Annotated in this window: 104 protein-coding genes and 6 pseudogenes (2 of these 110 cut by a window edge); 54 read left to right on the top strand and 56 right to left on the bottom strand. The window is 60.9% G+C overall.

The genetic code is table 11. The features are described from left to right. From PSH80_RS16505 to PSH80_RS16480, 6 genes are all read left to right on the top strand, one after another. Positions 1-3,551, top strand: partial view of a phage tail protein gene (locus PSH80_RS16505; RefSeq protein ID WP_305417542.1) — the 3' portion only. 124 nt of this gene lie to the left of the window's left edge; the window shows 3,551 of its 3,675 coding nt (coding positions 125-3,675); its start codon lies beyond the left edge, outside the window; its stop codon occupies positions 3,549-3,551. A gap of 993 nt (positions 3,552-4,544) precedes the next feature. Then, on the top strand, positions 4,545-5,084 hold the full coding sequence (locus PSH80_RS16500) for a hypothetical protein (protein ID WP_305417540.1): 540 nt from the start codon (positions 4,545-4,547) through the stop codon (positions 5,082-5,084). Then, positions 5,084-5,383: a hypothetical protein gene (locus PSH80_RS16495; protein WP_305417538.1), complete on the top strand. Its 300-nt coding sequence runs from the start codon at positions 5,084-5,086 to the stop codon at positions 5,381-5,383. The genes PSH80_RS16500 and PSH80_RS16495 overlap by 1 nt, the downstream gene beginning before the upstream one ends. Next, a complete protein-coding gene (locus PSH80_RS16490; protein ID WP_170060576.1) occupies positions 5,380-5,634 on the top strand; it encodes a hypothetical protein in 255 nt (84 codons plus the stop codon). Before PSH80_RS16495 ends, PSH80_RS16490 begins: the two co-directional genes overlap by 4 nt. Positions 5,635-5,693: 59 nt before the next feature. After that, a complete protein-coding gene (locus PSH80_RS16485; protein ID WP_305417535.1) occupies positions 5,694-6,119 on the top strand; it encodes a cell wall hydrolase in 426 nt (141 codons plus the stop codon). Next, entirely contained in the window at positions 6,119-6,616 is a 498-nt protein-coding gene (locus PSH80_RS16480) for a DUF2514 domain-containing protein (RefSeq protein WP_305417533.1), read from the top strand. Before PSH80_RS16485 ends, PSH80_RS16480 begins: the two co-directional genes overlap by 1 nt. A 36-nt stretch (positions 6,617-6,652) precedes the next feature. On the opposite strand, the gene PSH80_RS16475 is transcribed toward PSH80_RS16480, so the two are convergent. From PSH80_RS16475 to PSH80_RS16450, 6 genes are all read right to left on the bottom strand, one after another. Continuing rightward, on the bottom strand, positions 6,653-7,201 hold the full coding sequence (locus PSH80_RS16475) for a DUF4760 domain-containing protein (RefSeq protein ID WP_170060838.1): 549 nt from the start codon (positions 7,199-7,201) through the stop codon (positions 6,653-6,655). Between the two features lie 278 nt (positions 7,202-7,479). Then, the gene (locus PSH80_RS16470) at positions 7,480-7,833 is read right to left on the bottom strand and encodes a hypothetical protein (RefSeq protein WP_169872220.1); all 354 of its coding nucleotides are present in this window, start codon (positions 7,831-7,833) and stop codon (positions 7,480-7,482) included. A gap of 254 nt (positions 7,834-8,087) precedes the next feature. Next, a complete protein-coding gene (locus PSH80_RS16465) occupies positions 8,088-9,263 on the bottom strand; it encodes a tyrosine-type recombinase/integrase (RefSeq protein WP_170060802.1) in 1,176 nt (391 codons plus the stop codon). 324 nt (positions 9,264-9,587) lie between these two features. Continuing rightward, the gene (locus PSH80_RS16460) at positions 9,588-9,983 is read right to left on the bottom strand and encodes a hypothetical protein (RefSeq protein WP_057438507.1); all 396 of its coding nucleotides are present in this window, start codon (positions 9,981-9,983) and stop codon (positions 9,588-9,590) included. Between the two features lie 301 nt (positions 9,984-10,284). After that, positions 10,285-10,497 carry a helix-turn-helix transcriptional regulator gene (locus PSH80_RS16455; protein ID WP_057439475.1) on the bottom strand — a complete coding sequence of 71 codons (213 nt, stop codon included), beginning with the start codon at positions 10,495-10,497 and terminating at the stop codon, positions 10,285-10,287. A gap of 184 nt (positions 10,498-10,681) precedes the next feature. Continuing rightward, complete coding sequence (locus PSH80_RS16450) at positions 10,682-11,761, bottom strand: patatin-like phospholipase family protein (RefSeq protein ID WP_198830966.1); 1,080 nt, start codon at positions 11,759-11,761, stop codon at positions 10,682-10,684. A gap of 159 nt (positions 11,762-11,920) precedes the next feature. On the opposite strand from PSH80_RS16450, the gene PSH80_RS16445 reads away from it, so the two are divergent. From PSH80_RS16445 to PSH80_RS16415, 7 genes are all read left to right on the top strand, one after another. Next, on the top strand, positions 11,921-12,226 hold the full coding sequence (locus tag PSH80_RS16445) for a PepSY domain-containing protein (RefSeq protein ID WP_057439473.1): 306 nt from the start codon (positions 11,921-11,923) through the stop codon (positions 12,224-12,226). Beyond that, positions 12,226-12,540: a PepSY domain-containing protein gene (locus PSH80_RS16440; RefSeq protein ID WP_057959090.1), complete on the top strand. Its 315-nt coding sequence runs from the start codon at positions 12,226-12,228 to the stop codon at positions 12,538-12,540. Before PSH80_RS16445 ends, PSH80_RS16440 begins: the two co-directional genes overlap by 1 nt. Further along, positions 12,540-13,208: a response regulator transcription factor gene (locus PSH80_RS16435; protein WP_057959091.1), complete on the top strand. Its 669-nt coding sequence runs from the start codon at positions 12,540-12,542 to the stop codon at positions 13,206-13,208. Before PSH80_RS16440 ends, PSH80_RS16435 begins: the two co-directional genes overlap by 1 nt. Further along, complete coding sequence (locus PSH80_RS16430) at positions 13,205-14,524, top strand: sensor histidine kinase (RefSeq protein WP_057959092.1); 1,320 nt, start codon at positions 13,205-13,207, stop codon at positions 14,522-14,524. The genes PSH80_RS16435 and PSH80_RS16430 overlap by 4 nt, the downstream gene beginning before the upstream one ends. Positions 14,525-14,733: 209 nt before the next feature. After that, positions 14,734-15,687, top strand: a complete 954-nt coding sequence (locus PSH80_RS16425) for a TAXI family TRAP transporter solute-binding subunit (RefSeq protein WP_057439471.1) — start codon at positions 14,734-14,736, stop codon at positions 15,685-15,687. A 124-nt stretch (positions 15,688-15,811) separates the two neighbouring features. Next, complete coding sequence (locus PSH80_RS16420) at positions 15,812-17,839, top strand: TRAP transporter permease (protein ID WP_057959093.1); 2,028 nt, start codon at positions 15,812-15,814, stop codon at positions 17,837-17,839. Continuing rightward, positions 17,836-18,252 carry a DUF1850 domain-containing protein gene (locus tag PSH80_RS16415; RefSeq protein ID WP_120733552.1) on the top strand — a complete coding sequence of 139 codons (417 nt, stop codon included), beginning with the start codon at positions 17,836-17,838 and terminating at the stop codon, positions 18,250-18,252. Before PSH80_RS16420 ends, PSH80_RS16415 begins: the two co-directional genes overlap by 4 nt. A 6-nt stretch (positions 18,253-18,258) precedes the next feature. Here PSH80_RS16415 and PSH80_RS27425 read toward each other — a convergent pair whose 3' ends face one another. Beyond that, positions 18,259-18,963, bottom strand: a complete 705-nt coding sequence (locus PSH80_RS27425; RefSeq protein ID WP_370693743.1) for a methyl-accepting chemotaxis protein — start codon at positions 18,961-18,963, stop codon at positions 18,259-18,261. Positions 18,964-19,164: 201 nt separating this feature from the next. Continuing rightward, a pseudogene (locus PSH80_RS27420) lies at positions 19,165-19,221 on the bottom strand (hypothetical protein); the annotation flags it as partial. A gap of 1,422 nt (positions 19,222-20,643) precedes the next feature. Here PSH80_RS27420 and PSH80_RS16405 point away from each other — a divergent pair. From PSH80_RS16405 to PSH80_RS27410, 3 genes and pseudogenes are all read left to right on the top strand, one after another. Then, positions 20,644-21,963, top strand: coding sequence for a Na+/H+ antiporter family protein (locus tag PSH80_RS16405; RefSeq protein ID WP_169990072.1), 1,320 nt, complete (start codon positions 20,644-20,646; stop codon positions 21,961-21,963). Between the two features lie 72 nt (positions 21,964-22,035). Further along, positions 22,036-22,809, top strand: a pseudogene (locus PSH80_RS27415) (cache domain-containing protein); the annotation flags it as partial. A gap of 84 nt (positions 22,810-22,893) precedes the next feature. Beyond that, positions 22,894-23,715, top strand: a complete 822-nt coding sequence (locus PSH80_RS27410) for a methyl-accepting chemotaxis protein (protein ID WP_370693742.1) — start codon at positions 22,894-22,896, stop codon at positions 23,713-23,715. A 558-nt stretch (positions 23,716-24,273) separates the two neighbouring features. Here the strand turns inward: PSH80_RS27410 and yegQ are convergent. Next, complete coding sequence (gene yegQ / locus PSH80_RS16395) at positions 24,274-25,593, bottom strand: tRNA 5-hydroxyuridine modification protein YegQ (RefSeq protein ID WP_057959101.1); 1,320 nt, start codon at positions 25,591-25,593, stop codon at positions 24,274-24,276. A 161-nt stretch (positions 25,594-25,754) separates the two neighbouring features. On the opposite strand from yegQ, the pseudogene PSH80_RS16390 reads away from it, so the two are divergent. Beyond that, positions 25,755-26,823, top strand: a pseudogene (locus tag PSH80_RS16390) (AI-2E family transporter). Here PSH80_RS16390 and PSH80_RS16385 read toward each other — a convergent pair. From PSH80_RS16385 to PSH80_RS16375, 3 genes are all read right to left on the bottom strand, one after another. After that, complete coding sequence (locus PSH80_RS16385) at positions 26,820-26,999, bottom strand: hypothetical protein (protein WP_057959103.1); 180 nt, start codon at positions 26,997-26,999, stop codon at positions 26,820-26,822. The pseudogene PSH80_RS16390 and the gene PSH80_RS16385 sit on opposite strands and share 4 nt — an antisense overlap. A gap of 109 nt (positions 27,000-27,108) precedes the next feature. After that, positions 27,109-27,303 carry a hypothetical protein gene (locus PSH80_RS16380; protein ID WP_057959104.1) on the bottom strand — a complete coding sequence of 65 codons (195 nt, stop codon included), beginning with the start codon at positions 27,301-27,303 and terminating at the stop codon, positions 27,109-27,111. A 230-nt stretch (positions 27,304-27,533) separates the two neighbouring features. Next, positions 27,534-27,881, bottom strand: a complete 348-nt coding sequence (locus tag PSH80_RS16375; RefSeq protein ID WP_057439463.1) for a hypothetical protein — start codon at positions 27,879-27,881, stop codon at positions 27,534-27,536. 165 nt (positions 27,882-28,046) lie between these two features. On the opposite strand from PSH80_RS16375, the gene PSH80_RS16370 reads away from it, so the two are divergent. Then, on the top strand, positions 28,047-28,865 hold the full coding sequence (locus PSH80_RS16370; RefSeq protein WP_057959105.1) for a shikimate 5-dehydrogenase: 819 nt from the start codon (positions 28,047-28,049) through the stop codon (positions 28,863-28,865). A 186-nt stretch (positions 28,866-29,051) separates the two neighbouring features. On the opposite strand, the gene PSH80_RS16365 is transcribed toward PSH80_RS16370, so the two are convergent. Beyond that, positions 29,052-29,699 carry a YceH family protein gene (locus PSH80_RS16365; protein WP_057439461.1) on the bottom strand — a complete coding sequence of 216 codons (648 nt, stop codon included), beginning with the start codon at positions 29,697-29,699 and terminating at the stop codon, positions 29,052-29,054. Between the two features lie 115 nt (positions 29,700-29,814). Between PSH80_RS16365 and PSH80_RS16360 the strand changes: the two genes are divergently transcribed. Beyond that, positions 29,815-30,324 carry a DUF1993 family protein gene (locus tag PSH80_RS16360; protein WP_057439460.1) on the top strand — a complete coding sequence of 170 codons (510 nt, stop codon included), beginning with the start codon at positions 29,815-29,817 and terminating at the stop codon, positions 30,322-30,324. Positions 30,325-30,425: 101 nt separating this feature from the next. Here PSH80_RS16360 and sstT read toward each other — a convergent pair whose 3' ends face one another. Beyond that, the gene (gene sstT / locus PSH80_RS16355) at positions 30,426-31,649 is read right to left on the bottom strand and encodes a serine/threonine transporter SstT (RefSeq protein WP_057959106.1); all 1,224 of its coding nucleotides are present in this window, start codon (positions 31,647-31,649) and stop codon (positions 30,426-30,428) included. 209 nt (positions 31,650-31,858) lie between these two features. Between sstT and PSH80_RS16350 the strand changes: the two genes are divergently transcribed. Further along, positions 31,859-33,013 carry an MFS transporter gene (locus PSH80_RS16350; RefSeq protein ID WP_057439459.1) on the top strand — a complete coding sequence of 385 codons (1,155 nt, stop codon included), beginning with the start codon at positions 31,859-31,861 and terminating at the stop codon, positions 33,011-33,013. Here the strand turns inward: PSH80_RS16350 and nhaR are convergent. Further along, positions 33,010-33,909, bottom strand: coding sequence for a transcriptional activator NhaR (gene nhaR / locus PSH80_RS16345; RefSeq protein WP_057959107.1), 900 nt, complete (start codon positions 33,907-33,909; stop codon positions 33,010-33,012). The genes PSH80_RS16350 and nhaR overlap by 4 nt on opposite strands. Positions 33,910-34,057: 148 nt before the next feature. Between nhaR and PSH80_RS16340 the strand changes: the two genes are divergently transcribed. The 4 genes from PSH80_RS16340 (at position 34,058) to mnmH (ending at position 37,316) form a co-directional block, all read left to right on the top strand. Further along, a complete protein-coding gene (locus PSH80_RS16340) occupies positions 34,058-34,309 on the top strand; it encodes a hypothetical protein (RefSeq protein ID WP_057959108.1) in 252 nt (83 codons plus the stop codon). Positions 34,310-34,338: 29 nt separating this feature from the next. Then, a complete protein-coding gene (locus PSH80_RS16335; RefSeq protein ID WP_057439456.1) occupies positions 34,339-35,088 on the top strand; it encodes a TerC family protein in 750 nt (249 codons plus the stop codon). 93 nt (positions 35,089-35,181) lie between these two features. Then, a complete protein-coding gene (gene selD / locus PSH80_RS16330; RefSeq protein ID WP_057439455.1) occupies positions 35,182-36,216 on the top strand; it encodes a selenide, water dikinase SelD in 1,035 nt (344 codons plus the stop codon). After that, positions 36,216-37,316 (top strand): tRNA 2-selenouridine(34) synthase MnmH, encoded by a 1,101-nt coding sequence (gene mnmH, locus PSH80_RS16325; RefSeq protein ID WP_128593926.1) that lies wholly within the window; start codon positions 36,216-36,218, stop codon positions 37,314-37,316. Before selD ends, mnmH begins: the two co-directional genes overlap by 1 nt. A 398-nt stretch (positions 37,317-37,714) precedes the next feature. On the opposite strand, the pseudogene PSH80_RS16320 reads toward mnmH, so the two are convergent. From PSH80_RS16320 to PSH80_RS16310, 3 genes and pseudogenes are all read right to left on the bottom strand, one after another. Next, a pseudogene (locus tag PSH80_RS16320) lies at positions 37,715-38,731 on the bottom strand (IS110 family transposase). A gap of 862 nt (positions 38,732-39,593) precedes the next feature. Beyond that, a complete protein-coding gene (locus PSH80_RS16315; protein ID WP_057439453.1) occupies positions 39,594-40,649 on the bottom strand; it encodes a permease in 1,056 nt (351 codons plus the stop codon). Positions 40,650-40,701: 52 nt separating this feature from the next. Continuing rightward, on the bottom strand, positions 40,702-41,403 hold the full coding sequence (locus PSH80_RS16310) for a histidine phosphatase family protein (protein ID WP_169990481.1): 702 nt from the start codon (positions 41,401-41,403) through the stop codon (positions 40,702-40,704). Positions 41,404-41,658: 255 nt separating this feature from the next. On the opposite strand from PSH80_RS16310, the gene PSH80_RS16305 reads away from it, so the two are divergent. From PSH80_RS16305 to PSH80_RS16290, 4 genes are all read left to right on the top strand, one after another. Continuing rightward, complete coding sequence (locus tag PSH80_RS16305) at positions 41,659-42,357, top strand: glutathione S-transferase N-terminal domain-containing protein (RefSeq protein WP_057439451.1); 699 nt, start codon at positions 41,659-41,661, stop codon at positions 42,355-42,357. Positions 42,358-42,360: 3 nt separating this feature from the next. Beyond that, positions 42,361-43,203, top strand: coding sequence for a PhzF family phenazine biosynthesis protein (locus tag PSH80_RS16300; RefSeq protein ID WP_169961325.1), 843 nt, complete (start codon positions 42,361-42,363; stop codon positions 43,201-43,203). Positions 43,204-43,415: 212 nt separating this feature from the next. After that, the gene (gene hemB, locus PSH80_RS16295; protein WP_057959111.1) at positions 43,416-44,390 is read left to right on the top strand and encodes a porphobilinogen synthase; all 975 of its coding nucleotides are present in this window, start codon (positions 43,416-43,418) and stop codon (positions 44,388-44,390) included. Between the two features lie 125 nt (positions 44,391-44,515). Further along, positions 44,516-45,601 (top strand): DUF1615 domain-containing protein, encoded by a 1,086-nt coding sequence (locus PSH80_RS16290; protein WP_305417504.1) that lies wholly within the window; start codon positions 44,516-44,518, stop codon positions 45,599-45,601. 2 nt (positions 45,602-45,603) lie between these two features. Here the strand turns inward: PSH80_RS16290 and PSH80_RS16285 are convergent, their stop codons facing one another. Further along, positions 45,604-46,383: a DUF4349 domain-containing protein gene (locus tag PSH80_RS16285; RefSeq protein ID WP_198792705.1), complete on the bottom strand. Its 780-nt coding sequence runs from the start codon at positions 46,381-46,383 to the stop codon at positions 45,604-45,606. Positions 46,384-46,552: 169 nt separating this feature from the next. Between PSH80_RS16285 and PSH80_RS16280 the strand changes: the two genes are divergently transcribed. Continuing rightward, positions 46,553-46,969: a PaaI family thioesterase gene (locus PSH80_RS16280; protein ID WP_057959114.1), complete on the top strand. Its 417-nt coding sequence runs from the start codon at positions 46,553-46,555 to the stop codon at positions 46,967-46,969. A gap of 180 nt (positions 46,970-47,149) precedes the next feature. Here the strand turns inward: PSH80_RS16280 and PSH80_RS16275 are convergent, their stop codons facing one another. Genes PSH80_RS16275 through PSH80_RS16265 form a run of 3 tightly spaced genes read right to left on the bottom strand, consistent with a single transcriptional unit; the run spans position 47,150 to position 49,735 of the window. Beyond that, positions 47,150-48,331, bottom strand: coding sequence for an acetyl-CoA C-acetyltransferase (locus PSH80_RS16275; protein ID WP_057444130.1), 1,182 nt, complete (start codon positions 48,329-48,331; stop codon positions 47,150-47,152). Positions 48,332-48,342: 11 nt separating this feature from the next. Then, a complete protein-coding gene (locus tag PSH80_RS16270; RefSeq protein ID WP_057439446.1) occupies positions 48,343-49,002 on the bottom strand; it encodes a CoA transferase subunit B in 660 nt (219 codons plus the stop codon). Positions 49,003-49,036: 34 nt separating this feature from the next. After that, positions 49,037-49,735: a CoA transferase subunit A gene (locus PSH80_RS16265; protein ID WP_010211319.1), complete on the bottom strand. Its 699-nt coding sequence runs from the start codon at positions 49,733-49,735 to the stop codon at positions 49,037-49,039. 132 nt (positions 49,736-49,867) lie between these two features. On the opposite strand from PSH80_RS16265, the gene PSH80_RS16260 reads away from it, so the two are divergent. Next, positions 49,868-50,770 carry a LysR family transcriptional regulator gene (locus PSH80_RS16260; RefSeq protein WP_120733548.1) on the top strand — a complete coding sequence of 301 codons (903 nt, stop codon included), beginning with the start codon at positions 49,868-49,870 and terminating at the stop codon, positions 50,768-50,770. A 120-nt stretch (positions 50,771-50,890) separates the two neighbouring features. Here the strand turns inward: PSH80_RS16260 and PSH80_RS16255 are convergent, their stop codons facing one another. The 5 genes from PSH80_RS16255 to PSH80_RS16235 form a co-directional block, all read right to left on the bottom strand. Further along, a complete protein-coding gene (locus PSH80_RS16255) occupies positions 50,891-51,220 on the bottom strand; it encodes a hypothetical protein (protein WP_029296579.1) in 330 nt (109 codons plus the stop codon). Positions 51,221-51,748: 528 nt separating this feature from the next. Continuing rightward, positions 51,749-52,189, bottom strand: coding sequence for a CBS domain-containing protein (locus tag PSH80_RS16250; RefSeq protein WP_057959116.1), 441 nt, complete (start codon positions 52,187-52,189; stop codon positions 51,749-51,751). A gap of 124 nt (positions 52,190-52,313) precedes the next feature. After that, positions 52,314-54,263, bottom strand: a complete 1,950-nt coding sequence (locus tag PSH80_RS16245) for a DNA topoisomerase III (RefSeq protein WP_198792707.1) — start codon at positions 54,261-54,263, stop codon at positions 52,314-52,316. A gap of 229 nt (positions 54,264-54,492) precedes the next feature. After that, positions 54,493-56,118 (bottom strand): MFS transporter, encoded by a 1,626-nt coding sequence (locus tag PSH80_RS16240; protein ID WP_057439443.1) that lies wholly within the window; start codon positions 56,116-56,118, stop codon positions 54,493-54,495. A gap of 100 nt (positions 56,119-56,218) precedes the next feature. Beyond that, the gene (locus PSH80_RS16235) at positions 56,219-57,865 is read right to left on the bottom strand and encodes a GMC family oxidoreductase (protein ID WP_198799392.1); all 1,647 of its coding nucleotides are present in this window, start codon (positions 57,863-57,865) and stop codon (positions 56,219-56,221) included. Positions 57,866-57,995: 130 nt separating this feature from the next. On the opposite strand from PSH80_RS16235, the gene PSH80_RS16230 reads away from it, so the two are divergent. Beyond that, the gene (locus tag PSH80_RS16230; protein ID WP_057439441.1) at positions 57,996-58,883 is read left to right on the top strand and encodes a LysR family transcriptional regulator; all 888 of its coding nucleotides are present in this window, start codon (positions 57,996-57,998) and stop codon (positions 58,881-58,883) included. A 157-nt stretch (positions 58,884-59,040) separates the two neighbouring features. On the opposite strand, the gene PSH80_RS16225 is transcribed toward PSH80_RS16230, so the two are convergent. The 5 genes from PSH80_RS16225 to PSH80_RS16205 all read right to left on the bottom strand — a co-directional run bounded on the left by PSH80_RS16225 (position 59,041) and on the right by PSH80_RS16205 (position 66,475). Then, positions 59,041-60,900 (bottom strand): DUF3857 domain-containing transglutaminase family protein, encoded by a 1,860-nt coding sequence (locus tag PSH80_RS16225; protein ID WP_305417494.1) that lies wholly within the window; start codon positions 60,898-60,900, stop codon positions 59,041-59,043. A gap of 151 nt (positions 60,901-61,051) precedes the next feature. After that, on the bottom strand, positions 61,052-62,149 hold the full coding sequence (locus PSH80_RS16220) for a DNA alkylation repair protein (protein WP_120733544.1): 1,098 nt from the start codon (positions 62,147-62,149) through the stop codon (positions 61,052-61,054). A 118-nt stretch (positions 62,150-62,267) separates the two neighbouring features. Further along, positions 62,268-63,614 (bottom strand): glutamine synthetase family protein, encoded by a 1,347-nt coding sequence (locus PSH80_RS16215; protein WP_305417492.1) that lies wholly within the window; start codon positions 63,612-63,614, stop codon positions 62,268-62,270. Positions 63,615-63,636: 22 nt separating this feature from the next. Further along, the gene (locus PSH80_RS16210; RefSeq protein WP_038441866.1) at positions 63,637-64,194 is read right to left on the bottom strand and encodes a helix-turn-helix domain-containing protein; all 558 of its coding nucleotides are present in this window, start codon (positions 64,192-64,194) and stop codon (positions 63,637-63,639) included. 121 nt (positions 64,195-64,315) lie between these two features. Beyond that, the gene (locus PSH80_RS16205; protein ID WP_305417489.1) at positions 64,316-66,475 is read right to left on the bottom strand and encodes a WG repeat-containing protein; all 2,160 of its coding nucleotides are present in this window, start codon (positions 66,473-66,475) and stop codon (positions 64,316-64,318) included. A gap of 130 nt (positions 66,476-66,605) precedes the next feature. Here PSH80_RS16205 and PSH80_RS16200 point away from each other — a divergent pair, with 130 nt between their 5' ends. Together PSH80_RS16200 and PSH80_RS16195 are read left to right on the top strand one after the other, a co-directional pair. Continuing rightward, positions 66,606-66,911 (top strand): RcnB family protein, encoded by a 306-nt coding sequence (locus PSH80_RS16200; RefSeq protein ID WP_057959123.1) that lies wholly within the window; start codon positions 66,606-66,608, stop codon positions 66,909-66,911. Between the two features lie 177 nt (positions 66,912-67,088). Beyond that, positions 67,089-68,279, top strand: coding sequence for an MFS transporter (locus PSH80_RS16195; protein WP_057959124.1), 1,191 nt, complete (start codon positions 67,089-67,091; stop codon positions 68,277-68,279). Between the two features lie 147 nt (positions 68,280-68,426). On the opposite strand, the gene PSH80_RS16190 is transcribed toward PSH80_RS16195, so the two are convergent. The 3 genes from PSH80_RS16190 to PSH80_RS16180 form a co-directional block, all read right to left on the bottom strand. After that, a complete protein-coding gene (locus PSH80_RS16190; RefSeq protein WP_038441863.1) occupies positions 68,427-68,675 on the bottom strand; it encodes a DUF1652 domain-containing protein in 249 nt (82 codons plus the stop codon). An 11-nt stretch (positions 68,676-68,686) separates the two neighbouring features. After that, entirely contained in the window at positions 68,687-68,938 is a 252-nt protein-coding gene (locus PSH80_RS16185; protein ID WP_057439434.1) for a CsbD family protein, read from the bottom strand. 132 nt (positions 68,939-69,070) lie between these two features. After that, positions 69,071-70,567, bottom strand: coding sequence for a PAS domain S-box protein (locus PSH80_RS16180; RefSeq protein ID WP_115128535.1), 1,497 nt, complete (start codon positions 70,565-70,567; stop codon positions 69,071-69,073). Positions 70,568-70,778: 211 nt separating this feature from the next. Between PSH80_RS16180 and PSH80_RS16175 the strand changes: the two genes are divergently transcribed. After that, complete coding sequence (locus PSH80_RS16175) at positions 70,779-71,747, top strand: hypothetical protein (RefSeq protein WP_198792713.1); 969 nt, start codon at positions 70,779-70,781, stop codon at positions 71,745-71,747. Between the two features lie 85 nt (positions 71,748-71,832). Beyond that, positions 71,833-72,453, top strand: coding sequence for a hypothetical protein (locus PSH80_RS16170; protein WP_225923796.1), 621 nt, complete (start codon positions 71,833-71,835; stop codon positions 72,451-72,453). A 40-nt stretch (positions 72,454-72,493) separates the two neighbouring features. Here PSH80_RS16170 and PSH80_RS16165 read toward each other — a convergent pair whose 3' ends face one another. Together PSH80_RS16165 and PSH80_RS16160 are read right to left on the bottom strand one after the other, a co-directional pair. Then, a complete protein-coding gene (locus PSH80_RS16165; RefSeq protein ID WP_169990470.1) occupies positions 72,494-73,663 on the bottom strand; it encodes a hypothetical protein in 1,170 nt (389 codons plus the stop codon). A 14-nt stretch (positions 73,664-73,677) separates the two neighbouring features. After that, entirely contained in the window at positions 73,678-74,565 is an 888-nt protein-coding gene (locus tag PSH80_RS16160; RefSeq protein ID WP_057439430.1) for a nitrilase family protein, read from the bottom strand. 183 nt (positions 74,566-74,748) lie between these two features. Here PSH80_RS16160 and PSH80_RS16155 point away from each other — a divergent pair, with 183 nt between their 5' ends. From PSH80_RS16155 to PSH80_RS16145, 3 genes are all read left to right on the top strand, one after another. Further along, positions 74,749-75,093 (top strand): FKBP-type peptidyl-prolyl cis-trans isomerase, encoded by a 345-nt coding sequence (locus PSH80_RS16155; protein ID WP_057439428.1) that lies wholly within the window; start codon positions 74,749-74,751, stop codon positions 75,091-75,093. 148 nt (positions 75,094-75,241) lie between these two features. Next, on the top strand, positions 75,242-76,462 hold the full coding sequence (locus PSH80_RS16150; protein WP_057439427.1) for a putative DNA modification/repair radical SAM protein: 1,221 nt from the start codon (positions 75,242-75,244) through the stop codon (positions 76,460-76,462). Continuing rightward, positions 76,459-77,292, top strand: a complete 834-nt coding sequence (locus tag PSH80_RS16145) for a TIGR03915 family putative DNA repair protein (RefSeq protein WP_057439426.1) — start codon at positions 76,459-76,461, stop codon at positions 77,290-77,292. The genes PSH80_RS16150 and PSH80_RS16145 overlap by 4 nt, the downstream gene beginning before the upstream one ends. 191 nt (positions 77,293-77,483) lie before the next feature. Here PSH80_RS16145 and PSH80_RS16140 read toward each other — a convergent pair whose 3' ends face one another. The 7 genes and pseudogenes from PSH80_RS16140 to ctlX form a co-directional block, all read right to left on the bottom strand. After that, positions 77,484-77,981: an Lrp/AsnC family transcriptional regulator gene (locus tag PSH80_RS16140; RefSeq protein ID WP_057439425.1), complete on the bottom strand. Its 498-nt coding sequence runs from the start codon at positions 77,979-77,981 to the stop codon at positions 77,484-77,486. Between the two features lie 14 nt (positions 77,982-77,995). Further along, positions 77,996-78,839: pseudogene (locus PSH80_RS16135) on the bottom strand (ABC transporter ATP-binding protein). Between the two features lie 3 nt (positions 78,840-78,842). Continuing rightward, positions 78,843-79,556 carry an ABC transporter permease gene (locus PSH80_RS16130; protein WP_057439424.1) on the bottom strand — a complete coding sequence of 238 codons (714 nt, stop codon included), beginning with the start codon at positions 79,554-79,556 and terminating at the stop codon, positions 78,843-78,845. Further along, positions 79,553-80,254 carry an ABC transporter permease gene (locus PSH80_RS16125; RefSeq protein ID WP_057960092.1) on the bottom strand — a complete coding sequence of 234 codons (702 nt, stop codon included), beginning with the start codon at positions 80,252-80,254 and terminating at the stop codon, positions 79,553-79,555. Before PSH80_RS16125 ends, PSH80_RS16130 begins: the two co-directional genes overlap by 4 nt. A 102-nt stretch (positions 80,255-80,356) precedes the next feature. Next, positions 80,357-81,136 carry an ABC transporter substrate-binding protein gene (locus PSH80_RS16120; protein WP_057439422.1) on the bottom strand — a complete coding sequence of 260 codons (780 nt, stop codon included), beginning with the start codon at positions 81,134-81,136 and terminating at the stop codon, positions 80,357-80,359. Between the two features lie 257 nt (positions 81,137-81,393). Continuing rightward, a complete protein-coding gene (locus PSH80_RS16115) occupies positions 81,394-82,440 on the bottom strand; it encodes an ornithine cyclodeaminase (RefSeq protein WP_057960091.1) in 1,047 nt (348 codons plus the stop codon). Positions 82,441-82,451: 11 nt separating this feature from the next. Continuing rightward, complete coding sequence (gene ctlX / locus PSH80_RS16110) at positions 82,452-83,378, bottom strand: citrulline utilization hydrolase CtlX (protein WP_120733536.1); 927 nt, start codon at positions 83,376-83,378, stop codon at positions 82,452-82,454. 308 nt (positions 83,379-83,686) lie between these two features. Between ctlX and PSH80_RS16105 the strand changes: the two genes are divergently transcribed. Next, the gene (locus tag PSH80_RS16105) at positions 83,687-84,577 is read left to right on the top strand and encodes a GNAT family acetyltransferase (protein WP_169961337.1); all 891 of its coding nucleotides are present in this window, start codon (positions 83,687-83,689) and stop codon (positions 84,575-84,577) included. Positions 84,578-84,703: 126 nt separating this feature from the next. On the opposite strand, the gene PSH80_RS16100 is transcribed toward PSH80_RS16105, so the two are convergent. The 5 genes from PSH80_RS16100 to PSH80_RS16080 form a co-directional block, all read right to left on the bottom strand. Then, the gene (locus PSH80_RS16100) at positions 84,704-85,723 is read right to left on the bottom strand and encodes a branched-chain amino acid aminotransferase (RefSeq protein ID WP_057439419.1); all 1,020 of its coding nucleotides are present in this window, start codon (positions 85,721-85,723) and stop codon (positions 84,704-84,706) included. A gap of 184 nt (positions 85,724-85,907) precedes the next feature. Next, positions 85,908-87,287 (bottom strand): dihydrolipoyl dehydrogenase, encoded by a 1,380-nt coding sequence (lpdA, locus tag PSH80_RS16095; RefSeq protein ID WP_170060301.1) that lies wholly within the window; start codon positions 87,285-87,287, stop codon positions 85,908-85,910. Between the two features lie 4 nt (positions 87,288-87,291). Beyond that, a complete protein-coding gene (locus tag PSH80_RS16090) occupies positions 87,292-88,557 on the bottom strand; it encodes a dihydrolipoamide acetyltransferase family protein (protein WP_057960088.1) in 1,266 nt (421 codons plus the stop codon). Then, entirely contained in the window at positions 88,558-89,616 is a 1,059-nt protein-coding gene (locus PSH80_RS16085; RefSeq protein WP_057439417.1) for an alpha-ketoacid dehydrogenase subunit beta, read from the bottom strand. It abuts the gene before it with no gap. 1 nt (position 89,617) lies between these two features. Next, complete coding sequence (locus tag PSH80_RS16080) at positions 89,618-90,853, bottom strand: 3-methyl-2-oxobutanoate dehydrogenase (2-methylpropanoyl-transferring) subunit alpha (protein ID WP_120733532.1); 1,236 nt, start codon at positions 90,851-90,853, stop codon at positions 89,618-89,620. Between the two features lie 196 nt (positions 90,854-91,049). On the opposite strand from PSH80_RS16080, the gene bkdR reads away from it, so the two are divergent. Beyond that, complete coding sequence (gene bkdR / locus PSH80_RS16075; RefSeq protein ID WP_057439415.1) at positions 91,050-91,538, top strand: Bkd operon transcriptional regulator BkdR; 489 nt, start codon at positions 91,050-91,052, stop codon at positions 91,536-91,538. Position 91,539: 1 nt separating this feature from the next. On the opposite strand, the gene PSH80_RS16070 is transcribed toward bkdR, so the two are convergent. Next, positions 91,540-92,415, bottom strand: coding sequence for a tyrosinase family protein (locus PSH80_RS16070; protein ID WP_115128527.1), 876 nt, complete (start codon positions 92,413-92,415; stop codon positions 91,540-91,542). A gap of 494 nt (positions 92,416-92,909) precedes the next feature. Between PSH80_RS16070 and PSH80_RS16065 the strand changes: the two genes are divergently transcribed. Together PSH80_RS16065 and PSH80_RS16060 are read left to right on the top strand one after the other, a co-directional pair. Then, positions 92,910-94,535 (top strand): methyl-accepting chemotaxis protein, encoded by a 1,626-nt coding sequence (locus PSH80_RS16065; protein ID WP_305417470.1) that lies wholly within the window; start codon positions 92,910-92,912, stop codon positions 94,533-94,535. Between the two features lie 46 nt (positions 94,536-94,581). Next, on the top strand, positions 94,582-95,805 hold the full coding sequence (locus tag PSH80_RS16060) for an HD-GYP domain-containing protein (RefSeq protein ID WP_120733529.1): 1,224 nt from the start codon (positions 94,582-94,584) through the stop codon (positions 95,803-95,805). A 15-nt stretch (positions 95,806-95,820) separates the two neighbouring features. On the opposite strand, the gene PSH80_RS16055 is transcribed toward PSH80_RS16060, so the two are convergent. Beyond that, positions 95,821-96,684: an MBL fold metallo-hydrolase gene (locus PSH80_RS16055; protein ID WP_120733528.1), complete on the bottom strand. Its 864-nt coding sequence runs from the start codon at positions 96,682-96,684 to the stop codon at positions 95,821-95,823. 94 nt (positions 96,685-96,778) lie between these two features. Between PSH80_RS16055 and PSH80_RS16050 the strand changes: the two genes are divergently transcribed. The 6 genes from PSH80_RS16050 to PSH80_RS16025 all read left to right on the top strand — a co-directional run bounded on the left by PSH80_RS16050 (position 96,779) and on the right by PSH80_RS16025 (position 104,141). Then, complete coding sequence (locus PSH80_RS16050) at positions 96,779-97,114, top strand: helix-turn-helix transcriptional regulator (protein WP_032860171.1); 336 nt, start codon at positions 96,779-96,781, stop codon at positions 97,112-97,114. A 54-nt stretch (positions 97,115-97,168) separates the two neighbouring features. Next, the gene (locus tag PSH80_RS16045; RefSeq protein WP_305417466.1) at positions 97,169-98,413 is read left to right on the top strand and encodes an FAD/NAD(P)-binding oxidoreductase; all 1,245 of its coding nucleotides are present in this window, start codon (positions 97,169-97,171) and stop codon (positions 98,411-98,413) included. Between the two features lie 9 nt (positions 98,414-98,422). Continuing rightward, positions 98,423-99,226 carry a sulfite exporter TauE/SafE family protein gene (locus tag PSH80_RS16040; RefSeq protein ID WP_057439411.1) on the top strand — a complete coding sequence of 268 codons (804 nt, stop codon included), beginning with the start codon at positions 98,423-98,425 and terminating at the stop codon, positions 99,224-99,226. A 153-nt stretch (positions 99,227-99,379) separates the two neighbouring features. Continuing rightward, on the top strand, positions 99,380-100,555 hold the full coding sequence (locus PSH80_RS16035; protein ID WP_057960082.1) for a porin: 1,176 nt from the start codon (positions 99,380-99,382) through the stop codon (positions 100,553-100,555). A 192-nt stretch (positions 100,556-100,747) separates the two neighbouring features. Continuing rightward, positions 100,748-101,911, top strand: a complete 1,164-nt coding sequence (gene nosP, locus PSH80_RS16030; RefSeq protein ID WP_057960094.1) for a nitric oxide-sensing protein NosP — start codon at positions 100,748-100,750, stop codon at positions 101,909-101,911. Continuing rightward, on the top strand, positions 101,841-104,141 hold the full coding sequence (locus PSH80_RS16025; RefSeq protein WP_057960081.1) for a PAS domain-containing hybrid sensor histidine kinase/response regulator: 2,301 nt from the start codon (positions 101,841-101,843) through the stop codon (positions 104,139-104,141). Before nosP ends, PSH80_RS16025 begins: the two co-directional genes overlap by 71 nt. A gap of 492 nt (positions 104,142-104,633) precedes the next feature. Here the strand turns inward: PSH80_RS16025 and PSH80_RS16020 are convergent. After that, a pseudogene (locus PSH80_RS16020) lies at positions 104,634-105,301 on the bottom strand (response regulator). A gap of 27 nt (positions 105,302-105,328) precedes the next feature. Continuing rightward, complete coding sequence (locus PSH80_RS16015) at positions 105,329-105,883, bottom strand: PQQ-dependent catabolism-associated CXXCW motif protein (RefSeq protein ID WP_057960077.1); 555 nt, start codon at positions 105,881-105,883, stop codon at positions 105,329-105,331. A 275-nt stretch (positions 105,884-106,158) separates the two neighbouring features. Here PSH80_RS16015 and PSH80_RS16010 point away from each other — a divergent pair, with 275 nt between their 5' ends. Continuing rightward, on the top strand, positions 106,159-106,785 hold the full coding sequence (locus PSH80_RS16010) for a response regulator transcription factor (RefSeq protein ID WP_128593381.1): 627 nt from the start codon (positions 106,159-106,161) through the stop codon (positions 106,783-106,785). A 42-nt stretch (positions 106,786-106,827) separates the two neighbouring features. On the opposite strand, the gene PSH80_RS16005 is transcribed toward PSH80_RS16010, so the two are convergent. After that, positions 106,828-107,475, bottom strand: a complete 648-nt coding sequence (locus tag PSH80_RS16005) for a pentapeptide repeat-containing protein (RefSeq protein ID WP_120733525.1) — start codon at positions 107,473-107,475, stop codon at positions 106,828-106,830. A gap of 87 nt (positions 107,476-107,562) precedes the next feature. Beyond that, entirely contained in the window at positions 107,563-109,455 is a 1,893-nt protein-coding gene (exaA, locus tag PSH80_RS16000) for a quinoprotein ethanol dehydrogenase (RefSeq protein WP_057439406.1), read from the bottom strand. Between the two features lie 254 nt (positions 109,456-109,709). Between exaA and pedF the strand changes: the two genes are divergently transcribed. Together pedF and PSH80_RS15990 are read left to right on the top strand one after the other, a co-directional pair. Then, positions 109,710-110,171, top strand: a complete 462-nt coding sequence (gene pedF / locus PSH80_RS15995; protein WP_057439405.1) for a cytochrome c-550 PedF — start codon at positions 109,710-109,712, stop codon at positions 110,169-110,171. 3 nt (positions 110,172-110,174) lie between these two features. Then, entirely contained in the window at positions 110,175-110,930 is a 756-nt protein-coding gene (locus PSH80_RS15990) for a quinoprotein dehydrogenase-associated SoxYZ-like carrier (protein ID WP_128593382.1), read from the top strand. Positions 110,931-110,947: 17 nt separating this feature from the next. Here PSH80_RS15990 and PSH80_RS27405 read toward each other — a convergent pair whose 3' ends face one another. Continuing rightward, positions 110,948-111,217, bottom strand: coding sequence for a hypothetical protein (locus tag PSH80_RS27405; protein ID WP_370693757.1), 270 nt, complete (start codon positions 111,215-111,217; stop codon positions 110,948-110,950). Between PSH80_RS27405 and PSH80_RS27400 the strand changes: the two genes are divergently transcribed. The 3 genes in view from PSH80_RS27400 to PSH80_RS15980 are tightly spaced (at most 26 nt apart) and all read left to right on the top strand, a layout consistent with a single transcriptional unit that may run on beyond the window. Further along, on the top strand, positions 111,110-111,661 hold the full coding sequence (locus tag PSH80_RS27400) for an MBL fold metallo-hydrolase (RefSeq protein ID WP_370693741.1): 552 nt from the start codon (positions 111,110-111,112) through the stop codon (positions 111,659-111,661). The genes PSH80_RS27405 and PSH80_RS27400 overlap by 108 nt on opposite strands. Continuing rightward, entirely contained in the window at positions 111,606-111,851 is a 246-nt protein-coding gene (locus PSH80_RS27395; protein WP_370693703.1) for a hypothetical protein, read from the top strand. Before PSH80_RS27400 ends, PSH80_RS27395 begins: the two co-directional genes overlap by 56 nt. Before the next feature lie 26 nt (positions 111,852-111,877). After that, positions 111,878-112,591 carry the start of an aldehyde dehydrogenase family protein gene (locus PSH80_RS15980; protein WP_057439402.1) on the top strand. The gene runs 807 nt beyond the window's last position, so the window shows 714 of its 1,521 coding nt (coding positions 1-714); the start codon lies at positions 111,878-111,880; the stop codon falls past the right edge of the window.

Here is a 112,591-nt window from a genome sequence, read left to right as displayed (position 1 = left end):
GCGAGGGTGAATTCGACGGAACGCCCACCGCGCGCGACATCTACCTCGACAACACGCCTATTCAGGATGCCAGCGGCAATTTCAACTTCACCAACGTCAAGTGGGACTGGCGGCCGGGCTCCGTCGAGCAGACCTACATTCCGGGTATTCCCTCTGTCGACAACGAGACCTCGCTGAATATTGAGCTGCGCAGCGGTGCGCCATGGGTACAGTCACTGACGAACCTTCAGCTTTCAGCCGCCCGCATCCGCCTGGCCACACCTCGTCTTGCGAGCCAGGACGCCGAAAACAACATCAACGGCTACCGTATCGAGTATGCGGTCGATGTGGCAACCGATGGCGGTGCATATCAGCAGGTTCTGCTGGGCGCCATTGACGGCAAGACCACTACCCGCTACGAGCGGTCTCTGCGCATTGATCTGCCACCGGCTACCAGCGGCTGGCTGATCCGCGTTCGCCGCCTCACGCCAAACTCGCAGAACACCGACAAAGTAGCGGACAGCCTCTTCATTGCCGGCTACACACAGGTGATTGACGCAAAGCTGCGCTATCCGAACACCGCACTTCTGTTCGTCGAGTTCGACGCCGAGCAGTTCACCAATATCCCGGCCGTGACCGTGAAGTGCAAAGCGCGCCGCTGGCAGGTACCGAGCAATTACGACCCGTTGGCCAGGACGTACACCGGAGCTTGGGACGGTACGATGAAGGAGGCCTGGACCAATAACCCGGCCTGGATCACTTACGGCATCTGCACCCAGGACCGTTTTGGGCTGGGCCGCCGGATCAAGCCTTGGATGGTGGACAAGTGGGAGCTTTACCGCATCGCGCAGTACTGCGACCAGTTGGTGCAGGATGGCGCCGGCGGCACTGAGCCACGCTTCCTGTGCGATATGAACCTGCAGGGCAAGGCTGATGCATGGTCCCTGCTGCGCGACATTGCCGGCATTTACCGCGGCATGACGTATTGGGCCCAGGGCCAGTTGGTCATGCAAGCTGATATGCCTCGGTCGCAGGACATCGACTACGTATTCACTCGCTCCAATGTCATCGACGGAAAGATCGGATACGGCAGCGCATCCGCAAAGACCCGATTCACGCGCTGCCTGGTCAGCTACGACAACCCGCTGAACAATTACGATACGGATGTTACGGTCTATGCAGATCTGCCGCTCCAGCGCCGCCTGGGTGACAAGCCGACGGAGATCAGCGCCATCGGCTGCACTAGGGCATCTGAGGCCCAGCGCCGCGCTAAGTGGCTGGTGCTGAGCAACAACCAGGACCGCACCATCAGCTTCAGGACCGGCATGGAAGGCCGTATCCCGCTGCCTGGGTTCATTATCCCCGTGGCCGACTCGCTGTTGGCGGGCCGGGAGATAGGCGGGCGCATTGCGGCGGCGGCGGGGAAGGTCATCACCTTGGACCGCGACACCCTGGCCAAGGCCGGCGACCGACTGGTGATCAACCTTCCGGGCGGGCGGGCAGAAGGGCGCACCGTAGAAAGCGTGAGCGGCCGCAATGTAACTGTGACTGTCGCCTACAGCGAGGCGCCGGCCGCGCAGCTTCAGTGGGCAATCGACGCCGATGATCTGGCTATTCCTCTATATAGGGTTATGAGGACTGCCCGTACCCCAGAGGGAGACTACGACATCAGTGCGCTGCAGTACGAGCCGAGCAAGTTTCCAAGTATCGACACTGGCGCACGACTTGAAGAACGCCCAATCAGTGTTGTGCCGATAACAGTGGTACCGGCGCCAGCGAGCGTCGACATCACGTCAAACGTCGCGATCGACCAGGGCCTTGCCATCAGCACCATGAACATCTCCTGGCCCGCCGTTTCTGGCGCGGTCGCGTATGACGTGGAGTGGCGCAAGGACAGCGGCAACTGGATCAAAGTGCAGCGCACCGGTTCGACCAGCGTCGATATCACCGGAATTTATTCGGGCGCGTACATCGCCCGCGTGCGCTCGGTGAGCGCCTTCGAAATCTCGTCGATCTGGAAAAGCTCAAACCTGACCAACCTGGAAGGCAAGGTTGGCCTGCCGCCGGCAGTGGCGTTCCTGACCACAGCCAGCGAGCTGTTCGGGATCAGCATCAAGTGGGGTTTCCCACCAGGTGCAGAAGACACCCAGCGTACCGAGATTTGGTATGGCCCTGCGAACGACCTGGGGGCGTCGACCAAGTTGGCCGACCTGGCATACCCGCAGGCTGACTACCGCATGCAATCGCTGTTGGCGGGTGCAACCCTGTTCTTCTGGGCGCGCTTGGTGGATCGCACCGGCAACGTGGGGCCGTTCTATCCGATCGGTAATGGCGTGATGGGCCAGGCTAGTTCTGATGCAGGGCCGATTCTTGAGCAGATCAAAGGGAAAGTTGACGAGAGCGCTATCAGCAAAGAGCTCAACGACCGAATCGACTTGATCGACGGTAGTGGCCCCGGATCCGTCAACGCGAGGATCGATCAGGCTGTTCAAGACTTCGCCGACGCTCTGGCATACGACCCTGAGAAGCCCTACGTTAAAGGCGATATGGTCCGCCAAGGACAGCGGATTTATCAGGCAGAAGGGCCTGTAGCTGTGGGGATCTCTCCTCCGACAGCCCCGTGGAAGGACATCGGTTCAACTCTCGAAGAGGCCAATGCGCTTGCGGGCGAGGTTCACCAGAACACCCTGGATATCGCCGAGGTGGATGGCAAGCTGGTTGCAACATCTGAAAAGGTTGATGGGGTTTACGCTCAGGTCAATCCAACCTATGCAGGCGACACGACCACCAACGCCGGCGACAACACTGTCAGCGCGGGCGTGTGGTCCGTATGGTCTGCGATTGCCGAGGGTGATTACGCTCAAAGCAAGCGCACTGACTTGGTTGAAGCCTCGGTAAATGCCAACACAGCCGCGATATCAACCGAGACCACGGCGCGAGTCTCTGCTGACACTGCCCTGGCTCAGCAAATCATTACTCTTGGCGCGAAAGTTGGGGACAACTCTACCGCTATACAAACGGAAACCTCTGCTCGGGTAGCGGCAGACGGGGTACTTGGCCAGCAGATTACGACCGTAGAAACCAATCTCGACGGGGCCAATGCTTCGATTGCGCAAAACACCCAGGCTATCCAAACAATCGACGGCAAAGTCTCGTTAGGTTGGTCGGTGCGCCTGCAGTACACCTCGGCTACAGGTGAATATAAATATGCCGGTGTGGGGCTCGGCCTAGAAAACGGCCCTGGCGGCTTACAGTCCAAGTTCATTATCGACGCGGACATGTTCGCCATTGGGCAGGGCGGCATAATTCCGTTTGCCGTAACGGACGGTCAGACGTTCATTAACGCCGCGTTTATCCAAGATGGCACCATCACCAATGCCAAGATCGGCAACTACATCCAATCTAACAACTACGTCGCTGGTACCAGTGGCTGGAAGCTGTTCTTCGATGGGACGTTTGAGATTAATGGCGCATTCGGTGGGCAGGCCAGGCAGGTGATTAATAACCGAGGTGGCAAGGTCTATGACGAAAATGGTGTTAAACGATACCAGTGGGGAGACCTTTCCGCATGAGTTATGGAATAAGGATATGGGGGGCTGACGGAGCCCTCCAGCTGGATGAAACATCCTTACTGTCAGGGTTATTTATTCGGCGCTCGTACCAAAAACGGCTGGGCGCTTTGTTGATATACCCATACCCGGGGTTACGCCAAGCAAGGATTCTTGCGTGTGCATCCCTGTGGTCCCCTACCTAACTACTGGGCAGAGGTAAGCGCAATAGCTTTCACGCCGTAGTCTACGAGGGATATGTAAGGGTTTTTTCGGAAGCCCAGCAGCAACTACGGGGCCGACCGGAACAACTACCCAGAGACTTATAGTCACGAGGTATAGGTAATGACGTATGGCCTTACATTCACAAACAACGACAACGTAGTAACGCTTGACTTGAATTCGCAAGACTTGTAATTCTTGATAGCGGCCATGGGGCGGAAGCGCGGGATAGGGATTGCATTTTCAAGTGTAATTACAACCGATGAGCCCCCTTTGTTTTTGTCAGGCCAGATCAAGATGACTACTTTGCATTCTGCCTGGTGCAAGGCGAACCAGGGAACTGGCACGCCTTTAGGTTCAACACCCTGAAGGGAAGTCATTCCAGCGGGAAGTGGTTTATCGCTGCATTCAAGTCCTCGCCAATTGCTGATTACGGTCTAAGGCTATGGGATGCAAACTCGAAGATTATTTTTGATAGCGGGACGCCGTGCGCGCAATTCACTCGCACCATATCCGCCTGGAACTACCTCGGGGCAGAGCAAACACAGCCAGGAGTTTACAGGTATAGCTGGTCCGCTTTTTCACCGCTAAACACTGGCGACTACATGCTTTTAAACAATATCGCCATGGACATGGCGGGCACGGTATCAAGACAGGGCGTAGTCCAAGCGGTCTGGGATTACGGCGGGAACAGGCTAGTGATTCAAGCTACTGGAGTAGACCTGCCGACCGCGCAGTACATCTCGGTAGTCTTTGCGAAGCCAACTTCTTAAATTAGATCAAGAGAACCCACTCATGGCCAGACAGGCAATTAACCTCGGCGCATTGCCGAACGGTGCAGGGGGCGATACTACGCGTTCTGCGAACATAAAAATTAACGATATGACGCAAGAGCTTTATGCTGCGCTTGGTGCTGACGAAGGCGGCGCCCTCCCTGGGGCTCTTCCATTATCGAAGGGCGGCACGGGCGCTAACAGTCTTGCGGGGGCCAAGGCTGTACTTGGTATTTCTGATCCCATTGCGTGGGGGACTAATGCCAACGGTACGTTCGTCAAGTTTCCTGATGGCACGATGTTTTGTTCTGGTACAAGGATGTCTGTCCCTGTGATCGCAAATGTCAGGGCAGATTTTTACCCAACCTTCCCGGCTGATTTTATTCTGACTCCGACGCTTGTGCCGACGCTTGAGTATCCATCTGTTTCTGACGGCAATGGGATTACTGTTAAGCGGTTAACCGGTACCGGGATAGGGGGTACGCAGGGCCTGTTGCAGGTTACTTCTGGGGAAAACAACACTTACATGGTTGGGTACATTGCAATGGGAAGGTGGAAGTAATGATTATTAAACTGTCTCCTTACTCTCCGCTTGATCCATCTGCAACGCTTGAAATCAAAAAGCGCAGCGACGTACTCACAATTAACGGTGAGCGTTACGACTTCAGGCCCCTTCCGGAAGGGGCTACGCTTCCGATGGAGGCTATCTCCGGGACGTGGATCTCTCAACCTGTTCGCCGCGTAGATGGTGAGCTGATTATCACCATTCGTTTTCCGGTTGGGCCCGAGGCAACGGCAGCGGCGCTGTACCCGGCCGACATCATCAATCCGCCTGATGGCAATGTGAGGCTTCCCCAGTGAGCAATATCGATTACAGCATGATGAAGACGGCCGAGCAGCTGCAGCAAGAGCGTGAGCGCGAAGCGTTGGAGGCTGCCCTGGCTTCGCGGCGGGCGGCGTACCTCTCCGAGTCGGATCCGCTGCGCCTGGAAGCTGACTACGATGCCTTGAGCCAGGGGCTGGAGCCCGACTACACAGAGTGGCTGGCATCCGTAGCGGCGATCAAGCAACGCTTCCCGCTGCCAGCCGCCGCCGAGACCGTGAGCGCCTGAGCTTTAGCTGTACACCGCCACCCGCCATCGAGCGGGTTTATTTTTGCCTGGAGAAAAGCATGACCACTTCCGATAAAGACCGGGACATCCTGGCGCGCACGCTCTGGGGTGAAGCCCGTGGCGAGGGGCTGGCCGGCCAGATAGCCGTGGCATGGACCATCCGCAACCGTGTGTTCGACGGCAAGGCCAAGTCCTGGTGGGGCGAGGGCTACGCCGGAGTGTGCCTGAAGCCATGGCAGTTCAGCTGCTGGAACCAAAACGACCCGAACTACGCCTACCTCAGCGGTGCGAAGCCAATCCCGGCCGCGCAGCTCGCCCAGGCCCAGCGTGCTGCTGACCAGGTGATGGCCGGCGCGGTACCGGATCCAACCGGCGGGGCCACCCACTACTACGCAACCACGATGCCCAAGGCCCCGGCCTGGGCGGCGAAGGGCAAGCAGACGTTGTGCCTCGGGCATCACATCTTTTTCAAGGATGTGCCGTAATGACGTCCGTACAGAAACTGGCCGGGCTGGTGGTGCTGATCCTGGTGCTGATGGCCAGCGCCGCCGGCGTCACCTGGCAGGTACAGGAATGGCGCTATGGTGAGAAGCTGTCAGATATCGATCGGGACCAGGCGCTCGCAATTACTGCGGCAGGCGAAAAGGCCCGCCAAGAAGAACAGCGCCGCCAGTCGGCGGTGAACAAGGAGGCAAGCAATGCGCGAGAACAGAACAAGGCTGCAGCTGTGGATGCTGGCTCCGCTGATGCTGCTGGCGGCCGGCTGCACGTCGAGGCCGGTAAGTTTGCCGCCACAGCCTGCAGCGATCCCGGATCTGCCCAGCGAGGCGCGTCAGCCACCCGCGCCGCAATGGTGCTCTCCGAATTGTTCCAGCGGGCTGACAAGAGAGCGGGGGAGCTGGCAGCAGCGTATGACCGAGCCAGAATAGCGGGAATGACTTGCGAGCGGAGTTATGACGACATCAGACCCAAGGCGGAATGAAAAATCCCGGCACTTGGCCGGGATTAAATTGCAGCGTTAGGCATCACATTTCAGCTTGTGCTGATCCCACCGTTTCGCAAGCAATTCAAGCTCTTGAAAAAGGGTATCGATTTGATTTTGTCGCCTGAGTTCCATGACAAAAGCCTTCATAGCTCGCCAGTCCCGCATGACCTGGCTGTACACTGCTCGCTTGTAGATACTTTCATCAAGCGCCCCTTCGCGTATGCCAAGGGCAATAAATTCATAATTATTTATTATCGATAGGATGTGGCTGCGCGCTTCATCCTGAACCTTGTCGCGTGCCGCTAAAGCGGTGAAATCGCCGCCATTGTTGTGAATCATACCCACAGCTTTTTTTGACTCTATCAGGTTCATATCTGTTCGCTGCGTGAGCAGCAAATCGATGGTGGCCCTCTGCCTTGAAAGCTTTTCGTTATGGGCAATAGACTGACGAGAAAGCCGTCCATTGATAATAATTGTGAGAACGGCGGCCCCTGCCCCTAGCAGGATTACCGCCGTTTGAACCCAAAACCCGATTGTTTCACCTAGGATTTTGAGTGGCTGCTCTACGGCAACTGGATCCATTCAATAATCTTCCCATCCATCCTTTATGAGGTTTTTCATCATTACTTTCCTCCTGAGCGGTGCATTCCATGGCAAACAACATCTTCACTGATATTACACCAGTGAGACGCCTCAAACAGCTGTCGCGACACGTTTTGCGCATAAGCGAGAACGTGTCGCGACAGATGGTAGATCAAAGATTGGGGAATTGAATTGAGATATCAACCCTATGCCATGTAAGAGAATGCTTACAAGATGTGGACTGGTACTGGTCTCGCTGCGGGCGTGCCAGGCGTATGTCAGGGCAATTGCTCCTGCTTCCGCTCCTGCAGCAGACGCTGGTTCTCCCTGAACAGGTAGTCGCACTGGCTGGAAACAAGCGACAAGCTGCGCACTTTGGTCCCTAGCACCGTTGTTTCCTCTTGCAGCCTGGCTATCTCCTCGAGCGCCTTCCTTAGCGATTCCTCCGCCTGAGCTTTGCCGGTGGCCAGATCGTCGCTCAGTTGGACCAGGCCGTGCACATTCGCCCGGGCCTTGCGCAACTGGTGGTAGAGGGTGCTGATCTCATCCTCCAGCAGAGAGCAGTGGTGCTTGTGCATTTCGAGAGGCGTGGGGCATCCCAGCCACTCGCAGGTGTCTTCATCGATGTTCATGGTGGGTCAATCCGAATGCTGTATGTGCATACAGTAATCGAGGTTTGCAGGTTGTGCGATGTGAGGCGACGAGCTGTAGGGGATTTTGGTTTGGTGTTCGGTCGGCAGGACGCCGGGGAATGGGTGCGTGACTTTTGCGTGACTCTCTCACGCACTTGTAAGCACTGTGGGCACTGTGGGCGTTCGATTGCAGCGAGCGCCAGTAAAAACGGCCATTTCACAAGGTCTTACGTGTGTACTGCGTGCATGGGGTGCTAGGGTGTGGGCGCTACAAGATCGGCCCACTCCTGCATCATTTCCCGGCGCTGCTCAATATAGGCCGCATGGTTGTATACGTCCCGTATGAAACTGCTGTCAGCGTGAGCGAGCTGCCGTTCAATCCAGTCCCTGTTGTATCCGCGCCCGTTCATCTCGGTGGAGAATAGGTGGCGGAAGCCGTGTGGGGACTGCTTCCCCGTAAGCCCACACGTCCCCATGACGTTACTGGCGTAGTTGATGCCGATCGGTGCTGTAGAGTCGCTTCGATTGGTGAAGACGTATCGAAGATTGCCAGATATTGGAAGCATGCCCCTCAGGAGTTCCACGGCCTGGGTTGATAACGGAACCGCATGTTCACGGCGCGCCTTCATCTTTTGAGCAGGGGTTATCCATGTCGCAGCATCAAGGTCGATTTCAGACCACTCAATCTGCCTGACCTCGCCCGGGCGAGAAGCGGTGTAGATCATGAGCATTACCGCAGCTCGGAGCTGATAGCTCGCAATGTTCTGATTAATGGCCGCAATGGTCTTGGGTAGCTCGCTCATCGGCAGGAATGGGTGGTGGCTGCTCTGCGCACCCTTTTCGGTTACCGCATGCATTTCAGCGGTTGGGTTCGACTCTATGATCCCCGTTGCAATGGCGTAGCTGAAAACCTGGCCCATGCGCTGCCGGGCCTTCACCGCGGTAACGACTGAGCCGCGCTTTTCAATCTTTCGGATCAGGCTGATCACATCTGATCGCTTGATAGAGTCGATCTGCTGGCTACCGAAGACCGGCAGCACATCCAATTCCATCAGGTTTCTGATAATTCGATAGGTGCCTGGGGAGATACTTCCCCTTCTGAAGGCCAGCCATTCGTCGTAGATCCTGCGGAACGTTCGACTTCCTGCCTCAATCAATCCCGCCTTCTTTTCCTTCCTCGATTCACGCGGATCAATTCCGCGTGCAATATCTTCCCGCGCCTCATCTCTTCGTGAGCGCGCTTCCTTCAGGCCCGTGTCCGGGTATGTCCCAAAAGAAATCCTCGCCTGTTTGCCAAGCCATGTGAACCGAAAGTGCCAGCTCTTTATTCCGCTGGCGGCTACGTATAGGGATAGCCCAAGTGTGTCGGGGAGGGTGTACGCCTTGTCCTTTGGCTTTGCCTGCCTGGCTGCGGTATCCGTGAGAGCCACTAGTACATCCTCTGAAAAATATTCCCGATGTACTGGATGATGTACTAAGAAAATGCCAATGGGAAGGTATTGCGCGGTACGGAGTGGTACACGCATGTTTCATGCTTCTGGGGGATGGAGGGTGTTAGTGATACTGAGGGGTTTTAGGCGGGAGTCTACCGTGGAATCTTTGAAAATTTCCACGGTATGACCTGTAAGGCAGGAGTTTCTAGGGCTGTGTGCGATTGTCAGTGTGGGGTGAGCGCTTTATGGGCCCAGGTGACCGACTTGGCGCGCATTCTAACCTGTTTTATCGGGCAACCAGGCGGAGTGCGTAAAGCGCTGTTACTCCTGGGACCATAACGTTGTACTGACCTTGACCCCATCCCCACACGGCAATGAGCGCTGCGACCCTCGGCGCTCCAGTTCGGCATACGCACGGGCACACTGCACCTGGCTTTGGGCGGCGGCGTTATCAATGCTGATATTGCCGGTGGTTTCAGACACCAGGTTGCCGTTTTTCTCCAACCGGATCAGTGGCCGTTCGGGCTGCACTTCAAAGCGACTTTTCGTCGGTTCGGTGCTCAGTGCCAGGTCGGTGGGGGCTGCCGGCAACTGATCTTCGGTGACGCCATAGCGCGTGAGAAGCGAAAGGTTGGGCAAGTCCTGCGCGCTTGCCTGGGCTGCTGCCAGAAGCAGGAACATGCCAAGGCTGTACATTTTTTTGCGATTAGAATGCATGGTTGTATCTTTCCAAAGTTGTTTCCTGGTGGGCTGGATTGAAGAACAACTTATTATTATCGCAACCACGTTTAGGGCAGGGTGTATCCAGCCAGAAAGAAGAGCCGTGGCGGTTGCCGAACTGCGTACCTGGTTCATAAACCTTGAACGAGGAAGGGCTGAAACTGGTGTTACTGCAACCAGTAATCAGGGCGGTAGTGACGAGGCCCAGGAACTTTATGGGTTTCATAAGGGGGAGGTCCGCGTTGAATTTATCAGTGTTTTACAGGGTTGCCCGCAAGCCAGGCAGCTCATTCCAGGGCTAGGCTTCTTCGCTCTCGAACTCCAGCAAGTCGCCTGGCTGGCAATCCAGGGCGATACACAGCTTGTTCAGGGTTTCGAGTTTAACGCCTTTGATCTTTCCGTTTTTCAATAGCGATAGATTGGCTTCGGTAATCCCAATGGCATCTGCCAGTTGATTGGAGCGAATCTTCTTCTTCGCCATCATGACGTCCAATCGAATGATGATTGTCATGGGTTAGATGATGCTTTTGTTTTCATCGTCGATAACTTTTGATTCGGCCACTGTTAATGAGAATGCACACAGAAAGATGCCTTGTATGATCGCATACATAGCGCCGGATGATACACCCACGGTAAGGGTGAACGTACGCTCGCCGGGCGCTACGCCAATTTGCGGAAAAATAAGGCCTGGTGGCTCAGAGCGCAATCAAGCGCTCACCCAGCTGGCCACTATCGGCCAGTTCAAGGAACTCATCGCCCAGCCGCTGGCTTTCACTCATCGCGGTTTGCCAGTACTGGTTGCGTCGCGCGTCATCCCCCATAAAGCGCTTGAAGTCGCTGCGATCCGGCAATTTTCCGTGGGGCAGGCGGGCCAGGTAGTCCCGTGAGGGGGCCACCAGCAACACATCCTGCAGACCCTGTGGGCTACTGCGCCGCCACGGCAGACTCTTGTCGAACCAGCCGGGGATGACTCGATCAGTGAAGTGCGGGTACAGCACAATGTCATCGCCGTGGTAGGGCAGGTCGAGGTGGTAGTCCAGCAGGCCACCATCGCGATAGGTGCCGGCACCGGCGCCCGGCAAGTCGCGTACGCCTTGCATCACCATGGGGATCGAGCCGGACGCCAGCAGGGCCTGGCGCAGGTTGCCCGGTTCCAGGGCGAGAAAGCGCGAAGGGAAATCCGTGAGCGGGTGCAGTGGCGGCGCCTGGCGCGGGTCGTGGATGATCAGCCGTTCAAAATGCCGGGACAGCCGTGCACGGCCGCGCAGGTTATCGGCGATCACCGAGGACAGGCCCAGGCCCAGGCGCCCACGGTGATCGTCGGCCAACAGGCCATGGCTTTTGACCACGACTATATTCAGACGATAGTGCGGGTTATCCAATAGCGACGCATCGCGCCCGGCCAGCAGGTCGTCGAGCATGCGCTGGCAGCTCTGGCTGACCTCGGCCATGGTCACGCCCTTGGCAAAGCGTTGCTCGTTATACAGGCGCCCGAGGTCGAGCAGGCCCTGTACCGGATCCGGCAGGCAGGCACTGGCAAAGCGCCAGGAACCGATCGATGCGCCGATCAGCGCACGCTCGCGGGGGGCACGCGCCAGCCAGTCACCGAACAGCGCCAAGTCCAGACCCTGAATGCCCAGGGCCTTGGGACCACCGGCCGCGCCGGGCAGAATCCCCACATCGGCAGGCTGGAGGCCTTGTTCGCGAATGCGTGCAAAAGCGCGTTGGCCAGCCTTGAGCGTCAGGGCGGGGAACTTGATGTGAATGGCCGTCATACCGATCTCTGTGCAGGCGAGCCGGGCAGTATAGGAAATATTCCCCGGAGCCTGGCAAGGTGTTGTGGGACAATTGCCATGGTGGCAATTCAGTTTCAGTTAAGTTGCGACCCGTACTGTGGGGGCCGTAGGCAAAACATCCTGAAATGGAGAACGATCATGAAAACCCTCACAATTATCACCGCCAGTATCATCGCCCTCACCAGCGGCCTGGCCCAGGCGCGGGACCTGGGGCCGGATGAAGCGCTGAAATTGCGTGACGCTGGTACCATCCAGTCTTTCGAGAAGCTCAATGCCGCCGCCCTGGCCAAGCACCCAGGTGGCACGGTGCATGAAACCGAGCTGGAGCAGGAATACGGCAAGTATATTTACCAGGTTGACCTGCGCGATGCCCAGGGCGTCGAGTGGGATGTGGAATTGGACGCTGTCACCGGGCAAGTCCTCAAGGATCATCAGGATACGTAATGAAGGTAAATCTACGCACCGGCAGTCGACTGGCGCTGGTGCTCCTGGCCTTTTGCTCGGTGGTGGCTGCCCGGGACCTCAACCAGGATGAAGCCCTGGAATTGCGTCAGCAAGGGGTGATCCTGTCCCTGGAGCAACTGCTGCTGCAGGCCATGGCCCGGCATCCCGGTGCCAGGTTGCTGGAGGCTGAGCTTGAGAGCAAACACGGCAGTTACGTCTATGAGGTGGAGCTGGTGACCACCGATGGCGTGGTCCGGGAAATCAAACTGGACGCGACCACCGGCGCGCTGCTTGAAGACGAGGAAGATGACTGATGCGCCTGCTTCTGGTGGAAGACCACGTACCGTTGGCTGATGAACTGATGGCCGGGCTGAAAGCCCAGGGCTATGCCGTGGATTGGCTGGCGGACGGTCGCGATGCGGTGTATCAGGGGCGCAGCGAGCCGTATGACCTGATCATCCTCGATCTGGGCCTGCCTGGCTTGCCGGGGCTTGAGGTGCTGAGCCAGTGGCGCGCCGCCGCGCTGGCGACCCCGGTGTTGATCCTCACCGCCCGCGATTCCTGGGCCGAGCGCATCGCAGGGCTCAAGGCCGGGGCCGACGATTACCTGAGCAAGCCGTTCCACCCCGAGGAGTTGTACCTGCGCATCCAGGCCTTGCTGCGCCGTTCCCATGGCCAGGCCAATCAGCCGACCTTGCAGGCGGCGGGCTTGCACCTGGATGAAGGCCGTCAGTGCGTGATGCGCGACGGTGCCGAGGTGCAACTGACCGCTGCCGAGTTTCGCCTGCTGCGCTACTTCATGCTGCATCCCGAACAAATCCTTTCCAAAAGCCATCTGGCCGAGCACCTGTATGACGGCGAGACCGAGCGCGACTCCAATGTCCTCGAGGTCCACGTCAACCATCTGCGGCGCAAGCTCGGGCGCAGCGTGATTGAAACCCGGCGTGGCCAGGGTTATCGCTTTGGCGCCAGCCCCGCGTGAGGTCGATCCAGCGGCGGCTGAGCCTGGGGCTGATCAGCGTGATGGTGATCGTCGGCCTGGTGCTGGCGCAGACCAGCCTGTGGCTGTTCGAAGTGGGTCTGCAGCGCTACCTGGAAGCGGGTCTGCGCAACGACAGCGAAAACCTGCTGGTGGCCCTGGTGCGTGGGCCCGGCGGCGTGCAACTGGATGAACAGCGCTTGTCACCGGCCTATCAACGGCCGTTTTCCGGGCATTATTTCCGTATCGACTTCAGCGACAACCACTGGCGCTCCCGTTCATTGTGGGACCAGGAACTGCCGCAACTGCCCCAGGCCGGCCTGAAGGGCAACCTGCAATTGGGCCCGGAAGGCCAGCAACTGCTGGTCCTGCGATCGGACTACAAGCGTTTTGGCCAGTCGATTTCCATCAGCGTGGCTCAAGACTACACGCCCGTGCGGGAAAGTTTTCGCCTGATGCGCCAGGTCGGCCTGGTCCTCGGGCTGGCGGCGCTGCTGCTGATCCTGATCCTGCAACGGGTCACCGTACGCCGGGCCCTGCGCCCGCTGGAAACTGCGCGCGAGCAGATTGCACAGCTGCAACAAGGCCAGCGCTCGCAACTGGATACCCAGGTGCCGGTGGAGCTGGAGCCGCTGGTGGCGCAGATCAACCACCTGTTGGCCCATACCGAAGACAGCCTCAAACGCTCGCGCAACGCCCTGGGTAACCTCGGCCATGCCTTGAAGACCCCGCTGGCGGTATTGTTGAGCGTGGCTTCCAGCGAGCAGCTCAAGGACCAGCCACAATTGGCCAAGTTGTTGCGCGAGCAGTTGCAGCAGGTGCAGCAACGGCTCAACCGCGAACTCAACCGCGCGCGTCTGGCCGGTGAAACCCTGCCCGGCGCGCTGTTCGACTGCGACAGCGAACTGCCGGGCTTGCTGGCGACCCTGAACATGATCCACGGCGAACACCTGGAGTTGAGCTACCAGGTTCGCCCCGGCCTGCAACTGCCCTGGGACCGCGAAGACTTGCTGGAGCTCTTGGGCAACCTGCTGGACAACGCCTGCAAATGGGCGGATGCCGAAGTGCGTTTGAGCATTGAGCAGACCCCGGAGTGTTTTCAACTGATCGTCGAAGATGACGGCCCGGGTATTCCCGAGGCCCAGCGCGACCAGGTTTTCAGTCGTGGCACCCGCCTGGATGAACAGACCGATGGCCATGGCCTGGGGCTGGGCATCGTGCGGGACATTGTCGATGTATGGGGCGGTACATTGCGGTTGCAAGAGAGCCCACTGGGCGGGCTCAAAGTGTTGATCGAACTGCCCCGGCGCCACACCTGACCGGTGGATACGGGTGCCGATTTGCAACAAGACTTTTCTTACAGAACCTGGCTCGCGTAAATTCGCTTATAACAGCCACCACGCAGGCCGTGTGGAACAGGTTAAAGGCACCAGGATTTTCTCTGTTTCGCGCGCGGCAGCTACCATAGGGCTCGTCAGCCGGTCACGCGGCTGCTCGGTACCTAATAAGAAGGATAAAAGGTGAATCTATGCAAATGACCAAACGCTTGAGCCTGTTTGCTGCTGCCGCAGCCCTTGTCGCCAGTTCCTCGGCACTCGCCGCCCCAACCTTTATCAACGTCCTGACCGGTGGCACCAGCGGCGTGTACTACCCGATTGGGGTGGCGTTGTCACAGCTGTACAGCAACGGTATAGACGGATCGAAGACCTCGGTGCAGGCCACCAAGGCGTCGGTGGAAAACCTCAACCTGCTGCAAGCCGGTCGCGGCGAGCTGGCCTTTGCCCTCGGTGACTCGGTCGCCGATGCCTGGAATGGCGTGCAAGACGCCGGCTTCAAGGCTCCCTTGAAAAAACTGCGGGCGATTGCCGGCACCTACCCCAACTACATCCAGATCGTCGCCAGCAAGGAGTCTGGCATCACCACCCTGGAAGATCTGAAAAACAAGCGTATCTCCGTCGGCGCGCCGAAATCCGGTACCGAGCTGAACGCCCGCGCCATCTTCAAGGCTGCTGGCCTGAGCTATGAAGACATGGGCAAGGTCGAGTTTCTGCCGTACGCCGAGTCGGTCGAGTTAATCAAGAACCGCCAGTTGGATGCCACCCTGCAGTCCTCGGGCCTGGGCATGGCGGCGATCCGCGACCTGGCCGCGACCCTGCCGATAACCTTCGTTGCCATCCCGGCGGATATCACGGCGAAGATCGATAACGCTGCCTACCAGGGCGCGGTGATCCCGGCGGGCACTTATGACGGTCAGGACAGCGATGTAGCGACTGTGGCCATCACCAACATCCTGGTCAGCCATGACGGCGTGACCGATGAGGTGGCCTACCAGATGACCAAGCTCATGTTCGACAACCTCGATCGTCTGGGTAACGCCCACTCGGCGGCCAAAGATATCAAGTTGCAGGGCGCGGCCAAGGGCCTGCCTATCCCACTGCATCCGGGCGCCGAGCGTTTCTACAAGGAAGCGGGCGCACTGTAAGGCCCAGGTGGGTGCGGTGCGCAGTGCCAAGCGCTGCGCGCTATGCCAGAGCGGTGAATAGCCTGGCGCGCACAACGCGCCAGGCTTGTTGGCATGTCGATGTTGTAACGTGGGAGTGACCTGCATGAGTGAGCACGATCAAGGCCTTGCCGCCAGTCCCAGGGATTGGCCGCGAGCGCTGTTCTACGTCGCGCTGTTGTTTTCCGTCTTCCAAATCATTACCGCGGCCTTTCATCCGGTCTCCAGCCAGATTCTGCGGGCCGTGCATGTGGGCTTTCTGTTGCTGGTGGTGTTTCTGTGTTTCCCGGCGCGTGGCAATGCTCAGCCCTGGCAGCCGATGGCCTGGCTGCTGGGGCTGGCCGGAATGGCCACGGCGTTCTACCAGTGGTATTTCGAAGCCGACTTGATTCAACGCTCTGGCGACCTGACCGATAGCGATATGGTCATCGGTCTGGTGCTGATTGTGCTGGTGTTTGAGGCGGCGCGGCGGGTGATGGGGATTGCCCTGCCGTTGATCTGTGCGCTGTTCCTGGCCTACGGCCTGTTCGGCCAGTACCTGCCGGGCGATCTGATGCACCGCGGCTATGCCATCGACCAGATCGTCAACCAACTGGCCTTTGGCACCGAGGGGCTGTATGGCACGCCGACCTATGTATCGGCCACGTACATCTTCCTGTTTATCCTGTTCGGTGCGTTCCTTGAACAGGCCGGAATGATCAAGCTGTTCACCGATTTCGCCATGGGCCTGTTCGGCCACAAACTCGGTGGCCCGGCCAAGGTTTCCGTGGTGTCGTCGGCGCTGATGGGCACCATCACCGGTTCGGGGGTGGCCAACGTGGTCACCACCGGCCAATTCACCATCCCGTTGATGAAGCGCTTCGGCTACAAGTCGGCGTTTGCCGGTGGCGTGGAAGCGACCTCGTCGATGGGCAGCCAGATCATGCCGCCGATCATGGGCGCAGTGGCCTTTATCATGGCCGAGACGATCAACGTGCCGTTCTTCGAGGTGGCCAAGGCCGCGTTGATTCCGGCCATGCTGTACTTCGGCTCGGTATTCTGGATGGTTCACCTGGAAGCCAAGCGCTCCAACCTGCGTGGCCTGCCCAAGGACGAATGCCCGAACCCCTGGGCCGCGGTGAAGCAGCGCTGGTATCTGTTGATTCCGCTGTTTGTGCTGATCTACCTGCTGTTCTCCGGGCGCACGCCGCTGTTCTCCGGCATGGTCGGCCTGGCCCTGACGTCCATTGTGATTCTCGGCTCGGCGATCATCCTGCGGGTCTCGTCCAAGGTGATGCGTTTTGTCTTCTGGATCGTCCTGGGTCTGCTTTGCGCGGGCTTCTTCCGGCTCGGTATCGGCATGGTGTTCGGGGTGGTGGCGCTGCTGGTGGCGGTGTGCTGGTTTATCAAAGGCGGCCGCGACACCCTGACCATCTGCCTGCATGCGCTGGTAGAGGGCGCACGGCACGCGGTACCGGTGGGGATTGCCTGCGCCCTGGTGGGGGTGATTATCGGTGTCGTGTCGCTGACCGGGGTGGCGTCCACCTTTGCCGGTTACATCCTTGCCATTGGCCAGGACAGCCTGTTCCTGTCGCTGGTGCTCACCATGCTCACTTGCCTGGTGCTGGGCATGGGGATCCCGACCATTCCCAACTACATCATCACCAGTTCGATCGCTGCACCGGCACTGCTGGACCTCGGCGTACCGCTGATTGTCTCGCATATGTTCGTGTTCTATTTCGGCATCATGGCCGACCTCACACCGCCGGTGGCATTGGCCTGTTTCGCGGCGGCACCGATTGCCAGGGAGAGCGGCCTGAAGATCAGCTTTTGGGCGGTACGCATCGCGGTGGCGGGGTTCGTTGTGCCGTTTATGGCGGTGTACGAGCCGGCGCTGATGCTGCAGGGCGATAGCCTGCTGGCCACACTGTATGTGGTGGCCAAAGCGTTGCTGGCCATTGGTATCTGGGGCGCGGTATTTACCGGCTACTTGCAAGCCAGGCTGAGTTGGTGGGAGCGCCTGCTGGGCTTCTTCGCCGGTGGTAGCCTGATTCTGGCGACGCCGTTAAGTGATGAAATCGGCTTCGTCATGGTGGGGCTGTTGATCGCACAGCACTGCTGGCGGGCCCATCGTGCCCAGGCGGCCACTGCGTGATCGGTCTGTGTCTGGGCTTGGCGGGCGCGGTATGGGCACAAGTGCCTACGCCTGTGGTCACCCTGGCCTGGACGCATACGATTGAGAAAGTGCGCTGGGAAGAGGATTACCGTGTAACGCCTGAGGGCCTGGTGTTGGGCGAGGCGCGGGTCAAGGGTTCCGGGGCCGGTATGGAGATCCCGCACGGCGCCGAACTGCGTGAGGGCAGTTGGCATTACCAGCGTCAGTTGCCACCCTTGCAGCCCCTGCGCCTGGGCCGCACCCCCGAGGCCGGGGATTATCAACTGTGTTTCAACCAGCAGTGCCAGTGGCTGAGTGCCTGGCTCGGCCCGCCCCAGGCGAGCCAGCCGGCGGTAGAGCTGTGGGGGTGTGAGCTGGAGGTTGCGTCCAGCCCCCGGCCCCGCACCTTTTAACCGCGATCAGACCCGGAACTGGTCCATCAACCCCTGTTGCTGATTGGCCAGGCTATTGAGCGTCTGGCTGACCCGCGCCGATTCATTGGCTTGTTCCGACAGCGACTCGGTCACATCACGAATCGTCGCCACGTTGCTGTTGATCTCCTCGGCCACCGCGCTTTGCTGCTCGGCGGCGCTGGCGATCTGCAGGTTCATGTCGCTGATCACCGTCACCGCATCGCCGATCTGGCGCAATGCCGTGACGGCCTGGCCGACCTGTTCGACACTGCCCTGGGCCTGGCGATGGCTGTTGCTCATGGAGCTCACCACTTCCTGGGTGCCGTTTTGCAACTGTTCGATCACCTGGCGGGTTTCTTCCACCGACTCCTGAGTGCGCCGTGCGAGGTTGCGCACCTCGTCCGCCACCACCGCAAAACCACGCCCGGCTTCACCGGCACGGGCGGCTTCGATGGCGGCGTTGAGGGCCAGCAGGTTGGTTTGTTCGGCAATCGCGCGGATCACTTCCAGCACTGAACCGATCTGCTCGCTATTGGCTGCCAGACCTTCGACCTGGGCCATCGCCGTGCTCATGTCGGCAGCCAGGTGGCCGATGCTGGTGGTGGTGCGGTCGATCACCGTCAGGCCTTCGCGGGTGGCCTGGTCGGCATCCCGTGCAGCGTGTGCCGCCTGCGCGGCGCTGCGGGCGACGTCCTGGGCGGTGGCGCTCATTTCGTGGGAGGCGGTGGCCACCTGATCCACCTGGCGGTACTGCTGCTCCATGCCGGCACTGGTCTGGCTGGCGATTGCCGCTGATTGGTCGGCGGTGCTGCGCGCGTCCTGCACCGAGCGTTTGACCTCGGCAATGATCGGTTGCAGTTTGTCGAGGAAGCGGTTGAACCAACTGGCCAGTTCGCCCAGCTCGTCGCGCTTGTCGTAGGCCAGGCGCCGGGTCAGGTCGCCTTCGCCGCTGGCGATATCCTCCAGCATATGGGCCACGCCGAGGATCGGCCGGGTGACACTGCGGGCCATCAGCCACACCAGTAGCAAACCGACGATGGCGGCGAGCAGGCCCAGGCCAAGTTCCAGCAGGGTGCCTTTGGTGTTGTCGGCATCCAGCTCGGCCTTGAGGGTTTCGGCGGGGCCGATCAGGACTTTTTCCGGCACATCCAGCAACACGCCCCAGGACTTGCCATTGGGAATGGGCTGGAACGGTGCCAGCACCTTGAGTTGATGGTCGGTACGCAGGCTGTAGGTCTGGGTGCTGCCGGCCATGGCGCTGATCAGTTGTGCGCCGCTGGCGGTATCCACACTGTCCAGGCGCTGGCTGAGCTTGCTCGCATCCGGGCTGTAGCCGGCCAGCAAACCCACTGGGCTGATGATGCTGACGTTGGTCTGGCCGTCATACAGCTCGCGGCTGGCATTCTGGCTGACTGCCTGCAGGCTGTTGAGGTTGATGTCCACCGACAGCGAGGCGATGACTTTGCCATTGGCCATGAGCGGGAACACGATGCTGGTCAGCAAGACGTTGTGCCCGTCGATCACATAGAAGTACGGCTCGATCACACACGGCTTGAGGGTGGAGCGTGGGCAGGTGAACCAGGTGTTGGCCTTCTCGCCGCTGGGGCCGACGCTGGTGTCGGACATATCGCTTTCCGGCAGCGCCATCGAGGTCAGGGTGCCGGGTGTCGGCTGCGACCAGTACAGGGCAAAGCGTCCCTTTTCATTGCTGCCCAGCTCCGCTTGGCCGGCGAACAGCTCATCCTTGCCATCCAGGGCATTGGCCTCAAAGACCAGGGACAGGCCCAACAGGTCCGGGTTGGCTTGCAGGGCGGCCTTGACCTGGCGGGTCAGGTCTTCACGCAGGTCGAAGGCATCGAGGAAGCGTTTTTCGGCCTGTTCGCGCAAAAACAGCACCTGGCGCGAAAAGCCATGGCCATATTGGTAGGCGTCCATAAATTGCTGGCGGATGCCCAGCGCCTGCACTTCACCCTGGGCTTCGATGCGCGATTGGGCGGCAACATTAAGCATCTGTGTGCTGGAGGTCTGGACCCGTTGCGAACTCTGGTCCATCCGATACAGCGAAAGACCCACCAGCAGGGTCACGATGCCCAACAGACAAAGGCCGGCGAGGAGGGTGATTTTCCATTGAATGGACAGCTGCCTGAGCGACATGGAGATCCTTAACCTTTCGTTGCGACAGAGATAATCCACGCTATCGGCCGCCGGTTGTTTTTCTTTATTCATACGTTCAATTGAATCTATTCGCGACGTCGTTCTTTGACATGGCGCGCCGGCTGCTGCAAAGTGCGCGGCCTCTAATAAAACTCCCTTTCTGCGTGTGCCGTGGTCGACATCTGGCCGGGGCGCCGGCACGTGTTGTGTTTATATTTCTGTCTTGAGGTAACCATGATTAACGCAGTAATCGCCGCGGTCGGTACCATGCTCGTGCTCAGCCTGTCCCGCGTGCATGTGGTCATCGCGATCATCGTGGGTGCCCTGGTCGGCGGTTTGACCGGTGGCCTGGGGATCGACGCGACGCTCAGCGCGTTCAACAGCGGCTTGGGCGGCGGTGCCACGGTGGCGTTGTCTTACGCATTGCTCGGTGCTTTCGCGGTGGCGATTGCCAAGTCCGGCCTGGCCCATGCCCTGGCGGACAAGGCCCTGCTGCTGGTGGGCCGCCAGGACACCACTGGCGGCAGTTCTGTCAAATGGCTGCTGATCTGCCTGCTGGGAGCGGTGGCGATTGCCTCGCAGAACATCCTGCCGATCCATATCGCCTTTATCCCGCTGCTGGTACCGCCGCTGCTGTATGTGCTGACCAAGTTGCAGATTGACCGGCGCCTGATCGCCTGCGTCATGACCTTCGGCCTGATCACCCCGTACATGTTCCTGCCGGTGGGCTTCGGCAATATCTTCCTCAACCAGATCCTGCTGGCCAATGTCGCCAAGAGCGGGGTGGATATCAGCCAGGTCAACGTTACCCATGCCATGGGTATTCCGGCGCTGGGCATGGTGTTCGGCCTGTTGGTGGCGGTGTTTATCAGTTACCGCAAAAAGCGCATCTACGACCAGCAGAAGATCGAGCGGGTCGAGCAAGTGGCGGTGCAGTACAACCCGCTGACCCTGCTGGTCGCCGGGCTGGCCATTGCCTCGGCCTTTATTATCCAGTTGTGGCTGGACTCGATGATCATCGGTGCCCTGGCGGGTTTCCTGATCTTCTCGGTATCGGGCATCGTGCGCTGGCGCGACACCGATGATCTGTTCACCGAAGGCATGAAAATGATGGCGATGATCGGCTTCATCATGATCGCGGCGTCGGGGTTTGCCGAAGTGCTCAAGGCCACCGGCCAGGTACAGACGCTGGTGCAGGACTCGGCCGATTTTATTGGCCACAGCCGTGGCGTGGGTGCGCTGTTGATGTTGCTGGTGGGCCTGCTGGTGACCATGGGCATCGGTTCGTCGTTTTCCACCGTGCCGATCCTTGCGGCGATTTTTGTGCCGCTGTGTGTGCAACTGGGGTTCAGCCCGCTGGCCATTGTCTGCATCGTCGGCACCGCCGGGGCCCTGGGCGATGCCGGTTCGCCGGCGTCCGACTCCACCCTGGGGCCGACCTCGGGTTTGAACATCGACGGCCAGCACCACCATATCTGGGACACCGTGGTCCCGACCTTCCTGCACTACAACCTGCCGTTGCTGGTATTTGGCTGGTTTGCCGCGATGACCCTGTAACAAGCAGATTCCTACAGTTTTCTCCTTTAGGGCCGTTAACCTCCTAACGTTGCCCTACAAGAGAGAAGATCCATGCGTCTGAGTCTGAAGGCCAAAGTCCTGTCCCTCGCCGTACTGCCGGTGTTGTTGTTTGCCGTGGTCATCAGCCTGACCACCGTGTGGATCCTCAAGGAACAGGCGCGCACCGAGGTGGCCGAAACCCGCCAGCGCCTGCTCAACAACGCCAAGGCCACCCTGCAAAGTTATGTCGAAGTGGCGATGACCACCATCAAGCCGCTGTACGACGCCGCAGCCCCCGGCGATACAGAGGCGCGGGCGCAGGTGGTCAAGCTGTTGTCCAACACAACCTACGGCAAGGACGGCTATTTCTTCGGCTACGACTCCGAAACCATCCGCCTGTTCAAGGGCAACAGCCCCGACGGCGTGGGCAAAAGCTTCAAGGACAACCGTGACCCCAACGGCGTCTACGTCAACCGCGACCTGGTCAGGGTCGGCAAGGACGGCACCCACTACCTGCAATACAGCTCGACCCAGCCGGGGCAAACCGAACTGGTGCCCAAGCTCGGCTACACCGAGTACCTGCCCAAGTGGGACATGGTGATCGGTACTTCGGTCAACCTCGACGGTATCGAGGCCCTGGTCAGCGAAGTCGAAGCCAAGGTCAACGAGCGCATGGAAGGGGTGTTGTTGAGCATTGTCGGCATCGCCGTAATCCTGCTGTTGCTGATCGCTGCAGCGGGCATGCTGCTGGCCAATACCATCCTGCGCCCCTTGCACCTGATGAAAGCCAACCTCGACGATATCGCCGCCGGTGAGGGCGACCTGACCCGGCGCCTGGCAATCACCAGCCAGGACGAGTTGGGTGAACTGGCCGGCTCGTTCAACCGGTTTGTCGACAAGATCCACGGCCTGGTACGCCAGATCACTGACATGACCTCGCAACTGACCGGGCTGGTCAGCCAGGTGTCCGAGCAGGCCCATCGTTCGGAACAGGCCATGGAACGCCAGCGCCAGGAAACCGACCAGGTGGCGACGGCGATCAATGAAATGTCGTCTGCCGCCCATGAAGTGGCCCGCAGTGCCCAGGGCGCGGCCGTGGCGGCGCAGCAGACCGACGCCGAAGGCCAGGCCGCCAAGCGCGTGGTGGATGGCAGCATCGCGCAGATTCATGCGTTGGTGAATGACATCCGCAGCAGTGGCGTGTCCCTGGATAGCCTGCAACAGGACGTGTCGTCGATTGTCAGCGTGCTCGGGGTGATCCGCTCGATTGCCGAGCAGACCAACCTGCTGGCCCTCAACGCCGCCATTGAAGCCGCCCGTGCCGGTGAAGCCGGGCGTGGCTTTGCGGTGGTGGCCGATGAAGTCCGCGCACTGGCCAGCCGCACCCAGCAGAGCACCCAGGAAATCCAGGGCATGATCGACCGCCTGCAAAAGGGCACCGAGGCGGCCGTGGAATCCATGCGCCGCTCCAGCGATGCCGGCGACGGCACCTCGGCCCAGGCCAATGAAGCCGGGGCGTCCCTCGATACCATGGCGCAACTGATCGGGACCATCAACACGATGAACGCGCAGATCGCCAGTGCTGCAGAAGAGCAAACCGCCGTGGCCGAAGAGATCAACCGCAGCGTGCATCAGATTGCCGTGGCGGTGGACAGCGTGGCGGACGAGACCCAGCAGGGCGCACAGACCTCCCGCAGCCTGGCGGAACTGGGGCAGCGGTTGGGGCAGTTGGTGGGGCAGTTCAGGATCTGATCTGGCAATTGCGGTGCTGGTTCTGGCCTCATCGCAGGCAAGCCAGCTCCCACACTTGATCGGTGAACATGGTCAAAATGTGGGAGTTGGTGGGGCAGTTCAGGATCTGATCTGGCAATTGCGGTGCTTGATCTGGCCTCATCGCAGGCAAGCCAGCTCCCACACTTGATCGGTGAACATGGTCAAAATGTGGCGGTTGCTGGGGTAGTTCAGGATCTGATCTGGCAATTGCGGTGCAGGTTCTGGCCTCATCGCAGGCAAGCCAGCTCCCACACTTGATCGGTGAACATGGTCAAAATGTGGCGGTTGCTGGGGTAGTTCGGGATCTGATCTGGCAATTGCGGTGCTTGATCTGGCCTCATCGCAGGCAAGCCAGCTCCCACACTTGATCGGTGAACATGGTCAAAATGTGGGAGCTGGTGGGGCAGTTCAGGATCTGATCTGGCAATTGCGGTGCTGGTTCTGGCCTCATCGCAGGCAAGCCAGCTCCCACATGTTGAACTGTGAATGCAGTCAAATGTGGGAGCTGGCTTGCCTGCGATGGGGCCCTAACAGCCGCTACACATCCCGCATCAACAACCCAAACCCGATATCCATGTCCAACGGCACCGGCACATACACCGTGTGCCCATCCCCCGGCGCCACCTCAATCGCCTCACCCTTGGCGTTATGCATCATCCCCAGGTCAAAATGGAAGTTCCCCGCCGGGGTCATCAGTTCCAGGTGATTGCCCACGGCAAAGCGGTTCTTCACCTTGACTTCGGCCAGCTCCCCGCGCCGTTCGCCGGTCAATTCCCCGACAAACTGCTGTTGTTCCGAGACGGAGCTGCCGTTCTGGTAGTTCTGGTATTCGTCATGCACGTGGCGGCGCAGGAAACCTTCGGTGTAGCCACGCTGGGCCAGGGACTCAAGGTTGGTCATCAAGCCCCGGTCGAACGCACGACCGGCCACCGCATCATCAATGGCCTGGCGGTACACCTGGGTGGTGCGCGCCACATAAAAGTGGGACTTGGTGCGGCCTTCGATTTTCAACGAATGCACGCCCATCTGCGTCAGGCGCTCGACATGCTGCACCGCCCGCAGGTCCTTGGCGTTCATGATGTAGGTGCCGTGTTCGTCCTCGAAGGCCGGCATCTGCTCATCCGGGCGGTTGGCCTCCTGCAGCAGGAACACCTGGTCGGTGGGCGCGCCAAGGCCCAGGGTCGGCTCGGGCTGATACTGCTGGACGATATCGCCCACGGTGTTTTCGGCCGCGGGTGTGGCCTGGTATTTCCAGCGGCAGGCATTGGTGCAGGTGCCCTGGTTGGCATCGCGCTTGTTCATGTAGCCGGACAACAGGCAACGCCCGGAGTAGGCCATGCACAGCGCGCCATGCACAAACACTTCCAGCTCCATGGCCGGCACGTGCTGGCGGATTTCGGCGATTTCTTCCAGGGACAGCTCCCGCGACAGGATGATCCGGCAGATGCCTTGCTGCTGCCAGAACTCGACACTGGCCCAGTTCACCGTGTTGGCCTGCACCGACAGATGGATCGGCATCTGCGGGAAGTGCCGGCGCACCAGCATGATCAAGCCCGGATCGGACATGATCAGCGCGTCCGGGCCCATGGCGATCACCGGTTCCAGGTCCTTGAGGAAGGTTTTCAGCTTGGCATTGTGCGGCGCGATATTGACCACTACATAAAAGCGCTTGCCCTGGGCCTGCGCCTCGGCGATGCCCAGGGCCAGGTTGGCGTGATCGAACTCGTTATTACGCACCCGCAAGCTGTAGCGCGGCTGGCCGGCGTAGACCGCATCGGCGCCGTAGGCAAAGGCGTAGCGCATGTTTTTCAGGGTGCCGGCAGGGGCGAGCAATTCGGGAGCGAGGACAGGGAGCATGGGATTCAGATCGCAAAAGGGCGGCAGGGTAGCCGAGCCGGGCCTGGCGGTTATTGATCTGGGTCTACGCTGTAGAAATAAAGATGGCACTCGCCGGATGCGCGGTGGACTAAGCAACAGGGCGCGCTGGGCGCCCGACGTTTTTCTGGCACGGATCGGACATGAACCAAACGAATCTGCAATTCAAAACCCTGCTATTGCTGCTGGTCCTGGTGACCCCTCGCGTTTTTCTGGATCCTGTTGCCGTTCTACGGCGCGGTGTTCTGGGCGGTTATCCTCGGGATCATCTTTGCGCCTATGCAGCGGCGCCTGCAGCTCAAGTTTGGCTGGAACCGCAACCTCACGTCGCTGTGTACCCTGATGGTGTGCCTAGTGATCGCGATCTTGCCGGTGATCATCACCAGCGCCTTGCTGGTGCAGGAGGGGGCGACGCTGTACAAGAACGTCGAAAGCGGCAAATTGGATGTGGCGGGCTACATCGAGCAATTCAAGAACTTCCTGCCGCCGTACTTCCAGCACCTGCTGGATCGCTTCGGCATGGGCAACCTGGAAGGCCTGCGCGAGAAAATCGTCAAGGGCGCGATGCAGGGCAGCCAGTTCTTTGCCAGCCAGGCATTCAGCTTTGGTCAAGGCACCTTTGATTTCCTGGTGAGCTTTTTCATCATGCTCTACCTGCTGTTCTTCCTGCTGCGCGACGGCCCCGAACTGGTGCGCAAAGTACGCACGGCGGTGCCGCTGGCCGAGCCACAGAAGCGTCGCCTGCAACTGAAGTTCAACCGCGTGGTACGGGCGACCGTCAAGGGCAATGTGCTGGTGGCGGTGACCCAGGGGGCACTGGGTGGCCTGATCTTCTGGTTTCTGGATATTCCCAGTGCGTTGCTCTGGGCGGTGCTGATGGCGTTTCTGTCATTGCTGCCGGCGGTGGGTGCCGGGATTGTGTGGGGGCCGGTAGCCGCGTACTTCCTGCTCAGCGGTTCAATCTGGCAAGGGGTGGTGCTGGCCCTGTTCGGGGTGTTTGTGATCGGCCTGGTGGACAACGTGCTGCGCCCGGTCCTGGTGGGCAAGGACACCAAGATGCCGGATTACCTGATCCTGATCTCGACGCTGGGCGGCCTGTCGGTCTTCGGCCTCAATGGTTTTGTGATCGGGCCGTTGATTGCCGCGCTGTTTATTTCCAGCTGGGGGCTGTTTGTCGAAACCAAACCCCGGGTACGCCTGCCATTGCCCTAAGCCGAGAAGCAGTGCGCCATCTTGCGTGACAGGGCCTGGGCGGCGGGCAGTGAGGTCAGGGGGCCACTGATGGCTTCACCGTCGCGTACCAGGTACCAACAGGCGAGCAAACCCAGCTCGCGAAGGGGGACAGGGACGGCACTGCCGACGACGGACATGATCTGGATAGTGGGCATATCTACCTCCATTGCTGATGGAGGTCACCTTACGGTGGCCCGGCGGCGAGGGAAAATCACCTTGCTCGATAGTCAACATCACTGTCATCGAGGCTGCGCCGGCAGGGTCTCAGTCAACCACCTGGTCCAGCATGTGCAGCACTTCCTGTTCATTGAGCAGGCCCTTGTGGACCAGGTTTTCTGCCAGCAGCGAAAGAAACTTGGCGCTGCGATGGCCTTCCAGGTGCTTGAGCTCGGTCAAGGCGCTATAGACCTTGCTCGAGGTGCAGAGGCCGGCGGTATGATGCGGATTTTGTGTGGGCATGCTGGGCGTCCTTGTTGTTATGGCCTGTTATGGGGGACAGTTTTGATAGTGAGAGTGCCGTGTGACACAAACATGACAGCGCGGCCCCCAATTGGGCAAGTGCACGTTGGCCTTAATAATGTCGGAATTAACAGCCAGGGTTGTCCCCATAACGACCCTGGCGAGATTTATTCAGACCAGGCCACCCATAAAAAAGCCCCGCCGGGTGTGCGGGGCTTTTGCTGCTGGGTTTACCAGCCACGCCCGTAATAGCCGCGGGGCGGGCCGTAGTAGCCACGTGGTGGCCCGTAATATACGGGCGCCCGGCGGTAATACACCGGCTGCTGCACGTACACTGGCGCCGGCTGGTAATAGACCGGTGGCGGGGCGGCATACACCGGCTGTGGCTGGTAATACACCGGTTGCTGCTGCACATACACCGGTCGATCATGGCTGGCGATCACAGAGCCAACTACGGCTGCGCCGACAACCGCACCCAATACGGCCGGGCCACCCCAACCGCCACCATGGGCGGAGGCTTGGCCGGCTACAGCAAGTGCACCGATCAGCAAAGCGATCCTGGGGATTTTACGAATCATGGTCTTTCCTCGGTTGGCCCCTGCGCTTGTGGTCTGCAATCAATAGACTCAAGGATTGTCGCGGGGATACTTTTAAGACAACGTATTTCAGGAAAACAGCACGGCCACTAGGTAAAGGTTGTGTAAGGTCTGTACCGATTTGCTTACTTCGAAGAGGCGTTACCGATGCTGATGAACCCCAACAAGGATACCCAGTTGTGCATGTCGCTGTCGGCCCGTCCGGGCAATTTCGGCCTGCGATTTCATAACCATTTGTATGAGCAGCTGGGGCTGAACTTCTACTACAAAGCGTTCAGCAGCCAGGACTTGAACGGCGCCGTGGCCGGGATCCGTGCCTTGGGGATTCGTGGGTGTGGGGTGTCGATGCCGTTCAAGGAAGCCTGCATCGAGCTGGTCGATGAGCTCGACGAATCGGCCCGCGCCATCGCCTCGATCAACACCATTGTCAACACCGCCGGGCACCTCAAGGCCTACAACACCGACTACATCGCCATCGAGCAACTGCTGCAAAAACACGCGGTGCCCAAGGACTCGACCTTCGCCCTGTACGGCAGCGGCGGCATGGCCAAGGCCGTGGCCAGTGCCTTGCGGGATGGTGGCTATGCCAATGGCGTGATCGTTGCGCGCAATGAAACGGCGGGTCGGGCCCTGGCGCAGAACCTGGGCTATCAGTGGCAGGCGACCTTGGGTGAAGCGCGCCCGCAGATGCTGGTCAACGTGACGCCGATCGGCATGACTGGCGGCGCCCAGGCGCAGGACCTGGCCTTCGAGGCCGACGCAATTGATGCGGCAGACACCGTGTTCGATGTGGTGGCGATCCCCGCCGAAACGCCCTTGATCGTGCGGGGCAGGGCCCAGGGCAAGCGGGTGATTACCGGCCTGGAAGTGATCGCGATCCAGGCCCTGGAGCAGTTCGTGCTGTACACCGGCATCCGGCCGACGGACGAACAGTTCCAGAAGGCCGTGGATTTCGCCCGGCAGTAAACACCGCCGGCCCATGTGGGAGCGGGCAAGCCCTAATGCAACGCAATGCTCAAAGCAGCGAAGATCAAATGTGGGAGCGGGCTTGCTCGCGACGACGTCGGCCCAGCAAACATTGGTGTTGAATGACCCACTGCTTTCGCCAGCAAGCCCGCTCCCACACAAGTCCGCTCCCATAAGGGGGGACGTTTATTCGAGGCGTGACAGGCGCTCTTCCAGCGCCGCAATCCGCGCCTCCAGCTCCTCGATGCGCTCCACGGAAACCCCACTGGCGCTGCTGCGCTCCACCGGGCTACCGCGTGCGGCCAGGATCGCCTCGATATCCGCGGGGTCACCCAGGGAGTGGGTGTAGCGGTCTTCGCGCTGGCCGGCCTGCTTGGGTACCAGTACCGCCAGGTCGCGGGCGATCAGGCGTTCCAGCTGATGCACCACCTGCTCGGCATCTTCAAAATCATGCATGCGCCCGCTGCGGGTCAGCAGTTCGTTGACCGTCTGCGGCCCGCGCAGGAACAGCAGGCCGGTAAGGATCACCTGTGCCGGCACCAGTTCCAGGGCCTTGTCCACGCGGTGTTCCCAGCGGTCGGCGCGACTGCCCATCACCAGCTTGGTAAAACCACGGCCCTCCAGGGCGCGCAGGCTCTGGCCAACCTGGCCCTGGCTGAGGTTCATCACCGGTTCCCGGCTGGTTTTCTGGTTGCAGGCCAGGACCAGGGCGTTGAGGGTCAGCGGGTAGGTTTCCGGGTTAGTGGCCTGTTTCTCGATCAGGCAGCCCAAAACGCGGATTTCCGTGCTGTTCAGGCGCGGCTCGGAAGAGGTGGTGTCGTGCTCGGCGGTCATCGCGCTTTCCCTATGCAGTGAGCCCACTAGCCTAATCCCGAAAAAATAAAAGACAAGCAGCGCTCATGTCTATAATCGCCGCTGTTCAAACCCTGTCACCACTGTCGAGACTGTCATGACTATTTCCCTGTACGCCGCTTCACTTCCGGTCTTCAAGCAAATGCTCAACGCCCTGAGCGATGTGCTGAACAAGGCCGAGGCCCACGCCACCGCCAAGAACATCGACCCTAACGCCTTGCTGCAGGCGCGTCTGTTCCCGGACATGTTCCCGCTGGTCCGTCAGGTACAGATCGCCGTGGATTTTGCCAAGGGCGTTTCCGCGCGCCTGGCTGAGATCGAAGTGCCGAAATACGAAGATACCGAAGTTACCTTCGCTGACCTGCAAGCGCTGATCGCCAAGGTCCTGGCCTTTATCGACACCATCACCCCGGCACAGATCGACGGCAAGGAAGGTATCGAGATCGTCACCCGTCCGGGCACGCCTAAAGAGAAACGCTTCAGCGGCCAGTCCTACTTGCTGACCTACGGCCTGCCGCAGTTCTTCTTCCACGTCACCACCGCCTACGCCTTGCTGCGTCATAACGGTGTGGAAGTGGGCAAGCGTGACTACATGGGCGCGTTCTAAGCCCCGAGTCACACCGCAAAACCAATGTGGGAGCTGGCTTGTATGGGAGCTGGCAAGCCAGCTTCCACCCAAACCAGCGCCCACTTGCTTGCCGGGTTGTGTCAGGCCGGGTTCTTGTCTTCCTGGCCCAGGCACGCCGCAGCGGTGAACAACACGTCGGTAGACGAGTTCAGCGCGGTTTCCGCCGAATCCTGCAAAACCCCGATAATGAAGCCTACGGCCACCACTTGCATGGCGATTTCACTCGGAATGCCGAACAGGCTGCACGCCAGTGGAATCAGCAACAGCGAACCCCCGGCCACACCCGACGCGCCACACGCACAGACCGCCGCAACCACGCTGAGCAGCACGGCGGTCGGCAGGTCGACGGCGATGCCCAAGGTGTGCACGGCCGCCAGGGTCAGCACGGTAATGGTGATCGCGGCGCCGGCCATATTGATGGTCGCACCCAACGGGATCGACACCGAATAGGTGTCTTCATGCAGGCCCAGGCGCTCACTCAACGCCAGGTTGACCGGGATATTGGCCGCCGAACTGCGGGTGAAGAAGGCGGTGATCCCACTTTCACGCAGGCACAACAGCACCAGCGGGTACGGGTTGCGGCGCAGTTTCCAGAACACGATGGCTGGATTGACCACCAGTGCCACGAACAGCATGCAGCCGATCAACACCAGCAACAGGTGCGCATAACCCAGCAAGGCATCGAAGCCGGAAGCAGCCAGGGTCGAGGCCACCAGGCCGAAAATACCCAGGGGGGCGAAGCGAATCACCACGCGCACGATCAGCGTGACGCCGTTGGACAGGTCGGCCAGCACGGTACGGGTGGTTTCCCCGGCATGACGGATCGCGATGCCCATGCCGATGGCCCAGGCCAGGATCCCGATGAAGTTGGCGTTCATCAGGGCGCTGATAGGGTTGTCCACCACGCTGAGCACCAGGCCCTGCATTACCTCGCCAATCCCGCCAGGGGCGCTGACGGCCACGTCATGGGTGCTGAGCACCAGGTTCGAGGGGAAGAGGGTGCTGGCAATGACCGCGACCGCCGCAGCGGAAAAGGTGCCCAGCAGGTACAGGAACAGAATCGGCCGGATATGGGTTTCCTGGCCATGCTTGTGGTTGGCAATCGAGGCCATCACCAGCACAAACACCAGGATTGGCGCCACGGCCTTGAGCGCCGAGACAAATACCTTGCCGATAAACGCGGTGGACAGGGCCGCACTGGGCGACAGCAGGGCCAGTAAGATGCCAGCGGCCAGGCCGATGACAATCTGGGTGACCAGGCTGAGGCGCATAAGTCGTTGAAAGAGAGAGGGAGCAGCAGTCATAAGAGTGTCTCTAGTTTTTTTAATGTGTACAGCGCTATGCAGGGCGCGAAGTCTAACATGCTGTAGGAAATATCCAGTTTACTGCGGCATTCAGTCGCCAAGTCCGTGTGTGGCACGGTCACATTCTGTTAAGATTCGCCATCCTCTTCTTATATCTCTGTCAGCGGGCCTCAAGGCTAACGCTGGCGTCGCCGTTTCTGGAGTTGTGCATGTTGTTGCCCATCCTGCTGCTGTCCGCAGCCGGTTTTACCGTGTTGACCACCGAATTTGTGATTGTCGGGCTATTACCCTCCATCGCTCGCGACCTGGATGTGAGCGTGTCCCAGGCCGGTCTGCTGGTGACTTTGTTTGCCTTTACCGTGGCCGCGTTCGGGCCGTTTCTGACCGCGTATTTCGCGCGTTTCGAGCGCAAGCGTCTGTTTATCAGCATTCTATTGATGTTCGGCGCGGCCAATACCCTGGCGGCCCTGGCGCCGAATATCTGGGTGATGGCCGTGGCCCGCCTGATTCCCGCTCTGGGGCTGCCGGTGTTTTGGGCCCTGGCCAGTGAAACGGCAGTGGACATCGTCGGGCCGGACTACGCTGGCCGGGCGATTGCCAAGATCGGTTTCGGGATTGTCTGCGCTACCGTCTTCGGCATCCCGGTGGGCACCCTGATCTCCGATGCGTTTGGCTGGCGCAGCGCCTTTGGCATCCTCGCCGGGGTGGCGATGCTCAAGGCATTGCTGCTGTTGATCTACCTGCCGGCCACCACCGTGAAAAAGGACGCGGTGACCCTGCGTTCGCAGTTCAAGATCCTGCGCAGCCCGTTGATGCAGGGCCATGTGTTGCTGTCGATCCTGGTCTTCAGCGGCATGTTCACCGCTTACACCTACCTGGCCGATATTCTGGAGCGCCTGGCCGGCTTCGATGGCACCCTGGTGGGCTGGTGCCTGATGGGCTTTGGCGCCGTCGGCCTGATCGGTAACTCCCTGGGCGGGCGCATGGTCGACAAGCATCCGCTGATCGCTTCTATGGTGTTCTGCGGCTTTATGATCGCCGGCATGGTGGCGCTGGTACCGGCGATCCACTCCACCCTCGGCCTGGCGGCGGCCATGGCGATCTGGGGCGTGACCCAGGCGGCGCTGTTTTTGGTCAGCCATGTGCGGTTGATGAAGGCCGCACCCCATGCGCCGGCATTTGCTGCGTCCTTGAACATTGCCGGGGCCAACCTGGGCATTGGCCTGGGCGCGATGGTCGGTGGGCGGGTGATCGACACCATGGGCCTGGGCAGCCTGGGGTTTGCCGCGTCGGGGTTTATCCTGCTGTCGATTCTCCTGGCCCTGTGGCTGATGACCGCCAAGACCCGGGTCGCCTGCGCCTAAAGCGCGGTAAACAGCTCGCGGCGAGCACCTTCGGTAATCGCCACGATGCCGGGGTGCTTGACCTTGCGCTCCACCGAGATGGCATAGAACGACTCGGTGACCGCGTCTGTCTGGCCAATCAATGCCACGCCGTATTGGCGTAGCACTTCCTCGGCAATCACGCTGGGGGCGATAAAAATCCCGCTGCCGGATTGGCCGAACGCCTGCATCAAGGCGCTGTCGTCGAACTCGCCGATAATCTTCGGACGAATCTGCTGCTCGGCGAACCAGCGCTGCAAACGGCTGCGCACCACGGTTTCTGCACCTGGAATCAACAGCGGCGCACCGTGCAGGCATTGTGGGAAATCGCCGCCGTGCAGGTCCGCCAGCGCCTGGGTGGCGAAGAAGCTGATGCCACATTCCCCCAGCTTCTGGCTGTAGCCCTTGATATCCAGGTGGGTCGGCATCGGGCTGTCGGAGATCACCAGGTCCAGGCGCTGGATCGCCAGGTCGGCCAACAGCCGCTCCAGTTTGTCTTCGCGGCAGGTGATGCGCAGCGGCTCGCTCAGCTCCATGGTCGGCGCAATCAGGCGGTAGACGATGGACTTGGGCACCACGTCCGCCACGCCGACACGAAACACAATCTGTTGTTCATTGGGCTGGGCGCGCAACATCGCTTCCAATTCACTGCCGGTCTGGAACATCTGCTCGGCATAGGGCAGGGCCTGGCGCCCGGCCTCGGTCAGTTCCAACTGGCGGCCGACTCGTTGAAACAGTGCGATACCAAATGTCTGCTCCAGCAGGCTGATTTGCCCGCTGATGGTCTGCGGTGTGAGGTTCAGTTGCTCGCAGGCACGCACGATGCTGCCGGTCTTGGCGACCACCCAGAAGTAATGCAGTTGTCGGTAGTTGAGCATCAGGTGCCTCGGTTGCAGAGTGTTACTTCGTATAAATCGAAGTATAAGCGAAAAAAATACGAATTTTCCTGAAGTGTTCGCTTCCTTAGAATGCCTCGCTATCGCGAGCCCAATGCTTGGGCCCAACGGTTCTAACGAGGAATACATCATGAAACTCAATTCCCTGGGCGCGGCGTCGTTGCTTGCGCTTTCATTAGTGGTGCTCAGTGGTTGCGACCAGGTCGAGAAAAGCACGCAGCAGGTGCTGGGCAAAGCCAGCGAAGCGGCCAAGCAGGCCATTGACGACACCCATAAAGCCGCCGAACAGGCGTTGAGCGAAGCGACCCAGGGCTTGATCGCCCCCAAGGACGACGAGCAAGATCAGGACTCTAAGCCTGAGCCAAGTTCCCAAGAAGCTTAATTCCCCGTATACCGAGTCAGGACTGACCTATGGATTATCTTGTACAACTGGCCGCGAGCCCTACCGCCTGGGTGGCCCTGGCGACATTGATCGTCATGGAAATCGTGCTGGGGATCGACAACCTGATCTTCATCTCGATCCTCACCAATAAATTGCCGGAGCAGCACCGGGCCAAGGCACGGCGCATCGGCATCAGCATGGCGCTGATACTGCGCCTGGGCCTGTTGAGCACCATCGCGTTTATTGTGCAATTGACCTCGCCGGTATTCGAAGTCTTCGGCCAGGCGTTTTCGTGGAAGGACATGATCCTGATCGCCGGCGGCCTGTTCCTGGTATGGAAGGCAACCACCGAGATCCACCACAGCATGGACCCGGAGCCCGAAGAGAAGGCCAGCGTCGGCAACACCGTGGCTATCGGCTTTGCCGCGGCCATCGGGCAGATCCTGTTGCTCGACCTGGTGTTCTCTATCGACAGCATCATCACCGCCGTCGGTATGACCGAGCACTTGCCGATCATGATCATTGCTGTGGTGACTTCGGTAATCGTGATGCTGGTGGCGGCTGAACCCCTGGCCAAGTTCATCAACGACAACCCGACCGTGGTCATGCTGGCCCTGGGCTTCTTGATCATGATCGGCATGACCTTGATCGCCGAAGGCTTCGGTGCCCATGTGCCGAAAGGCTACGTGTACGCGGCCATGGCTTTCTCGGCTGCCATCGAGTGCCTGAACATTGCCCGGCGTAATCGCCACAAGCGTTTGCTCGCTGCCCGCCAGTAACCGCTGACCCCAAAGGCCGGCTGCGCTCACAAGAGCCCAGCCGGCCTTTTGCTGTCTGTTAGAATCCCCGCACTTGATAGTTTGAGGTCCACCATGAACGAGCCGATTCGCCTGACCCAGTACAGCCACGGTGCCGGTTGCGGCTGCAAGATTTCGCCACAGGTGCTGGAAGTGATCCTCGCCGGCAGCGGTGCGCAGAACCTCGACCCCAAGCTCTGGGTGGGTAATGCCTCGCGGGACGACGCGGCGGTGTACGCCATTGATGACGAGCGCGGGGTGGTGTCCACCACGGACTTTTTCATGCCGATCGTTGACGATCCCTTCGATTTCGGGCGCATTGCTGCCACCAACGCCATCAGCGATATCTACGCCATGGGCGGCGATCCGTTGATGGCCATCGCGATTCTCGGCTGGCCGGTCAATGTGCTGGCCCCGGAGATCGCCCGGGAAGTGATTCGCGGTGGCCGTGCAGTGTGCGACGCGGCGGGCATTCCCCTGGCCGGTGGGCACTCCATCGACGCCCCGGAGCCGATCTTCGGCCTGGCCGTCACCGGGCTGGTGCACAAGCGTCATATGAAGCGCAACGACACCGCCACCGCCGGTTGCCGCTTGTACCTGACCAAACCCCTGGGCATCGGCATCCTTACTACCGCCGAGAAGAAGGGCAAGCTGCGGGAAGCCGATATCGGCCTGGCGCGGGACTGGATGTGCACCCTCAACAAGCCCGGCAGCCGCTTTGGCAAGCTGGCCGGGGTTAGCGCCATGACCGACGTGACCGGTTTCGGCCTGCTCGGGCACCTCGTGGAAATGGCTGACGGCAGCGGTTTGACCGCGCTTATCGAATACGAAAAAGTCCCACGCCTGCCAGGGGTCGAGTACTACCTGGACCAGGGTTGTGTGCCTGGCGGTACGTTGCGCAACTTCGACAGTTACTCGCGCCAACTGGGCCGTATCAATGAGTTGCACAAGCGCGTGCTGTGCGACCCGCAAACCAGTGGCGGGCTGCTGGTGGCGGTCACGCCTGAGGGCGAAGCCGAGTTTCTCGCGGCAGCGGCCGAACTGGGGCTGAACCTTGCGCCCATTGGCCAGTTGGTCGAGCGACAGAGCCACGCGGTAGAGGTGTCTTGATGCCCATCGACATCACCGATTACCGCGATATCTTTCTTAACGACCGGCCGATGATGGATACCCGTGCGCCGGTCGAATTCGTCAAGGGTGCGTTCCCCGGCGTGGTCAACCTGCCGTTGATGAACGATGACGAACGCCAGCGGGTGGGCACTTGCTATAAGCAGCAAGGGCAGCAGGCGGCGATTGTGCTGGGGCACCAACTGGTCAGCGGCGCAACGCTGCAGGAGCGACTGGCGCGCTGGACCGCGTTTGCCCAGGCCAACCCTGACGGTTACCTGTATTGCTTCCGTGGCGGCTTGCGCTCGCACTTGGTGCAGAAGGTGCTCAAGGACGAAGCGGGGATCGACTATCCCCGGGTCGGCGGTGGCTACAAGGCTATGCGTACCTTCTTGCTGGAGACCGTGGACCAGGCTGTGGAGCAGTGCGATTTCGTCCTGCTGGGTGGCCTGACCGGCAGCGGCAAGACCGAGGTGCTCCAACAACTGCGCAACGGCCTGGACCTGGAAGGCTACGCCAACCACCGGGGCTCCAGCTTTGGCAAGCGGGCCACGGGCCAGCCGTCGAATATCGACTTTGAAAACCGCCTGGCGGTGGACGTACTGAAAAAGCGCGCGCGGGGCATCGAGCAGTTTGTGCTTGAGGACGAAAGCCGCATGATCGGTAGCTGCGCCTTGCCGCTGAACCTGCACCGGGGCATGCAGGCGTACCCGATGGTGTGGCTGGAAGAGAGCCTGGAAAACCGCGTCGAGCGGGTCTTGCGCGACTATGTGATCGACCTGTGCGCGCAGTTCAACGCAGAGTTTGGTGAAGCGGGCTTCTGCCTGTTCGCCGAGCGCCTGGTGCAGAGCCTGGCCAATATCCACAAGCGTCTGGGTGGGGAGCGCTACCAGCGCTTGCACGGGCTGATGCAGGACGCCCTGGCCGAGCAGGCCCGCTCGGGGAACGTGGATTTGCATCGCGGCTGGATTGTCGGGCTGCGTGAATATTACGATCCGATGTACGCGTTCCAGCGTGAGAAGAAGGGCGCCCGGATCGAGTTTTCCGGGGAGCAGGGCGCGGTGGTGGAGTATCTGCGCGAGCGTGCTGCCCGGCGCGGGTGATTGGTTGGTTTTCAGGGCACCATCGCTGGCTTGCCTGCGATGAGCTACACGTCTCTTTAGTGATTCTTAGGTTTGTGTACATATCCGTTGCTGCGGTCATGGCCACTTAGGGTTCCGCCCTTACGGCGGCTCACTTTGGAAAAGCCCCAAAGTAAGCAAATGTATGGTCAGCCCACCCCCTGCAACCACAGACGATGAGCGGTAAAGCATGCTTGCGCTAATGTATCCGGGCTCATAGTCGGCAGTTTCACCGCTTGGCCCTTGATGAATAGTCGCTCCCGCCTGTCCTTGAAAAGGGCTTCAGCTTCAAAAGCTGTTTTGCTTACCAGGTTCTCAGGCGAGATTTGAGCTGTTTATCGTCATCATCGTTGTCGTCGCAAAAGCCGGTAGTGTTTCGATCAAGTCATCAACTGCGCGTTGTAGCTACCTCCGCGAGCTAAAACGGCCCATACGATTCTTGCTAGTTTATTGGCCAGGGCGCAGGCAACCTTGTTTGGGTGCTTTCGCGTCAGCAGGTCTCGGCACCAAGCCCCAAGGCGTCGTTGCGTTTATCTATGCGCACCAAAACTGCCCGCGAGCCTTGAACCAAGAGCTTTCGAAGGTATTTATCACCACGTTTGCTGATGTTCAAAAGGACGGTTTGGCCACCTGTTGAGTAGCCTTGGCACCAGCCCCAGCGAAGCAGCGAAGTCTCGCGCTGAGTGAAAATTGGAAGCGTCCCCGACGTCGGCCAGCAGCGCGCTAGCGATGATGGGGCCGATACCGGGGATCATTAGGCGTGTTCCCGCGTCATCAACTGCCACCTGTTCCTTGATGCTGTGGTCGATGGACTTAATCTCTACCGTAAGCCGTTTGATGTCTTCCAACAGATGCTCGATAAACTGCGTCAACTGTTGAGGCAACTCAGCGGCAGGGTCATCCAGTATTTGATGAATTTGGTTCATGGCGGCTTTGGTCGCCGGTAGCGCAATTCCAAATTCCAGCAAGAATCCGTGGATACGATTGATGGTTTGAGTTCTTTGGCATACCAATGCCTCTCGGAGGCGGTGCTGGGTCGAGAGCACCTGCTGTTCCACCGTCTTGATCGCAACATAGCGTGCCTTGGGACGGGACGCCGCCTCGCAAATTGCCTCGGCATCTATGTAGTCATTTTTATTGCCGGTGACGTACGGTTTCACATGCTGCGGAGCTATAAGTTTCACCTGGTGGCCGAAGGAAATAAGCTTCCTGGCGAGCCAATGTGAGCCGCCGCAGGACTCCATTACTATCGTGCAGGGCTCAAGCTTTGCCAGGAACTGAAGCAGTCGATTTCGATTGAACTGCTTGCGCAGCACCTCATGGCCGCGTACGTCGTGCCCTACGAGGTGAAAGGTGCTTTTTCCAATATCAAGACCAAGTAATGCCAAGCTGTTCATGAGCGGTCTCCTTAGCGAAAGTGGGCCTTCCGGTAAGTCTAGATTTACCGGGGGCCCGTGCCGGGCTGACCATCTCATTAGGGCTTTTGCCCCACCACTCGGCACCTCGCCTAGGCTCGGTGTGCCCGTCATCCGACATTGATTTGGGGGGCCGCCGCGATGGGCCATCCATGGCCCAGCGCGGCTAACCCGGCGTCCTGCCGGGTTACCCCCCCCAAATCAAAATCGGATGACGGCCAGCGTGGTTTAACGGGGCGCCTCAGATCAAGATCAAGATCAAAAGCAAAGCGAGGCGGCCTGGTAGCCGACCTGATCGTCGAGGCGTGTGGGTACCCCTGTGGGAGCGGGCTTGCCCGCGATGGTCGTTAACGATGACAAATGAATACCTGACACTCTGATGTGTTCTTTCGGGCGTCATCGCAGCGATGCGGCGATCCGACAAGCCAGCTCCCACAGGGAATGCAGTTTCGCGCTTTGGGATTGCTGTTGCTCTGCTTTTGATCTGGCTTTTGATCTTGATCTTAGGCGCCCCGTTAAACCACGATGGCCGCAGGCAGGTATTGCGCAGTGGGCACCCCGGCATGGATGCCGGGGTAGCCGCGACACGGCCATGGATGGCCGATCGCGGCGGGCCCACGGAGCAATGCCTGACTGCGGGCATGCCGAGCCTAGGCGAGGCACCGAGTGGTGGGGCAAGAGCGCTTTGCTTACTTTGGCGCTCTTCCAAAGTGAGCCGCCGTAAGGGCGGAACCCTAAGTGGCCGTGACCGCAGCAACGGATATGTACACAAACCCAACAAGCACTAGATAAAAGAGTTGTGTAGATACCTATGCTGCGATGAGGCCCTGACAGTCAACCCTTCCTAAAGGACGACCACCGCCACCAACCCGCACACCACACCCATCAGCATGGTCAGCCCGGCCACCGTCACCAGCACCCGCGTATCGAAATCCTTGCGCAGCATCAACAGCGACGGCAGGCTCACGCTCGGCAGGGTCATCAGCAGTGCCACCGCTGGCCCGGTGCCCAGCCCCAGGGCCATCATGGTCTGCACAATCGGGATTTCTGCGGCGGTGGGGATCACAAACAGGGTGCCGACAATCGCCAGGGGCACCAGCCACAGCAGGCTGTCGGCCATCGCCCCGTCCACGTGTGGGAACAGCCACACCCGCGCTGCGCCCAGTAGCAACACCGCCAGGATGTAGATCGGGATGGTGCTCCAGAACAACTGCCACAGGGTGCGCAGCCAGCGGCTGAGGAACGGCTGGGTCTCGGTGCCGCTGACGTCGGCCACGGCCTCCAGTGCTACCTGGGGCACCTGCTCGGGGCGGGCGATGCGTTGGGCGATCAGCGCGACACCGATCACCAGCACGACACCGGCCACCAGGCGCAGGGCGGCAAAGTCCCAGCCCAGCACAAACCCCATAAACACCAGGGTCGCGGGGTTGAGTACCGGGTTGGCCATCCAGAACGCCAATGCAGCACCCACCGACACTTGTTGACGACGCATGCCGGCGGCCACCGGCGCGGCGCAGCAACTGCACATCATGCCCGGCAAGGCGAACAGCCCGCCACGCACGGTGGAGCCCAGTCCGGCGCGGCCGAACAGGCGCAACAGCCAGTCCCGTGGAATCAGCACCTGCAATAACGAACCGAGAATCACCGCGAGCACGGCGGCTTTCCAGATCGCCAGGAAATACACCTGGGCATAGGCCAGGGCGGCCGCCAATGGCGAGCCCTGCTGGTCATTGAGAATCGAGTTGCCGATGCTGTGGCTGTCGGCCGCGACAAAGGCCTTGAAGTAGTAGGGCGACCACTTCACGTAATACAGGCCGACGCAGGCCACCAACAGGAACAGCGCCGGTTTCCACCAGAAGGACCAGCCGCGAGCAGGGCTGGCAGAGGTGAGGTTAGACATGGTCAAGATCCGCAGATAAGTCGATAGCGACGCATCATACGCGGTCCCGGTGTCAGGTGTCGGCGGCTACATGCGTCGCATCCGGGCAAGTCTGCAAGCCGTTATCCAGGCCTTGCTTGTAGTTGCGGCTGAGCAGGCTGGCCTTGCCGTTCTGCCAGGTCAGGGTCAACACGTACAGGGTGTCGAAGTCGCCGCCGGACCAGTCTTCGGTGATGGTGTACTCCTCACCGACCGCTTCACTGGCCACCTTGTTGATCAATTCCGGCAGGTAGCCATGGGACCAGGCCGTGTAGATGGTGGAGTTGTGGTACTTGTCCTCCATCAATTCGTCAGCCAGGTCGCTGGTATCGTTGGCCGAAAACTCGATGTTCACCGGCAGCCCGAGTTTGATCGCGCTGGGGCTGATGGTCATCAATGGCCGAATGTAGCTGTAGGAATTGTCGAACTCGCCTTCTTCGACATTGCGCGTCGGGTTGGCCGCGAACACAAAGTCGGCAGCGCCGAACTTTTCCGGCAATACCGTGGCCAGGTTCATTGCGCGGTTGAGGCCCTGGCAATTGAGTTGGCCCAGGCCGCCCACAGGCTTTTCACCATGACGCAGGAACACCAGGGTTTGCACGCCGTTCTTCGGCTCGGCGCTGCTTTCGCGGGCTTCGAAAGCCAGCATCAAGGCACCGCCGACGAACACCGTTGGCACCAGGAAATAAGCATATTTTTTGAAACGTTTGCCAAGGCACAAAGGCTTGATTTTCATTAGTGGTCGAGTCTTCGGTGCGTCGGATCAAGGCTGGAAGGCCCAGCCACAGCGATGCTCCAAGCAACGTGCGGTTTTCCGTGACAGTTATGGCGGTATGCCTCCATTCAACCGTTCAAGCGCTTCTAAGAGTGCGCCAGAGCGTTTTGGTTCGCTTGGTGCAAGAGATTAACCAGCGCATGTTGCGAATTGAAGACCGATGCAGGCGCGCCGCCGGATGGCTATCATGGGTTTTTCTCACCTTGGGGTACATCGATGATTTCCGCTGCAGCGTTTCCGATTATTACCAAATGGCCAGCCGAGCATCCTGAACGCCTGCAGCTGTACTCGTTGCCGACGCCCAATGGGGTCAAAGTCTCGATCATGCTCGAAGAGGTGGGCCTGGCCTATGAGGCGCATAAGGTCAGCTTCGATACCCAGGACCAACTCTCGCCCGAGTTTCTGTCCCTGAACCCCAACAACAAGATCCCGGCGATCATCGACCCCAACGGTCCCGGCGGTGAGCCGCTGGCGTTGTTCGAGTCGGGGGCGATCCTGATTTACCTGGCAGAGAAAACCGCGCAACTACTGCCCCAGGCACCTGCTGCGCGCTACGAAACCCTGCAATGGCTGATGTTCCAGATGGCCGGGATCGGGCCGATGTTCGGCCAGGTCGGTTTCTTCAATAAGTTCGCCGGCAAGGCCTACGAAGACAAACGCCCCCGCGACCGCTATGCCGCCGAAGCCCGGCGCCTGCTGGAGGTGCTGGAAAAACGCCTGCTGGGCCGCAGCTGGATCATGGGGGATGAGTACAGCATCGCCGATATCGCCACCTTTCCCTGGATCCGCAACCTGATTGGCTTCTATGAATCGGGCGATCTGGTGGGCATCACCGACTTCCCCAATGTACTGCGCGCGCTGGATGGCTTTGTCGCCCGGCCGGCGGTGATCCGTGGCCTGAATATTCCGAGCTGACCCATGCCGACTTTTGATTTCAAGCAACTGGACGTGTTCAGCAGCGTGGCGCTCAAGGGCAACCCGCTGGCCGTGGTGCTGGGCGCCGATAGCCTCAGTGACCAGCAGATGGCTGACTTCGCCAAGTGGACCAACCTCAGCGAAACCACGTTCCTGCTGCAACCGCGCGACCCGCGTGCGGATTACCGGGTGCGGATTTTCACCACCGTGCAGGAGCTGCCGTTCGCCGGCCACCCAACCCTGGGCAGTTGCCGGGCGTGGTTGCAGGCCGGTGGTGTGCCCCAGGGCGACGAGATCATCCAGGAATGCGAGATCGGCCTGGTGCGCATCCGTCGCCAGGGCGAGGAACTGGCGTTTATCGCGCCACCCTTGCTGCGTTCAGGGCCGTTGGATGCCGAGTTGCTGGAGCGTGTGCGCCTGGCGCTCAACCTTGAGCCCGAAGCGATTGTGCGCAGCCAGTGGGTCGATAACGGCGCCGGTTGGCTGGCGCTGATGTTGACGGACCGGCAGACGGTGCTGGAGTTGCAGCCGGACTATTCAAAACTGCTCGGGCTGGCGGTGGGCGTGGTTGCTCCGTGCGACCCGACGCGCGACGAGGTGGATGCGCAGTTTGAAGTGCGCGCGTTTATTGCCGGTGACGGCGCCCCCGAAGACCCGGCCACCGGCAGCCTTAACGCGGGTGTCGCACAATGGCTGCTCGGTGCGGGCCTGGCCCCCAGCGAATACGTGGTCAGCCAGGGCACGGCCATCGGCCGCGCCGGGCGTATTCGCGTGCAGCAGCAGGGCGATGAGATCTGGATCGGCGGCGCCGTCTCGCTGTGTATCGAAGGGCGCCTGAGCCTGTAACGCCGTAACGCACCTGTGGGGAAGGGGACAGCTCGGTCTCTACAGGTCACTCGTTGCTGCTCCTGCTTGTTTAGCCTAGACCGCATTGTTACGTGAATGGCAAAACACCGTTATGGCCGCCGTATTTGTGCTCTCGGTCAATCCGGGCATAAGCTTTCGCCCTTAAGCTAGCGGCCTTGCCACGTGCCCTGGCCTTTTTTGTAGGAAACCCCATGTCCAGTCAGTTCCCCGAAGCCCGTTCCCGCCGCCTGCGTCGTTCCCCTGAGCTGCGCAGCCTGTTCCAGGAAACCGAGTTCACCCTCAATGATCTGGTATTGCCGATTTTCGTCGAAGAAGAAATCGATGACTTCGTGCCGATCACCAGCATGCCCGGCGTGATGCGCATCCCCGAATCGAAACTGGCCAGTGAAATCGAGCGCTTTGCCCGTGCCGGGATCAAGTCGGTGATGACGTTCGGCGTGTCCCATCACCTGGACGCCAGCGGCAGCGATACCTGGAACGAGCGCGGGCTGGTGTCGCGCATGTCGGCGATCTGCAAGGACGCGGTGCCGGAAATGATCGTGATGTCCGACACCTGCTTCTGCGAATACACCGACCACGGCCATTGCGGCGTGATGCACGGCAATGAAGTGGACAACGACCGCACCCTGGCCAACCTGGGCAAGCAAGCGGTGGCGGCAGCCCGTGCCGGTGCCGATGTGATCGCGCCGTCGGCCGCGATGGACGGCCAGGTCCAGGCCATTCGCCGGGCGCTGGATGCGGCCGGGTTCAGCCATATCCCGATCATGGCGTACTCGACTAAATTCGCTTCGGCCCTGTATGGCCCGTTCCGCGAGGCGGGTGGCAGCGCGCTGAAGGGCGACCGCAAAAGCTACCAGATGAACCCGATGAACCGCCGCGAAGCCGTGCGCGAATCCTTGCTCGATGAGCAGGAAGGGGCCGACTCGCTGATGGTCAAGCCGGCCGGTGCTTACCTGGACATCATCCGCGACATCCGCGAAGCCTCGCGTTTGCCGGTGGCGGCGTACCAGGTCAGTGGCGAATACGCGATGATCAAGTTCGGCGCCCAGGCCGGCGCCATCGACGAAGCGCGGGTGGTGCGCGAAACCCTGGGTTCGATCAAGCGCGCCGGTGCGGACCTGATCTTTACCTACTTTGCGATGGACCTGGCGCTCGCCGGTATCTGATCCCGGTGCATGTACTGTGGGAGCCGGCTTGAGGGCGCCATCGCGGGCAAGCCCGCTCCTGCAGGGGGTGGGTGTGGGTTTGTGAGATAGTGGGCACTTTCAGCGACTCACAGGACACCCCCCGCATGCTTTCATCCCGGCTGACTCTCGGCCTGGCCGCCTTATTGGTGCTGGCCGGCTGTTCGACCCAACGCAGCCAGCAACTCCCCGAACGCAGTGAGGCCGAGGTCAAGGCGCAGATTGTGCGACTGATGCCGGCCAAGGTGCCGGATCGTGCCGGTTGGGCCCAGGATATCTACACGGCGCTCAACAGCCAGAAGATCTACCCCAGCACCGAAAATATCTGTGCGGTGCTGGCGGTCACCGAGCAAGAGTCCACCTATCAGGTCGACCCGCCGGTGCCGAACATGGGCAAGATCGCCCAGGATGAAATCCTCAAGCGTGCAGCCAAGGTGCATGTGCCGGCCGTACTGGTGCGCACCGCGTTGCAACTGCGCTCGCCTACGGGTAAGTCCTACGCCGACCGCCTGAGCGCTGCGCGTACCGAGAAGGACCTGAGTGGGATCTTTGACGACTTTATCGGCACAGTGCCGTTGGGCCGCACCTTGTTTGGCCGTTTCAACCCAGTGCATACCGCAGGCCCGATGCAGGTGAGCATTGCCTTCGCCGAGCAGCAGGCGCGCAATTATCCCTACAGCGTAGATGGGAGCATTCGCCGCGAAGTGTTCACCCGGCGTGGCGGCATGTACTTCGGCATTGCCCATTTGCTGGGTTACCCGGTGAGCTACGAGCTGCCGCTGTACCGCTTTGCCGACTTCAACGCCGGTTGGTACGCCAGCCGCAATGCCGCGTTCCAGGCCGCGGTCAGCCGTGCTTCCGGGACCCGCCTGGCGCTGGATGGCGATTTGATCCGCTATGGCTCGATCATGCCCGGCACCACGGAGTTGGCGGTGCGCTCACTGGGCAAGAAGCTGGACATGCGCAACCCGAGCATTCGCAGCCAGTTGGAGCAGGGTGATCGTCTGGATTTTGAACAGACCACTCTGTACCAGCGAGTGTTTGCCCTGGCCGAGAAAGCCGAAGGCAAGCCGCTGCCACGGGCGATCCTGCCGGGGATTGTGCTCAAGAGCCCGAAGATCACCCGTAACCTCACCACGGCCTGGTTCGCCAAGCGCGTGGATGAGCGTTACCAGCGCTGCATGAAGCGCTGAGGTCAGGGGCGGCGCTTGACCAGCTTGCGCCACAACCAGACCCACAGCCACAACACCGGGAAGGCGAGGATCACGAACGGCAGCACGTAGCTGGAGCGTTCCAGGGCATCGGCGGTGCCGTCGACCAGGTTGTCGCCGAGGTTGCCGAACATCCGCGCAAAACGTGATTGCTGATGCTCGCCGTCGGATGGACTGAAGTTCAAGGTCACGCGGTTGGTGTCCAGGCGCCGCTGCTGGCCGGCGGCGATCTGCGCCAGTTCCTGCAGCTCGTTTTCGATGGAGGCCTGTTCCTTGGTCAGGGTGATCAGGTCGCCCACGGTGATGTCCTTGCGCGCCGCCAGTTCATCCAGGCGTTTTTGCTGGGCCTGCAAACGTTCCTGGCGACGGCGCACATCGGCCACCGCGTCGGCCAGGTCTTCGGCGCTGGTGATGCGCCGGCCCAGTTGCCCGCCCTCGGCCACCATCTTCACCAAGGGTTCGACCCCGCTGGGGGCGATGCGCAACACGATCGTGCCGCCGTCGCTGTTCTCTTCGATACGCAGGATATTGCAGGCGCCGAACTGTGCCGACTCGCAGGCTTGGCGGGTGGCCTGCATGCGCGGCGCGAGCAGGGCCAGCGGCATCGCCAGACTCAACTCGTGCTCATAGGCCAGCAGCGCGCCGGCCCGGCCCTGTTCGCCATTGATCGGCGTCGACTCGGAATACTCCTTGGGCGAACAGCCGCCGAGCAGCAGGGCGGCCAATAACATCAATGCAGTAGATCTGCCTTCCAGGTGGCGCATTACGGTTCCTTCAAGTGTGCGGGATAAAGTGCGCGGCGATTAAAGCCGGTTTGCCCGGCGAACGCAAAGCGGGCGCAGGCTTATCGTCACTGATTTACCCGGTTGATCATGCTGGCTGCATCCACCGGAGCAGGTTAAACCTCGGGCCCGGTCACAAGGAAGATCCACCATGACTCACGTCCCTGAAGGCTTTATTCCCTTGCCCCGCAGCAGCCCGCTCCTGGATTTGCTGGGGCCGGTGTATTGCCGTGGCGAGGGACTGCAGTTGCAACTGGGCCTGCGCGCCGACAACCGCCATGCCAACGGGCGTGGCACGGTGCATGGCGGCGTACTGGCGACCCTGGCGGATGTCGGCATGGGGTACGCCATGGCGTTTTCCAGCGACCCGCCGTTGCCGTTGATTACCGCGAGCATGACCCTCGATTATCTGGGGGCGGTGCAGGTGGGGGAGTGGATCGAGGTGCAGCTGGAGCACCACAAGCGCGGACGGCAGATGGCGTTTGCCACGGTCAGCTTGCAGGTGGGGGAAAAGGTGGTGGTGCGGGCCACCGCGGTATTTGCCGTGCCGCAATCCAATGGACGCTAGATATCTAATGTAGGAGCTGGCTTGCCTGCGATAGCGGTGTATCAGTCAATGCTGCCGGTGACTGCCCCTCCGCTATCGCAGGCAAGCCAGCTCCTACATTGGAGGGGGTTCGCAAATCAAATAGGCAAAAAAAGGCCCGGCTTTTCGTGGAGCCGGGCCTCTTTCATGTTGCTCGTTGAATCAGTCGCGCTCAAGGGCCAGTGCCACGCCCTGGCCGCCGCCGATGCACAAGGTCGCCAGGCCTTTCTTGGCGTCGCGCTTGAGCATTTCATGCAGCAGGGTCACCAGCACACGGCAGCCTGAGGCGCCAATCGGGTGGCCAATGGCAATCGCGCCGCCATTGACGTTGACCTTGGCCGCGTCCCACTCCAGTTCCTTGCCCACTGCCAGCGCCTGTGCGGCGAAGGCTTCGTTGGCTTCGATCAGGTCCAGGTCGGCCAACTGCCAGCCGGCCTTGTCCAGGCAACGACGGGTCGCGGACACCGGGCCAATGCCCATGATCGCCGGATCGACACCCGCATTCGCGTAGCTGGCGATACGCGCCAGCACCGGCAGGCCGAGGGCTTTGGCTTTATCGGCACTCATCAGCAACACGGCGGCGGCGCCGTCGTTGAGGCTCGACGCGTTGCCGGCGGTGACGCTGCCGTCTTTCTTGAAGGCCGGTTTGAGTTTGCCCAGGGATTCGGCGGTAGTGCCGGCGCGGGGCTGCTCGTCCACCGCAAAGGCAATCGGGTCGCCCTTGCGCTGGGGAATCAGGATCGGGGTGATTTCATCAGCAAAGCGCCCGGCTTCAATTGCCGCAGCCGCTTTTTGCTGGGAGGCAGCGGCGAAGGCGTCCTGGGCTTCACGGCTGATGCCGTACTTGTCCACCAGGTTCTCGGCGGTGATGCCCATGTGGTAGTCGTTGAACGCGTCCCACAGGCCGTCGGTGATCATGCTGTCGACCATCTTCGCGTGCCCCATGCGCAGGCCGGTGCGGGCGGCGGGCAGCACGTACGGGGCCAGGCTCATGTTCTCCATGCCGCCGGCGATAATCACCTCGGCGTCACCGCAGCGGATGGCCTGTGCGCCCAGGTGCAGGGCCTTGAGGCCCGAGCCGCAGACCTTGTTCAAGGTCAGGCTGGGCACTGCATGTGGCAGGCCGGCGAGAATCGACGCCTGGCGTGCCGGGTTCTGGCCCGAACCTGCGGTCAGGACCTGGCCGAGGATCACTTCGTCCACTTGCGCAGGGTCCAGGCCGGTCTGCTCCAGCAGGCGGCGGATCACGGCGGCGCCCAGTTCCGGTGCCGGGATGCCGGCCAGGGCTCCTTGAAAGCTGCCCACGGCGGTACGGGTGGCAGCAACAATCACGACGTCTTGCATGGAATCTGTCCTCACTGGAAGTGCATTTCTGGAACGTGGTCCGGGACGATCAGTTTACCGGCGGTCTTGCTCACAATCTCTTCAACGCTGACGCCAGGTGCGCGTTCCTTGAGGACAAAAGCGCCATTTTCGATTTCCAGGTACGCCAGGTCCGTCAGCACGCGCTTGATGCAGTGGGCACCGGTCAGCGGCAGGCTGCACTGGCTGAGCAGCTTGGACTCACCGTCCTTGGAGGCGTGGGTCATGATCACGATGATGTTTTCTGCGCCGGCCACCAGGTCCATGGCACCGCCCATGCCCTTGACCAGCTTGCCGGGGATCATCCACGAGGCGATGTTGCCGTGTACGTCCACTTCAAAGGCGCCGAGTACCGTGAGGTCTACGTGGCCGCCGCGAATCATTGCGAAGGACTCGGCCGAGGAAAAGATCGAGGCGCCGATACGCGCGGTGACGGTCTGCTTGCCGGCGTTGATCATGTCGGCATCAATGGTGTCTTCGGTAGGAAACGGTCCCATGCCCAGCAGGCCGTTTTCCGATTGCAGCATCACTTCCATGCCTTCGGGAATGTAGTTGGCCACCAGGGTCGGGATGCCGATGCCGAGGTTGACGTAGAAGCCGTCCTGCATTTCGCGGGCGACGCGTTGAGCCATTTGTTCGCGGGTAAGAGCCATAGTGCTGTTCCTCTTATTGTTCGGGCTGGGCAGATTATTTGCGGACGGTGCGCTGTTCGATGCGCTTCTCGAAGGTGCCGCAGATGATCCGGTCGACGTAGATGCCAGGGGTGTGGATCTGCGCCGGGTCCAGCTCGCCCGGTTCGACGATTTCCTCGACTTCGACCACGGTGATCTTGCCGGCGGTGGCGGCCAGCGGGTTGAAGTTCTGGGCGGTGTGGCGGTAGATGACGTTGCCGAAATGGTCGGCTTTCCAGCCTTTGACGATGGCGAAGTCGCCGGTGATGGATTCTTCCATCAGGTACGGGCGACCATTGAACTCGCGGGTTTCCTTGCCTTCGGCGACGGGCGTGCCAACACCGGTGGCGGTAAAGAACGCCGGAATGCCCGCGCCGCCTGCACGCATTTTTTCGGCCAGGGTGCCCTGGGGCGTCAGCACGACTTCGATTTCACCGCTGAGCAGTTGCTTCTCGAACAGGGCGTTTTCACCGACATAGGAGGCGATGACCTTGCTGATCTGTTTTTCTTCGAGCAATACACCCAGGCCAAAGCCATCGACGCCGCAGTTGTTGGAGACCACCGTGAGGTCGCGGGTGCCTTTGCGCTTGATTTCGGCGATGAGGTTTTCCGGGATGCCGCACAGGCCAAAGCCGCCGGAGAGTACGGTCATGCCGTCTTCAAGGCCTGCCAGCGCTTCTTCATAGGACGCCACGCGTTTATCGAAACCTGCCATATGCACCTCTTTTATTGTTTGTGGTCCAGCCAGTGACTCGAGTGTTGCGCTGACAGATTGATTTGTTAAGTTGTTTTTTAAGGTTGATTGATTTAAAAAACAGCACAATCGCCAAGCCGTAGGAGCAGCGTCATGACAGTTAAACAGATGCGGGCCTTTCTTGCCGTGGCCCAGAGCCTGAGTTTTGCCGCCGCCTGTGAGCGCCTGCATTTGTCCCAGTCGGCCCTGAGCCTGACCATCAAGGGCCTGGAGGAGGGCCTGGGCGGGCGGCTGTTCAGCCGTAATACGCGCAACGTCGCGCTGACCCCTGAAGGCGAATCCCTGTTGCCCCTGGCTCGCCGGTTGATTGCCGACTGGGACAATGCCGAGGATGAACTGCGCCAGCGTTTTACCCTGCAGCGCGGGCGCGTGACGGTGGCGGCGATGCCGTCGTTTGCCGGCAACCTGCTGCCGCCGATCCTGAAGGTGTTCCGTGCGCGGTTTCCCCAGGTCAATGTCACGGTGCACGATTTGATCAATGAGCAGGTCCTGGAAATGGTCCGTGATCGCCAAGTGGAGCTGGGTGTGGCGTTTGAGCCTTCACCGGGGTCGTCGCTGGCCTTCACCCCGCTGTATCTGGACCGCTTTGTCGCGGTGGTGCCCGGCGACTCGCCGCTGGCGGACATGACCGCGATCGACTGGAAAACCCTGCTGGTGCAACCGTTCATTACCTTGCAGCGGCCTTCCACGGTCCGGGTGATGCTCGAGGAGCACCTCGGCGCGTTACAGATGAAACTGCCGGTGGCGTTGGAAAGCCATCAATTGGCAACCGTGGGCAAGATGGTTGCCAGCGGCCTGGGCGTCAGCGCCGTGCCTGCATTGTGCGCACAGCAGATGGAAGAGGCGGGGGCCCGTTGCATCACCTTGTGTGACCCGGTGATCGAGCGGCCGATTGGGGTGCTGACCAAGCCGGGGCATGAGCTGTCGGCGGCGGCGCAGGCACTGTTTGATATCTTCCGCGACGAAGCGGGGAAGGGGCGATTCCCGGGGATTTAAGTCGACACAAACAAATGTGGGAGCTGGCTTGCCTGCGATAGCTATTTAACACTCAACAACTAGGTTGATCGTTAAACGGTTATCTCAGGCAAACCAGCTCCCACAAAGGTCTAGTTATTCTTAGTAGTAGCGGTCAATCACTTTAACTTGCGAGTTGTCCTTGAACGACTCCCAGGCATTGTTAAGTGTATCGAAGACCTGCTCGATAAAGTTGCGATCGGCAGCTGCTTTTTTACCAACATAACCCTGGCCGCGGCGGTACATCTTCAGGCGCGCCGCCAGTTCACGGTTATTGCGGTCGAACTCGGCTTCTTCGGTATGGGGCGCCAGGCAGTCAATTTGCACTTCGCCCGATTTGCCAATCCACAGGATATGGTCGTCGAGTGTGTCTTTCTGCGCTGCGAACATCTCAGCCAATTCATCAATAGTTGGTTGGTTGTTCAGATTCATGTGTAAGCCCCTTGACCAGTTGGCGATCTTCAGTTGATTCGTTAATTCACGTTAGTTGTCTCCGGCTATGAAAACCGGGCGTCAGAAACGGTCTGCCAAATACGGACAGGGTCTTGAACCTGATGCATGTAGTGTTTCTGATGAACTGCTACGTAATGGTTTCATAACGAAGACAAGCAGCATTTGAGCTTCTTGTACCGATCCTTTCGGGCCGGTCAGCTTCATCAATCTGCCTTGTGGGCAGTGCACATCCGGAAAAACAGCTCGGCGGTCAGACGAGCTTGTTCAAAACGCTTGTTACCAACACTCCCGATCCGGGAGACGCTTGAATCATGCAAGCTCAAAATGGTTACGTCAACGGTTATGTAGTGATTATTTTTGCTCACTACATATTTTCTGCAGAAGAGAGGGGGGGCTGGGGAAAGGTGACTTGGGCGTCACTTTTTGTGCCGGGGAGTCGAGGGGTTGCGCTGCTGTGGGAGCTGGCAAGCCAGCTCCCACATTGGATTTGTGGTGCTTAGGGGAATGCTATTCGCCGCGGATGTACTGTTCCAGTTGCTGGATCAGTGCCGCCTGCTCGGCGATGGCTTCCTTGACCAGGTCACCGATGGACAGCAGGCCCAGCAGTTCTCCTTCTTCCACCACTGGCAGGTGGCGCAGGTGGCCGTCAGTCATGATGCCCATGCAATCTTCGACGCTTTTGTGGGTGTCCACGGTGATTGCCGGGGAACTCATCACCTGGTGGACCTGGGTGGTCGTCGAGGACAGTCCATGGAGAATCAGTTTGCGCGCGTAGTCGCGCTCACTGATGATGCCGACGACCTTGCCGTCCTTGACTACCGGCAAGGCGCCGACGTTCTTCGCTGCCATCACCACCAACGCTTCAAACACGGTGTGATTCCACTGGATGGTATGGACTTCCTGATTCTTCTGGTCCTTGGACTTGAGCAGTTGTGCGACGGTCTTCATGGTGTCCACCCCGGTTTTGTTATTAGGCAGTGCCTACAGAATCCTCGACCGCTGGCGCCAGGGCAAGAGCCAAAGCGGCGTATATCCGCTTGAAAAGCGTCATTACCTGACTTTTTTTGCAATTTCAGCCCTTGTTTGCCGGTTTTACCGCCCGTTTCGGGCTGGCGGCGGTCTTGCGCTTGGCCGGCTTGCGTTTGTTTTTCCAGGGGGTGGCACCACGACCTGCCGGGCTGGCCGGGCCGCTGATGGTCATTTGCATACCATTGCAGCGGGCCACTTGCTTGCTCATCCAGGCGGCCTGTTTGGCGACGAACTCTTCCAGGCTCATCTCACCGCTCTGCACCATGTCCAGGGCCTGCTCCCAGATGGCGGTGGTGCCGGGATCGGCAATCGCCCTGGGTACCGCGTCGATCAGGCTGAAGGCCGCCGGTGTGGCAGACAGCGCCTTGCCGTCTTTCACCAGGTAACCACGGTCCAGCAGGCCCTGGATGATCCCGGCCCGAGTCGCCTCGGTACCGATGCCGGTGGTGTCCTTGAGCTTTTGTTTGAGCAGCGGGTCTTGCACCAGTTTGGCGACGTTTTTCATCGCCTTGATCAGGTCGCCTTCGGTAAAGGGCTTGGGCGGCTGGGTCCACAGGTCCTTGAGGTTGACCTTGGCCACAGCGTAATCCTGGCCCTGCACCAGCGCCGGCAAAGGCTGCGGCGCCGGCGCCTCACGGCCTTGGCTCGGGGCCAGCGCTTCGGGCAACGCACGCTTCCAGCCGGGTTCCACCACCACTTTACCTACGGCGCGCAAGGCTTCGCCGGCACAGTCGAAGTCCGCCTGGGTGCGGTCGTATTCGTGATTGGGCAGGAACTGCGCCAGGTATCGGGCGCGGACCAAGGTGTAGACGGCGCGGTGTTTGCCGGTCAACTGCGCAAGATCTTTGCCGGCGCCGGTGGGAATAATGCCGTGGTGGGCGCTGACCTTGGCGTCGTTCCAGGCGCGGGAGCGGCGCTGCGCATCGAGGTGTGGCATCAACGCGCTCACCGCCGGGTCGGCGCGGCCCAGTGCCGCGAGAATCGTCGCCGCGTCGCCATGCTGGCTCACGGGCAGGTAACCGCAGTCGCTGCGCGGGTAGGTGATGACCTTATGGGTTTCGTAGAGGGACTGGGCGATATCCAGGGTTTCCTGGGCGCCGAGCCCGAGTTTCTTCGAGCAGATTTCCTGCAGGGTGCCCAGGTCAAAGGGCAGGGGCGCCACTTCGCGCATGCGTTCGGTGCGCAGCTTCACCAGGCGTGCGCTGGCCGCGTTGCTCATCGCCGTCGCCGCGTGTTGTGCCCGCTCCGGGTTGAGGCAACGGCCCTGGTCGTCACAGATATCGTCGGCGGCGCGCCATTGCGCGATAAAACGCATCTGCTGGTGCAGCAACTCAACATCAATGGCCCAGTAAGCCACCGGGACGAAGTCGGCAATGCTGCGGTCGCGGTCCACCACCAGGCGCAGGGTCGGGGTTTGCACCCGCCCAACGGGCAATACACCTTGATAGCCGGACTGACGGCCGAGCAGGGTAAACAGGCGGCTCATGTTCATGCCGATCAGCCAGTCGGCACGGGAGCGGCCCAGGGCCGAATGGTAGAGGCTGAAGGTGTCTGCGCCAGGCTTCAACGATGCCAGGGCCTTGCGGATCGAGGCATCGTCGAGCGCCGACAGCCACAGGCGCTGGATCGGCCCGCGATAGCGGCAATGCTCCACCAGTTCGCGGGCGATCATCTCGCCCTCGCGGTCGGCATCGGTGGCAATCACCAGTTCCCGGGCTTCCCCCAGTAGGCGCTTGACCGCCTTGTACTGGCTGGCGGTCTTGGGCTTGACCGTCATCTTCCATTTTTCCGGGACGATGGGCAGGTCGGCCAGCACCCAGCGCTTGTACTTGGCGTCGTAGGCATCGGGCGGGGCGGTTTCCAACAGGTGGCCGATGCACCAGGTAACGGTGACGTCCGTGCCCAGCCAGCAACCGTCGCCCCGGCGCCGGGCGCCGAGCACGGCCGCGATATCCTTGGCCTGGGAGGGTTTTTCACAGAGGAACAGCCGCATGCTCAGCCCATTCGTTACACAGTTGAATGGGCGAAGGATGGGCAAAAGAAGGCAATTGAGCAACCTTTATCTGGATGGATATACAGCAATTTGTGTGGGCGGCGGGAAACCAGTGTGGGAGCGGGCTTGCCCGCGATAGGGGGTGTGCCAGTCAGTACATTCATTGACTGACCCACCGCTATCGCGGGCAAGCCCGCTCCCACAAGGGGTTTACAGGGTTTGCGGGAGATTAGTTTTTATCCAGATCCACGTTCTTGGTTTCCTTCAGGCACAGCAGCCCGACGATCAGGCTCACCCCGGTAATCACCACCGGGTACCACAGCCCGTAGAAGATATCGCCGGTGTACACCACCAAGGCAAACGACACGGTCGGCAGGAACCCGCCAAACCAGCCGTTACCGATGTGGTAGGGCAGGGACATGGAGGTGTAGCGGATACGCGTCGGAAACAGTTCCACCATCAGTGCGGCGAGTGGGCCGTAGCACATTGCGGCGATCAGGATCAGCGCGACGATCAACACCACCACCATGGTTTTGTTGACCTGGGCCACGTCTGCCGATTTCGGGTAGCCGGCCAGGGTCACGGCGCCGCGCAGGGCGTCTTCGTCGTAGCCGTCGATGCGCACATCGCCGATGCTGACTTGCACCGCGCTGCCGGCAGGTGCGGCTTCGCTGCTGTAGGGCAGGCCCTGTTTGACCAGGAAGGTCTTGACCTTGTCGCATGGGCTGTCAAACCGCGCCTTGCCCACCGGGTCGAACTGGAAGGTGCAGGTGGCCGGGTCTGCCAGCACGGTGATCGGGGCCTGGCGGCTAGCCTGGTCCATCGCCGGGTTGGTGTAGTGGGCCAGGCCCTTGAAGATCGGGAAGTACAGCGCGGTGGCCAGCAGCAGGCCGACCATCAGTACTGGCTTGCGCCCCCATTTGTCCGAGAGCCAGCCGAAGAAGATAAAGAACGGCGCGCCAATCACCACGCTGATGATCAGCAGCATATTGGCCAGGGCCGGGTCCATCTTCAGGAACTGGGTCAGGAAGAACAGTACATAGAATTGCGCGGCGTAGAAGGTCACGGCCTGGCCGGCGTTGATACTGAACAGCGCAATCAACACCACCTTGAGGTTTTGCCAGTTACCGAACGACTCGCGGATCGGCGCTTTGCTGGCCTTGCCTTCCTCTTTCATTTTCAGGAACGCGGGGGATTCGTGCAGGCTCAAGCGGATCCAGGTGGAAATCCCCAGCAGCACGATGGACAGCAGGAACGGCAGGCGCCAGCCCCAGACTTCAAACTGATCGCCCGTGAAATAACGGCAAGCCAGTACCACCAGCAACGACAGCAACAGGCCGAGGGTCGCGGTGGATTGAATCCAGCTGGTGTGGAAGCCGCGTTTGCCGGCGGGGGCGTGCTCGGCGACATAGGTCGCGGCGCCGCCGTATTCACCGCCCAGGGCCAGGCCCTGGAGCATGCGCAGCACCACCAGGATGATCGGCGCGGCGATGCCGATGCTGGCGTAGGTGGGCAACAGGCCCACACAGAAGGTTGCCACGCCCATCAGGACGATGGTGGCGAGGAAGGTGTACTTGCGTCCGATCATGTCCCCCAGGCGGCCGAACACCAGCGCGCCGAACGGCCGCACCACAAAGCCGGCGGCAAAGGCCATCAGGGCGAAGATAAAGGCCGTGGTGTCGTTGACCCCGGCAAAAAATTGCTTGCTGATCACCGCCGCGAGGGCGCCATAGAGGAAAAAGTCATACCACTCGAACACCGTCCCCAGGGACGAGGCGAAGATGACCTTTTGCGACTCCTTGCTGCTGACAGTGGCGCCAGGCATGGCGTCCAGGGGTTGAGCACGTTCTGACATGGGGTAGCCCTCACAGTGATTATTTATTGTTGTTCCACTGTCGGCGCCAACTTCAGCGCCGCTCTTGTCCTGTAGGTGCGAGCAAACTCGCGCCTACAGGTCATGCCGGTGTTGTCTGTTCTCTTTCGGGGGTGAGGTTCCTTGTTTGAGGGGACAGAATCAGTTGCGCGGCTTTTTCCGCGATCATCAGGGTGGGTGAGCAGGTATTGCCGGAGGTGATGCGCGGCATGATCGAGGCATCGGCGATGCGCAGGCCGGGCACGCCGTGCACGCGTAACTGGGCATCGACCACCGCGTCTTTATCCTGGCCCATGCGGCAGGTGCCGACCGGGTGAAAAATCGTGGTGCCGATCCGCGCCGCCGCCTCTTGCAATTGTTCATCGCTTTGCAAGGCCTCACCGGGCAGGTATTCCACCGGGTTGAAGGGGCGCAGGGCCTGGGCGCCGACAATGCGCCGGGTCAGGCGAATGGCATCGGCGGCCACGCGCAAGTCTTCGGGATGGCTCAGGTAGTTGGGCTGGATCAATGGCGGCGTCGCGGGATCGACCGAGCGGATATCAATGCGTCCGCGACTCTGCGGGCGCAAGTCGCAAACCGACGCAGTAAATGCCGGGAACGCGTGCAGCGGTTCGCCAAAGCGTTCCAGCGACAGTGGTTGCACGTGGTATTCGAGGTTGGCCGAAGTCTGTTCCGGCCCCGAGCGGGCGAAGGCGCCGAGCTGGCTGGGCGCCATGGACAGCGGGCCGCTGCGGTCATACAGGTATTGCAGGCCCATGCCCATCTTGCCCCACACGGAGCCGGCGATCTGGTTCAGGGTGCGGGCGTTTTCCAGCTTGTAGATCAGCCGCAGTTGCAGGTGGTCCTGCAGATTGCCACCGACCCCTGGCAGTTCGTGCAGGACCTCGATGCCCAAGGGCTTGAGGATGCTCGAAGGCCCTATCCCGGAGCGCTGCAGGATGCCGGGCGAACCCACCGCCCCGGCGCACAGGATGATTTCCTTATGGGCTTTCCAGGTCACTACTTGCCCTAGCTGGCGGCCCACCACCGCACTGGCACGGCCGTTTTCCAGGAGTACACGGTCGACTTCCACGCCGGTGAGCACCGTGAGGTTGGCGCGCTGGCGGATGGGCTTGAGAAACGCCTTGGCCGCATTCCAGCGTACGCCGCCTTTCTGGTTGACCTGGAAGTAGCCACACCCTTCGTTATCGCCCTGGTTGAAGTCGTCGATGCTGGCGATGCCACTTTGCTTGGCGGCTTCGCGGAAGGCATCGAGGATCGGCCAGTGCAGGCGCTGTTGCTCCACGCGCCACTCGCCGCTGTCGCCATGCAGGGGCGAGGCACCGGCAAAATGGTTTTCGCTTTGCTTGAACAGAGGCAATACATCGTCCCAGGCCCAGCCGGGGTTGCCTTCGGCGGCCCAGCCATCGTAGTCGTTGGCCTGGCCGCGCATGTAGATCATGCCGTTGATCGACGAGCAGCCGCCCAGCACCTTGCCCCGTGGATAGCTCAGGGCACGACCTTGCAGGCCGGGTTGGGTTTCGGTCTTGAAGCACCAGTCGGTGCGCGGGTTGCCGATGCAGAACAGGTAGCCGACGGGGATATGAATCCAGGGGTAGTTGTCGCGCCCGCCCGCTTCAAGCAGCAGCACACGATGGGCAGGGTTGGCGGACAGTCGATTGGCCAGCAGGCAGCCCGCAGGGCCGGCGCCTACTACCACGTAATCGTATTGCGCAGGTGCAATAGTCATCTGGGGTCTCGCTTGTTTTTCTTATTGGCTCCATCCTAGTTGTTAGTTTTCGTCTTAAAAATGTTAGTTTTTACCCAGCTGCTGTGCGTTTTTAAACAGCGCTGCGCTCATGGCCGAGAGGGAGGGTGACATGTTCGACTGGAATGACCTGCGGTATTTTCTTGAGTTGCAGCGCAGCGGGCGCCTGCTCACCGCCGCCCAGCGCCTGAAAACCACGCATGCCACTGTGGCCCGGCATATCGAGGCCATCGAGAAAAGCCTCGGCACCGCGCTGTTTGTGCAGCATGCCCAGGGGTACGAACTGACGCCGTCGGGCGAGGCACTGCTCAAGCATGCCGAAGCCATGGAGAACGTTGCACTGCTCGCCGAAGAAGAGCTGACCCATTCCGCCGCGCCCCTGGGCAAGATTCGCCTGGGGGTCGCCGAAGGCTTGGGGGTGATGTTCCTTGCCAGCCGCATGGGCGGCCTGTTCGAGCGTTATCCGGGGCTGGAAGTGGAACTGGTGGCGGTGCCGCGTTTTGTCAGCATCCTCAACCGCGAGGCCGAGATCAGCATCCACCTGGAGCGCCCCAGCGTCGATCAACTGGTCACGCGCAAACTCACCGACTACCGCCTGGCCCTCTATGCCAGCCGCAGCTACCTGGCGCGTTCGCCAGCCATCGAGAAACGCGAAGACCTGGCCGCCCACGCGTGGATCGACTACGTCGACGACCTGCTGTTCAGCCAGGAACTGAAACTCCTCAGCAGCTTTTGCCGCAACCCCCGGGTGGTATTCCACAGCACCAGCGTCATCGCCCAGCACCAGGCGGCGCGCTCGGGGTTGGGGATTGCCGTGCTGCCGTGTTTTGTCGCCGCCGGGGACCCGGACCTGGTGCCGCTATTGCCGGAAGAGGGCATCCAGCGCAGTTACTGGATCAGCTCCCGCCGCGAATTGCACAAGTCGGTGCGGTTGCGGGTGTTGTGGGATTACGTGGTGGAGTTGTGTGCCAAGGAGCAGGGGCTGCTGTTGGGCGCGTAGCGAAGGGCATGGGGGATCTACAGAGATCAAATGTGGGAGCTGTCGAGCCCTAGCGAGGCTGCGATGGCGGCGGTACTGCCAGCATTGATGTTGACTGACCTGCCGCCATCGCAGCCTCGCAGGGCGAGACAGCTCCCACATGGGACTGTGTGTGGGCTTAGAGTTTTACTGTCTGGTGTACCTGTTCACCACACGCACGAGCATCGTTGATCATCTTTTCAAACGGCGCGCTGACGATTTCATCATGGCTCAACCAGCGCACTTTCTGGGTCAACCGGTAGTGGTAGCGCAAGCCATCCTTGAGCTGTTCGCCATCGAGTTCCAGGTCATACCACGGCGAGTGGATCTTGCAGCCTTGAACAGGCTTGTCCATCTGCCCGCCGGTCAAGGTAAAGGTGTAGTCGACGGTGTCCGGGTTGCCCATGTACAGGTCGCCCCGTTGCCCGTTGCGGCGGTAGTTGAGCAGGCCGTCCCATTTCTCTTTGAGCGACTGGTCGGTGTAGACGTAGCCTTCGTCGAGTTTTTCCAGGGCGCCCAGGTCGGTCATGCTGGCCTTGACCGTGTAGCTGTCGGGCTGCACGAACCCGGTGGGCTGGCGGGTGACCTGGCAATCGCTGATCTCGCGGCCAAAGTTGTCGCAGATGTTCTGGTCGGTGGCGGTAGCCCCCTGTTCGCGATCAGCCATGCTCAGTTGCATCAGGGGCAGGCGGCTGAAGGTGACGCTGGCGCGGGTCGTGCCATTGCCCTGTTTGTCGTAATGCACCTGCTTGTCCAGGCGGATGCTGGTGTCAGGGCGTGCCAGGGGGATATGTTCCTCACGCACCCGGCCCTGGGCATCGTTGACCAGTACCCAGCGGTCCTGGATATCGGGCACGGTCTGGCCTGGGGCGAACACCGGGTTGGTCGGGTCCAGCCACCACACCTGGCCGGCCACTTCGGCGCGCACGATGGCATGGTTGGGCGCACCGGTGCCCGGCACCAGCAGCGAATCCACCACATCCCCACGGCTGACCCAGGCAGTCTCGGCCTTGATCCCGCTGGCCTTGAGCATGGCGGTGAGGAGGATGGACAGGTCCTTGCAGTCGCCATAACCGTGCTGTTCGATCTCCTCCAGGTTAAACGGCACATAGCCGCGATCGGTGGCACGCCAGTCACCCAGGTAACGGTAATGGTCGTTGATGTGCTGCATCAGGCCGGCCACTTGCTGCGCCGGGTCCAAGCCCTTCACCGCAGCTACGGCGGCGGCACTGTCAGCCGGCAGCTTGGCCGCGAGGATCTGGTTGTAGCGCTGGGCAAAGCCGCCGAAATGTTTTTGCACATCGAGGCTGCTGCCCACTTCGATCCGTGGGATCAGGCGGATATAGGCGTGGCCCGATTCGTTGATGTAGTTGAGATAGGTCGGCGTCTTTTGCTCGATATCCAGGGTCTTGCGATTGACCGAGGGGGTAATGGTGAAGCCGTCCATCAACTCGGCGCGCCACTCGATCGGCCGTTCTGCGGTGAAGCGCGCCTTGAGCCGGTCGCGCCGCGCATTGCTGGGGCCGAACTGCAGGGCGTAGTGGAACTCGGTCATCAGCGGCTTGGCGGGGTGATGCTCGCGCACGGTGTAGCGGATCTGCGTGCCGACCCGCAGGTTGGGGAATGCCAGGGACGTTTGCTTCAGCCTGGAAAACCCCTGGTCAGGGTTGGGCGCGGTGCGCGTGTCGATCTGTGCTTCGCCGAGCAGCTGTGGCTTGCCGCCGGGCTGGGTGGACTCGGCGTGCAGCACTTCAAAGCTATCGCCTTCGGCATAGTTGAAGTCGATTCGCGACAAAATTTCCCGGCCGCTGGGCTTGAGAATGGTATAGCGGTAGGTGGTGGTGCAATCGGTGCTGGCATCACGGTTGAAGTGGCAGTGCAGCTCGGATTCGTTGGCAAGTGCAGCTTCGGCCATGGGTTGCAACGCGGCATGAGCAGTGTGCGAAACAAGCCCCAGACTGGCGCAAATCAAAGGGCAGTAAAACGAGAAACGGTGCATGGGCGCCTCAGGTGGAACATTGACACAGATACCCTGGCGGGTACCAAGAAGGCGGCAGATGATAATGGATCGCAACACCAAAAACCAGTATTGTCGGACAATAAATATCGCTGAAAGGCCCGAGATAGAGCCTTCGTCTTGGTAAAGGTGGTCAGTCGAGCAGCTCGAAGTCGCTGCTGGCCAGGCGTTCGCCGTTCACCAGCACATGCACCGTATGCCGGCCGGGGTAGTGCTTGCGCGTGGTCATATCGCGGATATGTTGGCCACGCAGCAGCGTATGCCGTTCACCCGCGCCGAGGGTAAAAGCCTTGAGCTTGAACACTTTGGCGGCGCTATGGCCTGCGCTTTTTACATAGTCGATGGCGTAGTCCACCACCAGTTTTTGTGGGGCGCTGGTGGTGGATTCGAGGCTGAACGACAGGTTGATCCGCTCACCCAGGCGAATCACCGGGGGCTCGACCTTGAACTGGTGGATTTTCACCTCGGCCCGCGCCCCGGCCCCCATGATCGTCAGCGCGCGGGTATTGCCCTGTTTGATCAGGCTGCGCAGGGCGTGGCGGGCGATCCAGGCGGTGTGGGGGTTGTCCAGGGACCAGCTTTCGATGACATCCAGCACCCAATCCGGATGGTCCTTGGTGATGTCATTGAGGTGGTTGGCCACAGACTTGCGTACATACAGACTGCTGTCGGCCTTGAGGTTCTCCAGGATCGACGCGCACAGGCGCGGATCGGCCTGCACCTGGGCCAGGCGAAACGACCATGGCAACCTCGGCCGCGAGCCCTCGCTGGCGAGGCGGCGTACGTGCTCGTTGTCATCCAGCGACCACTGCTGCATCACCGCCAGGGTGCGTTGGAAATCCTTGAGCAGAAAGGCCCGCACAGCAAATTCGGCAGAGCCAAATGTGGTGAAGTACTTGAGCGCCGCCATTGAGCGCTGGAAATCATCCAGGCCATAGCTGGCCACATAATGCCCGAGGAACAGGCTGACAAAACCACTGTTCAGGCGCGGGGCCAGGGCATACAAATGTTCGAGGGTTTGCGGATAGTCCAGGGGCATCACCGCGTGCAGGCTTTCACTGACCCGAGCCATGCGCTGCATGACCGACAACCCGGCCAGGTCACGCTTGGCGTGTTTGAGAAAGCCCTGGGCATCGAAGGGCGGGTACACCGCGCTCATCTCATCGGCGATGTGCTGCAGGCGTTCGACGTTGAAGATTTCCTTGAGGGCAGGGGCGCTTTGGTCGGTCATGGGCAGTCCGCAGGAGAGGGCGATGGTCGGGCTTTTTCAAAGTAGCACCTTACTCAAGGCCGTGAAGCTCAAAATGTGGGAGCCAGCTCCCACAAGGAATGTGCAGGGTGCTCGGTATCTACAGGTACCAGCGATATTCCCGCGCATTGATCTCCTGCTGGAAGGCCAGGTGATCCTGGCGTTTGTTTTCGCAATAGACGTCGACAAACCCTGCACCCAAGCCCTCGCGCAGGACCGGTTGTTGCTGCATGGCGCGCACCGCCTCGAGCATTTCCAGGGGGAAGTCATGGCCGCTGTTGCGGTCTTCGTTCAGCGGTGCGATAGGCTCCTGTGCGGCGTCCAGGCCGTGCTCCAGCCCGACCAGGATCGCCGCCAGCACCAGGTACGGGTTGGCGTCGGCACTGGCCAACCGATGTTCGATCCGCAGGTTGCGCGGGTCGGACTCGGGAATGCGCACGCAGGCGTCCCGGTCCTCATAACCCCAGCAGGCCTTGGTGGCCGCATTGACCGTGCCGCCCAGGCGGCGGAAGGCGTTGTGGTTGGGCGAGAAAATTGGCATGCAGTGCGGCAGCAGTGCCAGGCAACCCGCCACCGCGTGGCGCAACGGCTGTTGCTGGTGCGCCGCCAGCAGGTTGTTGCCGGCGGCGTCATACAGGCTCACATGCACATGCATGCCACTGCCCGGATGTTGCAGGTAGGGCTTGGCCATGAAACTGGCGCGATAGCCATGCTTGAGCGCCACGCCACGGGTACTGCGGCAGAACAGGGCGGCCCAGTCGGCGGCGCGCAGGCCATCGTCGAGGTGACCAAAGTTGATTTCAAACTGGCCGGGGCCCAGTTCGGCAGTGACCACCGTAATGTCGATCCCCTGGGCCTGGGCGGTCTGCACCATATCATCGAGCACCGGCGCAAAACGCGACAGCCGCTCGATATGCAGGGTCGGTTGGTCATCGGGGTCGTCGCTCAACGGGTCGCGGGCAAATTGCGGCAGGCCGTCGTTGAGCTTTTTATCGAACAGGTAGAACTCCAGCTCAAACGCCACCACCGGGTGAATGCCCTTGCGGTGCAGGCGCTCGAGGACTTTGGCCAGGACTTCACGGGGTTCGAATTCGATGGGGGCCTCGGTGCCGTCGGAGGTGATCAGCATTTGCCCCAGGGGCTGGGCTTCCCAGCTCACCGGCTTGAGCGTGCCGGGCACCAGGCGGCGGTTGGCGTCGGGGTCGCCGTCATGGAAGCAGTAGTCGCCAATCTTGAACAGACCGCCCTGGGCGCCCAGCAGCACGGCGTTCTGCGGCAACTTCAGGGGGCTGCCGGCGGCGACTTTTTCCAACATTTCAACCGGGTAGCGCTTGCCGTAGAAACGCCCTGGGATATCCAGGGAGATCAGGTCGACATAACGTACATCCGGATGGTTCTGGCGAAAGGTCCGTACTTCGGCCAGTAACGTGGAGGAATGGCTTTTCACGGGTGACGCTCCTTGGTGTGCCTTAGTTGTAGACCCACAGCACGCGTGCCGGCAGGTCGGTCAGGTTGCCGTAGCGGCAGTGGGCAAAACTGGCGAGGTGAAAGCTGTCGCCCGGGCCGAGAGTCACCGCGTCGGCCTCGCCTTCGACCCACAGGGTCAGGTGGCCTTCGAGTACATAACCGGCCTGCTCGGCGCGGTCGCTCATGGTCTGCTCGCCACTGTTGGCGCCGGGTTCGAGCAGGCTGTCGAGGATCGAAAACGCCCCCTGCATGCTGGGGGAGACGAGGATGTCGGTGATGCCGTTGGCGTAATACACCGTGCGCCGCTCGTTGGGGCGGGTGACCCAATCCACCGCCTTGGGTTTGGACAGGCTGTAGAAGTAGGTGGTGGGTACGTCCAGCGCATGGCTGATGGCAGTCAGGTCCGCCACGGTAGGGCGCGACAAGCCACGCTCGACCTGGGACAGGAACCCCACGGAACGCTCGATCTTCTGCGCCAGCTGGGCCAGGGTGAGCTTCTTGTATTTGCGCAGGTCGTGAATCAGGATCGCCAGGGCGTCCAGTTCTTCTTGTTTGTCCATGAGTGTTTCGTGAAATTCTTATCTAAAAATTTCATGAAAAATTACAGGATTAATTTCACGCGCGCAATAGAGAGCCCTTGTAAGAGCCGGCCAGCCAGCTCCTGCAAGGGCCTGTATCACCTCACTCGCGCTCGAAGCTATCGGTCTGGTTGCCATCGGCGTCGAACACATTGACCCGGTTTGGCACCTGGGTATCCCAGATGCTATAGGTCGCTTCGTTACTGTTGTACGGGAAGCTGTACTGGGTATACGACCCCAGTTTTTTCACCACCCGGTTGTTTTTGTCGATCAATACCAAGCCTTCAAACCCATCCATTTCTGCCGAGGCGAGGTTCTTCTGGAAGGGGTTGAGTTTGCTGTAGGTCACGGGCACGCGCAGTTTGCCGTGTACATCAATGGCGCCATAGCGGCTGCCCTTTTGCACCACCGCCATGCCGTTGGAGAACGGGTTGACGTCATCGAATGGCAGGCTCAAAGGCAGCGCCTTGCCCTGTTCGTTGATAAAGCTGTATTTGCGGCTGCCACGGTCCTGGATCAGCAGGGGCTGGCCCTGGACAAACTGGCCGAAGACGGTCGCGCCGGGTGGGTTGAGTTTCTTCATCTGCAGGTTGTAGACGTCGGTCTGTTTCTGGTCGGCGGAGGTGGCGTAGATAAACTCGCCGCTGCCGTTGATTGCGGAGTAGCGCGGTGCCAACAGCTCCTTGCCGTTCAGGCTCCAGGCGCCGTACAACGAGTTCGAGCCATAGGTGGTCTCGCCAGGGCGGGCGATGAACACGTTGCCGATCACACTGGGGTTGACGTACTTCATCGGCACCACGACCTGTAGCTTCTTCACGTCGTAGACCCCATAGGGGCCGTTGGTTTCACGCTCGACAATCATCAGGTCGTCGTTGACCGCGCTGTCGATGATTTCGAAGGGCAGTTCTTTCAACGTTTGCGTACCGGGTACAAAGGCAAAGTACTTGAACTGCAATTCGCTCCAGCCCTCGCCGGAGGATTTTTCGCCGACCATGATGTGGTACACGCCGGGCATCTCGGTGGTATCAATGCGCTTGAAGCGCGGCTTGACCACCCATTGCCCCTTGCTGTCGATAAAACCGCTGCTTTCGCTGGCGCTGTCGTAGGCGATGTAGCGCTCGCGAGGGGCGGTGCTGTTGTACATGTCCCAATCAAGGGTTTGGGGTTGGAGCGGGTCCAGCACGTAAATCACGATGCTGGCGGGGGTGTCTTCGAATTGGTAGGTGGCCTGCACGTTACTCAGCTCGCTGTCGGAGCTGGGCAGGTTGCTGGCGAACTGTTCCAGATGATCCTGCACCGCCGCGGCACTCTTGAAGTCGGCGAAGTTGTCTTCCATACGCAGCAGTTCGTTGTAATAGGCCCGCAGGTTGGCCTTTTGTTCGGCGGTGGGCGAGGAATTGGAGCTGTTGCCGCCGCTGTACAGGGTCTTGCCATCGGCCGTCAGGCCCTGGATCACATAGGATTTGTTTTTCGGCGTTGCCAGTTGCAAGGAGGCGCTGGCGTCGCCCAGATGGGTCAGTTGGTACACCTCGCCACCCTCGGCGGTGGCTTTCGGGTGGGCCCGGTCCAGGACGATTTTATTGAAGCCGGGGTAGGCCTGATACGTCAGGGCCAGGCTGATGCGTTCCAGGGGCTTGTTGAGCTTGAGTTCGGCCTGGGTGGTGTCCTGGTCCTGCTCCTCACTGTCCTCATCCTTGATCGCCACCTCGGCGAAGGGCTGCTGCGAGCCGTCGCGAAAGTACAGGGTCTGGATGCGATAGCTGGCTTCGGTCTGCTGATCGGGCAGGGCCCCGCGCTTGAGCACCTCGCGAATCGCCTCGACTTCCAGTTTCAGCCCGGATGCATTGTCGAAGAACAACTGCTGGAACTGCCCCGGTGTGCGCTTGAGGTCGGTCAATGCCGCTTTCAGTTCGGCGGCGGGGAAGGGCACGAACGGCTCCTCATAGTTCAGCTCTTTCTGTTCGCCTGGTGTAGCGGTGGCCGGGCCGACTTCCAGGCGCATGCTTTCGAGCATGGCGATGCGGTTGATGCCGTCGCGCATATCGAGGATCAGGTAATTCAGGCGTTTTTTTGCTTCTGGCAACGGCAGGTCCCGGATGCCATCCACACCGCCCTCATTGAGTTGCGCTTCGCTGTATTCGGGACCGTCAAGCAGGCCGTGGGTGGCGCGGCGGTCCAGCAAGTAATAAGTGGCACCGCCAATCACGGCGATCACGATCAGGGCGCTGGCCAGCAGTTTGGTTCGGGTCAGGGCTGTTTTCATTGTTCTCGGACTCGATGGAGGGCTGGCGCAAGATTAGCAGGCACCGATACCCGTGGCTGTATTGCCGGTGAATGATTGCAGGGCCCTGCTGTCGGAACCTGGGTACGCATTATTTACTGAAGGAATACCCATGAAAGCAACGTCCCTGATTGCCAGCCTGCTGGTTGCCGCCAGCCTGTCCACCGCCAGCGTTACCGTGCAAGCCGAGGACAATCCGCAGAAAACCGTGGAGCCTTCGAACATCAACACCCGAGACTTGAAAGTCGGAGACCGTGCGCCGGATATCCTGGTGCGCAAGGAGTCGGCCCTGGGCGACTGGAAAAAGCGCGGCCTGAAACCGCCCCACGACGACAGCCAGTGGGCGCGGATCAATGATCGTTATGTGCTGGTGAAAATCACCAATGGCACCATCCTCGACATCACCCCTGCCAAATAACGGGTGCGGGGGGAAACGGGCTGATGCCGCTTTTCCCCCCCTTCGCTGCGCGCATTTAAAAATCGCATGCACGAATGCATAAAACAGTCTTTTTTGCTGCTCATCCTGAGGTAAGGTAGCTGCGCAATGCGCCCGTCATGGCGTGTGCTACGACTCTTTTCAGGAAACGAGAGCAGGATGCTGAAAACAATAAAAAACTACCCCCGCAGCGTAAACCTGCTGCTATCGGCCACGCTGGTATTGACCCTGGCCAAGGCGATCACCTTTCCGTACATGGTGATCTACCTGTCCAGTCACTTCGCCCTGGGCATCAGCCAAGTGGGCCTGGTGATCGGCAGCTCGTTGATCGTCGGTTCCCTGTTGAGCGTGTACGGCGGTTTCCTCGTGGACCGGGTCAATAGCTACCGGCTGTTGCTGGGCCTGAGCCTGCTGTTCGTCCTGGGATTCGTCGGCACCTTGCTGGCTCGCGAGCTATGGCTTTTCTACAGTTGCCTGATCCTGATCAACTTGGCGTATGCGGTGATCGATGTCGCGGTCAAGGCCGGCTTTGCCAGCCTGTTGCCGGTCGATGCGCGCAGCGAAGTGTTTTCCATCAAGTACACCCTGACCAATATCGGCTACGCGGTAGGGCCGTTTCTGGGGGCGATGGTGGCCAAGGTCGATATGAGCTTGCCGTTTGTCTTGTCGGTGTTGCTGGGGATGGGGTTCTTCCTGCTGTACTGGCGCTGGGGCGACCGCAGCCTGGCCACGGTGGACGCCGCGCAAAAACCGGTGCCGTTCCTGGCGGTGGGCCGGGTATTGCTGCGCGATCATCGCCTGGTGTGCTTCACCCTCGGCGGCCTGCTCAGTGCCGTGGTATTCGGGCAGTTCACCGCCTACCTGTCGCAGTACCTGGTGACCACCTCGGACGCCGAATACACCTACACCGTGATCAGCGCCATCCTGACCACCAACGCCCTGCTGGTCATCGCCCTGCAATACGTGATCGGTCGGCAGATCAGCCACCGTCACCTGAGCCGCTGGCTGATCTTCGGGCTGGGCATGTTCATGCTCGGGGTGATGGGTTTTGCGCTGTCCACCAGCGTGTGGTGGTGGGTGGTGTCGATGGCGATCTTCACCGTGGGGGAGATCATCGTGTTTCCCGCCGAATACATGTTTATCGACCGCATCGCCCCTGACCACCTGCGCGGCATGTACTACGGTGCGCAAAACCTCTCCAACCTCGGCGCCGCACTGGGGCCGGTGTTGTGCGGCCTGGTGCTGGCCAGCCTGCCGGCGCACTACATGTTCTACATGTTGGCGGGGTTTATCGTGGCCGGGGGGCTGTTCTACTTTATAGGGGCATCGTTGAAGCCACGCCCGTTGTAGACAAGGCCAAAGCGCGGAGCTGCGCCCCAGTGGGAGCGAGCTTGCTCGCGATGGCGGTGGGTCAGTCAAGTCACTGTTGGCTGTCTCACCGCCATCGCGGGCAAGCCCACACAGGGGTAGGCGCATGCCCCCTACAGAGGGGTGTTGTCAGATGGAGAGCGCGCCGCCCACGGTGTTGCTGTGCAATTCGTAGCGCAGTTCCTCGACCATCGTTGCGACGTCCTGCGGGGTCTTGAGTTTGTTGACGCTGATCCCGGTGACCACCAGGTCCACGCGGCCGCTCTGGGCGTCAAACACTTTCAAGGTCAGTGACGAGTCGCGGCACAGGGTGAATTCGCAGGTCAGCGGTAACAGGGCTTCTTCGATGCAATTACGCAGTTGGGCCAGGGTAAACATGCCAGCCCCCATCAACGACGACGCAGCAACAGGCCCAGCACCAGGCCCACGCCAGCAACGATCGCCACGGTGGCCAGGGGCTTGCGCTGGGCAAAGTCACCAACAGTGTCCAGCGCATCGCCATAGGTCTGTTGCAATTGGCCGGCCGCCTGGCGCGCTACGCCCTGGGCCTGCAGTTGTTCGTCGTCGGTCATTTCGCCGAGAAAGTCCTGAGCCTTGCCCACGGCTTTTTTCACGCGGCCGGTGACTTGTTCACTGTTCATGCTGCCTCCTTCAAGGGCAAAAAACTCGCCATGACACAGGGCATCAAACCCTGTGCCTACCCTTCAAGGTTAAGCAGCCCATCGCCCGGTAATAAGGCGAATTTGCACTGGTCGCCCTAGTGCATTTGCACCTTATTTCGCACTTTTTGCCCGCCGTTCCCCGGCAAACAACCCGCGTTCCCTGGCCCAGACGATGGCGGCGCTGCGGCTGTGCACGTTGAGCTTGGAGTACACCGTGGCCACATGATTGCGCACGGTATTGGGTGCCAGCTTCAAGCGCGAGGCGATTTCCTTGTCGGCCAGGCCTTCGCAAATCAGCCCCAGCACATCCCGCTCGCGGGCGGTCAGGTCGGTAAAGGCGATGGTCGTCAGGTTGGGGCTGTTGACGCTCTTGGCGTTGGCCAGTTTTTCGATCAGGGTCTGGCTGAACCAGGACGCGTCCTTCATCACTTCCTCGATGGCCGACACCAACTCCAGCTCCGAGCGTTTGCGCTCGGTGATATTCATCATCACCAGCAGGTAACAGGTCGTGTCCTGGATGCTCACGGTGTCGGCCGACACCACGCAATCAATCACCTCATTGCCTTTTTTGCGGATTTTCAGGTCCTGGCCGTCGAGGTTGCCGGCTTTTTCCAGGGTGGCGAACAACTGCGTGCAGACCTCCTTGCTGTCGATGAAGTCGATATCGCTGATGGACTTCCCAATCAACTCTTCGCTGGTGTAGCCCGTGACGCTCATGAACGCGTCGTTGACGTCCACCACCTGCTGATTGTCCGCGTCGCACACCAGGGTCGGCACCGGCGTCAGGCGGAAGGACTTGGCAAACCGCTCCTCGCTCTGGCGCAGGGCGGTTTCGGCCTTGCGCCGGGGCTCTAGGTCAGTGAAGGAAAACAGCATGCATTCCTCATCGTTCATATCCAGCGGCTGGCCGGCGACAATTACCAGCTTGCTGCCGCCTTCGGGCAGTTTCAGCTCGGCTTGCATCTGCGGGATGGTCGCGCCTTCGCCCAGGCGCTGGATTGCCAGCTCCTTGCGCTCGGCCTGTTCCAGCACGTCCAGTTCGTACACAGAACGGCCGATCACCTGGTCGCGGTTGTAGCCAGTCATCTCCAGGAAGCCCTGGTTGACCTTGATATAGCGCAGATCACTCAAGCGGCAGATCACCGCCGGCGCCGGGTTGGCGTTGAAGGTCTTTTCAAAGCGCTGCTCGGCGCTGGCCCATTCGGTGGCATCGCTCAAAATCAGCACCAGCAGTTCCGGCTTGCCGGCGCTGTCGGTGAGCGCCAGGCTGCGCAGGCGGTGGACCCAGGTACGGTCGGTGTCGGCGCTGGGCGTGACTTCGACCACCACATCACTGAACTCTTCGCCGTTGGCCACGCGGCTCAGCGGATAGGCTTCCAGGGGCAGCGGGTGATTGTTGCGGTAGCGCAGGGCAAAGCGCTCGGCGTATTCGGCGGTGTTGGCGCCGAGCCCGGCAATGTCATCCAGGCCATGCATGGCCAGCGCGGCTTCGTTGGCCCAGAGAATGCTCTGGTCGATCTCGGCGAGAATCACCCCATCGGACAGTCCGGAAATGATCTGCTGCAATTGGCGGCGATTGGTTTCTTGGGCGAGAACGGCCTGGCTCATGGTTTCTCCAAAATGGCTACATAACGACATCGGCGCCTGCAACAGGGCATGTCTGGCTTGTGTGGAGTACGACAACTGGCCTTGAGCATAGTGCAGACCGATTCAGCTTGACGGGGTGCGAATGCACCAGTCGTCCTAGTGCATTTGTGCCGAGACCGCAGGCGTCGGCCTGGACAAACTGAAGGTCTACTCATTTGTCCAAGGAACGATTATGACCTCCCTCTCTGAAACCCATCGCTCGCCTTTTCGTGTGTCCTGGGGCTCGGTACTGGCCGGCAGTGCAATTGCCCTGGTGACCTACCTGGTACTCAGCGTACTGGGCACCGCCATCGGCGCCAGTGCGGTCGACCCCATGGCGGCAGGCAACCCGTTGAGCGGCTTTGGCACTGGCGCCGGGATCTGGCTGTTTGTGTCCACGCTGTTGGCGATTGGCGTGGGCGCCTTTGTCGCCGGCCGCACAGCCCCGGATCGCGGGGGCTTGCATGGTGTCCTGAGCTGGACCATCACCACCTTGCTCACCACGTGGCTGCTGGCGGCATTGGCCACCAGCGTGGTCGGCGCCGCGGGCAATGTCGTAGGCAAAGGCCTGTCGGCGGCCGGTAGCGGCATTGCCGCCGTGGCCCCCGGCATCAGCGACAGCGTCAAGCAGCAGTTGGACGAAAAGGGCATCAGCCTGGATTGGGATAGCCTGCAGGGCGAACTCGACACCTTGCTCAAGCAAAGCGGCAAGGTTGAACTGGATCCGGCTAACGTCGAGCAAACAGCTAACCAGGCAGCGGCAGACGGTCAGCAATCGGCCACTGATGCCGCCACCAACCCGGCCCAGGCCGCGACCGAACTCAAGCAATGGTTCGAGCGCGTCAAAGCCTCTGGTGAGCCGGCGTTGAATGCGGCCGACAAAGAGGCGCTGGTGAACATCGTCGCCGCCCGTACTGGCAAGAGCCAGGCCGAGGCCAGCCAGATTGTCGAGAACTATGCCCAGGCCTATCAGCAGGCCGTGCAGAAAGTCGAAGAACTCAAGGCCCAGGCCGAACAAAAGGCCCGCGAGGCCGGTGAAGTGGCAGCCAAGCAACTGTCCCGCGCGGCGTGGAGCACCTTGTTGATGTTGGTACTGGGTGCCGCATTGAGCTTTGGCATCGGTCGCCTGGCCATTTCGACCCGCAAAGTGCCCGTGGCTTGATCAAGGCCCATTGATTCGTAACCGCAACACCTTGCGTGAGCGCGTAAACTGTCGGCTTTTTTCGCGCTCACGCAAAGGTATGCTTTTGACCCCGGTAAAAACCACAGCCCTCCTGCTATTCACCACCCTGTTGGCGGCGTGCGGTACCTCGCCGCCACGCACCCCTGACGACATCTGCGGCATCTTCCGCGAAAAGGACGACTGGTACGACGCGGCCAAAGTCACCCAGAAGCGCTGGGGTGTGCCGATCCAGGTGCCGTTCGCCATCATGTATCAGGAATCGGGCTTCCGGCAGAACGCCAAGACTCCGCGCAAATACCTGCTGTGGATCATCCCCTGGGGCCGCGTCAGCACCGCTGCCGGCTACGCCCAGGCCAAGGATGAAGTGTGGGGCGACTACCAGAAAAGCACCGGCCGCAACTGGGCCAGCCGCCAGGACTTCGACGACGCGATCGACTTTGTCGGCTGGTACATGGACAAGACCGCCAGCATCAACGGCGTATACAAATACGACGCCTATGGCCAGTACCTCAACTACCATGAAGGCTGGGGCGGCTACCGGAATCGCACCTATGCCAGCAAGGCGTGGCTGTTGCCGGTAGCCGGCAAGGTCAAGGCCCGTTCCGATCTGTATGCGCGCCAGTATGCAGGGTGCAAGGCGGATCTGGAGCGGGGGTTCTGGGGGCGGTTCTGGCGGTGGCTGTAAGGCTGGGAGCGGGTAAGGCTCAAGAGCCTTACCCGGTTGTTTACGCGATCAATCTTCCAACGACGGGCACAATCAGCAAGGTGCTCAACGCCATCGAGATCACATTACCGATATAGGGATGAACGTGTGTCGGCAGCCGCCCGGCAATGGCACAGGCCAGCGGCGGCGCGATCAACGCGCCAAGCAACGCACTCGATCCAATCACCATCCAACTCCCGCCATGGGTCAGCACCGCTGCCGGTACGACCGAGACCAGCGGCACGTAGGTGGGATACCAACCGCGCTTGATCCACTGACTGCGCCAGATCAGCACACCCAGAGCCGATGTCAGCGCCTGTGCACCGATCAGTTGCAGCACCAGTCCCGACCCATAGGCGGCACTCAACGGGTTCAAGGCATACGCCAGCAGGACTCCCGCCAGCAGGCCAAGGCTGGCCCACTCATTGCCGAAGAACGGCGCTTCGGAAAAATCGGCCAAGACCCTGCGCAAGCTCCAGCCCAGGCCATAGGTTGGCGGTTTGAGCGGCAATGGTTTGTCTGCGGCGATATAGTCCGAGTGCACCAGAATCGGCACGCGGCGACAGATGACAAAGGCAATCACGCTGCCCGCCGCCATGCCCAGCACGTTACCAATCACCACCGGCAAATCCAGCGGTACACAGACAAAATTGACGATCAGCAAGCACATCGGCGTGACCAGCAGCGCCCCCAACAACGCGCCATTGAGGGTGACTTTCCAACCGCCCCCAAACATCAGGACCATTGCTGCCGGCAGTGAAACAAACGCGGCGAAGGTGGGTTGCCAGGTCTCGGCGGTGACCGTCCAACCCCATAACAGGTTGCTCAGCAGCAGGCCCAGCAGGGAACTGGTCACCAACCACGGCCACAGCCCACTGCCGTAGCAAATCGCAAAGCCTTGCCAGCGCTTGCCGGTGCGGCTGGCCCACCAGGCCAGGTATGCACCGGCCAACAACCCGAGGGAGGCCAGCTCATGCTTGTAGAAGGCCACTTCGCTGACATCTCCCAGTACCCAGCGTAGCCAGGCGATGGGGTCGGGAAATGCTGCCACCATATCGCCGTAGCTAGGCCAGGAGCCTTGGTGCGTGAGGACCGTCCAGACAATCAGCGAGATGCTGATGAGCCCCAATGCGATGATCGCCTTATCGACCCGAGATCGCTCGTTTCCAGGTTTCATGAATAAATTTTCCATGACTCGCCCTCCCTTTAGCGTGGCAGGGCGGGGTGCTGGCAATACCCGAGCATCTGATCGTAAAGATCATCGCGCCGGTCACGGTGCAGGTCGTTGAGACTGTTCCAGATCGGCGCACTGCGGGCGCTGGTCAGGTCTATATCGGCGAAGAGGATTTCCTGGCGGTTAGCCGACGCCACTTTGCCGATAGGCCAGCCATTGGTCCCGGCAATCAACGAACACCCCAGGTAGCGTGCATCACGCTCCTCACCGATCCGGCTGGCGGCGGCGATAAACACATTATTGACGTGGGCGGCGGTCATGGTCAGGTACGACGCCATGCATTTACCGGCCTCGTCGAACAGCGGCGGCGGCGTCCACACCCAGTTGTTGAGGCTACAAATAATATCGGCGCCTTGCTGGCTGAGGATGCGTGGTACTTCCGGGAACCAGATGTCCCAGCAGATCAACAGGCCAATGCGCCCGATAGGCGTTTCAAACACCGGAAAGCCCAGGTTGCCAGGGGTGAACCAGAGCTTCTCGAGGTTCCATAGGTGGGCCTTGCGGTACTTACCGATCAACCCATCCGGCCCCAGCAATACCGCAGTATTGAATAACTGCCGACCCTCGATCTCATTCAGGCCCGCCACCAGATACACCTGATGGGTGGCGGCAAACGCCATCCAGGCTTGCACACTGGCCCCGCCGGGAACGGGCTCGGCATGCTCGAATGCGTCCTGGCGGCTGCTGAAGAAGTAACCGCAGTTCGACAACTCGGGCAGTACGATCAGGTTAGCCCCACCATTGACCGCCTCGGCAGCCAAGGCCAGGCTGCGATGCAGATTGCTTTCGCGGTTATCCAGGCCGACCTGGGGGTCGAACTGCACGACAGCGACGCGGACAGGGCTTGTTGGTTGGCTCATTGGGGTGTGACCTCTTATTGTTGTGCAACCGGGGTGGTTGATTTTTTATAAGAGGGGAAAAGATGGCTGAGGTTAAGTCAGGCGCTTCTGGCTGAGGCGTAGTCTGGATCCTTAAGAGTGCACTTGCCAAAGGCGCTTGATTCTGGGAAAAAGGCAGCCAGTGTGAACCCAACGAGATCCCCCATGAGCAACGAAGAACTGCAAATCACCGACATCCGCCAAGGCGACGGTAAAGCCGTGGTCAAGGGGGCGCTGATCACCACTCAATACACCGGCACCCTGGAAGACGGTACGGTGTTTGATTCGTCCTGGGAGCGGGGCAAGCCGTTCCAGTGTGTGATTGGCACCGGGCGTGTGATCAAGGGGTGGGACCAGGGCTTGATGGGGATGAAAGTCGGCGGCGTGCGCAAGCTGTTTGTGCCGGCGCATCTGGCGTATGGCGAGCGGGCGATGGGCGCGCATATCCAGCCCCATAGCAATCTGCATTTCGAGATTGAGTTGCTGGAAGTGCTGACGCGCGACGATTGAAGGCTCGGGGTCGCTCAACTGTTCTTGATATGTTTGAAAAAACGTCGGCAGCTCCCACAACTATTTGTTTTACCGTTCGCCGATCTCTCCTTGAATGCCGGGTGTCGCTGCTGATACTGTACAAAAATACAGTATCCGGTAGCCCGCCATGCAGTTGATCGAAAAACTCAGCATCCTCGCCGATGCGGCCAAGTACGACGCGTCTTGCGCCAGCAGCGGGGCGCCCAAGCGCACCTCCGAGGGCAAGGTCGGGCTGGGTTCGAGCGATGGCATGGGCATCTGCCACAGCTACACACCCGATGGGCGCTGTGTGTCGTTGCTCAAGGTGCTGCTGACCAATTTCTGCCTCTACGACTGCCAATACTGTGTCAACCGCCGCTCCAGTGACGTGCCCCGTGCGCGGTTCAACCCGGAGGAGGTGGTGAGCCTGACCCTGGACTTCTACCGGCGTAATTGCGTCAGCGGGCTGTTTCTCAGTTCGGGGATCATTCGTTCGGCGGACTACACCATGGAGCAACTGGTGCGGGTCGCCAAGTTGCTGCGTGAGGAGCATGACTTTCGCGGTTATATCCACCTCAAGACCATCCCCGAAGCGGATCCTGCATTGATTGCCGAGGCCGGGCGGTATGCCGATCGCTTGAGCGTGAACATTGAGTTGCCCACCGATAAAAGCCTGCAGATCCTCGCGCCGGAGAAGCAGATCGGTTCGATCAAGCAGGCGATGCAGACGATTTTCACCGGCGAGCAAACCGTGCTCAACGAGCCCCGGGCACCGCGGTTCGCCCCGGCCGGGCAAAGCACGCAGATGATTGTCGGCGCCGATGACACCGACGACAGCACCATCCTGCACGGTGCCGAGGCGCTGTATGGCAACTTCAAGTTGCGCCGGGTGTACTACTCGGCGTTCAGCCCGATTCCCAATAGCCCGAAAAGCGTGCCCCTGGCGGCGCCGCCGCTGATGCGCGAGCACCGTTTGTACCAGGCCGACTTTCTGCTGCGCAGTTATGGTTTCCGCGCCAACGAACTGTTCGCGGGGCCGGGGGATCTGGCGCTGGATATCGACCCGAAGCTGGCCTGGGCCCTGGAGCATCGCGAGGTGTTCCCGCTGGACCTGAACCGTGCCGAGGCGACGTTGATCGCGCGTATCCCGGGGATTGGCCTGCGTACCACCGAACGCCTGGTGGAGCTGCGCCGGCAACGCAAGATCCGTTTTGAAGACCTGGCGCGCATGCGCTGCGTGTTGACCAAGGCCAAGCCGTTCTTCATCACCAGCGACTACCACCCCCAGCAGGCGGAAAGCACCAGCGTGCTGCTGCGCGAGCAACTGCGCGACCGCCCGCAACCGCAACAGATGGGGTTATGGGGATGATCAGCCTGGAATGCGACAACCTGTTCAGCACCTGGCGCGAGCAGGCACGCTGGCTGCTCAGCCATCAGATCGACCCCAGCCATGTCAGTTGGGGCGAAGTGGAAGTGGCGGACCTGTTTGCCACCGATGAACACTACCCCACGCACAATGGCCCGTTCCAGGCACGCATTCCCAAGGCGCTGCTGGAGCTGCTGGAAAGTGCCGCCTGTTACCACGGTGAGCAGCGCTGGAGCCTGTTGTATGAAGTGCTGTGGCGCGTCAGCCATGGTGACCGCACGGCGATGATGGCGGGGGATCAACTGGGCAGCGAGTTGCAACGGCGGATCAAGCAGGTAAGGCGTGAGGCCCACCATCTGCATGCGTTTGTGCGTTTTATCGCGCTGCCGGCGGCGGCGGGGCCGGAGTTGCCGGAGTACGTGGCCTGGCACGAACCGGCCCACGATATTTTGCACAGTGCCAGCCAGCATTTTGTCGGGCGCATGGGCCGTCATCGCTGGATGATCGCGACGCCCCTGGATGGGGTGTATTACGACGGTGAGCAGTTGATTCATCAACGCCAATGCCCGGAGCAATGGCAGCAGTTGGCGCAGAATGTCGAAGATCCACACAGTGCCATGTGGCTGACCTATTACAGCCATATCTTCAACCCGGCGCGGTTGAATCCCAAGGTCATGGAGGGGCACCTGCCGAGCCGGTTCTGGAAGAATTTGCCGGAGGGTAAGTTGATACCGGGGTTGATCAGCGAGGCGCGGACGGGGAAGCAGCGGGATGGGCAGGCGAAGCTGATTGGTGAGCGCCCCGGCAAGCGGATTTCAGGCGGGCACGGTTAAAACATGTGGGAAACATATGGGAAGCATATGGCGGGCTGGCTTGTGTGGGAACTGGCTTGCCTGCGATAGCATCACCTCGGTATAGCTGATAGACCGAGGCGTCTGCATCGCAGGCAAGCCAGCTCCCACACAGGCAAGCCCACACAAGTCCACCCCCCACATCTGATCTGCATCGTGTGAGGCGATGGGGTTCAGGCCAACTCAGTCGCGGTGTTTTTCACCACCGCCAGCTCCGGATGGGCCACCAGTTTGTCGATGTGCAGCTCATCATTGTTCAACCAGGTTTCCGTCAGCACGCGGTAGTGCTCCATGTCCCGGCAGCGCATGCGCAGGCTGTAGTCGAAGGGGCCACTGATCAATTGGCACTCGAACACCTGTGGGCAGGCTTTGACGCAGGCTTCGAAGGCTTTTTGCGCCGAGCGCCCGCTCTGGTTCGACAAGGCCACCAGTACCAGCAAGGACAACCCCGGCGAGACCATTTGCACATCAATGATCGCGCCGTAGCCGCGAATCACCCCGCGCCGCTCCAGCTTGCGCACCCGCTCCAGGCAGGGCCTGGGCGTCAGGTGCACCAGCGAAGACAGCTTTTCGTAGGTGATACGCCCCTGATGGCGCAAGACATCAATGATGGCTTCATCAATGCGATCCAGCACTGGGGTGGAATGGGGTCCGTTGGCCTTGGTATCCATGGTCGATTCTGTGTTCACTTCAAGCGGTTGGAGAGAAATTGCTGCAAGCGTTCGCTGGTCGGGTGGTCGAGGATCTCGGCGCTGCCTTGTTCTTCGACACGGCCCTGGTGCAGGAACAGCACCTGGCTGGAGACTTGCCGGGCAAAGCCCATTTCGTGGGTTGACCATAAGCATGGTACGACCTTCCTCGGCCAACGTCTGTATGACTTTGAGGACTTCTCCTACAAGCTCCGGATCCAGCGCCGAGGTCGGTTCATCGAACAGGATAATCTCCGGCTCCATGGCCAGGGCCCGGGCGATGGCCACGCGCTGTTGCTGGCCACCGGAGAGAAACGCCGGGTATTGATCGGCGACCCGGCCCGGCAGGCCGACTTTATCCAGGTACATCCGCGCGCGTTTCTCCGCCTCGGCGGCACTGACGCCCAACACCCGGCGTGGCGCCATGCAGATGTTTTCCAGCACGGTCATGTGGCTCCACAGGTTGAAGTGCTGGAACACCATGGCCAGGCGCGTGCGCAGGTTCTGCAGTTGTGCCTGGTGCGGCGCCTGCACCCCGGCGCGACCCTGGCGCATTTCAATGCTGATGCCGTCCAGGGTGATTACCCCGGCGTCGGGCTGTTCGAGGAAATTGATGCAGCGCAGCATGGTGCTTTTGCCGGAGCCGCTGGCGCCGATCAGGCTGATCACATCGCCCTTGCTGGCGTTGAGCGAAACCCCCTTGAGCACTTCGTGGTCGCCGTAGCTTTTATGCAGGTCTTCGACCTTGAGTTTGACGTTGGCGCCGGCCGCCACCACGTTCGGGCGGGGCGCGGCAGTGTGTGTGGGATGAGCGGCCAGGGCCTGTGCGGACTGATTCATGGGTTAGCCTCGGGTCGGGACAAGAAAGCGCATCCAGCGTCGTTCGGCCAGTCGGAACAGGCCCACCAATGCGAAGGACAGCAGCATGTACAGCAGCGCAGCAATGCCGAAGGCCTGGAACGTGAGGAACGTTTCGGCATTGGCGTCACGGGCCACCTTGAGGATGTCGGCGATGGTTGCGGTAAATGCCAGGGACGTGGCGTGCAGCATCAGGATCATTTCGTTGCTGTAGGCCGGCAATGCGCGGCGCAGCGCGGCGGGGATCACCACGAACAGGTTCATCCGCCAGCCGTGCAGGCCGTAGGCCCGCGCGGCTTCAATTTCGCCATGGGGAATATTGCGAATGGCCCCGGCGAAGATTTCCACGGTGTAGGCGCAGGTGTTGAGCACAAAGGCCAGCAGCGTGCAGTTCAAGGCATTGCGGAAAAACTGATTGAGCAGGGCGTTATCCTGCACCACTTCCAGGCTGTACAGGCCGGTGTAGCAAATCAGCAACTGGATATACAGCGGCGTGCCGCGAAACAGGTAGGTGTACACCTCCACCGGCCAGCGTAGCCAGAAGTGCTCGCTGACGCGGGCGATTGCCAGGGGGATGGACAGGAAAAACCCGAGGATCACCGACACGATAAACAGCCACAAGGTCATGGCCACCCCGGAAAACCCCGAGCCATCGGTCCACAGGTACGCCAGGCCATATTGCTGGATCAGTTCGATCATCGCGCCACTCCTTTGATGCCGACGTTGTAGCGCCGTTCCAGGCGTTTGAAGATGCGGTTGGAGAGGGTGGTGATCACCAGGTACACCAGGCCCGCAAGGATCAGGAAGTACAACGGGTCATTGGTGGTCTTGCCGGCGTTCTGCGCGGCCTTGACCAGGTCCGCCAGGCCGATGATCGACACCAGCGCCGTGGACTTGAGCAGTACCAGCCAGTTATTGCCCAGCCCCGGCAACGCAAACCGCATCAATTGCGGGAACATCACCAGCCGAAACCGCTGCCAGCGGCTCAAGCCGTAGGCGGTCGCTGCTTCCAGTTGGCCCACCGGCACACTGAGCATCGCGCCGCGAAAGTTTTCGGTGAAATACGCACCGTAGATAAAACCCAGGGTGATCACACCGGCGGTGAAGGGATCAATTTCGAAGTAGTTCCAGCCAAGCATCTCGGTCAAGTCATTGAGCCACAGTTGCAGGCTGTAGAAGATCAGCAGGATCAGTACCAGGTCCGGCACGCTGCGGATCAAGGTGGTGTAGAGGGTGGCGGGGATGCGCAACAGCTTATGGCTGGACAGCTTGGCACCGGCGGCGATCAGGCCCAGGCTCAGGCTCAGGACCAGCGCGAGGAACGCCAGCTTGATGGTCATCCAGGCACCCTGGGCCAACAGCGGGCCGAAGCCTTGCAGGTTGAGGAGTTCATTCACGGGAAAGTCTCGATAGAACCGGTAGGAACCTGCCGCAAATGGCGGTGTTTGTCGCACCGCCAGCGCTGGCAAGCCGGCTCCTACAGGGGATAGGGCGGGGGATTACTCGTGATAGATATCTTCGTCACCGAAGTACTTCTTCTGGATCAGCGCGTAAGTGCCATCGGCCTGGATGGCTGCGATGCCCTTGTTGATCAGCGCCAGCAGTTCCTGGTCGTTCTTGCGCAGGCCCATGGCAATGTCCAGCGGCAAGGTCGGGTCCTTGAAGGCCGGGCCGGATTGGTAGTCGGCGCCTTCAGGCTTGGACAGGAAGTTGAGCTGGGCTTCGAGCTTGTCGGTCAGCGTCGCGTCGAGGCGGCCGTTTTGCAGGTCGGCATAGTTCTGGTCCTGGGACTGGTATGCCTTGACCTGGGCACCGAGCTTGGCCAGGTGGGCGCGGGCATAGGCTTCCTGCAGCGAGCCCTGGAGCACGCCGACCTGTTTGCCCTTGAGGGATTCGGGGGTGTCGCCGAAACCTGCGCCCTTGCGGGTGATCACCGAGGTGGGGCTGAGGAACAGGCGATCGCTGAAGTCGATCTGTTTTTGCCGGGCCGGGGTCACGGCCATGGAGGACATGATGGCGTCGAACTTGCGCGCACGCAGCGCCGGGATCATGCCGTCGAACTCGTTGTGGACCCAGGTGCACTTGACTTCAAGCTTGGCGCAGATAGCGTTGCCCAGCTCAATGTCGAAACCTTGCAGGCTGCCGTCAGCGGCCACGGATTCAAAGGGTGGGTACTCGGGGAACACGCCGAAACGGATTTCTTTCCATTCCTGGGCCTGGACGGCGGTGGCGCACAAAGGCAGGAGCAGCGCGGCGACGAGTGATCGGAGCGGAGTCATGGTGTTTTCCCTATATTTTGTAATTGATGTCAGGGCAGTAGAAAGGGTGCGGCATGCATTCATTTGCTGACTCTTTGGTCGCGCTCAGAATGCTTCATGATGGTGCGTTTTTTGTGTCGTTTACCTAGTCCTTCGCATGCGGAATGCGCTGTTAAAACGCGGATTGCAGCAGAATCGGCTGCGGCACCCTGTATATCGGCTTTTCAAACCGCGGTTTAGGGCCCGCCGCTTGCGCAAAGCGGCAGGCCAGAGCGGTTTCAGGCGCGCTTTTTATGCTGTGCGGTTGGTCGCTGGGCCAGGCGGGCGAACAGGTCCTTGGGGTCGGCCAGGTCCGGTACCAGCTCCAACTCGCTGCCCACGTCCAGGGCCTTGGCCACATCCAGTACATAACGCAGGGCCGAATAGTCTTCGAGGGCAAAACCTACCGAGTCAAACAGGGTGACCTGGCGCGCATTTTCCCGGCCCGGCTTCTGGCCGTTGATCACTTGCCACAGCTCGGTGACCGGCGAGTCCTCGGGCATATGCTGGATTTCGCCTTCGATACGGCTTTGTGGTTCGTACTCGACGATCACCCGCGCGCGCTCGACGATGCGCCGGTCCAGTTCGGTCTTGCCGGGGCAGTCGCCGCCCACGGCATTGAGGTGCATGCCGGGCTCGATCATGTCGTCGGTAAGGATGGTGGCGTAGGCCTTGTCGGCGGTGACGGTGGTGACGATATCGGCGCCTTTCACCGCTTCGGCGACGCTACCCGCGAGGGTCAGCTTGATCGCCGGGAAGGCCTTGAGGTTGTTCGCCAGCTTGTGCATGGCCTGGGTATCTATATCGAACAGGCGGATCTCATTGATGCCCAGCAAGGTGTGAAACGCCAGGGCCTGGAACTCACTTTGCGAGCCATTGCCGATCAGCGCCATGCTGCGGCTGTTGTCCCGTGCCAGGTAGCGCGCAACCAGGGCCGAAGTGGCGGCAGTGCGGATCGCCGTGGTCAGGGTCATCTCGCTGAGCAGCACCGGTTTGCCCGTATCCACATCCCCCAGGGCGCCGAACGCCATGACCGTGAGCATGCCGCTCTGGGTATTTTTCGGGTGGCCGTTGACGTATTTGAAGGCATACAGCGAAGCATCCGAGACCGGCATCAGTTCGATCACGCCCTCGGGCGAGTGGTTGGCCAGGCGCGCGCATTTTTCGAAGTCATTCCAGCGCAGGTAGTCGGCGCGGATGTACTCGGCCATCTCGGTGATGCAGGTTTGCAGGCCTTTTTGCGATACCAGGTAGCTGAGGTCGTTGACGTCGATATAACGGGTCATGGAAAAACTCCTTATTGGAATGAGGCGCGGGCCGGAAGATGCACTTCGGCCAACATGCAGCGGGCACTGCCGCCGCCGATGCGTTCGATGTTGTCGATATTCACCACGACTGGGTGGGTGTGGCGTTCCACATGCAGGCGCTGCGCCGGCTTGAGCGAGCGCCAGGCGCTGGCCGACATCACCAGCAGCGGCTGGCCGTCGCGGTCGTGGAGTTCCAGCATGTTGCCGGCGAAGGCTTCCAGTTGGTCGAAGTCCAGGGCCAGGATGTCTTTGCCTGTGTCGCGCAGGGAGCGTTCCAGGCCCTGGCGTTCGTGGGTCTCGGGCAGCGCGTCCAGGCACACCACCGACAGGTCGCGGCCGACGCTCATCATCACGTTGCTGTGGTAGATCGGTGCGTGATGGCGGTCGACGGCGTGGAAGGCGCAGACCTGATAGTCCAGGCGCTCGGCAAACTGGCGCAGGGCATCGTGATGGGTGCGCCCGGAGTGGCAGGCGTAGCTGATGCGGTGCTGGCGGTCGAGGACCATGCTGCCAGTGCCTTCGAGGAACATGTTCTGTTGTTCCAGGTGGCTGAAGTCGATGGTGTCTTTGATTGCGAAGCGCTGCTCCAGTACTTGCAGCACGCCTTTATCGCGCTCCAGGCGGCGGTTCTGGCCCTCCATCGGGTACAGCACCAGGCTGCCGTCGGCATGACTGCTCCACCAGTTATTGGGGAAGATCGAATCCGGGGTATGGGGCGCGGGTGTGTCCTGCACCACCAACACGTCCACACCATGCTGGCGCAGGGTGTCGACATAACCGTCGAACTCTTCCAGCGCTTTGTGCTGTGCGGCCACCGGATCGACGGGCGCGCGCTGGAAGCGGTTGTTGATCGCGGTGTCCGGGTTAAAGGCAAAGTGCGCCGGGCGAATCATCAGGACGGTATTGGTGGTTTGCATGGGGGCACGAGTCCATGGGGTTGGGCATTGAGGCTATTTTGTGCGCTCTGGCCGTAGAATCCCGGCTGAAACAGGGGAGCAGCCCAGCCGGGAAAGCTGAAAAGAGGGGTGTGGCAGCCGAATCGGCTGTCAGGGGGCGCTCAAACCTGTAGGAGCCGACTTGTGTGGGAGCTGGCTTGCCTGCGATAGCATCACCGCGGTGTAGCGGACACACCGAGGTGCCTGCATCGCGGGCAAGCCCGGCTCCCACACAAGCCCACACATGGGTATTGTGGTGGCTGTCATTACGTCACCCGTCAGGAGGAGTCATGTCTACCGCCGTCCGCCTCGCCCAACCCACCGATGCCGAAGGCATCAGCCAGGTCATCCTGGCGGCCCTGCGCAGCAGCAACGCCCGTGACTACCCGGCGGATGTGATTGCGCGGGTGGCGAGCAACTTCACGCCGGAGGCGGTGCTGCAATTGCTCACGCGGCGTACCGTGCTGGTTGCACTCCAGGATCAAGAAATCGTCGCGACCGCCGCCTTGGACGCCAATGTGGTGCGTTCGGTGTTCGTCAACCCGGTGCTGCAAGGGCAGGGCATCGGCCGCCAACTGATGGCCGATATCGAACAGCGGGCCCGTGAGGCTGGGGTCACGGTATTGAGCGTACCGTCGTCCCTCACCGCCGAGCCGTTTTATACCAAGCTGGGGTTCCAGACCGTGCGGGATGTGTACCACGGCAACGAGCGCACCCTGGTGATGGAGAAAGTATTGTCGTCTCGCCACCCCATCGGCGTGTATCGCGACCGTTTGCATCGGGCCCAGGTCGCGGCGTTATGGCAGACGGCGTTTGGTTATGACACCCCACATAACCGGCCGGAACTGGCGATTGATAGAAAGCTTGCGGTGGAGGACGGGCTGTTCTTTGTCGCCACCCACGGCAAGGCCGTGATCGGCACCTTGATGGCAGGTTACGACGGGCATCGGGGTTGGTTGTATTCGGTGGCCGTGCATCCGGACTATCGCCGGCAAGGCCTGGGCGCGTCGTTGGTGCGCCATGGGGAACAGGCGTTGATCGCCCTGGGCTGCCTGAAGATCAACCTGCAGATCAATCTGGGCAACGATACGGTGGTGGGCTTCTACGAAGCACTGGGGTATGGCGTGGAGCCGAGGATCAGCATGGGCAAGAAGATTGCGCAAAACCTGCCAAAATCCTGAAACCACCTGTAAGCAAATGTGGGAGCGGGCTTGCTCGCGAAAGCGGTGGGTCAGTCACTGATGACGTTGACTGATCCACCGCTTTCGCGAGCAAGCCCGCTCCCACATTTTGTTGCGCAGCGGGGCTTAGACCTTGACGATCCAGCCAGCCGGCGCTTCAACGTCGCCGGACTGCACACCGGTCAGCTCTTTGTAGAGCTTCTGGGTCACTGGGCCGACTTCTTTTTCGCTGTAGAACACGTGCAGCTTGTCTTTGTACTCGATCCCGCCGATAGGCGTGATCACTGCCGCCGTACCGCAGGCGCCGGCTTCCTTGAAGTCTGCCAGCTTGTCGATCAGCACGTCGCCTTCGACCACGTCCAGGCCCAGGCGGGTCTTGGCCAGTTCGATCAGCGACAGGCGGGTGATGCCTGGCAGCACCGACGGCGAGTTCGGGGTGACGAACTTGTTGTCGTGGGTGATCCCGAAGAAGTTGGCCGAACCGACTTCTTCGATTTTCGAGTGGGTGGCCGGGTCCAGGTAGATGCAGTCGGCAAAGTTGGCTTTTTTCGCCAGGGAGCCGGGCATCAGGCTGGCTGCGTAGTTGCCACCGACCTTGGCGGCGCCGGTGCCATTCGGCGCGGCGCGGTCGTAGCCGGAGATCAGGAAGTTGTGCGGGGTCAGGCCGCCCTTGAAGTAGGCGCCGACCGGGATGCAGAAGATCGAGAAGATGAACTCGGGCGCGGTACGCACGCCGATGTTGTCACCGGTGCCGATCACGAACGGGCGCAGGTACAGCGCGCCGCCAGTGCCGTACGGCGGGATGAACCGCTCGTTGGCGCGGACCACTGCCTTGCACGCCTCGATGAAGGCTTCGGTCGGCACCTGTGGCATCAGCAGGCGGGCGCAGCTGCGTTGCATGCGGGCGGCGTTCTGGTCCGGGCGGAACAGGTTGATCGAACCGTCCTTGCAGCGATAGGCCTTCAAGCCCTCAAAGCACTGCTGGCCATAGTGCAGGGCGGTGGAGCCCTCGCTGATGTGCAGCACGTTGTCTTCGGTCAGGGTGCCTTCTTGCCAGGCGCCGTCTTTCCAGGTCTGGAGAAAACGCTTGTCGGTCTTGATGTAGTCAAAACCCAATTTGTCCCAATTGATGCTTTCGTTACCCATGACACCCTCTATCTCTTTTCAACCGCCTGGTCGAAGGCAGGCTTTTGGTTTATTTCTGGATGGGCGCAACAATACTTCATTCTTGGCCTGTGTGGGAGCGGGCTTGCTCACGAGAGCGGTGGGTCAGTTAACGCCTCTGACACTGACACATTGCTATCGCGGGCAAGCCCGCTGCCACAGTGGGTCAGAGGTGCAGGGCATGCCCCAGCGCCCGCAGCGCCGCTTCCTGCACGGCTTCACCGAGGGTCGGGTGGGCATGAATGGTGCCTGCCACATCCTCCAGGCGCGCGCCCATTTCCAGGCTCAGGCCAAAGGCCGTGGACAGTTCGGACACGCCAACCCCCACCGCCTGCCAGCCAACAATCAGGTGATTGTCGCGGCGTGCCACCACCCGCACGAAGCCGGTCTTGGACTCCAGGGTCATGGCCCGGCCATTGGCCGCAAACGGGAAGCTCGAGACAATGCAGTCCAGGCCCGCAGCCTTGGCTTCGTCCGGGGTCTTGCCGACCACCACCAGTTCCGGGTCGGTAAAGCACACCGCCGGGATCGCCGCCGGGTTGAACTCGCGGGATTTACCGCTGATCAGCTCCGCGACCATTTCGCCCTGGGCCATGGCCCGGTGCGCCAGCATCGGTTCGCCGCTCAGGTCGCCAATGGCCCACACATTGCGCATGCTGGTCTGGCAACGACTGTCGATCTGGATTGCCGCGCCGTTCATCGTCAGGTTCAAGGCTTCCAGGTTCCAGCCCTGGGTGTTGGGTTTGCGACCGACGGCAACCAGCACCTGGTCGGTGTCGAGGGCCAGGGTCTCGCCATTCGGATCGCGCACTTGCAGGCTGCCACCTTCAAAACCCGTGACGCTGTGCTTGAGGTACAGCTTGACCCCCAACTGCTTGAGGGATTCGGCGACCGGCTGCGTCAGCTCGGCGTCGTAGGCCGGCAGGATGCGGTCCTGGGCTTCGACCACGCTGACCTCGGCCCCGAGTTTGCGATAGGCAATCCCCAGTTCCAGGCCGATATAACCGCCACCCACCACGATCAAGCGTTTTGGCACATGGCTCGGTGCCAAGGCTTCGGTGGACGAAATGATCGGCCCGCCAATCGGCAGCATCGGCAGGTTGACGCTTTTCGAACCGGTGGCCAGCAGCAGGTGCTCGCACTGGATGCGTTGGCCGTCCACGTCCACGGTCTTGCCGTCGACGATCTTGGCCCAGCCGTGGATCACCTGCACTTTGTGCTTTTTCAGCAGCGCGGCAACCCCGGTGGTCAGGCGGTCGACAATGCCGTCCTTCCACTCGACGCTCTTGCGGATGTCCAGGGTCGGCACATCCACTTCGATGCCCAGGGCCGACCCCTGGCTGTGGTGCACGGTTTGCTGGAACTGCTCGGCAACGTGGATCAGGGCCTTGGACGGAATGCAGCCGATATTCAGGCAGGTACCGCCCAACGCCTGGCCTTCTACCAGGATGGTCGGGATGCCCAGTTGGCCGGCGCGAATCGCCGCCACATAGCCGCCCGGGCCGCCGCCGATAATCAGCAGCGTGGTATGCAAAGTCTGAGTCATGCCCTTACTCCAGGAACAGGCTGGCGGGTTGTTCGAGCAGGCCACGGATGGCCTGGATGAATTGCGCCGCGTCCATGCCATCGACCACCCGGTGATCGAAGGAGCTGGAAAGGTTCATCATCTTGCGGATCACGATCTGCCCCTTGATCACCATTGGTCGCTCGACGATGCGGTTGACGCCGACAATCGCCACTTCCGGCAGGTTCAGCACCGGGGTGCTGACAATTCCGCCCAACGCGCCGAGGCTGGTCAGGGTGATGGTCGAGCCCGACAGTTCGTCACGGCTGGCCTTGCCATTGCGCGCGGCGTTGGCCAGGCGGGTGATTTCTTCGGCGGTGCCCCACAGGCTGCGCGCCTCGGCGTGACGCACCACGGGCACCATCAGGCCGACATCGCTCTGGGTGGCGACGCCCACATGCACCGCGCCAAGGCGGGTGATGACTTGGGCTTCGTCGTCATAACGCGCGTTGATCTGCGGGAAATCGCGCAAGGCCACAACCATCGCGCGCACCAGGAATGGCAGCAACGTCAGCTTGCCGCGGCTGGCGCCGTGTTTTTCATTGAGGTGTACGCGCAAGTCGTCGAGGGCCGTCACGTCGATCTCTTCGACGTAGCTGAAATGTGCGGCGCGGCGCGTGGCGTCCTGCATGCGCTGGGCGATCTTGCGGCGCATGCCGATCACCGGGATCTGCTCTTCGTCGTTACGCTCGGCATACGGGTTGGCGCCGGCCGAGGCGCGGGTGCTGCCCTGTTGCAGATAGGCATCAAGGTCTTCATGCAGAATACGCCCGGCCGGGCCCGAGCCCTGGACCAGGCGTAGCTGGATCCCGGCGTCCAGCGCATGCTTGCGCACGGCGGGCGAGGCCAGCGGGCGCTCATTGGCGTCGCGGGCCACCGGGGCCTGGGCGGCCACCACCGGCTTGGCGGCCGGTTTGCTTTCAACCGCAGGGGCCTTGATTTCGGCTTTTGGGGCCGGCGCGGCTTCTTCAACCACCGCCGACAACGCCGACTCCCGGGTATTGCCCGCGCCTTCGACTTCAATGCTGATCAGGATACTGCCCACGGCCATGACTTCACCCGGCTCGCCGCCCAGCGATATCACCTTGCCATGGACCGGCGAGGGAATATCCACCATCGCCTTGTCGGTCATCACATCCGCCAGCACCTGGTCTTCCACGACCATATCGCCGACCTTGACGTGCCATACCGACAACTCAACCTCTGCGATGCCTTCGCCAATGTCCGGCATCTTGATAACGTGCGTGCCCATTCAGACCTCCATGACCCGTTGCAAAGCCGCGCCCACACGGGTCGGGCCAGGGAAATACGCCCACTCTTGCGCGTGGGGGTAGGGGGTGTCCCAGCCGGTCACACGCTCGATAGGCGCTTCCAGGTAGTGGAAGCAGTGTTCTTGCACCAACGACACCAGCTCGGCACCAAAACCGCAGGTCCGAGTGGCTTCATGCACCACCACGCAACGGCCGGTCTTTTTCACCGACTTGACGATGGTTTCCAGGTCCAGCGGCCACAGGCTGCGCAGGTCGATGACTTCGGCATCGATGCCGGTTTCTTCGGCGGCCACTTGCGACACGTACACGGTGGTGCCGTAAGTCAGCACCGTGACGGCCGAGCCTGGACGCACGATGGCAGCCACATCCAGCGGCACCGTATAGTAGCCGTCCGGCACCTGGGCTTGCGGGTGTTTGGACCACGGCGTCACCGGGCGGTCGTGGTGGCCGTCGAACGGGCCGTTGTACAGGCGCTTGGGCTCGAGGAAGATCACCGGGTCATCGTTTTCGATGGAGGCGATCAGCAGGCCCTTGGCGTCATAGGGGTTGGACGGCATCACCGTGCGCAGGCCGCAGACCTGAGTGAACACCGCTTCGATACTCTGGCTGTGGGTCTGGCCGCCGTAGATGCCGCCGCCGCAGGGCATGCGCATGGTCAGCGGTGCAGTGAACTGGCCGGCCGAGCGATAACGCAGGCGCGCCGCTTCCGAGATGATCTGGTCGGTGGCCGGGTACACGTAGTCGGCGAACTGAATTTCAGCCACCGGGCGCAGGCCATAGGCACCCATGCCCACGGCCACGCCGATAATGCCGCTTTCGGAGATCGGCGCATCAAACACCCGCGAGGTGCCGTACTTGCTCTGCAAGCCTTCGGTGCAACGGAACACGCCGCCGAAGTAACCGACGTCCTGGCCGAATACCACCACATTGTCGTCGCGCTCAAGCATCACATCCATGGCCGAGCGCAGGGCCTGGATCATGGTCATGGTGGTCGTGGTCATGGCGGTTTCCAGCTCGATTTTATTGTTGTGATCGTTCATGTCAGATCCCCAACTCTTGACGCTGGCGCTTCAAGTGCTCCGGCATCTCTTTATAAACGTCTTCGAACATGCTCGCGGCGCTTGGAATCTGGCCACCGGCCAGGGTGCCGTACTGTTCGGCTTCTTTCTGCGCGCTGATCACTTCGGCCTCCAGCTGCGCACTGACCGTGGCGTGTTCCTCTTCGGACCACTGGCCAATCTTGATCAGGTGCTGCTTGAGGCGGGCAATCGGGTCGCCCAACGGGAAGTGGCTCCAGTCGTCGGCAGGCCGGTACTTGGAGGGGTCATCGGAGGTGGAGTGCGGGCCGGCGCGGTAGGTGACCCATTCGATCAGGGTCGGGCCGAGGTTGCGGCGCGCGCGTTCGGCGGCCCAGGCAGAGGCGGCGTACACCGCGATAAAGTCGTTGCCGTCCACCCGCAGGGAGGCAATGCCGCAACCCACGCCGCGTCCGGCGAAGGTGGTGGCTTCACCACCGGCGATGGCCTGGAAGGTGGAGATCGCCCACTGGTTGTTGACCACGTTGAGAATCACCGGCGCGCGGTACACGTGGGCGAAGGTCAGGGCGGTGTGGAAGTCCGATTCGGCGGTGGCACCATCGCCGATCCATGCCGAGGCAATCTTGGTATCGCCCTTGATCGCCGAGGCCATGCCCCAGCCCACGCCCTGTACGAACTGGGTGGCGAGGTTGCCGGAAATGGAGAAGAAACCGAAGTCTTTTACCGAGTACATGATCGGCAACTGGCGGCCCTTGAGCGGATCGCGCTCGTTGGACAGCAGTTGGCAGATCAGGTCTACCAGCGGCACTTCACGGGCCATCAGGATGCTTTGCTGGCGGTAGGTGGGGAAGCACATGTCGTCGATGTTCAAGGCCAGGGCCTGGGCGCTGCCGATGGCTTCTTCGCCAAGGCTTTGCATATAGAACGACATCTTTTTCTGACGCTGGGCGACCACCATGCGGTTGTCGAAGATCCGCGTCTTGAGCATGGCACGCATGCCGCGGCGCAAAATGTCTACCGGGACACCTTCTGCCCATGGGCCCAGGGCCTGGCCCTGGTCGTCGAGCACGCGGATCAGGCCCTTGGCCAGGTCGGCGGTGTCGGCGGCTTCTACGTCAATTGCGGGTTTGCGCACCGTACCCGCATCGGTCAGATGCAGGTAGGTAAAGTCGGTCTTGCAACCTGGACGGCCAGAAGGCTCGGGAACGTGCAGGCGCAGCGGTTCGTATTGCTGGGTCATGGCTTTCTACGCTCGATCTTGTGAATTTCTTGTAGTGGGCGCGCTTAGCTGACAGTCAGTCCCCGGGTAGGAGAAATCTTGTCCTACAACAATCATAGGCCGGGGCGTGGAGAATATTTATCTCTGTTTGGTTGCGCCTGAGATCATTTGAGGATAAAAAATCTGCATAAACATAATAAACAGGTGGTTTTGTCTCATGCGCAAGCTGGACCGTATTGATATCGGGATTCTCAACAGCCTTCAGGAGAATGCCCGCATCACCAACGCCGACCTCGCACGTTCGGTCAACCTGTCGCCCACGCCGTGTTTCAACCGGGTCAAGGCGATGGAAGAATTGGGCTTGATCCGTGACCAGGTCACGCTGCTGGACGCCGATTTGCTGGGGCTGCACGTCAATGTGTTTATCCACGTCAGCCTGGAAAAGCAGAACGAGGAAGCCCTGCAGCAATTCGAGGGGGCGATTTCCGACCGGCCGGAGGTGATGGAGTGCTACCTGATGGCCGGCGACCCGGACTACCTGATCCGGGTGCTGGTGCCGACCATCCAGTCGCTGGAACGCTTTATGATGGATTTTCTGACCAAGGTGCCGGGTGTGGCGAACATCCGCTCGAGCTTTGCACTCAAGCAGGTGCGCTACAAGACCGCGCTGCCGCTGCCGGCCAATGGTTTGAACCTAGGCAGCTGACTTATTCATAACGGTAGTCAAGTTGCTCAAGGTCCAGGGTCTGCCTGATGGTCCAGCGCTCTGGCCAGGGTGCAGGTTCGTTTTGCGGGTTGAACACCAGGTTTGAGTCCAGCACGCCGTTGGGGGCGTCAGCCCTGGGCTGGAACGGCTCGCTGATCGGATGCTGCTGGCGCCACTGCTCCCACAGAAAGTCCAGATGGCAATGGTGCAGGAAAAACAGCGGGTCATTGGAAGAGGAGGCGGTGGTCATATCGCCGCCGATCCAGGCATGAACCCTGTTGTGCAATCGGTCTTCACTGACATTTTCCCAACCGCCGGAGGCTTCAGCCACGGGGACTTGCCAGTACGGGGTGCGCGCTAACGTTGAAATCACTTCCAGGGGGCCTGGCAAGGGCTGCTCGGGATTTGCCCCCAGGTCGCGACGCAGACCCTGATCACCCGAATTGTCGTCCCACACCTTGAGTTCGAATGCGCCGTTGAACACGGAAAATGGGCCGGTGGTGACACGTTGGTTTTGCATGTTGTCGCCGTTGCCCCCCATGAAATCGGCGGTGAAGGGGTTGCTGCGACCCTCTAGTTGCCAATCCCAATAGGGCAGGGTGATAGACGGATCATTTGCGGCGGCTTTGAGCGCCAGTTCGAACTGCCGAATCAGGATCCGGTGCCAGGGATAGAACAGCGGGCTTTGGTGGGGGTTGGGGACCAGTGGGTTGGGCCCGCCCATAGAGTTGCGATGGACCTGCACGAAATCGTCATAGCGGCTCTGCAGGCCGGGGCGCAGGACACTTGGAACGTCGTTCTTGAGCCGCAGAATGGCGGTGACAAAGGCTCGTTTCTGCTCCCCGGTCAGGTCGCGGTGGTTACGTCGGATGTCCATGTTTCAGATGCTCCATAGAATGTGGGTTCCTGGAGTATCCGTGGGGGAGGCAGCAGAATGTGGTGTATAGATCTTCCTCTCGTAACGTCGGTAATACGCAATTGTTTCTATTCATACGAGGCGATGTGACTGATAGCGATCATCTGGAAGTGTCTGGTGAGCAAGCCATTATTATAAAAAACGCTTGTCCTTATGGGCAGTAAGGTATCTGCTAAGCTCATGTCTTATTCGGAAGAGCGAGTCATAGAGAATGAGAAACTAGTCCATCTGGCTATTTAAGGCTCTAAGGGTGCTCGCCCGTCTGTTATCGTCGCGGCGTATTCTTGGTCTACTTGACTTATATGAGTAGTTAGCTAAGTAGTGGTTTGCGTGATTTTTTGTTTGTCGGCTCCATAAAACAACGATAGGCCTACATTTTTTTCACAGAACGCTCCACACACTGATGCCATCGAGGCTGTAAAAGTCCTTGAGCCAGTAAGCCTAGGGGAATTGCCATGTCAATGAGATCCATAAGATTGAACTCCCGTACCACCCTGTGTTTTGGCGTGGTGTGCCTGTTGCTTTTAATACAAGGCGCGATGACCCTGGTGAAAGTTGACAAAGTCTATTCGTCCACTGTGCAAATAGAAACTAACTGGCTACCCAGCATTCGTCAGGCTGGAAAGATAGAAAGTACGTTATTGAAACTTCGCTTGGAGTTGCGCAGGTTTGCACTGGATGCTAATCGGCTAAGTTCCACTTCGGTCGGTGCTGTTAAAGAGGCGAGTAGTGCGCTGGTTAAAGTAAGCAATGAGTATGCTTCGTTTGTATCCAGTCCCGAAGAAAAGAATAAATATGATCAAGTCATACGGGATATACAGGCCTATAACCTGAAAGTTGATGAGTTGCTGGCCATGGACAGTTCACATTCGGCTGCTGACTTGAGTGTGTTTTTTAGAGATTACACCAGCCCTCTGGCCGTTAAGCTGCAGTCCATGATTGGGGAATTGTTGGCTATCAACGAAACGGGTGGGCAGGCCGCAGTGGCCACTGCGGCCCATGAATATGATGCTGCCCGATTGTTCACATTGATCCTGATGGTGGCGTCGGTGCTGTTGACCATTCTGGTCGCCCGACTGTTCACCAAAAGTATCATCACGCCGGTTGGCGAACTGTTGGCCGCGACGGCGAAGATTGCCCAGGGAGACTTGCGTGTCGCCATCCAGATCAGCGGCAAGGACGAACTGACCGACCTGCAACAGTCCACTGCAGCCATGCAGATGAGTTTGAAAAGTACTTTGCAGCATATATCCGAAGCATCCGGCCAACTGGCATCGGCTGCTGAAGAGATGAGTTCGATCACCAAGGAGTCCAGTGCCGGTATTGAACGACAAAGTATGGAGACCGATCAGGCCGCCACGGCGGTCAATGAGATGACTGCCGCGGTAGAAGAAGTGGCGCGTAATGCGGTGTCGGCCTCCCAGTCGACACAGGACTCCCAACGCTCGGCAAAAGTCGGCCAGGAGCGGGTGACCCAGACCATCGCATCGATTGAAAAATTGAGCGCCACCGTCCAGCAAACCGGGGTCGAAGTAGAGGGGCTGGCCAAACAGGCCCAGGACATTGCAAGGGTGGTGGAAGTCATCCGCTCCATTGCCGAGCAAACCAACCTGCTGGCCCTGAATGCGGCCATCGAAGCGGCCCGGGCCGGCGAGCAGGGGCGCGGCTTTGCGGTGGTGGCCGACGAGGTCAGGGCGTTGGCCCATAGAACGCAGACCTCGACCCAGGAAATCGAGCAGATGATCGCGAAGATCCAGAGCTGTTCCAGTGAGGCGGTGCTCTCGATGGGGCTGAACCGAACTGAAGCCGTGGATTCGTTGAAGATCGCCCATGAAGCGGGTGCGGCCATTACTCAAATCACCCATGCGATCGAGGATATCAACGAGCGAAACCTGCTGATCGCCACCGCGTCGGAAGAGCAGGCCCATGTCGCACGCTCTGTCGACCAGAACCTCATCAGCATTCGTGACCTGTCTATCCAGAGCTCGTCGGCCGCCAGTCAAACCTCGATCGCCAGTAATGAACTGTCGAAGCTGGCGATTGATCTCAAACAGATTGTTTCGAGGTTCTCGGTGAACTGAGCCGAGTCGGGCAGGTTGTTTGATCTTGAACTGTGAGGTAATGCCTATGTTGAAATGCATTCCTACTTCGCAAGTCAGGTTGGGTATGTACGTCCACAAGCTCAACGGCGCCTGGACTGACCATGGTTTTTGGAAAAGCAGTTTTTTGCTGACCCGTCTGCAAGACCTGCAGCGTTTGCGTCAGTCACAGGTGCAGAGCCTCTGGATTGATACCGAGAAGGGGGACGACGTGCTGCCGGACGAGCTGCCGCGTTCGCCAGCTGTTACCTCAACGGTCGCTGCACTGGCGCAATCTGCGGTGCCCCCGCGTGTTGATATGAAGGTCGAGGTGGCGCGTGCCGTCAAGGTGTGCGCGCGGGCCAAGAGTGCCGTCGTCGAAATGTTCAGTGACTTGCGCATGGGGGGCGCGATCGACCCTACTCGCGTGGTTAGCCTGGTGGATGAAATTTCCCAGTCGATTTTGCGCCACCCCCATGCCTTGATCAGCCTGGCCCGGTTGAAGCGGGCCGATGAATACACCTACATGCATTCGGTCGCGGTCAGTGGCTTGATGATCGCGTTGGCCAGGCAGTTGGGGCTGTCGCCGGCATTGGTCCAGGAGGCAGGGCTGGCAGGGTTGTTCCATGACGTGGGGAAAATGGCCATCCCGGAGGGCATTTTAAGCAAGGCCGGCAAGCTGACTGAGGCGGAGTTCGAGATTGTGCGCAGCCATCCCCAGGAGGGGGTGAACATGTTGCGCAACAGCCCGCATATCAGCGCCCTGGTATTGGATGTGTGCTTGCATCACCATGAAAAGTGCAACGGCGAGGGTTATCCCCACGGCCTGCTCCAGGATCAGATCAGCTTGTTTGCACACATGGGCGCTGTGTGTGATGTGTACGATGCGGTGACCTCAGAGCGGCCTTATAAACAAGGCTGGGGGCCGGCCGATGCCATTCAGAAAATGGCCGAGTGGAAAGGCCATTTCGATGAGCGGGTGTTCCAGGCGTTTGTCCGGTGCATGGGGATTTACCCGGTGGGCGCCTTGGTGCGCCTGGAGAGCGGGCGTATCGGTGTGGTGATTGAGCAAAGCCAGAAGTCGTTGCTCACGCCACGGGTCAAAGTGTTCTTTTCGGCGCGCTCCCGCTTGCCCATTATCCAGGTGGTGGTGAACCTGGCCGAGCAGCGCGACAAGATTGTCGCTCGCGAGAGCATCGAGGACTGGGGCTTCAAGCATGTCGACGAGCTTTGGTCAGGCTTGCCCAAGCCCAAGGGCTCTTACTTCAGTTGAGCCCGATGTGCCGTGTCACAGCTGGTTGATCGGGATTTTCAGGTACACCACGCCATTGTCTTCCGCCGGCGGCATATTCCCCGCTCGTACATTCACCTGGATCGCCGGCAGCAACAGCGTCGGCATGCCCAGCCCGGCATCACGGGTGGTGCGCATTTGCACAAATGCCGCTTCATCCACCCCGTCATGCACATGGATATTGCTCGCTCGCTGTTCAGCCACGCTGGTCAGGCATTTGGCCTCGCGGCCCTCGGGTGGATAGTCATGGCACACGTACAGCCGGGTGTCGCCGGGGAAGGCCAGCAACTTGCGCATCGAGGCATACAACTGGCGCGCATCGCCGCCAGGGAAGTCACAGCGGGCGGTGCCCACGTCGGGCATGAACAGGGTGTCGCCCACCAGGATCAACTGGTCGTCGATCAGGTAGGCCATGTCTGCCGGGGTATGGCCGGGCACGTGCAGGGCCTGGGCCTGGAGGTTGCCGATGTGGAACACCTCGTCGGGGGCGAACAGATGGTCGAACTGCGAACCGTCAACGCGAAACGCCGGCTCCAGGTTGAACAGGTTCTTGAACACGCCCTGCACCTGGCTGATGGACTGGCCAATGGCGATTTTGCCGCCCAAGACACGGCGCAGGTACGGCGCGGCGGACAGGTGGTCGGCGTGGGCGTGGGTTTCCAGCAGCCATTGCACCTGCAAGCCATGGGCCTGGACGAACGCCACGACGTGGTCGGCCTGGCGCGTGTCGGTGCGTCCGGACGCGGGGTCGTAGTTGAGCACCGAGTCGACAATGGCACAGGGTCCACCGTCCGCTTCATAGACGATGTAGGTCCAGGTCGACGAGGCCTCGTCCAGGAAGGGTTGAATCAGCGCAGGCATGACGGTTGTCCCTGATGGCTAAAAAAAGGCGTGATATTCACTTTATGTTTAAACATAATGTTTTGAGCTTAAGTGAGAGAAAGGACCGAAGCAAATGGAATCCAGTCTGAGTGAAGGTGAAGTCGCCCAGTTGCGTGCGTCTGCGTCCAAGGCCTGTACCTTGCTCAAGGCCCTGGCCAATGAGGACCGGCTACTGATCCTCTGCCAGTTGACCCAGGGCGAGCGCAATGTGGGTGAGCTGGAAACCATGACCGGCGTGCGCCAGCCGACGTTGTCCCAGCAACTGGGAATCCTGCGCGACGAAGGGCTGGTGGCGACCCGTCGTGAAGGCAAGTACATCTTTTACGGGTTGGCCAGCCACGAAGTGATTCAAGTGATGAAAACCCTCTCCGGGCTGTACTGCGGGGCGGTGATAAAAAGCTGGGCGTGACGCCATACGGCAACGACCCTTGTGTGCATTGTTGAAATAAGAAAGGCCAGGACTATGAACGACCAACACTGGGGACCGACCATCAGTGGCGACATCGTGGTCATCGGCGGCGGCTCGGCAGGCATCGGCCTGCTGGCCAGCCTGCTCAAGCGCGACCCGCAGCTCAATATCATCCTGATTGAACCCAGCGCCGAACATTACTACCAACCCGCCTGGACCCTGGTGGGCGGTGGCGCCCATGACATCCGCAAGACCATGCGCCCCATGGCCCGGGTATTGCCCGACGGCGTGACCTGGGTGCAGGCGGCGGTCAGTCAGTTGCTGCCCGACGAGCAGGCCCTGGTGCTCGACAGCGGCCAGCGTGTGACCTGGAATAACCTCATCGTCTGCCCCGGCCTGCGCCTGGCCTGGGAGAAAATCCAAGGCCTGGAGCAGACCCTGGGCCACAACGGCGTTACCTCCAACTACAGCTACCAGCACGCACCCTACACCTGGCAACTGGTGCAGCAGCTCAAGGGTGGCAAGGCGATCTTTACCCAGCCGGCCATGCCGATCAAATGCGCAGGGGCGCCGCAAAAGGCCATGTACCTGTCTTGCGATCATTGGCTCAAGCAAGGTGACCTGAACACCATCGACGTCGAATTCAACCTGGCCGGCGCCGCGCTGTTTGGCGTGGCAACCTTTGTGCCGCCGTTGATGAACTATGTCGAGAAATATGGCGTGCAGTTGGCCTTCAATTCCAACCTGATCAAGGTCGATGGCCCGGCGCGCAAGGCCTGGTTCGAGGTCAAGGACGCCGAAGGCAATACCAACGTCGAAGAAAAATCCTTCGACATGCTGCACGTCGTCCCGCCGCAAGTGGCCCCGGACTTTATCCGCCACAGCCCACTGGCCGACGCCGCTGGCTGGTGCGAGGTCGACCCCCATAGCCTGCAACAGGTGCGTTACCCGCACATCTTCGCCCTGGGCGATGTGTGCTCCACCAGCAATGCCAAGACGGCAGCGGCGGTGCGCAAGCAAATCGTGGTGGTCGCCGAGAACTTGCTGGCCCTGCGCAGACAGGCGCCATTGCCGCTCAAGTACGACGGTTATGGCTCCTGCCCGTTGACGGTGGAGAAGGGCAAGGTGGTGCTGGCCGAGTTCGGTTATGGCGGCCGGCTGCTGCCGACCTTTCCCCTCGACCCGACGGTGGCGCGGCGCTCGGCGTGGTTTTTGAAGGCGACGCTGCTGCCGTGGTTCTACTGGAACGGCATGCTCAAGGGCCGCGAATGGCTGACCCGTCTGGCCAAGGTGGAGTGAGAGAACCCTATGCTGCTGGCAAGTTTTTTTGGCGTGTTCATGGGGCTGGTGATGGGCCTGACCGGGGCCGGGGGCGGGATCCTGGGGGTGCCGGCGTTGGTGCTGGGGCTGGGCTTGACCATGACCCAAGCGGCCCCGGTGTCATTGTTCGCCGTGGGCGCGGCGGCAGCGGTGGGGGCGATTGATGGCTTGCGCCATGGCCTGGTGCGGTACCGCGCGGCGTTGCTGATTGCCTTGCTTGGCGCCCTGTTTTCGCCGCTGGGGGTGTTCTTCGCCCATCAGTTGCCGGACAAGATCCTGATGGGCCTGTTCAGCGCGCTGATGGTGCTGGTGGCGTGGCGCATGTTGCGGCGCGAAAAGCTCGAGGCCGGCCCCAGCGACCATGGCGCCGCGTCCTGGGGGCAGAAGAACTGCATGCTCGATCAGCAGACCGGGCGGTTTTCCTGGACCGCCAAATGCACCGCGACCCTGGCCGCCCTCGGTGCGGTGACCGGTGCGGTATCGGGCCTGCTGGGGGTGGGCGGCGGCTTTCTGATCGTGCCGGCGTTCAAGCAACTGACCGATGTGCAGATGCGCGGGATTGTCGCCACCTCGCTGATGGTGATCAGCCTGATTTCGCTGATTGGTGTGGTCGGCGCGTTCCATGCCGGGGTGGTGATCGACACCCTCGGCTGGGTGTTTATTGGTGCCAGCATCGTCGGCATGCTCATCGGCCGGCGCCTGGGCTCGCTGATTCCGGCGCGGGCCTTGCAAATCGGCTTTGCCAGCCTGTGTATCGTGGTGGCAGGCGGGATGTTGTTCAACGCCCTTTGACCCCAACCCCGCGCCTACCGGTGTAAGCCTTAAGTGGCGGGCCCTCGGCGCCCTCCAAAGCACCGCGCATTTCCCTCCAAGGCAGCGTTTAACCGCGCTGCCTGGCTTTCGATAATCGCCTCCGACACCCAGACCCCCGTCGCGGAGCGCGCCATGCATAACAATAAGAACTTCCCCCGTCGTTTGTTGCCAGCCTTTATCGCCAGCCTCGGTTTGAGCTCGGTGGCCCAGGCCGAGATCGTGCTGTACGACAAGGACCAAACCACCTTCTCCACCGATGGCTACGTCAACGCCTTCTACGTCAACAGCGATGTGGACCGTGCCGGCGAGCAATACGACCGGCGCCAGTCGCGGGTGAAAATGGGCTTTTTGCCCAACTACCTGGGCTTCAACATGGGCAAGCAGGTCGATGACCTCAAGCTCGGCGCCCGTGCCTCGTTCTGGGTGACCATCAACGACAGTGAAACCAACGGCACCGACACCGCCATCGACGTGCGCCAGTTCTACGGCACCGTGGCCAACCCCGAGTGGGGCGAAGTGCTGATCGGCAAGGACTTCGGCCTGTTCGCCCGTTCCAACATCCTGCTCGACGAACTGCTCGCCGGCTATGGCCAGGTCAGCGACAGCCTGGGCCTGGTGGACGGCGGCGGGGTATCGTTCGGCAATATCGGCAGTGGCTACCCATACCCGTTCCCCACCTCGCAAATCACCTACCGCACCCCGGTAATGGACGGCCTGCGGGTGGCCGTGGGCATCATGGACCCGGTCGACACCAACGACAGCAGCCCGCTGGGCAAGGCCTACCAGAAGAACCCACGTACCGAGAGCGAGATCACCTACCAGTTCGACGTGGGCGGGGCGAAGATCTACAGCTGGCTCAACGGCAGCTACCAGACCTCGGACAACACCGACTCTACCGTCGAATCGGTGACCTCCAAGGGCCTGGGGTATGGGGTGCAGGCGAAGATGGGCGGCTTGTCGCTCACCGGCTCCGGCTTCCAGGCCAAGGGCATCAACCCGTTCTTCACCAACAACGCCGGGGAGGCCACCTTGCGTAATGTCGACAGCAATGGCTACCTGCTGCAGGGCTCCTACAAATTGGGCAAGAACCGCCTGGCGCTGTCCTACGGCAAGACCAAGGACGACGGCAACGGCGTGGTCGGCAGCGGCGCCGACTACGAAACCCGGGGCATTGCCCTGTTCCATGACATCAACGACAACCTGAAGCTGGTGGCCGAGTACAACCAGTTCGAGATCAGCGGCCACGACACCAGTGCGCAGAATGAAGACACCGATACCTTTGCCGTAGGTGCGGTGCTGACCTGGTAATGACCTGGAACACGGTCAAACGTGTGGGAGCTGGCTTATGTGGGAGCCAGCTCCCACACAAAGCCAGTTCCCCACTGAGATTCATCTGTTGCCCGGTGGCTCTCATCCCATCGAAGCCCCGACCCAGTACCCAAGTAGCATAGGTCGCCACCCCGCGCGTTCGTACACTTGAGCTTCAACGGGGAGATGACCATGCAACAGGTGCACAGCGAAGGCGTAGTCACAGCCATGTCCCAGGCCAGCGATGCGCAGCAGGTGGCCGATGAGCTGGCGTGCCAGTTGTTGCACCCGTACCTGGGGTTCGTGCTGTTCTTCTGCTCTGCCACCTATGATCTGCAGGCCCTCGGCCAGGCCCTGCAACACAGTTTCGGTGGTGTCCGCGTGGTGGGTTGCACCAGCGCCGGCGAGATCACGCCCCAGGGTTACGGGCGCAATTGCGTGACGGCGGTGGGGTTTGACCATGCGCACTTTTCCATTGCCACCGAACTGATCGACCAGGTCGAGCACTTCAGCCTGATCGACGCGCAACAAATGGTCGAACGCCTGGTGGGTGGCTGTCGCAGCAACACCCTGGCCCCGATCAAGGGCAACAGCTTTGCCTTGACCCTGCTCGACGGCCTGTCCAGCCGCGAAGAAATGGTCCTCGCCGCCCTGAGCGCAGCGCTCGGCGATATCCCGCATTTCGGCGGTTCGGCTGGCGATGACAACCACCTGACCCACACCCACGTGTATTTCGACGGCGCCTTCCACAGCGGCGCGGCTGTCGTGGTGCTGGTCAATACCTGGCTGGACTTCGAGGTGTTCACCACCCACCACATCCTGCCCCTGGCACACAAACTGGTGGTGACAGGGGCGGACAGCGCGTCGCGGCGGGTCTTTGAGTTGAATGCCGAACCTGCCGCCGAGGAGTACGCACGGCATATCGGCGTGGCCGTTGCACAGTTGGATCACCGGATCTTCGCCGCCCATCCGTTGGCGGTGCGTATCAACGAGCAGTACTACGTGCGGGCGATCCAGCAGGTCCACGATGACTTGAGCCTGAGTTTCTACTGCGCGGTGGAAAACGGCATCGTCCTCACCGCCATGACCCCGGGGCCGATCCTGCCCAACCTGCAGACCCTGTTCGACGGCCTGCAAGCGCGTCTCGGCGACCTGCTGCTGACCATCGGCTGCGACTGTTTCCTGCGGCGCCTGGAGCTCGAAGAGCACGGCACCCTGGAGCCGATCGGCGCCTTTTTGCGTGAGCAACGGGTGATGGGGTTCAACACCTACGGAGAACAGTTCAATGGCATGCACATCAACCAGACCTTTACCGGGGTCGCCATTGCCCGTGGTCGAAGCTCTGGACAGCGCTGAACTGCACGCGCAGATCCGCGCCCTGCAGCAGGACAATCGCAAGCTGGCGCGGATCAACGCCGCGCTGATCGAGCGCGTCGAATCCGGCGCGACCCGTGGCAACGACCCTTATGCGGCGTTCCAGCATTCGGTGGTGCTGGCCGAGCAGGTGCGCGAACGTACCGACGCGCTCAACCAGGCGATGGCCGAACTCAAGGCCAGCAACCATCTGCTGCGCGATGCACGGTTGCGCGCGGAAACCGCCCACCAGCATTTGATTGATGCCATCGAGAGCATTTCCGATGCCTTTGTGCTGTTCGACCAGCACCAACATATTGTGTTGTTCAACAGCCGCTTCCAGGGGTTCTGGAGCAACAGCCCGGTGCAGATTGTCGCGGGTATGGGCCTGCGCGAGGTCAAACGGCTGATGACGGTCAACGGCCTGTTCACCGAAGAGGCCCAAGGGCACGCTGATGAAACCCTGTTCTACCGTCTGGATAACGGCCGTTGGCTGCAAGTCAGCGAGCGGCCGACCCAGGACGGTGGGCGGGTGATTCTGTTTACCGACATCACCGACGTCAAACTGGCGGAAACCCTGCGCCGTGAACAGGCCGTCGCGCAGAAATCCCAGGAAAGCGAGCGCTGGATCCGCCTGATCACCGACCATGTGCCGGCGTTGATTGCCTACCTCAATGCCGATCTGGTCTACGAGTTCACCAACAAGGTCTACGAGCAATGGTATTGCTGGGCGCAGGGCGCGATGCTCGGCAAAAGCCTGCGCCAGGCCCACAGCGAACAGCATTACCAGCGCCTGGAAGCCTACGTGGCGCAGGCGCTGGCGGGGGAGAGCGTGACCTTCGAGTTCGCCGAAACCAATATCAACCATCAGGAGCGCTACATGCTGCGTTCCTATGTGCCCAACCGCCTGGCCAGTGGCGAGGTGGTGGGGATCTTTGTGCTGATCCGCGACATCACCGAACGTCGGCGTACCGCCGAGGCCCTGCACCAGGCTTATCAGAACCTGGAACTGCGGGTGCGCGAGCGCACCGCCGAACTGACTTCGCTCAACGACCAACTGCTGCAGGAAATCGACGAGCGCCGCCGGGTGGAGTCGCGCCTGCGCGAAGCCAAGCTGGAAGCCGAGCAGGCCAACCTGTCGAAAACCAAGTTTCTGGCGGCGGTCAGCCATGACCTGCTGCAACCGCTGAATGCCGCCCGCTTGTTTACCGGGGCCTTGCTGGAGCGGCGTGACCCGGTGGCCAACGAGACCCTGGTGCGCAATGTCAGCAATTCCCTGGAAGACGTGGAAAACCTGCTGGGCACCCTGGTGGATATTTCCAAGCTCGACGCCGGGGTGATCAAGGCCGATATCGCACCGTTTGCCTTGAGCGAACTGCTGGACAACCTCGCCGCCGAATACACCCAAGTGGCCCGCAGCGAAGGCTTGCAGCTGCACTTTATTGGCTGCTCGGCCCTGGTGCGCAGCGATATCCAGCTGCTCGCCAGAATCTTGCGCAACCTGTTGAGCAATGCCATCCGCTACACCTACGGCGGGCGCGTGGTGCTGGGTTGTCGGCGTGAGCATCAGCGGTTGTCGATCCAGGTCTGGGACACTGGTATGGGCATCGCCGAGGAGCGCCTGGAGGAGATTTTCCAGGAGTTCAAGCGTGGCGATGTGCAACGCCCGGACCAGGATCGTGGGTTGGGCCTGGGGTTGGCGATTGTGGAAAAAATCGCGCGGATCCTCGGGCACCGGATCAGCGTGCGCTCCTGGCCGGGCAAGGGCTCGATGTTCAGTGTGGAGGTGCCGTTGAGCAGCACCGCACCCAGGGTCTTGCCTATGCCGGTGATGAGTGAGCCGATGCTGGAGCGTTTGCAGGGCGCCCGGGTGTGGGTGCTGGATAACGACGCGGCGATCTGTGCCGGTATGCGTACCTTGCTCGAAGGCTGGGGCTGCCAGGTGATTACCGCCTTGTCCGAACAGGACCTGGCACGCCAGGTGGACAACTACCATGCCCAGGCGGACTTGCTGATTGCTGATTACCACCTGGATGACGAACAGAACGGCGTGGACGCGGTGGCCAGGATCAATGCGCGGCGGGCCAGCGCCATTCCGGCGATGATGATCACCGCCAATTACAGCAACGAACTGAAACTGCAAATCCGCGAGCTGGGGCATACCCTGATGCACAAGCCGGTGCGGCCGATGAAACTCAAGACTGCCATGAGCCACCTCTTGGGCCGTCCCTGACATACCCTCGATCAAAATGTGGGAGCGGGCTTGCCCGCGATAGCGGTGGGTCAGGCAAATAAATGCTGAATGACACACCGTTATCGTGGCGTAGGTATCTACACAGGTCTTTTCTGGGGTTGTGTACATATCCGTTGCTGCGGTCATGGCCACTTAGGGTTCCGCCCTTACGGCGGCTCACTTTTGGAAAAGAGCCCCAAAAGTAACCAAAAGGGCTCTTGCCCCACCACTCGGCACCTCGCCTAGGCTCGGTGTGCCCGTCATCCGACATTGATTTGGGGGGCCGCCGCGATGGGCCATCCATGGCCCAGCGCGGCTAACCCGGCGTCCTGCCGGGTTACCCCCCCAAATCAAAATCGGATGACGGCCAGCGTGGTTTAACGGGGCGCCTCAGATCAAGATCAAGATCAAAAGCAAAGCGAGGCGGCCTTAAAGCCGACCTGATCTTTGAATCGTACGCGTACCCCTGTGGGAGCTCAGTTGTAAGGAAAATCAGCGCCGCAGGTAGGAGCCGAAGTCGATATCTCCAGCGCTAAGGATCGCCTGCACCCCGGTTATGTACGTTCAACTTGCGCAGAATCGCCGACACATGGGCCTTCACCGTGGTCTCGGCAATTTCCAGGGTGTAGGCAATCCTGCTTGTTCGACTCGCCCTTGGTCATCCGCTCCAACACCAGCAACTGCTTGCGTGTAAGGGCCTGCAGCAGTTCCGGGGCGAAGGCCGGGTTGTCGTGCATGCGCCGCTGGCCGGGGTTTTTCTGGGTGCGGATGATGTCGGGCGGCAGGTACACGTTGCCATTGAGGATCTGCTGGATCGCTTCGGTCATCTGCGCCCGTGGCGAGGATTTAGTGATAAAGCCCACCGCGCCATAGGTGATGGCTTGCAGCACGATCTGCTTGTCCTGTTCGGCCGAGACGATCACCACCGGTATGGTCGGCGCTTCGTTGCGCAGGTTGATCAGGCCGTTGAGGCCGTGCATGCCGGGCATGTTCAGGTCCAGCAGGATCAGGTCGAGGTCGTCGTGCTCCTGGGTCAGGGCCAGGGCGCTGTCCAGGTCGGCAGTTTCCATCACTTCGCTGCCGGCAAAACCGTCGCTGATGACGTTATGGATCGCTTCGCGAAACAGCGGGTGATCGTCGGCAATCAGAATTTTATACATGGCCGTTCACCTTTTTATTGTGATGTTTCAGGGGGCAAGCTCAAAGGGCTCAGGGTGTGCCGCGGCGACGGGCAGCTTGGCGGCTTCCCACGCGTCCAGGCCATCGCGATACCAATACACAGTGTTATAGCCCAAGGCTTTGGCCCGTTTTACCGCGTTCCAACTCAACCAGCAATCGGCGCGGCAGTAGAACACTAAGGGGTGGGCAAGGTGACCGTCGGTGTAGGTGTACAGGTGGCGGGCAAAGTAGCTCTGCCACTCGGGCGTCAGCTCGCCATCGCCGGTATTGGCCAGCCAGTGGCTGCCGGGCAGGTTGGCGTGGGGCTGGTCTTCGATGAACTGGCCGTGCAGCCATTGCCGGCGGTAGACGTCGATCAGCACCGGGCGCGGCTGTTGCGCCAGCAGGGTTTGCAGGGCCTGGGTATCGACGATGGTCGCGCCCGGCAGGTGTTCGGGGGTGGGGCTGCGATAGAGGTTGATGCGGTAGCCGTCGCGGGAAAACAGCGCGGTTGGCGGCTGGGCAGCAGCCAGCAGCGGGGTCAGCGACAGCACGGCAGCCAGAGTCAGTCGGGCGGGCAGCATGGCAGGTACGATCCTTATAGTTATGCGCCTATTACATGCCAGTCGCGCTGCCTTGGGAATGCGACGATAGACAGCAAAACCAGTACCAAAGTAGTAAATCAGCCGGCGCTTGAGGGCTCTAGCATGAAAGTACCGGTCATCCTCAGGAGTTGTACGATCATGCGAATTCTCAAGGCGCTGCTCTTGCCGTTTTTGCTGATTGTCAGCCTGATCGGCGTGGACAAGCTCCACGGCCCGCGACCGGCGCCGTTGTTGGTGACGCCGGCGCATTCCTCATGAATATCCTGTTGGTAGACAAGCACGCCGTGGTGCGCCTGGGTTACAACAGCCTATTGCGGGCGCTGCTACCGGGCGTGGAAGTGCGCGAGGCGGGCACTGGCGAGGAGGCGCTGGCGCGGGTGCAGGAGGCGGTGCCGAACCTGGTGATCACCGGTTTTGGCCTGCCGGGCATCAGTGGCCTGGAGACCACCCGCCGCCTGCGCCAGCGCCTGCCGCAATTGCGCGTGCTGTTTTTCAGCCAGCATCAGGAGCTGCCCCTGGTACGCCAGGCCCTGGAGGCCGGTGCGTCGGGCTATATCACCAAGGGCGCGACGCCTGCGGTGATGAATGAAGCGGTGCAGCGCATTCTCGACGGCCACACCTATATCGAACAGGCCCTGGCCACCGAGCTGGCCTACCACCCGGTCGATCATCGCCTGCAGGGCATGACGGCCCGTGAGCTGGAAATTTTCCTGATGCTGGCCAAAGGCACACCCACCCGGGCCATTGCCGATCAACTGAGTATCAGCAGCAAGACCGTGTCCAATCACCTGACCTTGCTCAAGAGCAAATTGCAGGTCAGCTCCCATGCGGAGCTGGTGCATGTGGGGATTGATATGGGCGTGGTGCGGGCGGCGGGATAAGTCGCTCCTCTGCGGGAGCCGGCAAGCCCGCTCCTGCAAAAGTTAACGGTCCCAGGTGGTGGGGCAGTCCTTGCAGCCCTCCATATTCGCGTCCTGGAAGTTTGCATAGTGCTGGCGGCTGCCGGTGAGGGTGGCCTGTTCCAGGTTGCTTTCACCGAACTTGGCCTCTTGCAGGTTGGCGTCGCTCAGGTCCGCACCTTGCAGGTCGGCTTTGCTCATCCAAGTCATTTCCAGGTCTGCTGCACGCAGGTTGGCCTTGTGCAGCTTGGCCCCCGACAACCGCGCAAATTGCAGGTAAGCCGCGCTGAGGTTGGCGTTTTCAAATTGCGCGCCCTGGGCAAACATGCCCCAGCCTTGCACGGCCATCAAAGTGGCCCCGCTGAAATCTGCCAGGCGCAGGTTGGCTTGCTGCAGGCTGGCGCGGGTCAGGTTGGCGCCTTGCAGTTGGGCTTTTTCCAGGTTGGCCAGGTCGAGGTTCGCGTGGCGCAGGTCGGCCTCGCGCAGATCGGCCCCGGCCAGGTTCATTTTGCTCAAGTCCTGGTTGCGCAGGTTGGCGCCCTTGAGGTTGGCGCCGGGGCATTGGCTGTGGGGGGCGAGGGTGCAGCCGTTGATGACCAGGGGTTGATCGTCGCCGTCGTCGGCGTAGGCCAGAGGGAGGGAAAGCAGGAGTAGCAGGGGCAGGTAGTTCATGGCAGGGACCTCGTGGTGACCGTTGGGGCGCGGTGCGCCCTGGGAGGCATTCCCACGCAGAGCGTGGGAACGATCATCAACGGGGGGTTATTTTTGCGCGGTTTTGTTATCCCAACTCGGGATTTTGAACACCCAGAACGACCCGCCCTGTGCCACCGGTTTGGTCAGCTCGGCCATGTCGCCGCCCCACAACGGCACCGCGCCGCCGTAGCCAACGGTCACGCCGATGTATTGCTCGCCATCCTGTTCCCAGGTGATCGGTGGGGAGACGATGCCGCTGCCGGTCTGGAACTTCCACAGCTCCTTGCCGGTTTTTGCGTCGAAGGCTTTGAAGAAACCGTCGCCGGTGCCGGTGAACACCAGGTTGCCCTTGGTCGCCAGCACGCCGGCCCACAATGGCAGGGCCTCCTTGTGCTCCCACACCACCTTGCCGGTGGTCGGGTTCATCGCGCGCAGGGTGCCGACGTGGTCGTCATACATGCGCTTGATACGGAAGCCCATGCCCAGGTACGCCGAACCCTTCTTGTAGTTGACCTCTTCGGTCCAGTATTCCTCTTTCCACTGGTTGCCGGGGATGTAGAACAGGCCGGTGTCCTGGCTGTAGGCCATGGGGTTCCAGTTCTTGCCACCGAGGAACGGCGGCGAGACTTCCACCGGCTTGCCCTTGGTTTCACCCGGCAGCGGCTTGGCCGGACGCTGGCCTTCGTTTTCCACGGGGCGGCCGGTCTTCAGGTCGATATGACTGGCCCAGGTGATGTTGTCGACGAACGGGAAGGCGTTCTGCAGCTTGCCGTTGTTACGGTCCACCACGTAGAAGAAGCCGTTGCGGTCAGCGTGGCCGGTGGCCTTGACCACTTTGCCGTCCTTGTCCTTGTAGTCGAACAGTACCAGCTCGTTGTTGCCGGAGAAGTCCCAGGCATCGTTTGGCGTGTGCTGGTAGAACCACTTCACTTCGCCGGTGCTTGGGTCGACACCCACTTGGCCTGAGGTATAGAGGCTGTCGAAGTCGTGAGGGTTGCCATCCTTGGAAGTACGCGCCCAGGTGTTCCACGGGCCGGGGTTGCCGGCGCCGACGATGATGGTGTTGGTCTCGGCATCGAAACTGGCGCTCTGCCAAGGGGCACCGCCGCCGTGGCTCCAGGCTTCGACCTTGCCGGTTTCGGTGGTCGGATCATCTGGCCAGGACGGTGCTTTCACATCGCCGGTGGTGGTGCTGTCCTTGCCATTCAGGCGGCCCATGTGGCCTTCGACGAACGGGCGCATCCACACTTCTTCGCCGGTGTCCGGGTCGCGGGCAAACAACTGGCCGACCACGCCGAATTCATCGCCGGAGCTGCCGTGGATCAGCAGGACCTTGCCGGTGACCTTGTCTTTGATCAGCACCGGGGCGCCGGTCATGGTGTAGCCGGCGGCGTGGTCGCCGAATTTCTTGTTCCACACCACTTTGCCGGTGTTTTTATCGAGGGCGATCAGGCGCGCATCGAGGGTGCCGAAGTAGATCTTGTCGCCAAAAATCGCCGCCCCGCGGTTGACCACGTCACAGCACGGGCGAATGTTGTCGGGCAGGCGGTGGTTGTAGGTCCACAGGCGCTTGCCGGTCTTGGCGTCGAGGGCGAACACCCGGGAGTAGGAGCCGGTGACATACACCACGCCGTCGTTGACGATGGCCTGGGACTCCTGGCCGCGCTGCTTCTCGTCACCGAACGAGTACGACCAGGCCGGGGTGAGCTTGAACACGTTCTTGTCGTTGACCTGGGCCAGGGGGCTCCAGCGCTGGGCGTTGGTGCCCATGCCGTATTGCAGCACGTCCTTGGTGGTCAGGTGGTCGTTGGCAATGTCTTCCCAGGTGACGTTGCGCGTCTGCTTTGCAGGTTCGGCAGCGGCGAAGCTCGCCGCACTCAAGGACAGGCTGCCGACCAGCAGGAAAGCCTGCACGGCAAGGCTCAGCGGCGAGAGGGCGGGTAGCGATCTTATTGTCATGGTTGCAGTTCCCAGTGGAGGTTTTGGCCTGCACAGGTTGCTGGCTGGACGGTGCCCGCGGATACGGAAAATATCCCGGTGTGGCCGGGACAATTTCCCGAACCGCATCTGATTTAGCAGGGGCCCGCAAGCCTTACTACGAAGGGAGTAGAGCCCGGCCACCAAAGCAGCATACGGGCCCTGGCGAGGCGTTCCTATGATGGTTGCCATAGCCTCTGTAGAGAGGTTTTGCGTGCAATCCTGAGGGGACAATAATGACAACAAAACGCAACGCCTTGCTGGTTGCCGGCCTGTTGGCCGGGGTGATCGGTGCAGGCTCCGTCTGGGCTCACGGCAACGTGACGCCAACTGCCGTGGAAACCCAAGGCCTGACCCCGATCAAGGACGCCGGCGTACCGCTGGATGCCGATGGCTGGGCGGCGGTGAACCCGTATCGCCAGTCGCCGGAACACGCCAAGGCCGTCGAAGTGGGGGCCTCGGCCTATAACCAGAACTGCGCCGCGTGCCACGGTCTGGAAGCCAAGTCCGGCGGGATCGCCCCCGACCTGCGCATGCTCGATGAGGGCGATGCCGGGGACGAATGGTTCGTCGAACGGGTGCGCCATGGCGCCGTGCGCGATGGTCGGGTGTACATGCCGAAAATGGCCGACTACTTGAGCCAGGAAGCCTTGTGGGCGGTACGCACTTATCTTGATAGCGTGCACGTCGAGGAGTAAGCCATGGGCTGGCGCGCACGTTGGCTGTTGGCTTGCTGGTTGCCAGTGGCCGCCTACGGGATGGACCCCGGCAAAGACCCGGTGCCATCGGTGATGTGGAGCTATTTCCACCAGCAGTTCCTCGGCAATGCGCCGTTTGTCTTTGATGAACGGGTCAAGCTGCTGGCGCCGCCATTTGCCGAAGATGCGCGGCAGGTGCCCCTGGAAATCGACGCCCGCGCCTTCAAGGGCGAGGTGGTGAAAATCATCGCCTGGGCCGAACTCAATCCACTGCCGAAAATCGTCGACTTCCAGCCGGGCGAGGGCGTGTTGCCGTGGCTGGCGATCCGCGTCCGGATCGAGCAGGCCACGCCGTTGCGCGCCGCCGTGTTGACCAAGGATGGCCTTTGGCATGTGGGGTCGACCCTGATCGACGCCGCCGGCGGCGGCTGTACCGCGCCCAGCGTGGTGCGCAGCCAGCCGGGCTGGGAAGAACACCTGGGGGAAGTGTTGGGCGGTCGTTACCCCCGCGAGGATTTCAGCCGGCTGCGCCTGCAGATAGCACACCCGATGGACAATGGCATGGTCAGCGGCATCCCTGAGTTCTACATCAACCACGCCGAACTGCGCGACGCCCAGGACCGGGTGTTGGCGCGCCTGGAGCTGTTCGCGGCGGTCAGCGAGAACCCCGACCTGGCGTTTGACCTGCAAGGCGCCGGGCCGGTGCGCCTGCTGTTGCGCGATACCAGCGGTAGTGAATTCGCCGGGGCCATCCCATGAAGTGGCTATTACTGCTGTTACTTGGCCTGGGCCTGCCCGCGCTGGCCGACCTCGACTACGCCCTCAAGCCCCGGCAGATCGCCGCCGACACCTGGCTGCTGGAAGGCAGCACGGATAATTTCGCCAGGGCCAACGGCGGCAACATCGTCAATACCGGGTTTATCGTGACCCAGGCCGGGGTGGTGGTGATCGACACCGGGCCGTCCCGGCGTTACGGCGAAGCATTGCGCCAGGCGATTGCCACGGTCACCGACAAGCCGGTGATCCAGGTCTTGTTGACCCATCATCACCCCGACCATGTGCTGGGCAACCAGGCGTTCAAGGATGTGCCGATCGCTGCGCTGGCAGGCACCACCACGCTGCTGCGCGAACAGGGCGATGGCATGGCGGAAAACATGTACCGCATGGTCGGCGACTGGATGCGCGGCACCGAAGTGCTGCTCCAGCCAGACGTTGAGCCCCGGAGTGCAGACCGTCGGCGGCCACGCTTTGCGATTGTTGAGCCTGAGCGGCCATACCGGCGCCGACCTGGCGATTTTCGACGAAACCACCGGCGTGCTGTTTGCCGGCGACCTGGTGTTTTACCAGCGCGCCCTGACCACCCCCAACACCCCGGGCCTGGCGGTATGGCTGGCGGATATCGCCACCCTGCAAGGCCTGCCCTGGAAGCTGATTGTGCCCGGCCATGGCCCGGTGGCCAGCGATGCCCAACCCTTCGCACAAATGCGTGATTACCTGGGCTGGCTCGACCAACTCATGGCCACCGGTGCTGCCAACGGCAGTGCCATGGGCGAGATGATCCGCAGCCCCATTCCCGAACGTTTTGCGGCCATCAGCCTGAGCCGCTACGAACTGATCCGCAGTGTCAGCCACCTGTATCCCCGCTATGAACGCGCTCAGATGCAACGGATAGATCAATAACAACATCCCCCGAAAGAGGCCTCATCATGATCTACGCACAACCTGGCACCCCCGGCGCCATCGTCACCTTCAAGCCGCGCTACGGTAACTTTATCGGTGGCGAGTTTGTGGCCCCGGTCAACGGTGAATACTTCACCAACACCTCGCCAGTGACTGGCGAGGTGATTGCCGAATTCCCGCGCTCCAGCGCCGCCGATATCGACAAGGCCCTGGACGCTGCGCATGCTGCCGCCGACGCCTGGGGCAAGACCTCGGCCCAGGACCGCGCCCTGGTGCTGCTGAAAATTGCCGACCGCATCGAGCAGCACCTGGAAGTGTTGGCCGTGACCGAGACCTGGGACAATGGCAAGGCCGTGCGCGAGACCCTGAATGCCGACGTGCCATTGGCCGCCGACCACTTCCGTTACTTCGCCGGCTGCATCCGCGCCCAGGAAGGCGGCGCCGCCGAGATCAACGAACTGACCGCGGCCTATCATTTCCATGAGCCCCTGGGCGTGGTCGGGCAGATCATCCCGTGGAACTTTCCGTTGCTGATGGCCGCCTGGAAACTCGCCCCGGCCCTGGCCGCCGGCAACTGCATCGTGCTCAAGCCGGCCGAGCAGACGCCGCTGTCGATCATGGTGTTTGCCGAACTGATCGCCGACCTTTTGCCGGCCGGCGTGTTGAACATCGTCCAGGGTTTTGGCCGCGAAGCCGGCGAGGCCCTGGCCACCAGCAAGCGCATCGCCAAGATCGCTTTC

Source organism: Pseudomonas sp. FP818 (genome assembly GCF_030687335.1).
GTDB classification, from domain to species: Bacteria; Pseudomonadota; Gammaproteobacteria; order Pseudomonadales; family Pseudomonadaceae; genus Aquipseudomonas; species Aquipseudomonas shahriarae.
This window is presented reverse-complemented; position numbering and strand designations above follow the sequence as displayed.

Coding starts and splice junctions, on each gene's coding strand:
- PSH80_RS16130 (WP_057439424.1), bottom strand. CDS start 79,556: ATGATCGAACTGATCCAGCAATATGGCCTGGCGTACCTGTGGACCGAT.
- PSH80_RS16115 (WP_057960091.1), bottom strand. CDS start 82,440: ATGACCCGTTATATCGACGTCAACGACCTCAGCTACCTGGTATCGCAA.
- PSH80_RS16335 (WP_057439456.1), top strand. CDS start 34,339: ATGGATTATCTTGTACAACTGGCCGCGAGCCCTACCGCCTGGGTGGCC.
- PSH80_RS16105 (WP_169961337.1), top strand. CDS start 83,687: ATGTCTACCGCCGTCCGCCTCGCCCAACCCACCGATGCCGAAGGCATC.
- PSH80_RS16165 (WP_169990470.1), bottom strand. CDS start 73,663: ATGGAAAATTTATTCATGAAACCTGGAAACGAGCGATCTCGGGTCGAT.
- PSH80_RS16425 (WP_057439471.1), top strand. CDS start 14,734: ATGCAAATGACCAAACGCTTGAGCCTGTTTGCTGCTGCCGCAGCCCTT.
- PSH80_RS16220 (WP_120733544.1), bottom strand. CDS start 62,149: ATGACCGACCAAAGCGCCCCTGCCCTCAAGGAAATCTTCAACGTCGAA.
- PSH80_RS16120 (WP_057439422.1), bottom strand. CDS start 81,136: ATGACTCCGCTCCGATCACTCGTCGCCGCGCTGCTCCTGCCTTTGTGC.
- yegQ (WP_057959101.1), bottom strand. CDS start 25,593: ATGCTCCCTGTCCTCGCTCCCGAATTGCTCGCCCCTGCCGGCACCCTG.
- PSH80_RS16205 (WP_305417489.1), bottom strand. CDS start 66,475: ATGAAAACAGCCCTGACCCGAACCAAACTGCTGGCCAGCGCCCTGATC.
- PSH80_RS16230 (WP_057439441.1), top strand. CDS start 57,996: ATGTTCGACTGGAATGACCTGCGGTATTTTCTTGAGTTGCAGCGCAGC.
- PSH80_RS16185 (WP_057439434.1), bottom strand. CDS start 68,938: ATGAACAGTGAACAAGTCACCGGCCGCGTGAAAAAAGCCGTGGGCAAG.
- PSH80_RS16155 (WP_057439428.1), top strand. CDS start 74,749: ATGAGCAACGAAGAACTGCAAATCACCGACATCCGCCAAGGCGACGGT.
- PSH80_RS16420 (WP_057959093.1), top strand. CDS start 15,812: ATGAGTGAGCACGATCAAGGCCTTGCCGCCAGTCCCAGGGATTGGCCG.
- PSH80_RS16380 (WP_057959104.1), bottom strand. CDS start 27,303: ATGCCCACACAAAATCCGCATCATACCGCCGGCCTCTGCACCTCGAGC.
- PSH80_RS16050 (WP_032860171.1), top strand. CDS start 96,779: ATGGAATCCAGTCTGAGTGAAGGTGAAGTCGCCCAGTTGCGTGCGTCT.
- PSH80_RS16245 (WP_198792707.1), bottom strand. CDS start 54,263: ATGCGGCTGTTCCTCTGTGAAAAACCCTCCCAGGCCAAGGATATCGCG.
- PSH80_RS16200 (WP_057959123.1), top strand. CDS start 66,606: ATGAAAGCAACGTCCCTGATTGCCAGCCTGCTGGTTGCCGCCAGCCTG.
- PSH80_RS16365 (WP_057439461.1), bottom strand. CDS start 29,699: ATGACCGCCGAGCACGACACCACCTCTTCCGAGCCGCGCCTGAACAGC.
- PSH80_RS16340 (WP_057959108.1), top strand. CDS start 34,058: ATGAAACTCAATTCCCTGGGCGCGGCGTCGTTGCTTGCGCTTTCATTA.
- PSH80_RS16225 (WP_305417494.1), bottom strand. CDS start 60,900: ATGCACCGTTTCTCGTTTTACTGCCCTTTGATTTGCGCCAGTCTGGGG.
- PSH80_RS16180 (WP_115128535.1), bottom strand. CDS start 70,567: ATGAGCCAGGCCGTTCTCGCCCAAGAAACCAATCGCCGCCAATTGCAG.
- PSH80_RS16440 (WP_057959090.1), top strand. CDS start 12,226: ATGAAGGTAAATCTACGCACCGGCAGTCGACTGGCGCTGGTGCTCCTG.
- PSH80_RS27425 (WP_370693743.1), bottom strand. CDS start 18,963: ATGAGCGCCACCGCCCAGGACGTCGCCCGCAGCGCCGCGCAGGCGGCA.
- PSH80_RS16210 (WP_038441866.1), bottom strand. CDS start 64,194: ATGGACAAACAAGAAGAACTGGACGCCCTGGCGATCCTGATTCACGAC.
- PSH80_RS16100 (WP_057439419.1), bottom strand. CDS start 85,723: ATGGGTAACGAAAGCATCAATTGGGACAAATTGGGTTTTGACTACATC.
- nosP (WP_057960094.1), top strand. CDS start 100,748: ATGCAACAGGTGCACAGCGAAGGCGTAGTCACAGCCATGTCCCAGGCC.
- PSH80_RS16480 (WP_305417533.1), top strand. CDS start 6,119: ATGACGTCCGTACAGAAACTGGCCGGGCTGGTGGTGCTGATCCTGGTG.
- mnmH (WP_128593926.1), top strand. CDS start 36,216: ATGCCCATCGACATCACCGATTACCGCGATATCTTTCTTAACGACCGG.
- PSH80_RS16145 (WP_057439426.1), top strand. CDS start 76,459: ATGATCAGCCTGGAATGCGACAACCTGTTCAGCACCTGGCGCGAGCAG.
- PSH80_RS16250 (WP_057959116.1), bottom strand. CDS start 52,189: ATGAAGACCGTCGCACAACTGCTCAAGTCCAAGGACCAGAAGAATCAG.
- PSH80_RS16485 (WP_305417535.1), top strand. CDS start 5,694: ATGACCACTTCCGATAAAGACCGGGACATCCTGGCGCGCACGCTCTGG.
- PSH80_RS16500 (WP_305417540.1), top strand. CDS start 4,545: ATGGCCAGACAGGCAATTAACCTCGGCGCATTGCCGAACGGTGCAGGG.
- PSH80_RS15990 (WP_128593382.1), top strand. CDS start 110,175: ATGGGCTGGCGCGCACGTTGGCTGTTGGCTTGCTGGTTGCCAGTGGCC.
- PSH80_RS16195 (WP_057959124.1), top strand. CDS start 67,089: ATGCTGAAAACAATAAAAAACTACCCCCGCAGCGTAAACCTGCTGCTA.
- exaA (WP_057439406.1), bottom strand. CDS start 109,455: ATGACAATAAGATCGCTACCCGCCCTCTCGCCGCTGAGCCTTGCCGTG.
- PSH80_RS16150 (WP_057439427.1), top strand. CDS start 75,242: ATGCAGTTGATCGAAAAACTCAGCATCCTCGCCGATGCGGCCAAGTAC.
- PSH80_RS16035 (WP_057960082.1), top strand. CDS start 99,380: ATGCATAACAATAAGAACTTCCCCCGTCGTTTGTTGCCAGCCTTTATC.
- PSH80_RS16450 (WP_198830966.1), bottom strand. CDS start 11,761: ATGACGGCCATTCACATCAAGTTCCCCGCCCTGACGCTCAAGGCTGGC.
- PSH80_RS16060 (WP_120733529.1), top strand. CDS start 94,582: ATGTTGAAATGCATTCCTACTTCGCAAGTCAGGTTGGGTATGTACGTC.
- PSH80_RS16270 (WP_057439446.1), bottom strand. CDS start 49,002: ATGGCTCTTACCCGCGAACAAATGGCTCAACGCGTCGCCCGCGAAATG.
- PSH80_RS16140 (WP_057439425.1), bottom strand. CDS start 77,981: ATGGATACCAAGGCCAACGGACCCCATTCCACCCCAGTGCTGGATCGC.
- PSH80_RS16310 (WP_169990481.1), bottom strand. CDS start 41,403: ATGAAAATCAAGCCTTTGTGCCTTGGCAAACGTTTCAAAAAATATGCT.
- PSH80_RS16240 (WP_057439443.1), bottom strand. CDS start 56,118: ATGTCAGAACGTGCTCAACCCCTGGACGCCATGCCTGGCGCCACTGTC.
- PSH80_RS16065 (WP_305417470.1), top strand. CDS start 92,910: ATGTCAATGAGATCCATAAGATTGAACTCCCGTACCACCCTGTGTTTT.
- PSH80_RS16290 (WP_305417504.1), top strand. CDS start 44,516: ATGCTTTCATCCCGGCTGACTCTCGGCCTGGCCGCCTTATTGGTGCTG.
- PSH80_RS16460 (WP_057438507.1), bottom strand. CDS start 9,983: ATGCATTCTAATCGCAAAAAAATGTACAGCCTTGGCATGTTCCTGCTT.
- bkdR (WP_057439415.1), top strand. CDS start 91,050: ATGCGCAAGCTGGACCGTATTGATATCGGGATTCTCAACAGCCTTCAG.
- PSH80_RS16235 (WP_198799392.1), bottom strand. CDS start 57,865: ATGACTATTGCACCTGCGCAATACGATTACGTGGTAGTAGGCGCCGGC.
- PSH80_RS16265 (WP_010211319.1), bottom strand. CDS start 49,735: ATGGCAGGTTTCGATAAACGCGTGGCGTCCTATGAAGAAGCGCTGGCA.
- PSH80_RS16005 (WP_120733525.1), bottom strand. CDS start 107,475: ATGAACTACCTGCCCCTGCTACTCCTGCTTTCCCTCCCTCTGGCCTAC.
- PSH80_RS16175 (WP_198792713.1), top strand. CDS start 70,779: ATGACCTCCCTCTCTGAAACCCATCGCTCGCCTTTTCGTGTGTCCTGG.
- PSH80_RS16435 (WP_057959091.1), top strand. CDS start 12,540: ATGCGCCTGCTTCTGGTGGAAGACCACGTACCGTTGGCTGATGAACTG.
- PSH80_RS16385 (WP_057959103.1), bottom strand. CDS start 26,999: ATGCCCACTATCCAGATCATGTCCGTCGTCGGCAGTGCCGTCCCTGTC.
- nhaR (WP_057959107.1), bottom strand. CDS start 33,909: ATGCTCAACTACCGACAACTGCATTACTTCTGGGTGGTCGCCAAGACC.
- PSH80_RS16055 (WP_120733528.1), bottom strand. CDS start 96,684: ATGCCTGCGCTGATTCAACCCTTCCTGGACGAGGCCTCGTCGACCTGG.
- sstT (WP_057959106.1), bottom strand. CDS start 31,649: ATGACTGCTGCTCCCTCTCTCTTTCAACGACTTATGCGCCTCAGCCTG.
- PSH80_RS16260 (WP_120733548.1), top strand. CDS start 49,868: ATGACAGTTAAACAGATGCGGGCCTTTCTTGCCGTGGCCCAGAGCCTG.
- PSH80_RS16160 (WP_057439430.1), bottom strand. CDS start 74,565: ATGAGCCAACCAACAAGCCCTGTCCGCGTCGCTGTCGTGCAGTTCGAC.
- PSH80_RS16085 (WP_057439417.1), bottom strand. CDS start 89,616: ATGAACGATCACAACAATAAAATCGAGCTGGAAACCGCCATGACCACG.
- selD (WP_057439455.1), top strand. CDS start 35,182: ATGAACGAGCCGATTCGCCTGACCCAGTACAGCCACGGTGCCGGTTGC.
- PSH80_RS27405 (WP_370693757.1), bottom strand. CDS start 111,217: ATGATGGGTCAACAAGACCTGGATCACCGGCTTGTCGGTGACCGTGGC.
- PSH80_RS16280 (WP_057959114.1), top strand. CDS start 46,553: ATGACTCACGTCCCTGAAGGCTTTATTCCCTTGCCCCGCAGCAGCCCG.
- PSH80_RS16275 (WP_057444130.1), bottom strand. CDS start 48,331: ATGCAAGACGTCGTGATTGTTGCTGCCACCCGTACCGCCGTGGGCAGC.
- PSH80_RS16070 (WP_115128527.1), bottom strand. CDS start 92,415: ATGGACATCCGACGTAACCACCGCGACCTGACCGGGGAGCAGAAACGA.
- PSH80_RS16305 (WP_057439451.1), top strand. CDS start 41,659: ATGATTTCCGCTGCAGCGTTTCCGATTATTACCAAATGGCCAGCCGAG.
- PSH80_RS16080 (WP_120733532.1), bottom strand. CDS start 90,853: ATGACCCAGCAATACGAACCGCTGCGCCTGCACGTTCCCGAGCCTTCT.
- PSH80_RS16025 (WP_057960081.1), top strand. CDS start 101,841: ATGGCATGCACATCAACCAGACCTTTACCGGGGTCGCCATTGCCCGTG.
- PSH80_RS16040 (WP_057439411.1), top strand. CDS start 98,423: ATGCTGCTGGCAAGTTTTTTTGGCGTGTTCATGGGGCTGGTGATGGGC.
- PSH80_RS16375 (WP_057439463.1), bottom strand. CDS start 27,881: ATGATTCGTAAAATCCCCAGGATCGCTTTGCTGATCGGTGCACTTGCT.
- pedF (WP_057439405.1), top strand. CDS start 109,710: ATGACAACAAAACGCAACGCCTTGCTGGTTGCCGGCCTGTTGGCCGGG.
- PSH80_RS16300 (WP_169961325.1), top strand. CDS start 42,361: ATGCCGACTTTTGATTTCAAGCAACTGGACGTGTTCAGCAGCGTGGCG.
- PSH80_RS16470 (WP_169872220.1), bottom strand. CDS start 7,833: ATGAACATCGATGAAGACACCTGCGAGTGGCTGGGATGCCCCACGCCT.
- PSH80_RS16350 (WP_057439459.1), top strand. CDS start 31,859: ATGTTGTTGCCCATCCTGCTGCTGTCCGCAGCCGGTTTTACCGTGTTG.
- PSH80_RS16255 (WP_029296579.1), bottom strand. CDS start 51,220: ATGAATCTGAACAACCAACCAACTATTGATGAATTGGCTGAGATGTTC.
- PSH80_RS16445 (WP_057439473.1), top strand. CDS start 11,921: ATGAAAACCCTCACAATTATCACCGCCAGTATCATCGCCCTCACCAGC.
- ctlX (WP_120733536.1), bottom strand. CDS start 83,378: ATGCAAACCACCAATACCGTCCTGATGATTCGCCCGGCGCACTTTGCC.
- lpdA (WP_170060301.1), bottom strand. CDS start 87,287: ATGACTCAGACTTTGCATACCACGCTGCTGATTATCGGCGGCGGCCCG.
- PSH80_RS16495 (WP_305417538.1), top strand. CDS start 5,084: ATGATTATTAAACTGTCTCCTTACTCTCCGCTTGATCCATCTGCAACG.
- PSH80_RS16370 (WP_057959105.1), top strand. CDS start 28,047: ATGCTGATGAACCCCAACAAGGATACCCAGTTGTGCATGTCGCTGTCG.
- PSH80_RS16010 (WP_128593381.1), top strand. CDS start 106,159: ATGAATATCCTGTTGGTAGACAAGCACGCCGTGGTGCGCCTGGGTTAC.
- PSH80_RS16045 (WP_305417466.1), top strand. CDS start 97,169: ATGAACGACCAACACTGGGGACCGACCATCAGTGGCGACATCGTGGTC.
- PSH80_RS16475 (WP_170060838.1), bottom strand. CDS start 7,201: ATGGATCCAGTTGCCGTAGAGCAGCCACTCAAAATCCTAGGTGAAACA.
- PSH80_RS16315 (WP_057439453.1), bottom strand. CDS start 40,649: ATGTCTAACCTCACCTCTGCCAGCCCTGCTCGCGGCTGGTCCTTCTGG.
- PSH80_RS16190 (WP_038441863.1), bottom strand. CDS start 68,675: ATGTTTACCCTGGCCCAACTGCGTAATTGCATCGAAGAAGCCCTGTTA.
- PSH80_RS16455 (WP_057439475.1), bottom strand. CDS start 10,497: ATGACAATCATCATTCGATTGGACGTCATGATGGCGAAGAAGAAGATT.
- PSH80_RS16285 (WP_198792705.1), bottom strand. CDS start 46,383: ATGCGCCACCTGGAAGGCAGATCTACTGCATTGATGTTATTGGCCGCC.
- hemB (WP_057959111.1), top strand. CDS start 43,416: ATGTCCAGTCAGTTCCCCGAAGCCCGTTCCCGCCGCCTGCGTCGTTCC.
- PSH80_RS16090 (WP_057960088.1), bottom strand. CDS start 88,557: ATGGGCACGCACGTTATCAAGATGCCGGACATTGGCGAAGGCATCGCA.
- PSH80_RS16015 (WP_057960077.1), bottom strand. CDS start 105,883: ATGCTGCCCGCCCGACTGACTCTGGCTGCCGTGCTGTCGCTGACCCCG.
- PSH80_RS16360 (WP_057439460.1), top strand. CDS start 29,815: ATGACTATTTCCCTGTACGCCGCTTCACTTCCGGTCTTCAAGCAAATG.
- PSH80_RS27410 (WP_370693742.1), top strand. CDS start 22,894: ATGACCTCGCAACTGACCGGGCTGGTCAGCCAGGTGTCCGAGCAGGCC.